This window comes from Tessaracoccus flavus (assembly GCF_001997295.1).
Taxonomy (GTDB): domain Bacteria; phylum Actinomycetota; class Actinomycetes; order Propionibacteriales; family Propionibacteriaceae; genus Arachnia; species Arachnia flava.
Genome location: NZ_CP019605.1, coordinates 1,085,391 through 1,197,921, shown reverse-complemented (window position 1 = coordinate 1,197,921; position 112,531 = coordinate 1,085,391). Strand labels below are relative to the sequence as shown.

Below are 112,531 nucleotides of genomic sequence, written 5' to 3'. Positions count from 1 at the left end.
ATCCGCAGGAGGTCCGCAGCCTCGGCTGTGCTGCGATCCTCGAAGTAGCGCAGCACAACCACGGCTCGCTGTTGCCTAGGCAGTGCCGCCAAAGCCCGGAGCAGATCCCGGTCAGCCACCGAGTCGTGCCGGGCCGGCTCAGGATTGCCAGCCGGCATCGTTCCTTCCCGCCATGTCCCCGCGCGCCACCAGGACAGATACGCGTGGTAGATCGCGGTCCGGACGTAAGCCTCGAAGGAGTTGCCAGCCCTGTTCAAGCGATCGAACTTGCCCCAGCATCGGCCCAGGGCTTCCTGCACAAGGTCTTCAGCCCGTTGAGTGTCCCCCGTCAGGAGCCACGCTGAGCGCCACAGTGCGACCGAACGCGCATGCACGAACTCATCGAAGGAGTCCCAGGTACGAGTGGCCTCGGTCAGGCCTGTCATTGAAGCTTCCACACTCTCTATAAGCAGATGTGGGCGCTAAAGGTTGACATCCACCTCGGGTAATACTCTCCACCGCTCAATCAGGCTCCGCGCGATGGAGGCCGGGGGTGGGAGGACGAGGCTCCCTTCGCCGACGACCCGGGCCAACTCCGTGCGTGACAGAAACCTCGCCTCCGCGATCTCGAGGCCGTCCGGCCGCAGGGACGCCGACCCGGAGCGCGCCTCGAAGCCGAGCATCAGCGACCGCGGCATCGGCCAGGGCTGGCTGCTCACGTAGGTCAGGTGGGTCAGTTCCACGCCCACCTCCTCGTACACCTCGCGGTGGCAGGCCTGCTCGGCCGATTCGCCCGCCTCGATGAAGCCGGCAATGATCGAGAACCGCTTCGGTGCCCAGGAGGGCTGGCGGGCCAGGAGCAGCCGGTCGTCCGGATCCCTGATCGCGACGATGACGCAGGGGTCGGTGCGGGGGAACGCCCAGTGTCCGCAGCCGACGCACGTGCGCCGGGCTCCAGCGAGATCGGGCCGCGTGGCCTCGCCGCACCGCTCGCAGGGCGGTGATTGCAGGTGCCATCGGCTGAGCGCCACCGCCGTGGCGGTCGGATCGGCCTGGCCCGGTTCGATGTCTCGCCAGGCCAGGGACTCCCCGTCCATCCGGAGGACCGGCCGGGCGAACCAGGGCTCCCCCCGGAACGTTCCGACGAAGATGTCGTCCAGCTGGCGTTGGCCCGGGTCGTCGAGGAAACGAACGCCTTCCGGACCGGCGGAGATGTTGCCTGACTCATCCACCTCGACGACGCGGCCGGCGCGCCACGCCGCGTCGAGATCCTGCTCTGCCCGCAGAGCGGGGCTCCGGTCAAGCTGGGAGGGCTCGCGCCAATCGATCATGACGACAAGCCTGCCGCAAATGCGGTACCGATCAGCGACGCCGGTGCGTCCACGAAGCGAAGATGGTCCGTCAAGACGTGATAGAACGCAGCCCCGACCCGTGAGGGGTCCACCCCACGGGCCTCCGCCCAGGCCTGGCGGTAGACGGCCAACTGCAGCGGATCTGCGGCCCGCGTCGACGTCTTCCAGTCGACGACCAGGTACTCAAGACCGTCGTGAGGCCAGGCGTAGACGGCATCGATCCGGCCGCGCAGGACGTGCGGGCCCCAGTTCATGAGGAATGGCACCTCCACGCCGATGGGGGTGCGGTGGGCGAACTGCCCCGCCTCGAAGGCGCGGACCAACCGGACCAGTTCCTCGCTGTCCGGCGACCCCTCAGCACTCTGCTCCTCCAGTTCTGCAGGGAGCCCGAACCGGTCCTGCAGCCATTCGTGGAACCTAGAGCCGACCCGCGCAGCCAGCGACGGCTGACGCGGCATCCGCCTCAGCAGCGACGTCGCGAACTGATCGGGATCGTTGTGCAGCGCCATGAGCGCCGTGGCCGACAACCCTTCCGGCAACTCCACCGTGCGATCGTGGCGCCGCGAGATCAGCTGGGTCAGGTGTTCGGCGCTCTCGTCCCAGGACTCGATCAGCGCCGCGTCCTCCGCGGAGAGGGTGCCGGATTCCCAGGCCCACTCGTCGGGTTCCTGTGCACGGGCCGCCAGCACGTCCGCGGCCTGCCACACGAGTTGAGCGCCGTCACGTCTCGCTGCGGTGACGTGCTCATCGAAGGAGGCAGGCCAGAGCGCCCGGACCGGTTCCGCCGGCGCCGGGTTGTGGTCCGCCCCACGCGTGGCCGCGTCGATGTGGGTGCCCAACGCCTGGGTGACCTCCTTGATGACCGCGAAGTACGGGGACTCGCGCCGCGGCCTGACGTTGCCCGGTGTCCAGATGTGAGAGGACACGATGAGAACCTCTTTGGCCCGGGTCGCCGCGACATAGGCGAGCCGGTCTTCGGAGAGGCGGTGATCGGCCTTCAGCGCATCTCGGTACTCGGCAAGGCCAGCCTTGGTGTAGTCGCGCAGTTGCGGCACCGAGGATGCGTCACCTCGCAGTGGCGCGGGGAGAGTCATGGCCCTGGTCGGCCAGACCCCCGAGCGGGCCTCTGAGGGGAACACCTTGTCCACGAGGCTCGGGAGGTAGACGGTGTCCCACTCGAGGCCCTTGGCCCGGTGCACCGTCATGAGCTTCACGGAGTCGGCCTCCGTCGGGACGGCCTGGAGCAGTCCCTCACCGAAGTCCTCCTCCGCATCGAGGTAGGCGAGGAGACCGGACAGGGTTCCGTCGCCGTCGACGTCGACGTAGCTGGCCACCTCAGCGACGAACCGGGCCACCTGGCTCGTCTGCCTACCACCCGCCAGCAGCTCTGCCTCGAGCCCGAGAGTCGACACGACCCTCGTCACGAGGTCGGCAACCGGCTCCGCGGCGTGTCGGCGCAGCATACTAATCTCCGCGTGGAACGCGCGCACCCGCCGCCGCCCCTCATCGGTCAGCGCGGCATCTCCAGGGTCGGCCACGGCATCGAGCAGACACACCACCTCCCCAGGATCAGCCTGCGTCACGGCGTGCTCGAGGGCTTCGGTGAGCCCTCGCGGTCCGGCGGAGGCGGCGGCGAGACGCCGAGCGCGCGCTCCCAACGCCTCCAGGTCCCCGAGCCCCAGCGCCCAGCGCGGTCCGGTCAGGAGGGCCGCCACGTCCGGGTTCGCCGTCACGTCGTCGATCACCCGCAGGGTGGCGACCAGCGGCGCCACCTCGGGGAGCCCGAGCAGTCCGCCCAGCCCCACGATCTCCACGGGCACGTCCCTGAGGCGCAGCGCCTCGAAGAGGGGAGCCAGCAGGGCATTGCGTCGGACGAGCACCGCCTGCTCCGCCCACGCAACGCCGGCGGCGTTGCGGGCGATGACGGTCTCGGCCAGCCAGTCCACCTCGTCGCGGAACGTGTCGAAGGTGGCGGAGGCCACCGCCGCCGCCGAGGCCCCCGGCGGAGCCACCAGCGAGACCCCCGCCTCACCGGGTGCGGCGCGGAGCCCCGCGGCAAGAGCGTTGCCGACGTCGAGGATGCGCTGGCCGCTGCGCCGGTTGATCGAGAGAGTCTGCCTCTCCGCGGGACGGCCGTCGGCGCGGCGGAAATGCTGGGGAAAGTCGAGGATGTTTCCCGCCGCGGCACCTCGCCAGCCGTAGATCGCCTGATAGGGATCGCCGACGGCGGTGACGGGAAACCCGTGCCCGTCCGGCTCCCCCGCGCCGCTGAAGAGTTCCCGCAGCAGTGAGGCCTGCGCTGCCGAGGTGTCCTGGTACTCATCCAGCAGGACCACCTTGAAGCGCTGCCGCAGTTCCCGGCCGATGGACGGCACCTGCCGGGCCAGACGGACCGCCTCGCGAAGCTGGTCGGCGAACTCGACCACCCCCAGCCTGCGCTTGAGCTCCTGGTACTGATCGACCAGGTCGAGCAGCTCCCGTCGCTCCGCCGTCGCGTCCAGAGCCTTGGCCACGTCGGCCATCGTCTTGCCGCGGTACAGCGGAGCCTGCGCGAACCTGCTCTCCGCCCGGTCGCACTCGGCCAGGACCTGCTCCGAGCTCACCAGATGTGACTGCATCTCGGAATCGAGGGCCAGGATCCGCTCGGGGATGCTGTGGTGGCTGAGCCTGCTGATGCTGCGGAACGGCCCGGGTGCGTTCGCGACGACCCGGCTGGCCAGGCGGAAACGGCTCGCCCCGGTGAGCATCACCGGATCGCGGTCGATCCCCAGGCGGAGGCCGAACTCGCTCACCAGGCGGGCCGCGAACGAGTCGTAGGTCATGACCAGTTCGGCGCCCTCGCCGTCCCTCCCCGTCAGCACGCCGGCACGGTCGAGAGCGCTGGCGACGCGGTGCGCCAACTCCGCCGCCGCCTTCCTGGTGAAGGTGAGCCCAAGGACCTCCTCGGGCTTCACCTGGCCGGTGCCGACCAGCCAGACCACCCGGGCCGCCATCACGGTCGTTTTGCCGCTACCCGCGCCGGCGATGATCACCGCCGGTTCCAGTGGAGCGGTGATGGCGGTGAGCTGCTCGTCGGAGAACGGGATCTCGAGCGCATCGACGAGTTGGTCTGGGGTGCTCAGGAGGTGGGGACGGATCGGGTGGATGGTCATGAGGAGCGTCCGTCCTGACGTGCGGGGCAGCTGGCGGCGAACTGACAGAACCGGCAGGCACCGCACTCGACGGCATCGAAACGACCGGATCGGATCACCTCGACCCCCTGGGCGATGCGGTCGTGCACCCACGTCGGGCCGGCCTGTGGCTCGGCACCCTCGAGCGCGGGCGAGTCGTCGATGGACGGCTGGGCGACCATGGTCGGCAGCGCGTCGCCGGACCTGACGAACATGAGCGCCGGCGGAGCCACGCGCCGTTCACCCTCTGCAATGCCGTCGAATCCCCCGAGAGCCACAGCCAGCTGATAGACGCCGAGCTGTGCATGGTCGGCGACGTCGGCTGGTCGGAGCGTGGACCGCCCGGTCTTGAGGTCGACGACGCGCAGGGCGCCGTCGAGGGTCCGCTCGAGCCGGTCCACGGAGCCGACGAGCTCGACCTCCTGCTCGGCGATGGTGGTCCGCACGGAGAAGGGCACTTCGACGCCGAGCAGTTCCCCTGGGGCGGTGGCGTGGTAGCGGGAGAACCGGTCGATCGCCTGGTCGATCTCGGTGCGCTCGGACGCGGAGAGCCACTCCGCCTCGAAGGGGATGTGTTCCCACACCTCGTCCAACCGGGCTCTCATCTCATCCGCACTCAGCTCTTCCTCGGCGGCCGCGCGGGCCAGGAGATGGACCACGTCGCCCACCGAGGCGCGCGATCTGCGTGCACTCTCGGCAGCGGCCCTGCGCGAGAGGAACCAACGGCGCGGGCACTCGAGCAGCGTCTCCAGCGACGAGCCGGTGATGCGGACCGGTCCGGCCACGTCGCTGGCAGGGGCGGTCGGTTCGGCCACTCCCCACCAGGTCTCCGGGAGTGCCCCCGGAAAGGCGCGCGACCCGTCGGGCGTGGTGACGGAGCCGAGGCGTGCCAACCGGACCGCAGCGGCTCGGCGCAGCCCCGGGGAGACCTCCTCGTCCGAGACAGTCCGGCGCAACTCCCCCACAAGCGACGCGGCCGACAGCAGCCGGCTCGGCCTACCGTTGACCCGTTCCACATCCACGCCGAGCTCACCGAGGAACCGCGACGGCCTGCCCCCTTCGCCATCGACGCCCTGCACGGCGCTGACGCGGACCTCGCGGCGGGCCCGCGACACCGCGACGTAGAAGAGCCGTCGCTCGGCCTGCAACTGTGAGCTCTGCCCCGGCGGCGCAAGCCCGGCCGGACCCAGCCGGTCCGCGTCGAGCAGCAGGCCCTGGCGGATCAGGCGTGGCCACAGCCCCTCCTGGACCCCGATGACCCAGGCGCGTTCCCATTCCAGCCCGCGCGTGCGGTGGGCTGTCAGCACCCTCACGCCCCGCCCGGAGACCGTCAGCTCGCGGCCCGTGTCCGCCGGGATCTCCTGCGCCGACACCTCGGCGAGGAAGGTACGGATGCCCGAGGCGCCGCGTAGGTCGTCCGCCCTGGCCGCCTGCTCGAAGAGCTCGACGACGGCATCGAGATCGGCGTTCGCGCGCCGGGAGCCCCTGAGTGCCTGCTCGCGCAGCTGCCCCGGCCACTCAGTGCCGTCCCACAGGTGCCACAGGACCTCCTGCACCTCGGCATCGCTCCCGGTCAGGGTCGCGGCCCGCTCGAGGAGCGCGGCCAGAGCTCGGGCCCTCTCTGCTTCAGGGCTGTCCATCCCGTCCAGCAGGCTCGGGTCTGCCAGGCACCGGCCCAGGAGGGCGGCCGAGTTGCCGAGCGATCGGTGGCGGGCCAGCAGTGCCCGACCGATCTGTCGTTGCGCCACGCCGTCGAGCCCGCACAGCGGGGAGGAGAGCAACAGCCGGGCGTCGTCTGATTCGGGGGCTCCCCCGTCGGCGGCAATTCGAAGGGCGAGCAGAAGCGTCGCGACCGCGGGCTGCTCGGCCAGCGCGATCTCATCGCCGGAGACGTCCACCGGCACGCCCAGCCGGATCAGTTCCGTGGCGACCGCACTGAGCTGACCCCGGCCCGCGCGGGTGATGACCACCAGGTCCTGCCATGACGCGCCTTCCTTGGCGACGGCCTCGCGAAGCTCCGCCGCGACGTGCGCGAGTTCGGCTGATTCGTCGTCGAAGACCCCCGCGGCCACCACGCCGCCACCGGCTGCGGGCGCTGGAACAGGCGCAGCCCCGCGCCCGTCCAGACGTGCGGAGAGGTGGGCCAGCGCATCGACGACCGCGCTCGATCCACGATGACCGCCGCCGAGCGGGATGACCTCGGCGCCGGGCAGCGAACCGAGGTCAGCAATCGCGGTGGCGCTCGCTCCCCGGTACCCGCCCACGCGCTGGTGCGGATCACCGACCGCCAACAGTGGCAGTCCCAACCCCGCCAGGTCGCTCAGCAGCCCCACCTGCGCATGGTCCGATTCGTGCGCGTCGTCGACGATCACAGCGTCGAAGGCGGCGCGGATGCCGTCGGCTACCTCGGGCTCGGTCAGCAGCAGCCGGCACCGGTAGATGAGCTCGGCGTAATCGAGGGTGGCGGAGAAATCACCCACCGTGAGGTAGAGCTCGATGAAGCGCGCGGCCGCCGCGAAGACGTCGTCCCCGTCGTGCGTCGCCATGGCCTCGACGGTCGAGGGATCCAGGGAGAGCTGCCGCACGCGCGCCAGGACCTCGCGGAGCTGCCGCGCGAAGGCTCGGGTGCCGGCGGCGGCGCGCGCCTCCTCGGGCCAGAATTCAGCGGGCAGCCCCTCCAACAGCTCGCGGATGCGGGTCTCCTGTTCGGGCGCCCGCAACAGCCGCCACGCGCTGTCCTCGTGCGGCCAGTAGCGCTGGAGAAGGCCCAGCGCGAGACCGTGGATCGTCGTGACGCTGGCCGCGGTCTGCGCGCCCGGCAGCTGGCGGCTGATCTGCCGGCGCAGCGTCTGCGCCGCCGCACGTGACTGCGCGAGCACGACCACCCGGTCGAGCGAGCTTCCGGCCCGCACCCGCTGAGCCGCCGCTGCCGCGACCACCACCGACTTGCCAGTGCCCGGCCCGCCGACCGCGACGCGGACGCCCGACCAGCCGCGGGCCGCGCTGGTCTGCTCCGGAGTGAGCGTCGGCACTGCCGCGACGCGTGGGGGCAGCAGGCGGTTCCTCATGGACTCCATGCTTCCAGGAACCTCCGACGTTTTCACGCCGGCCCGTGGCAGGGTTGCTCCATGAGTGAACGGATCGCCACCGAGGTCGACGGCGTGCAGCTGAGCCTCAGCAACCTCGACCAGCCACTGTTCCCCAACGGCTTCACCAAAGGTGAACTGATCTCGTACTACCTCGAGATCGCCGAGGTGATGCTCCCGCATCTGAGCGACCGGGCGATCACGCGGGTGCGCTTCCCCGACGGTGCAGGCGCGCCGTCCTTCTACGAGAAGAACGCTCCCGCCGGCACCCCGGAGTGGGTCCGCACAGTGGATGTGGCCACGTCGTCGGGGCCCATCAGCTACGTCACCGCACGCCAGCGGGCCGACCTCGTGTGGCTCGCCAACCTGCGGGCGATCGAGCTGCACACACCGCAGTGGCGCTTCGTGGACGCGACGCAGGGAGATGGCGGGGTGATCCTGGACGGCCCCGACGAGCCTCGCGCCACGACGCTCATCATCGATCTCGACCCGGGTCCCGGCATCACCCCAGAGGACTCGGCGAGGGGCGCGATCATCGCAGCGACGACGTTGGCCGAGCTGGGGCTCGAGGCGTTCCCCAAGACGTCCGGCAACAAGGGCCTCCAACTCAGCGTCCCGATCCAGCCGACGCCGGCCTCCGAGGTCTACTCCTTCGCGCAGGCGCTGGCCAGGCACCTCACTGCCGCCCACCCCAAGCTGTTCGTGGCCACCATGAGCAAGGACGCGCGTGGGGGCCTCATCTTCGTCGACTTCGCCCAGAACTACGCGGCACGCAACACCGTGACGGCCTACTCGGTCCGCGGGCTGGACACACCGTCGGTCGCCACGCCGCTCACCTGGGACGAAGTGGCCGCCCTCCAGCCGGATTCGACCCTGCGGACCAGCCCCGCCAAGGTCATGGCCCGCGTGCAGGACCTTGGCGACCTGTGGCAGGCTCAGGAACCCACGTCGTCGAGCCCGTCGCTCCCGGCGCCGCCCTCGTGACAAGATTGCCCTACCCACAACTTCGCCGAAGGATCGCCCATGGTCGACTCCGCACCCCGCTCCAGCGCCGAGCGTGCCCACTACCTGCGGTCGCCCGCCCCCTGGGTGGCAGGCGCCAGTGATGTGGGATTGAGGCACGAGACCAACGAGGACGCCCTCGGGCTGGCTGTGCGCTCCGAGCCCAGTCACGCGGCAGTCCTGGCCGTGTCGGACGGGGTCACCACCGCCCACGGTTCCGAGGTCGCGTCGCTGGTCGCCACCGAAACCGTCGTCGATGAACTGGTCACCCGCCACTCCAAGGGGCAGGTGGCCGAGCAGGCCCTCGTGCACGCATTCGCCGCGGCTCAGCGCTCGGTCGTCGACGCCAGCGACCAGACGTCTGCCTGCACCCTCGTCGCGGCTGTCATCGACGGGCGGTCGGTCTCGGTCGGCAACGTCGGAGACTCCCGCGCCTACTGGATCCCCGACGCGGGCGGCGTCGAGTCCCTCACCACCGACGACTCCCTGGCGCAGGCGCGGATCATGCTCGGCATGACGCGGATGGAGGCGGAGCAGTCGCACCACTCGCACGCCCTCACGCGGTGGCTCGGCCGGGAGTCCTCCGATGCGACCCCGGCCGTCACGACTCTCACCGTCGACGCCCCGGGGTGGCTCCTCCTGTGCACCGACGGCCTCTGGAACTACGCCAGCGATCCCGCCGACCTGGCCGATCTCGTCCGTCAGCAGGCGAGCCGCGCCCAGTCGACGGACGCTCTCGCCGATGCGCTGGTCGGGTGGGCGGTGGCCAAGGGGGGCAAGGACAATGTCACCGTCGCGTTGGCCCGCATCGAGGGTTGAGTCCGGCCGCTAGAGTGGCGGCATGGAAGTCAAGATCGGCATCACCGACGTACCCCGCGAGGTCGTCATCGAAACCGCCGCCACTGCGGACGAAGTGGCCTCATCGCTGCACGATGCCCTCCAGTCGGACGGATTCTTCGAGCTCGTCGACGAGAAGGGGCGCCGTGTCCTCGTGCCCGCTCGCAAGATCGGCTACCTCGATCTGGGTTCCCCGAGCGCCCGCACGGTGGGCTTCGGTTCCGTCTGAATCGGCCCTCGGGAGGCGGTGCGATAGACTCTCTCATCGCGGAGCAGCAGCGCCCCGCCTCTGGCCGCGCCAACCGCGCCCGAGTTCTCTTACGAAGGTTTGACCCCTGAGCGACAACGAGATTGCGGTCGACGAGACATTCGCCGACCTCGGCATCCACGAATCCATCACCTCGGCCCTGGCGGAGGTTGGCATCGTCCACCCCTTCGCCATCCAGACCCTGGCCATCCCGCTCGCGTTGAGCGGCACCGACCTCATCGGGCAGGCACGCACCGGCACCGGCAAGACGCTCGCGTTCGGCGTGAGCCTCCTGCACCGCATGGTCACCCTCTCCGACGGCGTCAAGCCAGCCCACGGGAAGCCCCGTGCGCTGATCGTGTGTCCCACGCGCGAGCTGGCCCTGCAGGTGGGCCGCGACCTCGACGTCGCCGGCAAGCACCTCAAGATGCGCGTCCTGACCATCTACGGCGGCACCGGCTACGACGAGCAGTTGGACGCCCTCGACAAGGGCATCGACATCGCAGTGGGCACGCCCGGCCGGCTCCTCGACCTCGCGGACCGGGGCGCGTTGAGCCTGGCTGAGATCCAGGTCCTCGTCCTGGACGAGGCCGACGAGATGCTCGACCTCGGATTCCTGCCCGACATCGAGCGGCTGCTCCGCAAGACGCCGCAGGACCGCCAGACGATGCTGTTCTCCGCCACCATGCCCGGGCCCATCATGGCCCTGGCGCGCGCGACGCTGAACAAGCCCGTCAACATCCGGGCCGAGGGCCACGACGCCAAGATGACGGTGCCGGACATCGAGCAGTTCATCTACCAGGCCCACGACCTCGACAAGCCCGAGTTGGTCTCACGCATCCTGCAGGGCCGTCAGACCACCAAGGTGATGATCTTCTGCCGGACGAAGCGCTCGGCCCAGCGTCTCACCGACGATCTGGTCGATCGTGGCTTCGCGGCCGCCGCTATCCACGGCGACCTCAACCAGCAGGCCCGGGAACGCGCGCTGAAGAAGTTCCGCGCCGACACCATCAAGGTCCTGGTCGCCACTGATGTCGCCGCCCGTGGCATCGACATCACGGGTGTCAGCCACGTCATCAACTACGAATGCCCGGACAACGACGCGGCCTACGTCCACCGCATCGGTCGGACGGGCCGTGCGGGTAACTCCGGCATCGCGGTCACGCTCGTGGACTGGGCTGACGTCAACCGGTGGAAGCTCATCGACCAGGCGCTCGGCCTGGACATCCCCGACCCCGTCGAGACCTACTCGTCGTCGGCACACCTCTTCGAGGACCACGACATCCCCGAGGGCACGAAGGGGCGCCTCCCAGGCGCGCCCGCCGCTCGCGAGAAGGCCGTCGACAAGCGACGCGCTCCCGACGAGGAGGGTCGACGCCGCCGCAGCCGTCGCTCCACGGAGGCCGCTGGGGACCATCCCGCTGAGAAGTCGGTCGGCTCCGCCGACGGAGAGCGCAAGCCGCGCCGTCGCCGTCGCCGTACCCGCGGAGGCGTGGACGTGCAGCCGGAGACGACGCCACAGCTGTGACGTACGAGAGAGGCCGACCCCGCCCGGGGTCGGCCTCTCTCGTACGTCACAGGGCTCAGTAGCTCATCCGCATGGCAGTGCGCACCTCGTCGAGCGTGGCGTCGGCGATCGCGTTGGCCCGAGCGTTTCCGTCGGCCAGCACCCGCTCCAGGTGCCCGGGGTCCGCGACCAACTCCGCACGGCGGGCACGGATCGGGGCGAACTTCTCGTTGACAGCCTCCGTGACCAGCTTCTTCAGCCCGCCGCCACCGCCGTCGCCGATCTGGGCCGCTACATCCACCGGGTCCCGGTCCAGGCACAGTGCGGCGAGGTTGACGAGGTTCGACACCTCGGGACGGTTCACCGGATCGTAGGTGATGGTGCGGTTCGAGTCGGTCACGGCACGCTTGAGCAGTTTGGCCGTCTGATCCGCGGACATGCCGATCTCAATGGTGTTGTTCTTTGACTTGCTCATCTTGGTGCCGTCGAGACCCAGCACGGTACCGGACTTGCTCAGGAGCGCCTCCGGGGCCGGGAAGACCGGCTGCGACTCGTCGGCCCGACCGTAACGCTCGTCGAACCGCCGCGCGATGACGCGGGCCTGCTCGAGGTGCGGCAGCTGATCCTTCCCGACCGGCACCAGGTTGGCCTTGCAGAAGAGGATGTCGGCGGCCTGGTGGACGGGGTAGGTGAGCATGAGCCCCGACATGGGGCGGTCGCCGGTGTCGTCGGTTTCCGCCTTCACGGTGGGGTTGCGGCGCAGTTCCGCGTCCGTGACGAGCGAGAGGAACGGCAACATGAGCTGGTTGAGTGCGGGTACGGCAGAGTGAGCGAAGATTGTCACGTCGTTCTCGTCCAGCCCCGCGGCCAGATAGTCGGCGAGCAGCGAGTACACGCGCTCGCGGATCGGGCCGACCCCGTCGCGGTCGGTGATCACCTGGTAGTCCGCGATGAGCACCATCGTCTCGACGCCCATCCGCGCGATGCGCACCCGATTCTCCAGCGAGCCGAAGTAGTGCCCGATGTGGAGGTTTCCAGTGGGCCGGTCGCCGGTGAGGATCCGGAACCGGCTCGGGTCGGTGCCCAACTCGGCCTCGATCTCCAAGCTTCGGCGCGTGGAACGTGCGAGCGATGCGTCTGTATCGAACATGCCCTCGTCGGACATCGGCTACCTACCTCGGTGCGGGGGAATCTGGCCGCCCCAGCCTAGCGCGTCGCCAGACTCAGACCACGCCACCTCGGCGCCGGATCCGCGCGACGAGATCCCGGTAGGCCGACGGCCGCGTCAGGTTGGCGCCGAGCGGGTGGCCCTTCTTTCCCGTCCCGTGGTAGTCGCTGGAGCCTGTCCGCACCAACCCCAGCCTCGCCCCCATCTCGAACAGGAGCGAGCGGGTGTCGACATCGTGGTCCTCGTGATCCACCTCGAGCCCTTCGAGCCCGTGGCTCTGGACCAGCGACTCGATGTAGGGCGCCGACAACGCGTCCTTGCCCTGGCGACCCCAGGGGTGCGCCAGCACCGCGACTCCCTTGGCCGCGTGGATCAGGTCGATCGCGTGCTCCAGAGGGCTCGCGTAGCGGTAGACGTAGCCAGGACGGTCCTCCCCCAGCCACTCCGCGAACGCCTGATCCCGGTCCGCGACGTAGCCCTTCGCCACGAGGGCATCCGCGACGTGGGGTCGCCCGATCGTCGGCGCCCCGTTCGCCGCGGCCATCACGTCGTCCAACGTGATCTCCAGTCCCTCATCGCTCAACGCCTTGACCATCGCGGGGAGTCGGTCCGTGCGCGCAAACCGGATCTTGGCCAGTTCGGCGTTGAGCGCTCGGTCGAAGGGGTCGCAGCCGTAACCGAGCAAGTGCACGGGCCGGTGGTTGTGTTCGGTGGACATCTCGATGCCGCAGAGAACCTTGACCCCGATCCGTTTGCCCGCCTCCTGCGCCTCCATCACACCGCCGAAGGTGTCGTGGTCGGTCAGCGCGATGACATCAAGGCCCGCCTCGAAGGCCTTCATGACGAGGCTGGTGGGGGTATCTGTTCCGTCGCTCACCCTTGAGTGCGTGTGCAGATCGATTCTCATGCCGTCATCCTAGGGGACGGACCCCTCAGCGGGATGAGGTCCGCGGCCGGCGGATCATTCGGTGCGGCCGGATAGGCTGGACGCATGAAACTGGACTACAAGCAGACCTACCCCGCCGAGCCGGCCCGCGTGGTCGAACTGCTGAGGAATGAAGACTTCATCTCCGACGTCGCGAGGCACGCCGGCGCCACCGAACACAGGGTGGAGGTTCGGGCGGACGCAACGCTGCTCTCCATGCGGATGCCGGTTCCGGAGAAGCTCACGAAGTTCGTCGGGGAGACCATCCAGCTCAACCAGACGTTCCGCTTCACCGATCCCGGTCCCGACGGCGTTGCCCACGGGACCGTCGACGTGGACGTGCCCGGCATGCCGGTCGACGTCGATGCGCGCGGTGTCCTGCGCCCGGAGGGGGATCGCACCATCGGCCACTACACCGGAGACGTCAAGGTGAAGATCCCGCTCATCGGCAAGAAGGTCGAGGCACAGGTGGAGCCCTTCATCCGCGAGGCCTTCGACGGCATCGAGCGGCGCGCCGCCGACTGGCTCACCCGCTGATCACGAAGCCGTCGCCGACGACCAGCCCGCGCGCCTCGTCGGCGGCGGCGTCCGTCAGGACGAGGTAGACGACCTCCTCGTCATCGTCCTCCCCGAGGAAGCGCTCCCGATCGGCCTCGACATAGAATCCCGCGCCAGCGAGCGCCGTGATAGTGGCCTCGGCGTCGTCCTCCTCGTGGAAGGAGATCGTCGTCGGCTCCATCAACCGGCCTTCGCGGCGGACGCGTCCTCGCGGCGCTTCTTGGCCGCCTCGACCGATGCCTTGAGCGCCGCCATGAGGTCGACGACGTCGCCCGTGGGGGCGGACGTGTCGGACTGCTCGGGCAATGCGGTGCCCGCGAGTTTCGCTTCGACCACCTCGAGCAGCGCCTCCCGGTAGGAGTCCGTGTACTCCGCCGGGTCGAACTCCCCCTCGAGTTGCCCGATCAACAGCTTAGCCATCTCCATCTCGGCATCGGTGACGGTCACCTCGCTCGACGGCGAGGCGAAGTCCCCGTCACGCAGCTCGTCCGGCCAGTACATCGTGTGCATCAAGAGGAGATCGTCCTTCGCGCGGACCAACGCGAGAGACTCCCGGCTGCGCAGCGCCACCTTCACGACGGCGACCTTGTTCTCCTTGGCCAGCGCCTCCCGCAGGAGCACGTACGGCTTCTGCCCCGGCCCCTCTGCCTCGAGGAAGTAGGTGCGCTGGAAGTACGTTGGGTCGACCTCGTCCTGGTCGACGAACTGCACCACGTCGACGCTTTTGAGCGTGCGCAGCGGCAGGTTCTCGAAGTCCTCATCGCTCAGGATCGCGATGCGCCCGTCAGCGGCCTCATATCCCTTGGCGATGTCGGCGTAGGCGAGCACCTCCCCGCACTTCTCGCAGACACGCTGGTAACGGACGCGCCCCCCGTCGGCCGAATGCACCTGGCGGAAACTCACGTCCCGGTCCTCGGTGGCACCGTAGAGCTTCACGGGGATGGAGACGAGCCCGAACGAGATCGAGCCCTTCCAGATGGATCGAGGCATGTCAGCCCTCCCGTCGGTATTCGACCACGTCGTTCCACAGCAGATCGTGATTGTGCAGCAGGTCCTGCACGGCGGGCTGATCCCAGGCCTGGTCGATCGTCATGCCCTTCGAGATCGCGGCCGCGTCGGCCACGTCGACGCCGGGCTCGTCTGCGAACCAGGCCGTGATGGCCGAGGGTGGGCAGGACCGTAGCCATACCTGCCCGTTGGTCGGGTCATCGCCCGGCTCCACCGAGGCGGGGTCCACCTCGGCGACGACGATCAGCCGGGTCCCGTGCGCGGCGAGGCCAGCCACCGAGGCCAGGATGAGTGCCGCGTACTCAGCGTCCTCCGTCTCCTCAGCACCGTAGCCGAGCTCCTCCAGGAGCTCGGGAGTCACGGAGTAGGCGGTCCGGTCGACAAGCTCCGAGCGCCCAGCCAGCGCGCCCATCTCGTCGGGCGCGATGGGGATGAAAACCAGTCGACGTCTCATGCCTCCAGCGTAAGTGCAACCGATGGAGAAAGGGAGTAGGTTCGGTGCCGATGAAGCACGTGTTCCGCCTGGTAGTAATCCTGCTCGTCGGCCTGCTTGCCGCCTGCAGCGCACCGTCCGCCGAGCCGCAGACGGTGGAGCTGGTCGTCACCGATCCGCCCGCACCCACCGTCCGCGTCGAGGTCCCGCTGGGCGCGGAGGTGACGCTGCGGATCACGTCGGCCATCGACGACCGCGCCCATCTCCACGGCTACGAGATCGAGCAGGACCTCGAGGCGGGTGTTCCGACCGACATCGTCTTCGACGCCACCATGTCCGGCACCTACGAGCTCGAGTCCCACGTGACCGACGCCATCTGGGCCGACCTGGTCGTGAAGTGACACCCCTCCACGGAATCGCCTCGCGGAGCGACCTGCCACTGCCCTTCGAGCTCGTCCTGGCCGGAGGCGCTCTCGTCCTCGTCCTCACCTTCTGGGTGGCGTTGTTCGCGTGGAAGTCCCCGAGATTCACCGAGCGCAGTGGCACTCCCCTACCCCGACTGACGAGGGTGGTCGATGCCCCCGCCGCCGTGTGGTCCCTGCGCATCGTTTCGATCGCGCTCTGGGGGCTGGCGGCGGCAGCGCTGCTCTTCGGGGTGGACCGGATCGACAATCCCGTGTTCGGTTTCGTCTTCGTTCTGATCTGGGTCGGGCTCGTCCCCGTCTCGCTGTTGTTCGGGACCGTCTATCGGCGCACCAATCCGATCCGGCTCCTGCTGTCCCGCTGGGAGACGCTCAACGAGCGCACCACGGGGGAGAGTTGGGCACCCGCAGCAGTGGCGTTGTTCGCCTTCCTCTACCTCGAACTAGTCCAGCCCGACGGGGCCACGCTGCCCGTGCTGCGCATCTTCACCGCGCTGTGGTTCGCCTGGCTGGTCATCGGCGTGCTCGTGCGAGGCCCCAGCTGGATCGCCAGGGCTGATCCCTTCGAGGCCTACGCCACCTCGACGGCGCGGCTCTCCCCCTGGGCGCGGGACGGAGCCGGGACGCTCCTGGCCATCAATCCGTTGCGCAATCTCGCTTCCTGGCGCGCGCCCCGGCACCTGGCGCTCGTTGCGGCCGTGATCCTCGGCGGCACGCTCTTCGACGCACTGTCCAACTCCGCCTGGTGGGTCCGGGCCACCCAGGCACTCGATCAGGCGGTCTACTGGCCCCTCGGGCTGGCCGGACTCGTCGCGAGCATCGGCCTCATCTACGGCCTCTTCAGGCTCGGTGCGCTCCCGTACCGCGACCTCACGGCCGACGACCTCGCCCCAGGTCTCATCCCCCTTGTCGTCGGCTACGCGCTGGCCCACTACGGGACCATGCTGTATCTGGAGGGCCAGCGCACGCTGTTGCGCTTCAGCGATCCGCTGGCCCGAGGCTGGGACCTGTTCGGGGGCGCGGAAGCCGCACCCTCGACCATCCTGTTCGCCTTCCCGACAGCGGTCGCCATCGCGCAGGTTGTTCTCATCGTCGGGGGCCACGCGATCGGGGTGCTGGTCACTCATGACATCGCGCTCAGAACCAGAAGCCGCCGTGTCGCGGTCCACCTGCCGCTGCTGAGCATGATGGTGGTCTTCACCGTCGGGGGTCTGCTGCTCATGTTCGGCGGCTGACGTCGAGGGTGTTGCCCACCCGGGCTCAGGTGTTGTCCCACCTGGTTGCCGTGTTGTCCTCTGCCGCGATCGTGTTGTCGGTGGCTGCCCGGCGTAGCTGACGGCAAGGGTCCGGCTCCTAGCGTCGCGGTCATGAGCACTTCCGTCGCCCCTCGCCGCCCGACCGTCGTCCACCTGCCCAACGCCGCCGTCGCGCGAGTTGTGCCGCCCCCGCCCGCAGTGCAGGGGCTCATCCACGCGGTCGTCGAGGCACTGATGGGGCGCCGACCTCTGCACCAGGTCCGCCCGTGCATGGCTCCGGGCGCGTTCTCCTACCTGAGTTCGCGCGTGGATTCCGGCCGCTACCGGCGCGTCCGGATCGGCCGCGCCCGGGCCCAGATGCCCTCCTCCGGCGCGGTTGAAGCCAGCGTCCAAGTCGAGCTCGCCGGACGATGGGTGACGTGCGTGCTCCGGCTCGACGCGGTCGCCGAGAAGTGGCGCTGCACAGAACTGATCATCCTCGAGCCCGCCGCCCTCCAGGCCGCCTAGGGCGTGAGCCCGGATTGGGTCACGCGGCAGACTGTTCTGTGGCTGCTGTGGTGCCCGGGGCGTGTTGTCGGAACGCCTGCACTGCCACGATCACGAGCATCGCCGCACCGGCCGCCGCGGCGCCGGCGGGCCCGGCCACGTGCATGCCCAGGACCGCCAGGAGTGCCCCGCCGAGGCCGAGGGCGACCATGGACCCGCCGATCCACCAGAACACCGGGGCATGGAAGACCCGAGCGAAGGGGAGGAAGTGCGCGCCGACGACGGCGGCCACCAAAGCGCTCTGGGCCGTCGGGGCATGTAAGGCCTGAGCGACCAGGCGCGTGACCGGCATCAGCAGGAGCATTACGACGACGGCGACCCCGTAAACACGTGCCGCCCCCGGTGCAGGCGGGCGCAGCTCGGGGAGGACCCTGCGGCGGAACAGGATCACTGCAAGGGTGAAGGTGGCCAGGGCGGCAGCCAGCCCGCGCAGTGGGCCCTGTGTCGGTGAGGACACCCCAAGGAGGCCGGCGAAGAGGAAGGCTGTCCCGCCGATGACTCCGATGAGCCCGCCGGAGACCACGGGGTGGCGCAGCGCGCTAATCCCGCGGACTGCCGTGGGAGTCTCGGATGGCTGGCGGCCGGCCGTGGTGGTGTGCGTTGTCATCGGATCCCCTGCGTCGGCGTGTGACCGAGCTTATCCTCCCATGGGGGCCTCGACGTGGGTGTCCAGGCGGGTATGGGTGGAGGCACGTCCCGGCTCGCCGGCGAGGGTTGTGGTGCGGCTTCGGCCTTCCAGAAACAACCGACTCTGCCTCAGTCGCGCCCGGGCGTGGGCCGGGTGCCTGGCGCACCCCAGGGGAGGATTCGGTCGGGTCTATGGCCATGCACTCCCGAAGGTGGGTGGGAAGGGGGCCGGGTAGGTTAGCCGCCGTGACTAGCACCGCGTCCACCATGTCCACGGGTCTGATGGCATCGCGCGACATGACTCCAGACTCGCGCATTCACCGTCCCCGAATCCTTTAGCAACACGCCCTAGTCCCTGGCACCCGTTCCTGATCCTGAGCTTGTCCCGTGTGTTGATCCCTGAGCTTGTCGCGATCGCTGATCCCTGAGCTTGTCGCGTTCGCTGATCCCTGAGCTTGTCGAAGGGTAACGGCCGCAACTGCCACGCCGCCCCTGGGCTTCCAGGGGCGGCGGTGGTTGGCGTGGTTCAGTTGCTTGCTCCGGGGCGGCCGTGGCACATCTTGTACTTCTTGCCCGAGCCACAGGGGCAGGGCTGGTTGCGTCCGGTCTTCGGCTCGACCTTGACCTGACCGGAAGTGGTGCGGGTCGCAGTGCCGCTCTCGTCCGGAGCGGAGTAGCTGAGGTCACGGTCGGGCTTGCGTTCAAGGCCCTTGGCGAGAGGCGCGGGCTGCTCGTCGTCGGCCTCCGGCTCCGGCTGGGGCTCGTCGCTTCCCACTTTGCCCAACACGTCGACCGGGCTGCCGTCCGACTCCGTGATGAGACCGACCTGGAGCGACGGCTCGGCGTGCTGGCGCGGGTTGACCTGAAGGTTGAACAGGTACCCGACGACCTCCTCCATGAAGGCTTCCATCATCGCGTTGAACATGTCGCCGCCCTCGCGCTGGTACTCGACCAGCGGGTCGCGTTGCGCCATGGCCCGAAGCCCGATCCCTTCGCGGAGGTAGTCCATCTCGTAGAGGTGCTCGCGCCACTTCCGGTCGAGCACGGTGAGCAGGACCTGGCGCTCGAGCTCGCGCATCGTGTCGGCGCCCAACTCCGCCTCGCGGCGGTCGTAGGCCTCCGAGGCGTCCTCGACGAACATCTCCACCATCTCGTCCTGCTCAGGCAGGTCCTCGGACAACTCGTCGAGGGAGATGGAGACCGGGTAGAGGGTCTTCAGCTCGGTGATCATCGTGTCGAGATCCCATTCCTCCGGGATGTCGGAGGTGTGGGAACGCACCACGTCGGCCACCACGCGCGAGCAGGATGCCCGCAGCTGCTCCGACACGTCCGCCCCGTCCAGCACCCGTCGCCGGTCGCCGTAGATGGCGTGGCGCTGGCGGTTCAGCACGTCGTCGTACTTGAGGACGTTCTTGCGCATCTCGAAGTTCTGGCCCTCGACCTGCTTCTGGGCGCTCTCGATGGACTTCGACACCGACTTCATGTCGATCGGGACGTCGTCGGGCACCTTCATCATGAGGAGGGCGCGTTCCAGCAGTTCCGGGCGGAACAGGCGCATGAGATCATCGCTCAGCGAGAGGTAGAAACGGCTCTCACCGGGGTCGCCCTGACGGCCCGAGCGTCCCCGCAACTGATTGTCGATGCGCCGCGACTCGTGCCGCTCGGAGCCGACGACGTACAGGCCGCCGGCGGCGACGACCTCGTCGTGCTCGGCCTTGACCTGCTCCTCGAGCTGGGCGAGCGTCTCGCCCCAGGCCGCCTCGTACTCCTCCGGGGTCTCGAGGGGGTCGAGTCCCGCCTTCCGGAGGTGAAGGTCTGCGAGGAACTCCGGGTTGCCGCCCAGCATGATGTCGGTACCGCGGCCGGCCATGTTCGTGGAGACCGTGACCGCGCCCTTGCGCCCCGCCTCGGCGACGATCGACGCCTCCCGCTCGTGGTGCTTCGCGTTGAGCACCTGGTGGGGCACGTTGGCCTTCTTCAGTAGAGCGGACAGGACCTCCGACTTGGCCACCGAGGCGGTGCCGAGCAGCACGGGCTGCCCGGCGGCGTGGCGCTGGACGACGTCGGCGACGATCGCGTCGTATTTCGCCTCTTCGGTGCGGTAGATGAGGTCGGGCTGATCTTCACGGATCATCGGCCGGTTGGTGGGGATCTGGATGACGCCGAGTCCGTAGATCTTCTGGAACTCCGACTCTTCCGTCTTGGCCGTACCGGTCATGCCCGCGAGCTTGTCGTACATGCGGAAGTAGTTCTGCAGCGTGATGGTGGCGAGCGTCTGGTACTCGTCCTTGATGCGGACGCCCTCCTTGGCCTCCAGCGCCTGGTGCAGACCCTCGTTGTAGCGGCGGCCGGCCAGCGTGCGGCCGGTGTGCTCGTCGACGATCAGCACCTCATCGCCGGCCAGCACGTAATCCTTGTCGCGCTTGAAGAGTTCCTTGGCTTTGATCGAGTTGTTGAGGTACGAGATGAGCGGCGTGTTGGCCGACTCGTAGAGGTTGTCGATCCCCAGCCTGTCCTCGACCTTTTCGATCCCGGGGGCCAGCACCGCGATGGTGCGCTTCTTCTCGTCGACCTCGTAGTCGCGGTCACGCACGAGGGTGCGGGCGATCTTGGCGAAGACGGGGTACCACTCGTGGTTGTCCTCGGCCGGCCCGGAGATGATGAGCGGCGTGCGGGCCTCGTCCACGAGGATGGAGTCCACCTCGTCGACGATGGCGTAGTGGTGGCCGCGCTGCACGAGGTCCTCTTTGCGCAGCGCCATGTTGTCGCGCAGATAGTCGAAGCCGAATTCGTTGTTCGTGCCGTACGTGATGTCGCACTCGTAGGCCACCCGACGCTCGTCCGGGGTCATGTTGGCGAGGATCGCGCCGACCTCGAGACCGAGGAAGTGGTGGATACGGCCCATCTGCTCGGACTGGTACTTGGCGAGGTAGTCGTTCGTCGTGACGACGTGCACGCCCTTGCCGGTGAGCGCATTGAGGTACGACGGCAGGGTGCCGACCAGCGTCTTGCCTTCACCGGTCTTCATCTCGGCGATGTTGCCCCAGTGCAGGGCGGCACCGCCCATCAGCTGGACGTCGAAGTGGCGCTTGTTGAGGACCCGGACCGACGCCTCGCGCACCGTGGCGAACGCCTCCGGCATGATGAGGTCGAGCTTCTCGCCGTCGGCGATGCGTTGACGGAACCGATCGGTCTCCTCGCGAAGCTCGGCGTCGGACATCGCCTGGAACTCTTCCTCGATGGAATTGACCTGATCGGCCACCTTCTGCAGCTTTCGGAGCTGGGCTCCGGAGCCGAGGCCGCTCAGAAAATCCATGAATCCCACGGGACAAGTCCTTTGTTCGAGAAGGCCGCATGATGCGGCGGTACCGCGTGCCATCCTAACGCGCGCCGGAAAGACACGCTCGCCCCGGCCGTGTGGCCGGGGCGAGTCGTGCGTGGTCAGCTCACGTTGAGGTGGATCACACCGTAGTTGTACGCCTTCCGCCGGTACACCACCGACGGCTTGCCGGACTCCGCGTCCTGGTACAGGAAGAAGTCGTGGCCCACGAGTTCCATCTCGTCGAGCGCTTGCGCCAGGGTCAACGGGGAGCTGTCGAACTCCTTCTCGCGCACCACCAGCGGCCCATCCCCGGTCACCACCAGGCCGGCGACGTTCTGCGTCTCCACGCCGGAGTCGTCAGCCTCAGGGGTGCTCTCGGCCGGGGGCTGGAACTCGGGGATCGCGCCGGCCCGCAGGCCACGATGGGTCTTGCGCCTGTCGGCGGCCTTGCGCAGTTGCGTCTTCAACCGGTCGTAGGCCTGCTCAAAGGCGGCCACCTTGTCGTTCGCCGTCGCTTCGGCGCGGACCACGGGTCCCTTGCTCCGCAACGTCAACTGGACCTCGACCGAGTCAGATGGGTCTTTCGTTCCCTCCGACGCGTGGAACTCCACCTCGACGCGGATGACCCGGTCGCGCAATCGCTCGACCGAGGCGAGACGATCCGTGACGAGTTCCTTGAGTTCGGGGCTGATCGAGCAGTGTCGACCTGTGACGACGATGTCCATGGTTCCTCCGTCAGTCGTGGGGCCTGTGGCCCAACTTCCTTTCCGCGCGGGAGTGTCCCGCCACGGAATGCACAACACCGCAGGCCAGAGAAAATGGGCCTGCGGCGTCGTCCATGGATCAACGCTACCGCTACCGCCAAGTCGCCGTCAGCCTTTGACCAGTAAGTGTCGTCGAATGCGTTGTCCGGATCGGGCATCGTCGGCATCGGCCAGGACTGCGGCCCCGACCACGACCACTCCGGCGGCCTGCAGGGCGCGCAGGGCCTCGCGCAGCGAGGCACCCGTGGTTGCGACGTCGTCGATGAGGAGGACGGGGACCCCTGGGTCGCGGGCCAACATCGAGTCAGCCAGGTTCGCTTGACGCGCCGCGCGGCTGAGGCCACGCTGGTCCCGACCCCGCCCCGACCGCCGCAGCACCCTCCGCGCCATTGGGATCCCGCTGACGCGGGCCGCCTCCGCGCAGAGAGCGGCCGCGTGGTCGAAACCCCGGGCTCTGACCGCCGCCGGCAACGACGGCACGGGAACCAACCGTGTGCCGGACGGCAGGTCGTGCGCGGCGACCGCCCTGGCCAGTAGCGACCCGAGTGGCCTTGCCAGGTGCAGGGCCCCGTCGTCCTTGTAGCTGGGGACGACCCGCTGCAGCAGCGGCCGGTACGGGCAGGCCGCATAAAGCGGCACCGGAAGTCCGCGGTCGAGGACTCGCACGGGCATCACCAGCGCCTCGGTGCAGTCACGGCAGAGCCCCCAACCGGGGCGGGAACACGCGGGGCAGGACGCACCCAGCAGCAGGTCAGCGGCAGCATCGAGGAGAGATCTCACCCGTGCATCATCGGTTCCGCCACCCGTCGGATCCCGATATCCACAGCCGCAGAGCGAAACCGTCAGCCGCCGTACGCGATGGCGCTGATGCCCTCCCCGAGCCTCGTCCAGCGGGTGCGGGCCTCGTACCGCCATGCGATGTCAGCCGGAGTGCGCACGGCGATCGCGCCGCCGCCCAGCCGCGCCATGGCTGCCAACTCGGCGATCCCGCCCGTCACGGACCCGAGATCCTCCAGGTGGGACCCGTCGATCTGGACGGTGTAGACGGACCTCAGCCCCGCCACCGACCCGGTGAACGCGATGCCAGTCTCCGACTGCCACGCCACCGACGTGATGTCGGTGATCGCCTGCCCTGACGAACTCAGAGCAGGGATGCGCTGCCAGTTCATCACGGTCGCCGGCTCGGCACCGATCACCGTGGCGACGCCGAGCTGTCGCTCCTCACCCACCTGGAGGACCAGCGCCACCCGGGCTCGGGTCGGTGAAACGGCGAACTCGTGGATGCGTGCCCCTTGCGGTAGGTCCAGCGACACAGGGGCCACCTGGCCGGTCCGGTCGACGATCGCCAGTGTCGGGGTACCGCCGACGTTGTCACCCAGCACCCACAGCGATCCGAGCGAGTACTGGGGCAAACGAAGGTTGAGTAGCCCGACGCGAACGGGGCTGAGCTCCCCGGTCAGGGGGCCCAGGGCAACGTCGCCGCGGCGCTCCTCGATGAGCGCGACGCTGGAACCGTCCAGGGACACGGCCAGGTCGGCAGCTGGCAGTTCGACCCCCTGCCAGCGTTCAAAGCCTCCGACGCCGGGGATTCGGCCGGGCACCGACTCGCGGACTCCGAACAGGTCGATCGTCGAGGCGCGGGACAGGACCTGGTAGCCCTGCTGGGCAGCGAGCTCGAGGACGCCGGCCGCGGTCGCACCAGGCAGTGTGAACGTGACGTCATCGCGGGTGATGACGAGCCCTGTGACGCGCGGGAGGGACGTGAGCGACCACAGCAACTGCGCGCCCAGCCGGCGGCGGGCGTCGTCCGGCATGTCGCCGTCCAGCCCGGTCAGGTCGACTGTGACGACGCCGCGTGTGTCGATGGTGGCCCCATCCGACCCCAGGGAGGCACCATCGGGCAGGGCATTCGTGACGACGCGGGCCAGCGACGACGGTGGACCGCCGAGCAGTCCCTCCACGACAGCCGTCGGTGTGGCGAGGGTTTCGTGCGCGTAGATCGGATCTGGGACCACGTGGCTGCCGATCCTGCTCATGAAATACAGCGTCAACCGCGCGTAGTAACGCTCGAAGAGGTAGCGGGAGAGAATCAGCCCCGGCGGCGGCGACCCGATGCGCCACTGACCGTCGACGCGAACCAGTCCGAAGTCGTGCTGGTAGGGCAGATCCTGAGCCGTGTACCGCCCTGCCTCATCGAGCGTCGCCACCTGCATTCCGCTGATGGCCGCTCCCTCGGCGTTCCCAGCGACAACCCCCTCGTAGATCGTGATCTCGCCGTCGGGGCCCCAGTCGGCGGCCGCCTCCTCGGTCAGGTAGTCCCTCGCAATGGCGTAATCGCCCTCGGGCACGGCCATCGCCTGCAGGAACCCCTCGACCAGCCGGACCGGTGGGACGCCTTCGGCCGGCGGCTCAGGCGCGATGTCGATGCCACCCGGCTCGGCGGAATGGGGCACCTCCTCGACCGGTCCCGCGGTCGGAATGGCGGTGCAGCCGACGAGCAGGGCGAGCGTCAGCCACAGAATCAACGATCGGATCATCGGGCCACCTCGGCGGGTACGTCGTCGTCGGGCGCGACGGGGAGGGGGGATCCCGTCAGTTCGTGGTCGGGGTCCCGGGGTACCGTCAGGCGGAACTGAGCGCCGCGCCCGGGCCTACCCCAGGCGGTCAGCCAGCCTCGATGGAGCCGTGCGTCCTCCATGGCGATGGCCAACCCGAGGCCGGAGCCCCCGACGACCCTGGTGCGGCTGGGATCGGCGCGCCAGAAGCGATCGAAGACGTGGGGGGCGTCGTCGGCTTCGAAACCGACGCCGTAGTCCCTGACCGTCACCGCCACCGAGACGTCGTCGGCCGCGACGGTCACCCGCACGGGTTTACCTTCGGCGTGTTCGATGGCGTTGGTGATGAGGTTGCGCAGGATCCGCCGGATCCGCCTGGAGTCGACGGCCGCTTGATTGTCCTGGGTACGCACGTCGACGGTCACCTCCACGCCCAGTTTCTCGGCCATCCGTCGGTTGGCGTTGATCTCGGCCTCCACCAGCGCGCCCACGTCTGTCTCGTCCAGCGCCAGCACGGCGGCCCCGGCGTCGAACCGGGAGATCTCCAGCAGGTCCGCCAGCATGGCGTCGAACCGGTCGATCTCGAGGCTCATCAGTTCGGCCGTCCGTGCCGTCAGCGGGTCGAAGGTGCCGCGACCCTCGTGAAGGACGTCAGAGGCCATCTTGATCGTGGTCATCGGCGTGCGCAGTTCGTGGGACACGTCGCTGACGAATCGCTGCTGAAGGGTGGACAGCGTCTCCAACTCCCGGAACCTCTGCTGCAGCTGCGCGGCCATCCGGTTCATGGATTTGGCGAGGGAGGCGAGGTCGTCGGTGCCGCGCACCGCCACCCGCTCCCCCAGCTCCCCCGAGGCGAGCTTCAGCGCGGTCTGGCTTGCCCTCCGCACCGGTCGGACCACCTGGACGGTGACGAGGTACGAGATGAGGCCCAACGCTGCGAGAAGGGCCAACCCTGTGCCGACGACGGCCCGCTGGAGCACGCCCAGAGTCTGCTGCTCGGCGGTCATCGGAAAGATGTAGTAGATCGGGTAGCGCTCACCCGTGGCTCCGATGAGGGACGTACCGATGGCCCAGCCAGGCTCCGCCACGGCGGCGGGATCGGAATAGACCACCTCCGTCGGGGTGATGAACATCCCCTCCCCGAGCTCCACGCGTTCGCGAAGCTCGGTGGGCACCGATTCGGCCCGAATCCCCGCTGAGACGAGGCTCGACGTCGGTCCCTGGATCACCACCCGGTACTGGGTGGTCTGGGCGTCGGCGAGGTCCGCGAGACGGTTGAGAGACTCATGCACGGCGACGCCCCGCTCCTCGGGAGTTCTAAGCTGGGCCTGCATGAAGGCATACACACCGGCGGCCTCGTTGAGCGACGCGTCCCGCTTCGACGCGACGACGCCGGCCGTCGCCTGCTGCAGCAGCACCAGGCCGGCGAGCCCCAACACCACGATCGACAGCCCCAGGGTCGAGATCAGCACGCGTAGGGGTAACGAGCTCCACCAGAGCTGGCGGAGCCTGGACGCGCGCCTACCTGGACGGTTCACCGGCGCGGTACCCGATGCCACGCACCGTGATCACGATCTCGGGCTTCTCCGGATCCTTCTCCACCTTCGCCCGAAGCCGCTGGACGTGGACGTTGACGAGACGCGTGTCGGCGGCATTGCGGTACCCCCACACCTCGTCGAGCAGCGCCTCACGCGTGAAAACATGCGTCGGGCGTTTGGCGAGGGCCAGCAGCAGGTCGAACTCCAGGGGTGTGAGCGCCAGCGTCTGCTGATCGCGCTTCACGACGTGCGACGACACGGAGATGGTCAGGTCGCCGATGCTCAGCACGTCGGTGCCGACGTCACCCCCATTGCGCCTGAGCCTGGTGCGGATACGGGCGATGAGTTCCTTGGCCTTGAACGGCTTGGCAACGTAATCGTCGGCGCCGGCTTCGAGGCCCGCCACGACGTCGGAGGTGTCCGACTTGGCGGTGAGCATGACGATGGGGACGCCGGATTCAGCACGGATGTCGCGACAGACCGCCACGCCGTCGCGGCCGGGGAGCATGAGGTCGAGCAGGACGAGGTCGGGCTTCGACTGCCGGAACTCAGCCATGGCGGCAGAGCCGGTGGCGCAGCGCACCGTTTCGTAGCCCTCCTGGCGCAGGACGATCTGGAGCATCTCGGACAGAGCCGCGTCATCATCGATGACGAGGATTCTCGACTTCGCTCGCGCCTCGCTCAACTGGGCCTCCTTGCATCCGACCCCATGGTAGCCATCGGGTGGTAGCTCGTCAGTTGAGGGTGGGGTCGTCCGACCACGTCGACCACCTACCGGCACCGCCTCCCATGCGTCGCAGGACGCGCCTCCAGATGCCCTCCGGGTCGCCGAACACGTCCTCCGGACGGGCGTGGCTGCGGAACCACGAGCCACGGATCAACTCCGCCTCCAGCTGGCCCGGCGCCCAGCTGGCCAGGCCCACGAAGACGCGCAGTTGAGCGAACGACGTGTCGATCAGCTCGGGGGGAAAGCTCATGTCTACGACGCCGATGTCACCGACGATCTGCTGCCATCCGGGCGGCGGAGACTCAGGCGTGGCGGGCTCGCCGAGCGTCACGGCGATCTCATTGTTGACGGGGCCACCCTCGAAGATGACGGCCGGAACGCTGGCCTTGTCGGCGAACGGAGCGACGACGTCGGCGACAGGCGTGTCGGTGGGCAGGTTGAGGCAGACACCGACCGTCGCCTCGAGGTTGTGTTCCAGGATCAGCACCACGGAGCGGTCGAAGTACCCGCCGCGACCCGGCTGGGTCGCCACGAGCAATTGACCTGCCGCCAGGGCACCTGTGTGCTGCACGATTCCACTCTAGCCACGCCCGCCCGCCCTTGCCCTGACTAGCGACGGCGAGCAGCGGGCCGAGGCATCCCAACCGCCAACCGACGCCCGCGTTCGCCAACGCTGCGCCCCCAACGCCAACCGTTAGGCCGAAACGCCAACCGCCAGAGCCGAACGCCAACCGATATCGGCTCGCGCCCCCGATGCTCAGCGACGCCCGCGATGTCTCGCGGGCGTCGCTGATCCTCGTCGGCGTTCTGCCTTGTCCGTTGGCGTTCGCGCTCCTCGGTTGGCGTTTGGTCCAACCCGTTGGCGTTTCGTCCTGCCTGTTGGCGTTACGAGATCCCGGTTGCCGTATGGACCAAAGGGTCTTTCCACCCCCGACAGTTCCACCCCTGTTGATGGTGTAGGCGATAGTGACATCGTCGCCGTCCGCGGTGCCGCTGGCAGTCACAGCCGGCCGGTTGTCGCCCTCGTCTGCCGTTGCGGACGTCGCCGTCGCCAGGCTGGCACCCGTCATCAGCAGCGCGACGGGGATGGACAGTAGTCGTGGGAGTGTGGTGGACATGAGGTTCGCCTTCGGTTCTCAGGAGCCGCACAACGCTGATGCGCTCCCGACAACAACCCTCGCAAAACGCTGCTGCCGCTGACATAGACCCAGGTCGTCTCTTGCGCGGGTGACCCGCCAACCGGAGGGGCGTCCCGGGGAGTGGGACCCGCTCAACGCAACAAGGGCCGCCAGCGAACTGACGGCCCTTCAGGGGTGGTGGAGGTGGCGGGAATCGAACCCGCGTCCTTAAGAGATGAACCAGGGCTTCTCCGGGTGCAGCCGACTAGGCGTTTTCTCGGTCCTTGCACTCACGTCGGCATGTCGCAAACGGACCCAGTCTCAGTTAAGTCCCGAGTGGCCCCTGAAACACAGGCCACTCAGCAAGCCTTCTGAATGAGGCCAGGAACCGGACGGAAGGCGCATCCGGGCTGACCCTTCGATCACTGATCAGGCAGCGAGAGCGAAGTTAGTGCGGTTTGAGTTGGCACTTATTGGTTTCCATGCATCGTTTACGAGATGAGCATGGATTCTCGACCCGCTTCCCCTGGAACTACCGTCCCAAGTCGAAACCAGTCACCCCCTGTTGAGTTGTCACTGCCTCAGTCTAGCGCGTCCTGGCAAGCGCCCCGACCTGCGGCTGCTCGCGCATGACGAGGAACCGGTCGAACTGACCCGTTCCGGACTTCCCGTTGAAGGCCCTCAGCGACGCGATGATCGTACCGAAGAACCAACCCATCCAGCCCAGAAGAAGCAGCCCGTCGAAGCCGAGGACGACGGCGACACCCAGCGAGGCGATTCCGACAAGGGCGGCGGTGAGCTGGAAGCTCAGCGCCCGGGAGGCCTCCCACCAGATCCTGCTACCGGGGGTGGCGACGGCCTTGGCGATGGCGGGCCCGATCACCCAGGTGAAGAGCCCCGAGAGATGGGCGAGCCCAGCGCCCAGGTTCTCGCCCGACGTCGGCTGGCCTGGTCTGCGGAGCGGTGGGGTGAGCGGGGCAGGGGGCGCGATGCGGGCCAGCCCCTGGAGAGATCTGTTGAGCTCTGCCCGGTCGCGCGCGTTGAGAGCGGCGTCCAGCCGACGGTCGAACTCTGCCTCGTCCAACGACCCGTTCGCGTAGCAGGCCTGAAGATGATCGACGGCGCGGTCGCGCTGCTGGTCGTTGACGAGGAAGTTGTTCATGACCTCAAGAATGGCCCCGATGTCCGCCCGGCGGAACCGGGACCCACCCTGGACGTGCCCTGGCTCGGCCCTGATCCAGGTCCGTGCCCAGGACTCGGTCGATGGAGCCCGACTGCATCTGTGGCCGCACCCGCAGTCCGGGGCGGCGTCGAACCATCGGGCCCGTTACCCTTCGACGGACGCTCGCTCGTTCCTCGCGAGCTGCCCAGGGACCGATCCGACGACGCTCGGAAGACAGCTGTAGCCGCAGCTCAGCGGCGGTAGCGGTTCCTGGACGCCAGGGCCCGTTCCGCCTCACGCTTCGCGTCGCGCTCCGCGAGATCGTGGCGCTTGTCCCAGTCCTTCTTGCCGGTGGCGACGGCGATCTCCACCTTCGCGTAGCCGTCCTTGAAGTAGAGCGACAGCGGCACCGCCGTCCGACCGGAATCGCTCAGAGCACGGGAGAGCTTGGCGATCTCACGCTTGTTGAGCAGCAGCTTGCGTGTGCGTCGTGCCGAGTGGTTGCGCCAGGTGCCAAACTCGTACTCCGGGATGTGCGCGTTGATCAACCACACTTCGCCGTGGTCGTCCACCGAGACGTACGCCTCGGTCAGAGTGGCCCGCCCAAGGCGCAGGGTCTTGACCTCAGTGCCGGTGAGCACCAGTCCAGCCTCGTAGGTGTCCCCCAGCTGGTAGTCGTGCCGAGCTTTCTTGTTCTGTGCGACGAGCTTCCGTCCGGTCTCCCTGGGCATCTGCCCAGTATGGCAGACAGCTCAGGCGAACCACTTGGCCATCGGGTTGACCACCTTGCCGTTCTCCCACACCATGAGGTGGAGGTGACAGCCTGTCGAGTAACCGGTGGTGCCGACGTACCCGATGACCTGGCCGCGCTGCACGCGCTGCCCCACCGACACGATGTAATGCGTGGCGTGGTTGTACCCGGTGGTCACGTACGAGCCGCCGATCTTCCCATGGTCGATCATGAGCCTGTTGCCGTAGCCCGCGTTGTAGTAGCGCTCGGCGACGACACCGTCGGCGGCAGCGCGGAGCGGGGTGCCACAGGCGGCCGCGAAGTCTGTGCCGTCGTGGAGCTTGCGGTAGCCGAGCACCGGGTGGAGCCGCATTCCGTAGCGCGAGGACAACCGACCGTTGACGGGTCGCTGCAGGATCGACGAGGGTACGGGCTTAGCCTGGGGCGCCGGAGCAGCGGCCGCCGGCTTCTTGGCGGGGGCCTTTGAAGTGGTGCTGGGCTTGGGGGCGCTGTTCCCGGCTGCCCTCGCCGCGGCCTCACGTGCAGCCTTGTCTGCGGCGGCCTTGTCCGCGGCGGCCTTCTCCGCCGCCGCCTTCGCAGCTGCGATGCGGGACTCTTCGGCCTTGCGCTCGGCCTCGATGCGCGCCTGGATACGCGCCTCCACCGCTTCGCTCTCCGCGCGGAGTTGCGCCTCGCGCTCCTGCTCGGCGAGAAGCTGCTGGGCTGCGGCGGTCTCTGCGGCGTCACGCAGTTCTACGAGGCGGGCCACCTCAACACGAAGGGCCTCTGCCTGCGCTGCGGCTTCCTGCTTGGCGGTGAGTTGCTCGGCGGCGGCCACGCGGGCCTCCTCCGCCTTCTTCTCGGCCTCGGTCGCCGCCAGCTCTGCGTCCTCGAGCGCCAGGCGCCGCATCTCCAGCTCGTCCAGCTCCTGCGCTGAGGAGTCGAAGAGAGTCTCGGCGAGCTGCGCGCGCTGGTTGAGGTTGGACGTGTCCACATCCGAGAAGATCAGCACGAGGTTGAGGAAACCGTGGTTCTGCTGCGTGGTGACGAGGATCTCCTCGTTGATCCGGTTGTTCACCGAATCCAGGGCCGCTTTGGCGGCTGCAACGTCGGCCTTCGCCTGCTCCAACTTCTTCTCCGCGTCGGCGAGCTCTGCGGCGCGCTGGGCGTCTAGTTCCTCAGCCGCGCGCTGCTCCACTTCCGCCGCTGCCAGGGCAGTCTCAGCACTGGCGAGCTGGGCGCGTGCCGACTCGTGGGCACTGATCGCGGAGTTCAGCTCCGCGCTGGCATCCTCGATGGCGGCGGCCTGCTGGGCCAACTCCTGCTGCAGTTCGAGCTGGCGGTCGTCCAACTCGTCGGCGAGTGCCGGACTCCACGTGGCGCCGATCATGCTGACTGCAGCCACCGCGGCGACGATGCCACGGACGATGCGGTTCATGCGACGAGCTGCGGGGCGACGGGGAAGGTCCCGGTTCACGCTTTGCCTCCTTGCGGGGTTAGATGCGCAGGTATTTTCTGGTGGCCAGCAACGTTGGGATGACCGCCAAGGCGACACCCACCGCCGCAACCGAAAGAATTGCAGTGATGAGGTCGCCCCACCCAATCCATGGTAAAGCCGTGATTGAGGTTTGAGCGTTTTGGACAATGATGGCATAGAAGCCAGCGGTGAGCGCACCTGCCGCGATCAGGACGCCGATGAGGCCGGCGATGAGTGCCTCAAGCAGGAACGGCAGCAGGATGTAGATGTTCGACGCCCCCACGAGGCGCATGATGCCGATCTCGCGGCGTCTTGTGAACGCAGCCATGCGGATGGTGTTGGCGATCTGCAGCGCCGCGGCCAGCAGCAGCAGCGCGCTCATGCTGATGGTGGCCCACTGCAGAGCACCCAGCCACTTGAACATGGGTTCGAGCACCGTGTGCAGGTCCTGGACGTTCTGGACGCCCTGGAGTCCCTTCGCCTCGCTCACGACGCCGGCGAAGTTCTCGGGGTTGACCAGCTTGATGCTGAAGGAGTCCTGCATGTCCTCGGCGGTCCGCGACGCCACCACCGGAGACTCCGCGAACACGCGCTGGAACTCCGCGAACGCCTCCTCCTTCGACTGGTACACGACCTCCGAGACCTCGGGGTTGGACTCCAAGGTCTGCTGGATCTGCTCGCGCTGGGCGTCGGTGGTGCCCTTGCCCGCCTCACAGCGTCCGCCCTGGGACTTCTCCGTGCAGAGGAACACGGAGATCTCGATCTTGTCGTAGAGGCTGCTCTTGGCGAGGTTGACCTCCATCGCGGTCAGCAGACCGGCACCGAGGAGGGACAGGGACACGCCCATCGTGACGATGACCGCGATGGTCATGGCGATGTTGCGCTTGAGACCTGACCAGGTCTCGCGGAGTGAATGTCTCATCGGCTACTCCCTCACGCCGTTCCGTAGATGCCCTTGGCCTGGTCGCGCACGAGCTCGCCTTCGCGAAGCTCGAGCACCCGGCGGCGCATCTGGTCGACGATGGACGAGTCGTGGGTGGCCATGATCACGGTGGTGTCGGCGCGGTTGATGCGGTCGAGCAGTTTCATGATGCCCACCGACGTTTCGGGGTCGAGGTTGCCCGTCGGCTCGTCCGCGATGAGGATCTTCGGACGGTTGACGAACGCGCGGGCGATCGCGACGCGCTGCTGCTCGCCGCCAGAGAGCTCTTCGCAGGGTCGGTTCTCCTTGCCGGTGAGACCCACCAGATCGAGGGTGTCGGGGACGATCCGGCGGATCTCCTTGGCGGGACGTCCGATCACCTGCAGCGCGAACGCCACGTTCTCGTAGACGGACTTCCCCGGGAGGAGCCGGAAATCCTGGAAGACCGTGCCGATCTGTCTCCGCAGCGCCGGCACCTTCCACTGGTTCATGGTGGTGAGGTTCTTGCCGGCCACGTAGAGCGTGCCCCGGGTCGGCCGGTACTCCCGAAGGATCAACCTCAGGAAGGTCGACTTGCCGGAGCCGGACTGCCCGACCAGGAAGACGAACTCGCCTCTGCCAATCTCCAGGTTGACGTTGCGCAAAGCGGCGCGCTCCTGCCCGGGATAGAACTTGGTGACGTCCTCGAACGTGATCACGTGGGTACTCCGGCGGTTGGGGAAGAACCTGAGAGAATCTCAGTCGTGGAGAGTTTAGGCGAACCGATCAAGCGCGCCTAGCGCGACACGCGTGGGCCTACGCCTGAGCCTCGGTCTTCTTACGCCAGCGGATGCCCGCGTCGATGAAGCCGTCGATGTCGCCGTCGAAGACCGCGTCGGGGTTGCCGACCTCGTGCTCAGTGCGCAGGTCCTTGACCATCTGGTACGGATGGGTGACGTAGGAACGCATCTGGGCACCCCACGAGTTGCCGCCGTCGCCCTTGAGGGCGTTCAGTTCCTTTTCGCGCTCGGAGCGCGCGCGCTCGAGGAGCCGTGACTGGAGCACCCTGAGGGCCGCCGCCTTGTTCTGCAGCTGAGACTTCTCGTTCTGGCAGCTGACCACGATGCCGGTGGGCAGGTGAGTAATGCGAACTGCCGAGTCGGTGGTGTTGACGGACTGTCCACCGGGACCGGACGAGCGGAACACATCGATGCGGAGCTCCGCCTCGGGAATGTCGATGTGGTCGGTCTCCTCCGTGACGGGGAGCACCTCGACGCCCGCGAAGGACGTCTGCCTGCGGCCCTGGTTGTCGAACGGCGAGATCCGCACCAGACGATGCGTCCCCTGCTCGACCGACAGGGTTCCGTAGGCGAAGGGGGCCTTGACGGCGAAGGTGGCCGACTTCAATCCCGCCTCCTCCGCGTACGACGTGTCGTAGACCTCGGTGGCGTAGCCGTGACGATCGGCCCACCTGAGGTACATGCGCATGAGCATCTCGGCGAAGTCCGCGGCATCGACGCCGCCGGCCTCGGCACGGATCGTGATGAGGGCGTCGCGGGGGTCGTAGTCGCCCGACAGCAGCGTGCGGACCTCGAGCGTTGCGATGTCGCGGGCGAGGCGCTCCAGTTCGCCCGCCACCTCCTGGCGGGTTTCGGCATCGCCCTCGTCCTCGGCCATGCCGAGCATGAGTTCCGCGTCGTCGAGCCGGGAGCGGAGACTGACGAGACGATCGACCTCCCCCTGCTTGGCTGAGAGCTGCGACGTGATCCGCTGCGCGTTCTCCTGGTCGTCCCACAGATCGGGCGCCGCTACCTGCTGCTCCAACTCACCGATCTCGCTGCGCAGCTTCGGGAGGTCGGCGACCGCCTCGATGGAATCGAGGGACCGACCGAGGTCAGAGATGCGGGTTGAAAGATCGTCGCTAGCCACAATCGACCATTCTACCGGCGCTGACGGCGCCTGCCACAATGGTGCGTGAGAGAAGGGAACCCCATGGGAGCCACGAAGAGACGACTCAAGCAGGATCTGGCCGCTGCGCTGCGCGCCAAGGACGAGACTGCCAAGACCAACATCCGCATGATGATGGGCGCGATCACGGTCGAGGAGGTCGCCGGCGATTCGGCCCGCGAGCTGTCCGACGCCGAAGAACTGGCTGTCATCACCCGCGAGATGCGCAAGCGCCGGGAGGCGTCGGCGATCTACGCCGAGGCCGGCCGTGCAGAGCTGGCCGAGAAGGAGGCCGCGGAGGCGGACTTCCTGGCGGCGTACCTCCCCGCTCCCCTGACTGAGGACGAACTGGCTGCCCTTGTGGACGAGGCGGTCGCCGACCTCGGACACGCCCCGACGATGAAGGACATGGGCGCTCTCGTCAAAGCCGTCGGGGCCAGAGCCGACGGCCGCGCCGAGGGAAAGCAGATCGCCGCGCTGGTCCGCGCCAAGCTGGGCTGAACCCTCAACGATCCCTTCAGGGCGAGCTTCGCTCCCACGGGACCTGAGCAGTACGCTCCCGAGCTATGAAGCCGATCGGATCACAGCGCGGATCTCAGCGCTTCGTGCGCCTGCTCCTCGCACTGGTGTTGGGTGTCGCCGCCGCCGTCGTGGCCCTTCCGGCCCAGGCTGTAGACGTCTACACCACACCGGGCAAGCACAACCACAACGGTCGTCTGTGGAACACCGAGTGCGAGATGTACTCCTCCAACGTCGAGCGCTGCCGAACTGACATCTGGGCCTACACCGTTGTCCTCGAGGGCGGCCGCTACGTGGAGCGGGCAGGGTGGGCCTTCAACAACCTCACCTACAAGAAGAGCCCGCGGGCCACCTGGGAGGCGTGGAGTCCGCTGGTGACGCCCGGCGTCCACGACGTCGACGGCCGCCTGTGGAAGACCGAATGCGACACCTCGTGGACCGGCGGCAACGCGTGCCGCTCCATGATCTTCGCCACCGTCGTCGAGGCCGACGGTGACAGCTTCAAAACGACCACCAAGTACGTGTTCAACAACATCGTCCACCTCAGTCCCGTCCCCTGCCCCGTGTCGCAGCAGCTCCTGCGCTCAGGCACGAACCGTTCCGACGCCGTGATCCAGGGATGCGAGAGGTCGGCCGCCGACACCTCGTGGACGGCCGTCGATTTCTCGATCGCTGGCGCCGACGACGAGATCGTCATGGCCACCGCGCTGTTCAGGCTCGGTAGCGACGGGTGGATCTACAAGGCACACAACGGCTTCGCCAGTTCGGGTTTCTGCGGCTGGGCCACCGCGATGAAGGCACCGGCGGATCTGGCCGACCACTTCCCTTACTGCTCTTGACGAAAAGTTGGCTAATGTTGGTGCGCCGGGCGCATAGCTCAGTTGGTTAGAGCACCTGCCTTACAAGCAGGGAGTCGGGGGTTCGAGTCCCTCTGCGCCCACCCCTGAGGTGTCGAGAGGAGGCTGACGTTGACCGGACGACGCGGCCTACCTCCCGACGATCAATCTCTCCCGGGTACCCCGACCCCCCGTCGATCAGCAGCGTCTCCCGTGTCGCCCCCGTCTCCTACGTCGCACCCCCGCCGATCCGCCACGGACCCGACGACCGACGCGACCCCCGGCCGCGGCGTCTGGCTGGGAATCGTGTCGCTGGCTGTGGTCCTGGCGATCGTCGTCGGCGCCCTCTACCTGATCCTGGGGCCCTTTCCCCGCACCGAGCCCCCCGTGCCTCCGGGCGGCGCGGCAAGTCGGTCCTCCGACCCCTCGCCCGCTCCGTCTGCCTCCCTGCCTGCCACGGACGTACCGCAGTCCCCGCCCAGTGCTGCGGCCAGCCCTGGGACGACCACGCCCGCCCCGCCCGTGCCGTCGGCGTCAGCATCACCCTCCGTGAGTCCCGCGGCGGGGGTTCCCCTGGATCTCGACGGTGCCGTGCTGACGGTGCCCCCAGGCTGGAGGCTCTACGCCGACGAAGTGGTGCAGGACGAGCGCCGACTGGTCCGACTGAGGGAGTTGACCACCGACACGCGCATCCAGGCGGTGGTCCTCACGAGTGTCGAGGAGGATCTCAACGACGCCTGCCTCGCACTGGTGGCGGACCAGCGGCAGGGCTATACGGGTGTCGCCGAATCGCTTGCCGTCGACGTTCAGACCGACCCCACCGGGGAGGCCGTGTCCTGCAACTTCACGGGCACCCGCACCAGCGACTCCGTACCGAACAAGGTCGAGTTCACGCTCATCCGGCGCGATTCCGACGGCAGCACGCTGTTCTTCCGCGACACCATCCCATCCGCTGTCCCCGACGACTCCCCCGCGCTCGCCCAGCTGACCGCCATCGAGTGCGCCGCCGCCGACACCTTCGGCGTGCAGGTCATCGCCTGCGCCACGTCACCGTCGAGTTGAGTCTGCGCACGGGACGCGGTTGTTCCCACCGTGGCCCTGAGTGGGGAGCGAGGAACGAGAGAACGATCCCACCGTCGCCATGAGTGGGGAGCGAGGAACGAGAGAACGATCCCACCGTCGCCCTGAGTAGGGAGCGAGGAACGAGCGAACGATCCCACCGTCGCCCTGAGTAGGGAGCGAGTAACGAGAGAACGATCCCACCGTCGCCCTGAGTAGGGAGCGAGTAACGAGAGAACGATCCCACCGTCGCCCTGAGTAGGGAGCGAGGAACGAGCGACCGTATCGAAGGGTGCCACACGGCTGCGCTGACCTTCGACAGGGGGCCTGTTGCGAGCCCTTCGATACAGAGAGGATTGGGGGTACCGGGTTTCCCGGGGATCAGCAAGGATGAGGGTGCCGGGCTTTCCGGTGGTCTTGTGGTGGTGGCTGTCTTCGATACTGCCCTGGAGGGCGTTGCAGCGATGTGCCCTGCCTCGTTGATCCCTGGGAGATCCGGGCCGGTGTCTGACCCCGCGTGCGGGTTGGGGGATGGGTCAGGCCGGGGCGGTAGCTTGATAAGACCGTGCCCCGCGTGTGTGGGGCTCATCTCTGTAGTGCTCCGGTCCCCGGCCTGCTGAGCCATCCCTCCCGGCTGATAGTGACAAGCCTTGAGGGAGGCAACATGTACAAGACATCACACACGCGCGGTCACCGCAACCCCCCATCAGGATCGGTGGTGGTGGGTATCGATACCCATCTGGACATCCATCACGCGGCGTTGGTGGATGCGGCGACCGGTGCTCCGGTGGCTGACCAGCAGTTCCCGGCCACCCCGGCCGGCTATCTTGAGTTGCTGGACTGGGCTGTGGGTCATGGCAGGGTCTCGCGGGCCGGGGTGGAACAGACCGGCACCTATGGTGCCGGGTTGAGCGCCGTGTTGCATGCTGCCGGGATCGAGGTGATCGAGATCAACCACACCGAACGAGGTGACCGGGCCCGGCACGGGAAGACCGATGAGCTCGACGCGTACCGGGCGGCGACCGCGGCGGCGGCCGGCACCCAGAAGGGCCTAGCCAAGCACTATCATCCCGCGATCGCCGCGCTACGACCGTTGATGGTGCTGCGGGCCCATCACCGGAGCTCCAGGCAGCGGGCCTGGGGCCGTGTAGGCGGGATGCTGGTGACCTGTCCCGACGACCTCGCTGACCAGGTGCGGGGGTTGAACTCGGCCCAGAAACTGGCCCGGATCGCCGCGTGGCGTCCCGACCTGACTCGTCTCCACGACCCTGTCAACAGTTACAAACTCGCCCTCAGGGACCTCGCCCGTGCCTGCCTCGACCATGATCGGGCCATCGTCGAGATCGATGCGCAACTGCTCAGGATCCTCACCCCGATCGCGCCGACCCTGCTGGCCCAGCATCATGTCGGGCCAGTGACCACTGCCCAGTTGTTGATCACCGCCGGTCACCCCGGCCGGATCACCTCCGGTGACGCGTTCGCCAAACTTGTCGGCGTGGCACCACTGCCCGTTCAATCGGGAAAGTCCAGCCGGTGGAGATTGTCGCGCTCGGGCGACCGGCAAGCCAACAGCGTCATCCACCGCGTCGTCATCGGACGCCTCGGAACCGACCCGCGATCCAAGACCTACATCCAACGCCGAGTATCCGAAGGAAAGACCCGCTCCGAAGCCATCCGAGCACTCAAACGACACGTCACCCGAGACCTCTGGACCGCCCTCCAAACAGACCTCAACAACCTCCCCCACACCACTTGACAGACCATAAGACCTTCGCGGCCACTCGTCCCTCATGGCCGCTACTCAGGGAAACGTGGGAGAGTGCAGCTGTCGGTTGGTTACTCCTGGCCGGGGCGTCGGCTGAGTTGGTCGAAGACGGAGCGCAGGCGGAGCCACCACTGTTCGTGGGGGCGTTGGTTGTCCCAGTCCATCGCGTCGGTGACGGTCCGCAGTGGCGCCAGCAGGGTCGGTGCTGCGCTCGAAGCCGCCACGTAGTCGCTGCGACCGGTCTTGAGCTGTCCGTCCAGGTTGACGACCGCCTGGTAGGCCAGCCGCGTCGCGTTGATCCGATCGAAGGGCGAAGGAGTGCCGCCCTGTTGGACGTGTCCGATGACGGCCTGACGAACCGAATACAGCCCACGGCCCTCGGCCTCGAACAGCTTCGCCACCACATCGGACGTGTAATGCTCGCTCGCCTCCTCGCCCATCACGGCGAGGTAGAAGGTACGGCCACTCTCGAAGGCATCGACGAGCGCCTCCACGTCGGTGGACAACTCCGCGAGGCTGAGGCCAGTCTCGGGAAGGTAGGCCTTCTCCGCACCCCCGGCGATGCCACCGACCAGTGGTAGGAAGCCACACTGACGGCCCATCGTCTCGACGACGAACGCCCGCTTGCTCGCGGAGGCCGACATCCGCACCATGTCGATGGAGTCCACGACGGTGTTGAGTGCCGTGTCCGCACCGACCGCCATCGGCCAGCCGGGCAGGTTGTTGTCGATGCTGGCCGGCAACAGGGCGATGGGGATGTCGAACGCCTGGTAGCGCCGCCGCTCGCGCTCCATCATGTCCACGGTCGCGTAGGCGTGGAAGCCCCCCATGACGAGCAGGGCGTCGATGTTGTGCTGCTCAATGGTGCGCGCCATCTGGTACAGGTCGCTCTCAGCCGGGACGAAGCGTCGCGTACCGAACGCCGCGCCTCCGGTGTTGGCCATGCCCTCCACGTCGGACCAGGTGACCTCGTCGACGTCGCCGGCGATGAGGCCGGGGACCCCTCCACGGACGGCGAGCATCGTGTAGCCGCGGTCGAGCCCCGATCGGACCGCCACCCGAGCCAGCTGGTTCATCCCGGGCGCCAGAGCCCCGGCGTGCATGATCGCGATCCGACGCGCGCCGGGCGTCGGGCGAACCGACGGCTCCGCCTCGATGAGCATCCGGTAGACATCGATCATCGTCGTGAAGCCATGCCCGCGGGCCTCGACGGCGGCCTGGTACTCGGCGTCGGCAACGAGCCCGGCGATCCGGTGGGTGTCCTCGACGGCCTGCACGAGAGGCGTGGTGTGGACGGCGTCGCGGTGCACCCCGACGAGCACCGGCTCGCTGCCGGGTTCGGCCTCGAGAACCCGACGCACGGCCTCGACACCACACGCCGTCGCCATCCACCGGTCGTACGCCGACGGGGTGCCACCGCGCTGCACATGGCCGAGGATCGTGATCCGGGCTTCCTCCCCGGCGCGTTCCCGCAGCACCTGCGCGATGGTGGTGGCGGTGATGGGCTGCCCGGACCGATCGGCGGCGCCCTCCGCGACCATGATGATGGAATCGCGGCGACCGGCGGCCCGGCCCCTGGCCAGCACATCGATCATCCGCTCCTCCCAGCCGTCGCGTGGGGGCGACTCCGGCAGGAAGGTGTAGTCGGCGCCGCCCGCGATGGCGCTCATGAGGGCTAGGTAGCCGCAGCGGCGGCCCATGACCTCGATGATGAACGTGCGGCGGTGCGACTCCGCGGTCGAGCTGATCGCGTCGATGGCCTCGGTGATCCGGTGGAGCGCCGAGTCGGTGCCGATCGTCATGTCGGTGCCGACCATGTCGTTGTCGATCGAGCCGACGATGCCCGCAATGTGGAGCGCGGGGTGCGCTGCGGCCTGATCGCTCGTGATCCGACCCTCGGAGAGCAGCTGCTCGACGTAGTCGGACCACGACAGGCAGAGCTGGCGGCTTCCGGTGAGCGACCCGTCGCCTCCGATGACGATCAGCCGGTCGATGCCGTTGGCGATGAGGTTGGCAACGGCCTGGAGCTGGCCCTCACGGGTCATGAACTCCAGCGACCTCGCGGTGCCGATGACGGTGCCGCCCTTGTTGAGGATGCCCGAGACGTCGCTCCATCCGAGCTGGACGATGTGATCCTGGCCGGCGATGGCGCCGGCCCAGCCCTCCTTGATCGCGAAGACCTCGGCACCGGAGTGGATGCCGCTACGCACGATCGCGCGTACCGCAGCGTTCATCCCCTGGGCGTCTCCGCCCGAGGTCATGACTCCGATGCGTGCCATCATCGTCTGGTGTTCTTGGGACGGACCACCTTGGTCGCCTGCCAGTCGGGTGCGACGTTGGCCGTCCTGGTCAACGACAGACCCGCAATGGTCACCCCTTCAGCGACCGAGCTCGGGTCGATGAACCCCGAGCGGCCGACCTTGGGCGTCAGTAGCCAGATGATGCCCTTGTCGGTGAGGTCCGTCATCGCGTCCACGAGTCCGTCGGCCACATCGCCGTCGTCGTCGCGCCACCACAAGATGACGACGTCGACCGCTTCCAGCGGTTCATCGACCATCTCCGCGTCGATGGCATCCATGATGTCGTCACGCAGATCGGCGTCGACATCCTCATCCCAGCCGAGCTCCTGCACCACCAATCCGGGTTCGAGTGCAAGTAGTTCGGCTCCAGTGAGTCCTTCGGTGTCCACGCTCCAAGCCTGCCAGATGGGCCGCGACTTCGCACGGGGGGCCAGCTCTAGGCCACCGCGGACCGCTACGGACAGGCCGGACGGGGCCGATCGTGTGTGATCGGCCCCGTCCGGTTCGAGTGTGTCAGGCGTCCCCGCCGGCGTTGCCGGAGGAGCCGGCCGTGACGTCGTCCAGCCGGTACTTCTCGGCGGCCTTCGTGGCCCACTCCATCGGCACCTCGCCCGCGGCCGCCAGCCGCTGCAGCACAGCCACAGCGATGGACGGGCCGTCGATCTTGAAGAAGCGTCGAGCGGCGGCGCGGGTGTCCGAGAAGCCGAAGCCGTCGGCACCGAGAGTGGTGTAGTCGCCCGGCACCCACTGGCGGATCTGGTCCGGCACTGCGCGCATGTAGTCGCTGACGGCGACGACAGGCCCGGGCGCGTCGGCGAGCTTCTTCTCCACCCAGATCGGGTCGTGCTCCCCTGTCGGGTCGGCGAACTTCGCCTCGTCGGCCTCAAGGCCTTCGCGGCGGAGCTCGCCCCAGGAGGTCACGCTCCAGACATCGGCCACGATCCCGAAGTCGGCCTTCAGCAGTTCCTGTGCCTCGAGGGCCCACGGCACGCCGACGCCGGAGGCGAGGATCTGGGCGCGGCGGGCGTCCTCCCCCACCCCGTCAAAGTTGCCGGGCTTGAGCAGGTACATGCCGCGGAGTATCCCCTCGACCTCCACGCCCTCAGGTTCGGCGGGCTGCACGATGGGCTCGTTGTACACAGTGAGGTAGTAGATGATGTCCTCGGGCTTCTCCCCGTACATCCGACGCAGTCCGTCGCGCACGATGTGTGCGATCTCGTAACCGTAGGCCGGGTCGTAGGAGACCACCGCGGCGTTGGTGGAGGCGAGCAGCGGCGAGTGGCCGTCCATGTGCTGGGTGCCCTCGCCGGTCAGCGTGGTGCGCCCCGCCGTGGCACCGATGAGGAAGCCGCGCGCCAGCTGATCGGCCGCCGCCCAGAGGCCGTCACCCGTGCGCTGGAAGCCGAACATCGAGTAGAAGATGTAGATCGGCACCATCGGCTCGCCGTGCGTGGCGTAGGACGAGCCGGCCGCCGTGAAGGCGCCGACGGAGCCCGCCTCGTTGATGCCGGTGTGCAGGATCTGGCCGGTCTTCGACTCCCGATAGCTGAGGAACAGCTCGTTATCCACCGGGGTGTAGTTCTGACCGTGCGGGTTGTAGATCTTGATCGTGGGGAAGAAGGCGTCCATACCGAACGTACGCGCCTCGTCCGGGATGATCGGCACGACGCGGGGGGCGAACTCCTTGTCGCGCATGAGGTCCTTGAGCAGCCTCACGAACGCCATCGTGGTGGCCACCTGCTGGTTGCCCGAACCCTTCTTCGAGGATTCGTAGGACTTGTCCCCCGGCAGCGAGATGAACTTGCGGTCGCCACGTCGCTCCGGCAGGTACCCGCCGAGCTCCGCGCGGCGTGCCTGGAGGTACTTGATGCGGGGATCGTCGGCCCCCGGGTGGATGTACGGAGGACGGTAGGGGTCCTCTTCCAACTGGGCGTCGGAGACGGGGACGTCCACCCGGTCGCGGAAGCTCTTGAGGTCGTCGAGGGCGAGCTTCTTCATCTGGTGCGTGGCGTTGCGCCCGGCGAAGTGTTTGCCGAGGAAGTAGCCCTTGATGGTGTGGGCGAGGATGACCGTCGGCGCACCGGTGAATTCGGTGGCTGCCTTATAGGCGCCGTAGACCTTGGCGAAGTCGTGCCCGCCGCGGGTCAGGCGCCAGATCTCGTCGTCGGTCCAGTCCTTGACCATGGCGGCGGTCCGTGGATCGCGCTCGAAGAAGAACTTGCGCACGTAGGCGCCGTCGTTGGCCTTGAAGGTCTGGAAGTCGCCGTCCGTGGTGGAGTTCATGAGGTTGACCAGTGCGCCCTCGTGATCGTTGGCGAGCAGCGGGTCCCACCCGCGGCCCCAGACCACCTTGATGACGTTCCAGCCCGCGCCGCGGAAGAAGGCCTCGAGTTCCTGGACGATCTTGCCGTTGCCGCGCACCGGGCCGTCGAGCCGCTGCAGGTTGCAGTTGACGACGAACGTCAGGTTGTCGAGCTCCTCGTTGGCGGCAAGCTGCAGGACGCCGCGCGATTCGGGCTCGTCCATCTCGCCGTCGCCCAGGAAGGCCCAGACGCGCTGGTCGGAGGTGTCCTTGATGCCGCGGTTGTGGAGGTAGCGGTTGAACTGCGCCTGGTAGATCGCGTTGAGGGGCCCGAGGCCCATCGACACCGTCGGGAACTCCCAGAACTTGGGCATCTGGTGCGGGTGCGGGTAGCTCGGCAGTGCACGCACTTCACCGTCGACGATGTGGGAGTGCTCCTGCCGGAAGCCGTCGAGGTCGACCTCGTCGAGTCGTCCCTCAAGGTAGGCGCGGGCGTACATGCCCGGCGACGCGTGTCCCTGGAAGAAGATCTGGTCGCCGCCGCCCGGGTGGTCCTTCCCGCGGAAGAAGTGGTTGAAGCCGACTTCGTAGAGGGTGGCGGACGACGCGTACGACGCGATGTGTCCGCCGACGCCGATGCCGGGGCGCTGGGCGCGGTGCACCATGATGGCGGCGTTCCAGCGCAGGAGACGGCGGATGCCACGCTCAAGGGTCTCGTCCCCCGGGAAGGCGGGCTCCTTGGCTGCGGGGATGGTGTTGACGTAGTCCGTGCCGGTCAACGAAGGCACTCCGATGTGCCGCTCGCGTGCCCGCTCGAGGAGCTTCAGCATCACGTACCGGGCGCGGTTCCGGCCTCCGGCATCGATGACCCCGTCGAGGGATTCCAGCCACTCGGCGGTCTCCGCGGGATCGATGTCCGGCAGATTGGTGGGCAGACCATTCAGGATCGGTCCGGCCTCGTTCTGACTCACGAAAGTTCCTCTCGGTAGAGCAAGCGGCATCACATCGTGTGAGCGTGTCGGTTCACCACCCTACTACGCACTGCAGGTGCCCGGTGGGGGTCCAGACAGCGCCGCGCCCCCCGGGCATTCCGGGGGGCGCGGTGGTGGTGACGAATGGCGACGGGGCTACTGGTGAAGCCTCGGTGGGATGGGTGGCACGGGCATGTCGCCGCCCTCCCCGTCTCCGTAGATGTCGATCTTCTCGCCGTCGGCGTTGATCCGGTTGCCCTCCTCATCGACCCGGTGGCCCTGGTCGTCGATGCGGAACCCGAACTCGTCGCGGCGGTAGCCGTCGTCCATGCGCTCGTCGGATACCTCGCGAAGCGGTTCGCCGAGCGGCTGATCTGTTGATTCGTCGACCATGTCAGAGCCTCCTGTCGTCGTCGGGGTAGTCCTCGACCGGGTTGCCGTATGGGTCCAGCCGACGGCCCTGGTCGTCGTAGGCGGGGCCGTCGTCGTCGAGGTCCGAGCTGCCGAGGTCGACGTCCGTGTCGGCGTGGTCGTCCCGGTGGAGTCCGGCGTCGCGAGTGTCGTCGATCGGGCGCCCCGCGTCTCGGAGTCGGACGTCTTCGTCGGGGTCACGGTCAAGAAGGCCGTCGCCGTCAGGATCGACGCCCCGGTGGTCGTCCTCACCGAGGATGCGGTTCCCGTCCCGGTCGGTGCGCACGTCAGGATCCCGACGGTCTGCCTCACGGATCATCTCGTCGTGCTCCTTCTCGGCCCGCTCGTAGTCAGCGTGGCTGCGGTCAGCCTCTGTGATGAGGACTTCGGCGTCTTCAGTGGCATAGGCGGCCCGCTCCTCGGCGGCCTCTGCCTCTTCACGGAGCCGCTCCGCTCGCTCGGCCTCGAGCAGGGCCGCGGATCGGGCGGCCTCAGCCTGCGACCCGAGTTCATCGGCCCTCTCACGGCGCTTACCGAGCAGGTGCTCCTCCTGCGTCGCCTTGGAGCGGAGCTCCTCGGCTCGCTGACGGTCCGCAACCTGCTTCTCCTTGGCTCCGGCCACGATGGCGACAATGACGATGAGCGCGATCACGACGATCAGCACCCATACCCAGATAGGCCAGTCAGGCATGGTTTCCTCCTCCACGTAGACAGTGGTTTCGGTTCAGCGTAACCGGCTCCGGCCGTTGCCGGAAGGGATCGGCGGCATTGCCCGGGGGCAGGTCAGGGCTTGGTGTGTCGCCGCGCGTGATCGAGGAGCTTCGCGACGGGCCAGGTCGTGATGATGCGGTCCGGGTCGATTCCGGCCTCGGCGGCGCGCGCGGCGCCGTAAGTGAGGAAGTCCAACTGGCCGGGCGCGTGCGCGTCCGAATCGATGGCGAACAGGCAGCCGGCCTCGCCGGCCAGGCGAATGAGTTCCATCGGCGGATCCTGCCGCTCCGGCCGCGAGTTGATCTCCACCGCCACCCCGAACATCGCGCAGGCAGCGAAGACGATCTCCGCGTCGAAGCCGGACTCGGGTCGCCAGGAGCCGTCCTTCCTGAGCTTCCTGCCGGTGCAGTGCCCCAAGACCGTGGTGACCGGGTTGGCGACGGCGGCGACCATCCTGGCGGTCATGGCGGCCGAATCGGCGCGCAGGTCGGAGTGGACGCTGGCGGTGACGACGTCGAGACGCGACAGCAGGTCCGGGCCCTGGTCCAGGCCGCCGTCGGCGAGGATGTCGACCTCAATGCCCTTCAGGATGCGGACGCTGCGCCCGGCCTGGACCCGGTCGATCTCGTCCCACTGCGCCAGCAGCCGCTCACGGCTGAGGCCGTTGGCGACGCGAAGCCGGGGCGAATGGTCCGTGACGGCGAAGTATTCGTGCCCGAGGCTCTCGGCCACCCGCGCCATCTCCGCGACGGAGGAGCCCCCGTCCGACCAGGTGGTGTGCGTGTGGAGGTCGCCCCGTAGCTGGCGCCGGAGCGCGTCGCCACGCGGGTCCAGCGACGTGCCCCCGGCCTCGCGACGGGCGGCCAGCGAGTCAGCCACCCGACCAGCGCAGGCGGCGGCGGCGACGGCCGCCGTCTTGGGACCGAACCCGGGCAGTTCCCGCCATCCCGCCTCCGTCCTCGGACGATCTGGCTCGGGGATGGCCTCGGCCAGGTCTGCGGCGTCGCGGAAGGCGCGCACGCGGTAGGTGTCTGCCCGCTCACGCTCCAGCCAGAACGCGTACTCGCGCAGGGCCTCGGCCGGGTCGGTCATCGCTCGATCGACTCGCGCCGCCTCTGGACGCCGGCATCGAACTTCTCGCGGTTGATGACCGCCCTCGTGTGGCGTCCCTCGCCGATGGGTCCGGCGTCGTCGCTGAGCGTCACGGTGAAGGTCAGGATTCGGCCGTCCACCTCCACGAGCTCCGCCACCGCGGTCACGGTCAGGCCGACCGGCGTCGGGGCGGTGTGGGTCATGTCCACGCCGATGCCGACGGAGTCCTCCCCCTCGTCGAGGTGAGGTGCCATCGCCTCCATCGCCGTGCACTCGGCGAAGGCGACCATGTACCCCGTGGCGAACACCTGCGGCATCTCCGCGAACCGCGGGTACTTGCTGCTGACTTCCGGAACGGTCAGCGACTCATCCACCGTGACCGACAGGGTTCCGGTGATCCCCGGGCGCATTGAATCCTTCACGGCGTCACCTAGGCTTCCCGCACCTGGTCGGCCATGAAGTCGTCCACCTCGGTGCGTCCGGCACGAAGCTTCGGATCGTTCTTCAGGTAGTGGGCGGTCTCGCGGGCGATGAGTCCGGACAGGATGAGCAGACCGATGAGGTTGGGCAGGGCCATCAGACCGTTCATGACGTCGGCGAACGACCAGACGATGCCGAGCGGGATCGTCGCGCCGACGTAGACAACGAGCGTGAAGACGATGCGGTAGGCGAGCGTCGCGCGCGCCCCGAACAGCCTCTCGACGCACCGGTCGCCGTAGTAGGACCACCCGAGGATGGTCGAGGATGCGAACATCACCACGCCCAGCGCCACGATGTACTGCCCCCAGTTGCCGGGGAGCCCGGTGCTGAACGCCATGGAGGTCAGCACCGCGGCGTTCGCGTCGGCCTCCCAGACTCCGGTGGTGACCAGCACGAGGCCGGTGCAACTCACGACGATGATGGTGTCGATGAACGTCTGCGTCATCGAGACGAGCCCCTGGCGGACGGGGTGCGTGGTCTTCGCGGCGGCCGCCGCGATCGCAGCGGAGCCCATGCCCGATTCGTTGGAGAAGATGCCGCGGGCAACACCCATCTGGATGGCGATCATGAGTCCGCCGATGGCGCCACCGGTGGCAGCCTGCCCGGTGAACGCCTGCCCGAAGATGAGGGCGAAGGCACCTGGCACGTCGGTGATGTTGACGGCCAGGATGAACAGCGCTCCCAGGACGTACAGGACGATCATGATCGGCACGAACGCTGCGGTGACCCGCCCGATGACCTTGATCCCGCCAAGGATGACGAGGCCCACGAACACGGCCAGGACGATGGCGGTGATCTGCGTCGGCACGCCGAAGGCGTCCTCCATGTTGGCCGCCACCGCGTTGCCCTGGGTCATGTTGCCGATGCCGAAGCTCGCCAGCACCGCGAACACGGCGAAGATGATGCTGAGCGCCACACCCCACTGTCCGGGGAGCGCCTTCTTGAGGTAGTACTGCGGGCCGCCCGAGACCTCGCCCTTGTCGTCGACGGTGCGGAACCGCACGGCCAGGAAGGCCTCGGAGTACTTGGAGGCCATGCCGACCAGGCCCGTCACCCACATCCAGAACAGCGCCCCCGGTCCCCCGATCGAGATGGCGGTGGCGACGCCCACGATGTTGCCGACGCCCACCGTGGCGGCGAGCGCGGTGGTGAGCGCCTGGAAATGGGAGATGTCGCCGCCCTCGGCGTCATGGTCATGGCGTTCCCAGAGCGCCAGCCTCATCGCTGACCCGAGGGTCCGGAACTGGATCCCGCGCAGACGCACGGTCAGCCACAGCCCCGTGAGAAGGAGAAGAGGGATGAGGAAAAGCGGGCCCCAGACGAATGAGGCCGTTGAATCGAGAATGTCCTGGAGCTGCTGCATCGCTGGTGCCTTCCGGTCGGGGGAACGCGGTCAACCTAGACCCAGCGACGTCCAACGCGTGGGACCGCCCACGTTACGGACGCAGGAGATAGGTGTCGTTCAGCCATCCGTGATGGGCCTGCAGCTTGTCCCGCAGGTCCACGAGGTCCGGCAGTACCTGTCGCAGGGGGCCGTTGGCGAGCACCTGATCCTCCGTGCCGAGGAAGGCACCCCAGAAGATCTCGAGGTCCGGGAACTCCTCCGCCAATCCCCGGCAGGTGAGGTCGGGGTCGTTGAGCACCACGACATCACCCAGCCCCGGGTCGTAGTCCGACAACAGCCTTGGACCGGTCGTGATGTGGACCGCGCGTCCGTCCAGTGCGATCTGGTGGGCGGCCGCGAGCACCTGCGGCGCGCTGACGCCGGGGATTACCTTCACCTCGAGCGGGTGGGCGGATCGGAGCGCATCGACGACGCGCAGGATCGAGTCGTACGTCACCGGGTCCCCCCAGGCCAGGAAACCCACGGTGAGGTCGTCGGACAGCCCGCCGAGGATCTGCCCGTAGGTGGCCAGCCGCGCATCGTCCAGGTCGTCCGGCGGTGGGTGGTCCCGGCCGGGATCCAGGACCGTGATCACGCGGTGAGCACGGGCGACGTGACGGCGGATCACCTCGCTGCGCAGCCAGACGAGGTCGGGGGCGTCGTCGCTGTGGTCGCCCACGAGGAAGACGTCCACCTCGTTCATCGCGTCGACGGCGTCGAGCGTCAGCTGCCCGAAGCCTCCGGGGCCCATCCCGATCACGAACACCCTGCGCGCCATAGCGACAGCCTAGCCGCACCGATCGCGGGCACTAGGCTGACGCCATGGATCACCGCCCCGGCACAGCGCCCGCCCTCATCTCGTCGTCGCGCGCCCGCACGGCGCTGCTGAAACGGCTGAGCGCGGCCACCTCTGAGATCAACACGGCGACCGTGACCGCCATGACCCAGCGTCACGAGTGGTTCGGTCAGCTGGACCCGGAGTCGAGGTCGTGGATCGGCATCCTGGCCCGCGCCGGCATCGACGGATTCGTCACGTGGTTCTCCGGTGCCGAGTTCAAGGCGGAGACGGTGTTCGAAGCCGCCCCTCGGGCGATGGCGCGACGGATCTCCCTCCAGCAGACCGTCGACCTGGTGCGCACGACCACTGAGGTCCTGGAGGAACAACTCCAGCACCTCCTGCCGCGAGGGGACCGCCAGCCGGTGCAACTGGGGATCGTGCACTACTCGCGCGAGATCGCCTTCGCCGCCGCCGCGATCTATGCCCGCGCCGCGGAGGCGCGCGGCGCCTGGGACTCGCGGATCGAGGCGACGATCGTCGACGCCGTGGTGCGTGCCGAAACCGACGAATCCATGCTCTCGCGCGCCTCCACCCTTGGCTGGAACACAGAGTCCCGCGTGGTCGTGGCAATCGGCGGGATGGCGGAGGACGGCAGCATCGATGCGCTCCGCCGCGCCGCCGCCAAGCTCTCGCTCGACGTCCTGGCCGCCCCGCAGGGCGACCGCCTGGTGTGCATCATCGGGGGCGCGGGGGTCACCGAGCCGGTCGAGACCTGTGACCGCATCGCGCAGTTGCAGGAGCATTTCGCGACCGGTCCAATCGTCGTCGGGCCGACAGCCGAGACGCTCGCCGGGGCACCGCGTTCGGCCCGCGCCGCCGCCTCGGGCTACCGCGCCGCGAAGGCTTGGCCGGAGGGCCCGAGGACCCTGCTGTCGGTGGATCTCCTTCCCGAGCGAGCGTTGGCGGGAGACGGCCACGCCCGCCGCGTCCTGGCCTCGGAGCTCTACCCCGCCCTGGCCGCGCACAAGGAACTCCTCGACACGTGCGTGGGCTTCCTCGACTGCGGCTCCTCGATGGAGGCGACCGCCCGCGCCCTGTTCATCCACCCCAACACGGTGCGCTACCGCCTCAAGCGCATCCAGGAGGTCACCGGTTACAACCCAGCCGATCCACGCGAGGCCTACATCCTCCGCATGGCGATCACGCTCGGCCGGCTCCACGACTGAGCGCGGTCCGTAACCGCCGACGCCGGGCAACACCGGCGTGATTCAGTGCACCCGACAAGCGTCACCCCCCTCTCAGGGCTGCTAGCTCGAGAGGGCTTGTCAGAACTCCACAAACCGCTGCGTGATAATTTCGTGACATTCGATCCCGCCTCCGACGCGGGGGCCGGGAAGACTGAATCTCGTGCTTGCAATCGTCGCGCCCGGTCAAGGCGCCCAGACCCCCGGCTTCCTCACTGCGTGGCTCCAGGACCCGGAATCCGCCGAACGTGTGGCGCAGATGTCGGGCGTCACCGACCTCGACCTCGCCCACTTCGGCACGGAGGCGGATGCCGAGACCATCCGCGACACCGCCGTGGCGCAGCCGCTCCTCGTGGCCGCCAGTCTCGTGGCGGCCCGCGCCCTGTCGGCCGACCTCGCCTCTCTCGCGGACGTCGTCGCCGGTCACTCCGTCGGCGAGCTCGCGGCGATGGCACTCGCCGGAGTGCTGCACGACGACGACGCGATCAAGCTGGTCCGCGAGCGCGGGCAGGCAATGGCTGAGGCCTCAGCGCTCCGCGAGACCTCCATGACCGCCGTCGTCGCCGGCAAGCCGGACGAGGTGCTGGCCGCCATCGAGGAGGCCGGCCTCACCCCCGCCAACAACAACGGCGCTGGACAGATCGTCGCCGCGGGCACCGTCGAACAGCTCGCAGCCCTCGCGGACAACCCACCGCGACGGGCTCGGCTGGTCCCGCTCAGCGTGGCCGGCGCATTCCACACCGTGCACATGGAGCCCGCCGTCGAGCGCCTGACGCGAGTCGCCGAGGGTGTGGCCTCCGCCGCACCACGCACGCGCCTGATCTCCAACCGAGACGGGGCCGTCGTCACCAACGGGGATGACGCCCTCCTGCGGATGATCAACCAGGTGGCCAACCCGGTCCGCTGGGATCTCTGCATGGAGACGATGACGCAGCTGGGGGTGACGGGCATCCTCGAGCTGACGCCCGCCGGCACGCTCACCGGAATCGCGAAGCGGAACCTTCCCGGCGTGGAGCTGTTCAACCTCGACTCCCCCGACCAGCTCGATGACGCGCGGGCGTTCTGCCGCACCCACTCCACCTTCCACAACGACGAGAACTGAGCGACATGACCCTCAAGACCTCCACCGGCGCCACCCACGCTCGACTGATGAGCGTGGGCGGAGCCCGCGGCAGCCGCGTCGTCACCAACGACGAGCTGTGCACGATGATCGACTCCACCGACGAGTGGATCACCCAGCGCACCGGCATTAAGGAGCGCCGCTGGGCCGCCGACGGCGAGGACGCGGAGACGCTCGGCCTCGAGGCCGCCTCCAAGGCGATCGAACGGGCCGGGCTGCAGCCCTCCGACATCGACGCCGTCCTGGTGTCGACCGTCTCCCATTTCATGCAGACGCCCGCGCTGGCCTGCATCATCGCCGAAAAGCTCGGGCTGCCCGCGCCTGCGGCGTTCGATCTCTCGGCAGCCTGCGCAGGCTTCTGCTACGGCGTCGGGCTGGCCGAATCGATGGTCCGCTCGGGCTCGGCGCGGCACGTGCTCGTGCTCGGCGTCGAGGTGCTCTCGCGCTACACCGACATCGACGACCGCTCGACCGCCTTCCTCTTCTCCGACGGCGCAGGCGCGGTCGTCATCGGCCCCAGCGACGAGCCGGCGATCGGCCCTACCATCTGGGGTTCGAAGCCGGAGGCGCACGCGGTCATCGAGATCGACGACTGGCGCACCGTCGGCCCCGAGGAGAAGGGCCCGTTCATCCACATGGAGGGTCGCGAGGTCTTCAAGTGGGCCACCACCTCGATCGTGGAGAAGGCAAAGGAGACGCTCGAAGCCTCCGGCCTGACGCCCGACGAGCTCGACTGCTTCATCCCCCACCAGGCGAACAACCGGATCACCGACTCCATGTTGCGCCACCTCAAGCTGCCCGAGGAGGTCGTGGTCGCCCGCGACATCGTCACCATGGGTAATTCGTCTGCGGCATCGATCCCGCTGGCGATGGAAAGCCTGCTCGAATCCGGGCAGGCCAAGAGCGGCGACAGCGCCCTGATCATCGGATTTGGAGCGGGCCTCGTGTTCGCCGGCCAGACCGTGATCCTGCCCTGACCGCACACTCACTAGAGAAGGAGCCAGACATGGCTAGCACTGAAGAGATCCGCGCCGACCTGGCTGAGATCGTCAACGACATCGCCGGCATCGCCACCGAGGACGTCCAGCTCGACAAGTCGTTCGTCGACGACCTCGGCGTGGACTCGCTCTCGATGGTCGAGATCATCTACGGCTGCGAGGACAAGTTCGGCGTCGAGATCCCCGACGAGGACGCCAAGAACCTCAAGACCGTGGGCGACGCCGTCGCCTACATCGAGCGCGCCACCAACTGATCGCGTTGCGGCGGGGCGGATCACGCCCCGCCGCTCCCACTCATCCATCATTTAGAGGAGCCTCATGTCCACCACCGTCGTGATCACCGGCATCGGCGCCACCACCCCTCTCGGTGGTACAGCCCCGTCCACCTGGGAGGCCCTGCTCTCCGGGCGCTCGGGCGTCTCCCTCATCACCGAGGACTGGGCCGCGGACCTGCCCACCCGCATCGCGGCGAGGGCCGCCGTCGAGCCCACCGAGATCATCGACCGCATCGAGGCCCGGAAGCTGGACCGCTCGACGCAGTTGGTCATGGTCGCTGGCCTTGAGGCCTGGGCCGACGCGGGATTCGGGCTCGGCGAGGACAACCCCGTGGACCGAGACCGCCTCGGCGTGTGCAGCGCGACCGGCATCGGCGGCCTGCACTCATTGCTGGGGCAGTGGGATGTCATGAAGGACAAGGGCGTGCGCCGCGTCTCCCCCTTCACCATCCCGATGCTGATGGCCAACGCCCCAGCCGCCAACATCGGCCTGAAGATCGGTGCCCGCGCCGGGATCCACACGCCCATCTCCGCCTGCGCCTCGTCGAACGAGGCGATCTCGCTGGGGCTGGACACGATCCGCCTCGGGCGCGCCGACGTGGTCATGGTCGGCGGCGGCGAGGCCGTCATCCACCCCCTCCCCATCGGCGCCTTCGGCCAGATGCAGGCCCTCTCGCGGCGCAACGACGAACCCGAACGGGCCTCGAGACCCTGGGACGTCGACCGCGACGGGTTCGTCCTCGGCGAGGGCGCGGCGATGCTGGTGCTCGAGACGCTGGAGCATGCACAGGCCCGTGGCGCGAAGATCTACGGCACGCTGCGCGGCGCCGGCATGACCGCCGACAGCCACGACATCGTCCAGCCCGACCCCGAGGGGTACGGGCAGTCGCAGGCCATGGTCAAGGGCCTCCGCGAGGCAGGGCTCAGCGCCTCCGATATCGTCCACGTCAACGCCCACGGCACGTCCACCCCGCAGGGGGACATCACTGAGGCAGGGTCCATCCGTAACGCGCTCGGCCGCGACGTCGAGCACGTGGTGGTCAACTCGACCAAGTCCATGACTGGGCACCTGCTCGGCGGCGCCGGCGCGCTCGAGACGCTCGCCACCGTGCTGGCGCTGAAGAACCGGGTGGTGCCCGGCACGATCAACGTCGACAACATTGAGCCGGACCTCGGCATCGACGTCGCGACCGAGAACCGGCAGCTTCCCGACGGTGACCTCGCCGCGGTCAACAACTCGTTCGGCTTCGGCGGCCACAACGTCGCCGTCGTGGTCACCAACGAGAACATCACGGACTGAGCTGAGCCCTCACCGACGCCAACCGGCACACCAAGACGCCAATCGCAATTCGCTCACACCAGCGAAATACAGCGACGCCCGCGAGATCTCGCGGGCGTCGCTGATTGTCGTTGGCGTGCCGTCGTCCGGGTTGGCGTTAGACGACCTGGTGCAGCCAGCGCACGGGCGCGTCCTCGCTCGCGTGGCGGAAGACGTCGAGCTCCTCGTCCCAGGGGACGCCCAACAGACGTTCGAGCCCCTTGTAGATCGGTTCGCCGCCGAGGGCGTCCGTCGCGACGGCGTGCTTCAGCCGGTCCTCCGGCACGAGGATGTCACCGTGGACGCCGACCACCGCCGAGAAGGCGCCCAGCGACGGGGTGAAGCAGTAGCGCTGACCGTCGCTGCCGGCCGACGGCTCCTCCGTGACCTCGAAGCGCACGCGGCCCAGCTTCTGAAGAGAGCTCGCGATCGCGGCACCGGTCCCGATGGGCGACGCCCACGACAGCTCGGCGCGCTGCGAGCCGCTCTCGGCGGGCTGCGCGGTCCAGGTGAGGGTGGGGCGCCCGTTCAGGGCGGCCCCGATGGCCCATTCGATGTGCGGGCACAGCGCGGCAGGCGCGGAGTGGACGAAGATCATCCCGCGCGCCTGCGAGTTGCTGTTCGTGTCGAGACGAGCAGACATATGGGTACCTCCTGGTCGGGCCGGATTGCCTTCCCCTGCGATCAGGCCCGGCCAGGTGTGACCCCATTGTGCATCACCGGTGGTCCCCGGTGCAATGGCCGACTTGTGCCGCCCCCACGCCGACGGTAGGAAAGAGGCATGCGCCAACCGCTCAGCCTTGACTCAGTCCTCCACTACCCCGACGCCATCTCCCAGGTTCAGGTGACCGGCCAGGGTGTCTTCTGGCTGGCGACGATCGCAGCCGAGGACGGCCGCAGCACCGTCCGGCGGTGGGCCGACGGCGTCGTCACGGACCTCACCCCCGAGGCGTCGGTGCGGTCGCGTGCGATGGAGTACGGAGGCGGGGCGTACAGCGTCGGCGACACGCACGTCGCCTACGTCGACGACCGCACCCGTCGCGTCTGGCTCATCGAGGACGGTCAGCCCCGGCCCGTGACGCCGGAGCAGCAGCGCTTCGTCTATGGCGGTCTGCACCTTGCGGGAGGCAGGCTCCTCGCCGTCCGCGAGGACCACGAGGCCGACCCTGAGCCGCGGACCGAGGTCGTCGAGCTGTCCTTGACCGGCCCGAACGAGGACGGCGGACGGGTCGTCGCCACGGGCGCCGACTTCTACGCGGGAATCGCATCGGCCGGAGCGCAGGTGGCTTGGTACCAGTGGCGCCACCCCGACATGAGCTGGGACACCGCCGAGGTCTGGGTGGCCTCCCTCGACGACCCCACCGACGCCCGTGCCGTCGCCGCGTCGCGCGGCGTGTCGGCCCAGTTCCCACTCTGGCTGGAGGACGGGCGCCTGGCCCATGTGGCCGATGACAACGGGTTCTGGAACTGGCGGATCGACGGCGGGGCTCGCTGGGAGGTCGGCCACGACTGCAGCGGCCCCACCTGGGTGTTGAACCCGGCGGTCGCCTGCGCCGTCGGGAGTGACGAACTGGCCTCCGTGGAGTACGCCGACGGGAGGGGTCGCCTGGCGGTGTGGAACCACTGCACCGGGGCCGTGCGGCACCCACTCCCGGGCACCACCGACATCGACTCGATCGCGACCGACGGTGAGACCATCTACGCCGTCGCGGAGTTCGCCGACCGGCCCCCCTCCCTCGTGGCCATCCGTCGCGACGGCCAGGTCGAGATCATCGACGGCGCACGCGACGCCGTCGCCTCAGCCGTCACCCCCGAGGCGGTGTGGGCCGATGGGCCGGCAGGACCCGTCCACTCCTGGCTGTATCTCCCCGACGCCGCGGCCCCGCCGCTCATCGTCCTCACCCACGGCGGCCCGACCGCCATGACCACCGCGAGCTACGACCCCCAGATCCAGTTCTGGGTGTCGCGTGGCTTCGCGGTGATCGACGTGAACTACTCGGGCTCCACCGGCTTCGGCCGCGCCTACCGCGACCGGCTCCGCGGGCAGTGGGGCGTGCTGGACGTCGCCGACGCCGAGGCCGCCGTGCGCGCCGTCAGCGACCGCATCGATCCGCGTCGGGTGGCGATCACCGGCGGCAGCGCCGGCGGCTTCACCACCCTGAAGTCGCTCGTCAGCTCCGACGTGTACGCGGCCGGTATCAGCCGCTACGGCATCGGCTACCTCCCGACGCTGGCCACCGACACCCACAAGGCCGAGTCGCGCTACCTCGACGGTCTGGTCGCCCCGTGGCCGGAGGGGCGCGACGTGTATGAGGCCCGCTCCCCCATCAACCACCTCGAGAGCCTCTCGACTCCCATGCTCATCCTGCAGGGCCTGGACGACAAAGTGGTGCCGCCAAACCAGGCAGAGCAGATGGCGCAGGCCGTACGACAGGCGGGGCTTCCGGTGGCGCTGGTGATGTTCGACGGCGAGGGCCACGGCTTCCGCACCATGGCCGCGCGCAGGCAGAGCCTGGAATCTCAGGTGTCGTTCCTCGAACAGGTCTTCGGAATGCCGCACAGCCCCGACGTCCCGCGTCTGGAGATCGAGAACCTGGGCTAGCCCGCTACCCGCGCGGTCCGAAGATCGCGGTGCCGAGGCGCACGGTCGTCGCCCCGTGCTCGATGGCGATCGGGAAGTCTCCGGACATGCCCATGCTCAGTTCGTCCCAGCCACCGCCGGTGGTGTCGCGCAGCGCGGCCTGAACAGCGGCCAGGGTGGCGAAGCAGGCGGCCACGACGGCACGGTCGGGGCTGTTGACCGCCATCGTCATGAGCCCCATCGGTACGAGCGCATCGAGCCCCGCGAGCTGCTTGGCGAACTCCGGTGCCTCACTGGGCTCGATCCCGCCCTTCTGCGGCTCCCCGGAGGTGTTCACCTGAACGAGGACGGGCAGCCGGCGGCCGAGGCCTTGCAGACGTCGCTGCAGCGCGGTGGCGAGTCGGAGCGAGTCGAGGGAGTGCAGCTCGGCGGCCAGCTCCGCGACCTGCTTGGCCTTGTTGGTCTGGACGCGGCCGATGACGGCGAACCCGATCCCCTCGCCGGCGAGGGCTTCGGATTTCTCCGCCATCTCCTGCACCCGGTTCTCACCGAACAGCGCGTACCCGGCGCGGTGTGCCTCCCGGATCTGGTCGATCCCGTGGTACTTCGAGACCGGCAGCAGCGTGACCGACGACGGGTCCCGCCCCGCCGCGCGGCAGGCGTCGTCGATCCGCGTCCGGACGCTGCGGAGGTTCTCGGTGACCGTCACGGCCACCTCGCGCCCAATGAGATGACCCCGAGGGCCGACAACACCGCGAAGACGATGGCGAGACCGGCGTACCGGTCCGTCACCTCAGCCGGCACCCGCTCCGTGCCGACGGACCGGCGGATGGCCTCGTAGGTCTCGCGCAACTGGCCGCTGCTCTCGGCGGAGTACTTCTGGCCGCCCGAGAGCCGGGCGAGTTCGGACAGCTCCCAGTGGTCGACGGAGACGCGCTGCCGCTGCCCGTCCTGCTCGACGTACGCGTTGGGGCCATCCGTGCCGTAGGCGATCGTGTAGACCGGCACGCCTGCGGCCTTCGCGGCCTCCGCGGCGCCGGCGGAGCTGCGCCCGATGTTGGTGGCGCCGTCGGACAGCAGGACGATCGCGGCCGGGGGTACGGCCTCGGGGTCGTCGGGATCCGGCGGCACCTGTCGGAGCGCTTCGAGGCTGCGGTAGACGCCCTCCCCGACGGCGGTGGAGGGGGCCAGTTGAAAGGCATCGATCGCCCGGGCGACGGCCCCGCGGTCCACGGTGGGCGGTACTGCGATGTCCGGGGTCCCGGCGAAGGTCACGAGCGCCACGTTGAAGCGCTCCGGAAGCGAATCCACGAAGGCCTTGGCCGACGTCTGAGCCGCCACCAGCCGGTTGGGGTCGATGTCCTCGGCCTCCATCGACCATGACACGTCGACGGCGACGACGATCGTCGCCCGATCTCGGGGCTTGTTCACGTAGTCCATGGGGATCGCCCAGGCGACAATGAGGGCGCCCAAGCTGAGCAGCGCCAGCAGCACCGCCCCGTGGCGCTTCCAGGCGGCGTCCTTCGGGACCACCAGCCGCAGCCGCGAACTCATCGGCCGCGGCGTCGTGCGGCCGGACAGGACGACGTAGAGCGCGGCGATGAGCACGATGATCAGCAGGGCCCACAGCCGGTTGGGAGCCATGAACTCCAGCGCCAGCGGGGTCATCGTGGCCACCTCGCCGCCATCATGACGGCCCCCAGCGCTGCGACGACGGCGAAGCCGAGCGCGAAGAACGCGTACTGGGCGGTGATCGGCTTGCGGACCTCTTCGTAGCCCACTACCGAGCCGATGTCGCGGTAGGCGTCGTTCAGCGACGCGACGTCGTCGGCCTGGACGGACTCCCCGCCGGTGGCCCGCGCGATCTCCCGGAGCGCCTCGACGTCGGGCGCCACGTTCTCGCGCTGCCCGTCGATGTCCACGAATCCATTCTGCGTGCCGTAGGCAATCGTGTAGATGGGGACGTCCCGCTCGGCCGCGGCCGCCGCGGCGGCTGCGGGCTCCGGGCCCTCGGTGTTCGTGCCGTCGGAGAGCATGACAATCATGGCGGGCGCGGGTTCGTCCTCATCGTCGCCCGCGGGGGCCTGGTCGACGGCGCGCAGCGCCGACGTGATCGACTCCCCGATCGCAGTGCCGTCGGACAGTTCCATGGCGCCGATGGCGCGCTCGATCGCGCCGCGGTCCGTCAGCGGCGGCGCGACGATGGAGGGCGAACCCGACATCGAGACCACCGCGACGTTGTAGCTGGTCGGCAGTCCCTGGACGAAGTCCGTCGCCGCCTGCTTCGCGGCGCTCAACCGGTTGGGGGCGACGTCGTCGGCGGACATGGACAACGAGACGTCGATGACCATGACGACGGTGGCGCGCTCCCGCGGCTGCTTCTCCGTCCCCAGCGGGTTGGCGTACGCCAACGCGAGCGCCACGAGAGAACAGAGCGACATCGCGACGGCCAGGTGTCTGGTCCAGCGACGCTGCGACCCGACCACGCGACCGAGGACGCCGGTGTTCGTGAACCGCAGCGCGACCCTGCCCTTCAGCCTGAGCAGGATGAGGTAGATGACGATCAGCGCCGGCAGGAGCAGCAGCCACCACAGCCGCTCGGGATTCTGGAACTCCGGAACCCAGCCCCACATCACTTGCTCACCCCTTGGGGCGGCTGGTGCAGCATGTTGGCGACCCGCCGGTAGTTGAGCACGAAGCGGGCGATGTCGGCCACCCAGTCGCGGTCGGTCCGGAGCTGGATGTGACCGGCCCCGGCGCGGCGCAGGGCGACCTTGATCCGCTCGCGCTGGGCGCGGGTGGCCGCGTCCATGCGACGACGGGCGGCGTCGTCGGACGTGTTGATGTAACGCGAGAAGTCGGTCTCCGGGTCGCGGATGAGCATCTCGCCGACGTCGGGGAACTCAACCTCGTGGCGGTCCACGACCTCGACACACAACACCTGGTTGCGCACCGCCAGGCGCCGAACGGCACGTTCCCAGGCGGGCGGCACGTTGGGATCGAGCTCCGCGTCGCCGGGGGTGAGGAAGTCAGAGACGATCACGCGCATCCCCCGCCGGCGCTGCGAGCGGGTCATCTGCTCGATCCCGTCCTCGAGCTGCAGGTCGCCCTCGGCGTGGTCGGGAACGATGGGCTCGGTCAGCATCTTGCGCAGCAACCCGTACAGGGCGGTGCGTCCGGACCTCGCGGGGAGTCGCTTGACCTGGTCGGGCAGCATCATCATGCCCCCGAACCGGTCGCCCATCTTCTGGCTGAGGAAGCCGATCGTTGCGATGGCCGCGATCCCGAGGTCGCGCTTGGTGACGCCCTCGGTGCCCCAGTTCATCGACGGCGTCACGTCCAGCAGGGCCCAGATCTCCAGTTCGCGGTCGGCCATGGTGTCTCGGACGTGCGGCACCGTGGTGCGGGCGGTGACGGCCCAGTCCATCTTGCGCACGTCGTCCTGGCCCGGTTGGTAGACGCGGGCGTCGTTGGTGTCCGAACCAGCGCCGGGCAGGAGCCCGAGGTGGTCGCCGTGGAGAAAGCCCTCGAGTCTGCGGACGATCGTCAGCTCCAGGCGGCGAAGCGCGGCCTCGGGCGCCAGCCTGTTGAGCGGGATCGTCGGGCCCGACGGGGGCCTGAGCACGGACCACTCGGCGCCGGTCTTGTCGTCGGGCGTGGGGAGCGGCGGCCCGCTGGGAGGGCCGTTGAGGGTGAAGTCGGGTTGGGTCACCGGGATCAGGGTCTGCTACGAGCGGCCCGGCTGGTGGGCGTGGGCCTCATGGCTCGCCTGCCGCTGCTGCTCATTCCACACGGGCGTCGGGGCCGGCACCATCGCGAGGATGCGCTCCACGACGTCGGCTGTCGACACGTTGTCCGCCACAGCGTCGAAGCCCAGAACGATGCGGTGGCTCATGACATCCTTCGCGACGGCCTGGACGTCGGTGGGCAGGACGTAGTCCCTGCCGTTGATGAGCGCCAGCGCACGCGCGGCGGCGACGAGACCCAGCGTCGCTCTGGGCGAACAGCCGATCTGGATGACTCCTTCGAGGTCCGGCATGCCGAACTCCGACGGGGTGCGCGACGCCAGCACGAGCCGAACGATGTACTCGGCCACGAGGTTGTGGACGAAGACGTTGGAGGCCATGTCCTGCAGATGCCGGACGAGCGACGGGTTGAGCACCCGTTCCGCCTCCGGCGGGGACACACTCATCCGGCGCAGAATCTCCAGTTCCTCGTTGCCGCGCGGGTAGGGGACGTCTACCTTCACGAGGAATCGGTCGCGCTGGGCCTCCGGTAGCGGGTAGACGCCCTCGGACTCGATCGGGTTCTGCGTGGCGATGACGATGAAAGGCTTCGGTGCGGGGTACGTCACGCCGCCAATGGACACCTGCTTCTCCGCCATGAGCTCCAACATGGCCGACTGCACCTTGGCAGGAGCACGGTTGATCTCGTCGGCGAGGACGAAGTTGACGAAGACCGGGCCGAGTTCGATCTCGAAGGTCTCGGATTTCGCGGAGTAGATCCGCGTGCCGACGATGTCCGAGGGCACCAGGTCGGGGGTGAACTGGACGCGGGCGAAGTCGCCGCCCACCACGGTCGCGAACGAGCGGACCGCGAGCGTCTTCGCGACACCCGGGACGCCCTCGAGGAGGCAGTGGCCCTTGGCCAGGAGCGCCACCATCAGTTGCTGGACCATGTGTTCCTGACCGACGATGACGCGCTGCACCTGGCTGATCGCCTTGCCCAGCAGTTGGGCCGCGTCGGCCACGCCCCCGGGCAGGGGCTGCTCTTCGATCGGCGTAGTGCTCACGCGCGGACTCCTTGGTTAGCTCGATGGACCCGCGCTCTACGATAGCGCCCCTCTCCGACCGTCCCAGGTCTTTGCCAGGGCGCCGGATGAGCGTAGGAGTTGGCCGTCGTGGTTTGATTGGTGGCGATGACGCAGCAGGAAAATCCGCAGCCGGGGCCGGACGGGCACGCCGCCGTACCGGCGCCGCTGGCCGCCCATTTCCCACTGCGGGAGGCCGATCCTCTCAAGGTCGGCGATTTCTGGCTCGACTCCCGGTTGACCGCCGGTCCGGCCGGGGTGACGTTCAGCGCGCACGAGGACGGCGGCGACTCCGTCATGCTGATGCTCCTCTCGGAGGGCGCCGCCGCCGACCCAGCCGCGCGGGCCCGGTTCTCGGGCGAGATCAACGCCATGCACATCGACACCGTGGTGGCGCGCGGAGGCGAGGGCCAGCAGGACGGCAGGATGGGCGTGCGGTACCGCGATTCCGCCGCAGCACCGCAGTTGGGGCAGCACTCTGCGCAGGCGCCGTGGGCGGCACTCGCGTTCGACGGTTCACTCGCCGCGGTCCAGGAGGCTGACCGAGTCCTTCAGGCGATCGACCTGTCGCGCACTCCCCCGTTGAGCGAACCGTCAGGCCCGGACTACCGGCTGCACTGGATCGACAAGACCGCGCCCGGCCCCAGCCGTCAGTGGCCGCTGGCCTGGCCCACCCGCAAGGATCGCGCCGGCTGGATCACGGTGCTGACGAGCTTCCTGCTCATGGTCCTGCTGACGTTCCTGGCGCTGCTGCTGGCGATTCTCGTCTTCCAGAACCAGCCGCCGGTGAATGCCCCACAACCGATTCCGTCGCCGGCCAGTGGCGAGGGGTCTGGATCTGGCGAGCCCCAATCGGGGGAGCCGAGTCAAAGCGGTGAGGGCAGTGGCTCGCCCGAGCCCTCGCCCGGGCAGGATGGCGGCCCCTACTCGGACAGCCCGTCGATGAACCAGCCGAGCGGTGACCAGACGGGTCCAGGCGCTCCCTCTCCGAACCCCCGTCTCTAGGGTTCAGCGCAACCAGGCACCCAGCAGGGACGGCGGGCTCGCGCTAGTCTGGACCCGCTTCGGGGCGTTAGCTCAGCCGGTTAGAGCAGCGGACTCATAATCCGCCCGTCGCGGGTTCGAGCCCCGCACGCCCCACCGCACCACGCAGCCCTGCCTCCCGGACGGCGACGCCATCGAGGAGGCAGGGCTGGTGTTCTGCGCACTGCGGTCAGCTATCGGGACCTCTTCCCGTTCGCCTTGCCCTTGCCGTTGCCCTTGGTGGGGGCTGCGTCGGTGACCGTTCCGGGCTTGAGTTGATCCACCGCCACGTCCGAGCGCCACACGCTGCCGCGGTCCCCGCCCAGGTAGATCACAGAATCACGCACCGCGATCGAGTGGAATCCAGGGCCGGCGTTCCCAATCACCTCGAAGCTCTTCACGTCGGAGGTCCGCTTGATGAGCCCGTCGCTGTACAGCACGTAGAGGTGACCGGACTGGTCGTCGACGTAGAAGTCGAGGACGTTGACCGTGAACCCGGTTGCCGGATCCGAGCGCGAGAACCCATCCACATAGGTGGCGAGCTTGGATCCGCTGAACGAGGAGATCGTGGTACTTCCCGAGACGATGTTGTCCTTGAACTCGACCGTCCTGTTGGGGAACAGGGAACCGATCCGGCTCTCCCTGATGGACGACCAGGACCCGCGGCTCAACACCTCGGTCTGTTGATACAGGCCTGCGGTGTGGTGGGCCGAGGTGTAGACCTTGCCTCCGGCGGCAACCCCCCAGTAAAACCGCGTCCAGTCGGTTGTGTTCTCCGGTCTGGTGGTCAGGGATTCCGCGAACGACTTCCCGCCGTCGGTCGACGTCAGAACCCGGCGTGAGTTGAACGTGTGGATGTCAGACCCGTTGAGGGCGACGTCGAACGTGTGGATCTGGCCCGTGCCGTCATCGACGAACCGCCAGGCCCCACCTTGATCGGTCACGTAGCCGGATCGGCCGGTCCTCGTGGCGCCGGTAGCGGCTTTTCCGGAGGGATCGGTGGTGGGGAGGTAGAGCGAACCGTCTGGCCCTTTGCGGATGACGTCATTCGCCTCGCTGCCGGTGAAGAAGATCGGACCCCACGTCATCGTCGACACGTCCAGCGGCACGACTGCGGTCCGGCCGTCCGGGTGGCCCGCCGTGTCGGTGTTGTTGTTCCAGTCACCGTAGCCTCGGCGCCCATCTGTCAACTAATGGGTGTTGACGAGATCAATTCAGTCGGTTGGCCAGCTCGGCGAGCCAGTCCGCTACTCCCTGGGGGCCCTCGGCGAGGACGTCGGCATGCCGCGCCACTTCTGGCTGCTCGTCCGAACCGCTCACCACGGCGCACGTCACCACGCCGCGCCCTCGTAGCTCAGCGAGTGCTTCGAAGGCCGGCAGGTCTCCCAGGTCGTCGCCGCAGAAGGCGACGGCGGTGGCGCCCATGCCGTCGGCGAGCTCCAACAGCGCCTGCCCCTTGGTGGTCGACGACGCCCGAATCTCCAAGACGTTGCGCCCCGGTTCCAGCACAAGCCCACGCTCCTCCGCGAGGGTACGGAGCTTCGGTTTGAGATCCCGGAACGCGCCGTCGGGATCATCGCTGCGCCGGGTGTGGATCCCCAGCGCCCTCCCCTTGTCCTCGACCGTCACGCCGCGGTACGGGCACTCGGCGACGAGGCGATCCACCTCGGCACGAACGGCCTGCACCTCCGACGGGACCTCCGGGGAGGTCTCCTCCCCCGTCGCCGCATCCCAGCGCTCGACACCGTACTGGCCGAGGACCACCAGATTGTCGAGCCCTCGACGGCCCTGCAGCTGCCCCAGATCACGGACCACTGCCACTCCACGGCCGGTGATGATGGCGATCTTCCCTACCCGAGGCCCCAGATCGCCCAGCGCCTCGGCCGCAGGCTCGTAGAAGCGCGAGTCGAGCGGGTCCTCAACGATCGGGGCAAGCGTGCCGTCGAAGTCCAGCGCGAGCAGCACCCCCTCGGAGGATGCCGCAGCGGCGTTGAGGAACTCGGTCGCATGGGGGGTCACGGATCGCCAGGTGCTCATGCATCCACAATGCCATGCGCAAGTGCCTAGGTGTCCCCGTGCTGCCCAGAGCAACTCGGTAGGGTGGGAGCGAATCAGGAGGACACATGACCGAGACTGCAAGTTTCGTGGTGGTGGCCAACAGGCTGCCCGTTGATCGAGTGACGAACGAGGGTGGACAGACCGATTGGCGCACTTCCCCGGCGGCCTGGTGACCGCGTTGGAGCCCGTCATGCGGCAGCGCGGTGGAGCCTGGGTCGGCTGGCACGGCGCTCCGGACGAGATCATCGACGGGTTCGAGCACGACGGCTACTCGATCGTCCCGGTGCCGCTGAGCTCCGAGGAGTACGAGGAGTACTACGAGGGATTCTCCAATGCCACTCTGTGGCCGCTCTACCACGACACGGTCGCTTTTCCGGAGTTCCACCGCGAGTGGTGGGACTCCTACCGCGCGGTCAACCGTCGCTTCGCCGTCGCCGCCGCCGAAGCCGCCGCAGAGGGCGCCACGGTCTGGGTGCAGGACTACCAGCTTCAGCTCGTCCCGCAGATGCTGCGCGAACTCCGCCCCGATCTGAAGATCGGGTTCTTCCTGCACATCCCCTTCCCGCCGGTGGAGATCTTCTCCCAGCTCCCCTGGCGCCGCGAGATCCTCGAGGGGCTGCTGGGCGCCGACCTCGTCGGCTTCCAGGTCCCTGGCGGGGCGTCGAATTTCCTCAGGCTTGTGCGGACCCGGACCAACCGGAAGATCGAGCGCGACACCGTCCGAGTGGATGGAAACCACACGTGCGTCGCGCGCGCCTACCCCATCTCCATCGACACGCAGGGCTTCGCCGACCTGGCCGAATCCCCCGAGGTGATTGCCGAGGCCGAGGCGCTGCGGGAGGAACTGGGCAACCCGAAGCAGATCCTCCTCGGCGTCGACCGCCTCGACTACACCAAGGGGCTCAGGCAGCGCATCCGTGCGATCGGGGAGCTCTTCCAGGAGGGGAAGCTCGACCCGAGCGAGACCGTGTTCCTGCAGGTGGCAACGCCGTCGAGGGAGCGGGTCGAGGAGTACAAGCGTCTCCGCGACGACATCGACCTGCTGGTCGGCCGCATCAACTCCGAGGTCGGCGGGGTCGGCCGCCCCGCGATCGTCTACCGGCACGCCGGCTACCCGCGATCGACGATGGCGGCCATGTACCGCATCGCGGATGTGATGGTGGTCACCCCCCTGCGGGACGGGATGAACCTCGTCGCGAAGGAGTACGTCGCCTGCCACCCCAGCACGAACGGCGCGCTGGTGCTGAGCGAGTTCGCCGGAGCTGCCCTGGAACTCAAGCAGGCCTATCTCGTCAACCCCTACGACCTCAACGGCATGAAGGCTGCTCTCATGCAGGCGGCCACCGATCCCGTGCGGACGAGGCAACGCCGCATGCGGGCGTTGAAGAAGCAGGTCGAGACCTACACGATCGACCGCTGGGCGGAGGACTTTCTCGGCGACCTCGACGCGCTGTCCTGATGAGGCTCGGGTCATCCTGACCGGGTGAGGGACCGCTCGGCGCACGGTCTCAGCGAGGAAACACGCTGAGCACTGCGCTCGAGCGGTCCCTCACCCTGGCCAGAAAAAACAAACCCCCTCAGGGAGGGGGTTTGGGTTGGCTCCCCGGACTGGACTCGAACCAGTAACCCTCTGATTAACAGTCAGATGCTCTGCCAATTGAGCTACCAGGGATTAGCGTTCCCACGCGATGTAGAACGTTAGCAGACCGTGGCCGGGCGATGCCAATCGCGCTGGCTAGAGGTATTCCCCGGCCAGGCGGTCGGTCTCCTCGACCACGAGTTGCTTCGTTGCCGGGTCGTTGAGGTCCGCCCCACCGGATGGCACGGCGTACCAGTGGATGGTGGGGTCGCTGCCGAGGCCGCGACGACCCACAATCTGGACCTGGCCGCGTTGCGCATCCACCACCGAGGTCACCAACGTCGACGCCTGGACCCGCTCGCGGAAGAGGTCAGGCAGCCGTCCCACCTCGTCGAGGGCCGCCTCGAAGCGCTCCCCCGTCACCGTGCGCCAGCGAAACACCTTCGCCTCACCGTTCCAGGAGCCGCTGCCCACCTCTTCCCACCGCCAGACCCGCCACTGATCACCGCGGCGCAGAGCCAGGTGCTCACGCGTCCCCACCAGCGAGACACGGTCGCCGGATCCGGCCGCGAGGACGTCCGCGCGCGCTCCGAGGACTTCCGTCAGTCCTGTGAGGTCGGCGGAGGGGGCGGCGGAACGCTTGAAGATCGACATGGCTCCATCATGCCCGGCTCTGTCAAGGACCGACAGGCGGAAGTTATCCACAGTGAGCCGATTGGGCCTCCTCCTGCCCCACTCGCCCTGCACGCTGACGGCATGCACATTTCATCGCAGACGCTGCCCACCGTGGTCATCGGAGGCCGTGACGAGGCCATCGGACGAGCGATCGAGGCAGGGGTGTACGCGGAGCATCTTCTCGCCACCCACTCGTCGAATCACGACTGGGAGTCGCTCGAGGCCGTCGCGCGGCGCGGACGCGAGGCCGCGGAGCTGTTCTGGTGGGTCGGGGTGAAGATGGCGATGCAGGCCGCGGGCTCCCACGCTCAGCGCACCGGAGCCCCGGTGGAAGAGCTCTTCCAGGACGCCTGCCTCGCCGTCGCCGAGGCTATCCGCCGGTTCGACCACTCGCGGGGCACCCGGTGGACGACCCTGGTGCACACGCGCATCAAGCACGCCCTCCTGGACGCCAGTGAGTACAGGGTGGGTCTCGCAGCATCGTCCAGGGCCGACCGGCGGGCGGCGCACCGCGCCTCTCGGCTGGCCGACGACCTCGCGGCGGAGGGTGTCAGCGTCGGCCTCGCTCGGGCGGCCGAGGCCGCAGGGGTATCGGCCGCGGCGGTCACCCGTGCCAAGACCCGGCTGGTCAGCATCGACGACGTGCAGGAGGCCGACCTATCGTCCGGGGTTGACGACGTCGCCCACGCCGGGCCCGGCGTGGACTTCCTCGACCTTCTCGAACCGCATCACCGCCAGGTCCTCGAGCTGCGCTTCGGCATCGGATGTGAGCCGCTGACGCTCGCCGAGACCGCCCGGAGACTCAGGGCGACAACGTCGACCATTCACCGTTGGGAGAAGGAGGCCATCGGGGCGGCAAGAGATGTCCTGGATCGGGAGCGGACGACGGCGGCGCCCCAACGGGGCGCCGCCGCCTGGCGAGTGGGTGCCTAGCTCAGTGCGAGATCGCCTCGCCAGCGCCTGCTCCCGTCATGGAGCGGACCTCCATCTCGGTCGCGAACTCATCGTTGCCGGTGGACCTCGACGTGACCGTGCCGATGTAGCCCGCCAGGAACGCCAAGGGCACGCTCACCAGCGCCGGGTTGGTGAGCGGGAAGAACGCGAAGTCGACGCCCTCGCCCAGCATCGCCGACGGCGCGCCGGAAATGGCGGGCGAGAAGATGATCAACAGCGTGGCCGAGATGAGCCCCGTGTAGATGGACCACACCGAACCGCGCGTCGTGAAGCGCTTCCAGTACAGCGTGTAGAGGATCGAGGGCAGGTTCGCCGAGGCGGCGACCGCGAAGGCCAGGGAGATGAGGAACGCGATGTTCTGCCCGTTGGCAAGGATGCCGCCGAGAATGGCCAGCACACCGACGACCACTGACGTCACCCGGGCCACCTTGACCTCCTGGGCCGGGTCGGCCTTGCCATCCTTGAGGATGGAGTTGTAGACGTCGTGCGCGAACGAGGCCGACGCGGTGATGGTGAGGCCCGCCACGACGGCGAGGATCGTGGCGAACGCCACGCCGGAGATGACACCCATGAAGATCTCACCGCCGAGTTCCAGCGCGAGCAGAGGTGCGGCCGAGTTCTGCTTCCCGGGCGCCGCCATGATCGTCTCCTGGCCGACCAACTTCGCCGCGCCGAGCCCAAGCACCAGCGTGAACAGGAAGAACACGCCGACGAGGATGATCGCCCACACGGCCGACCGGCGGGCCTCCTTGGCCGTCGGAACCGTGTAGAAGCGCATGAGCACGTGAGGCAGACCCGAGGGCCCGAGGATCAGCGCGATGGACAGGGACACGAAGGACAACTTCGTCCAGATGCTGGTGCCGTACTGCTCCATGGGGCGCAACAACTCGTTGCTGGCCGCCTCCTGTGCCGACAGCGCGAGTTGGTTGAGGTTGAAGGCGTCCCCCATGAGCACGAGGAACGTCATCACTCCAGCGCCCGACACCAGTAGTACCGCCTTGATCATCTGCACCCACGTGGTGCCCTTCATGCCGCCGATCAGCACGTAGCCGACCATCAGCACGCCCACCAGAGCGATCACCACACCCTGCATGGCGGGGTCGGTCACCCCTAGGAGCAGGGCGACGAGGCCTCCCGCACCCGCCATCTGGGCGAGCAGGTAGAGAAGTGAGATGACGAGCGTGGAGGTGGCCGCCGCGGTCCGGACGGGCTTCTGCTCCATCCGGAAGCTCAACACGTCAGCCATCGTGTACTTGCCGGTGTTGCGCATCGGCTCGGCGACGAGGTAGAGCGCCAGCAGCAGCGCCACGAAGAACCCGACGGAGTAGAGGAAGCCGTCGTACCCGTAGAGTGCGATCGCCCCCGTGACGCCCAGGAAGGCGGCGGCCGAGAGGTAGTCGCCCGTGATGGCCAGACCGTTCTGGCGCCCGGAGAACTTCGCCCCGCCCGTGTAGAAGTCGGTGGCCTTGGTCTTCTGGCGGCTCACCACGATCACGACAGCCATCGTCGCCACGACGAAGAAGGCGAAGACTGCGATGTTGATCCAGGGATTGCCGTAGCTGGTCTCGAGGAGCATCACACGGCCCCCTTCGCAACGAGCTCGTCCTTGATCTCCGCGGAGATCGGGTCAAGGCGGGTGTTGGCGTAGTTGACGTAGATGGCCGTCCAGATCCAGACGATGGCGAACTGGAGGAACCCGATCATCAAGCCCGTGTTGAGACCCGCCATGCCCAGGAAGGGCTGAGCCATGAAGTCCTCGGCGAAGACTGACAGGAGGACGAACGTGAAGTAAGAGACGAGACCCGCCAGCGTCATCGGGAAGGCGAAGTTGCGGAAGCTGGAGCGCAGCTTCAGGTACTGGGGGGTTTCCGCGACGGACACAAACGCCTGACGCGATTCGGTGGGATCCAACGGATCCGCAATACGGCCTTGGGACATGTTTCTCCTGAAGGTCGGCGAGACCACGATGTCTCGACATGAAGAGAGATTAAGCAATTGCAGTGAGCGAATGCAAACTGGGCCTTTGTCACGGGCCCTCACCCTGGTATCTCAGCCTAGTCCTACGGACTGTAGTTTCTTGCGTTTCATCTCCAACTCGGTGAGTTGGGCGAAGAGTGCCCGATGTCCGGACGCGTCCTTGACGGGGTCCGTCCGCTGGAGCCGCGACCGCACATCCGCGATCTCCCGCGTGACCTGCACCAGCCGTAGCCGCGACGTGTGGGCCAGCGAGTACGCTTCGTCGGGCTCGCGGAGTACCGGCTCCACGAGTAGGGACACCAGCAGTTGCTGGACGAGCTCGCCTCCGGCGGACGCGCGGAGCCGATCGGTCCACCCGTCGGCGAACTCGACGTCCCGGACAAGGCGGAACACCTCGACGTAGCCGGGATGCGTGAAATCCGACTCGCGAACCCCGTTCCACGCCGTGTCGAAGGTCACTGGGTGCTGGAGCATGAGTTTCAGAGTGTCGCGCTCCAGCCTGAGGGACGGGTCGCTCGGGCTGGGCCAGGCGGGGTCAGGGGCGGGTCGCTCCTGCGGCGGCTCGTCATCCCGCGAGTGGGTGACGGTCCGCTGGCGCGAGCGCGACGCCTCCCGGCGGACCTCGTCGAGGTCCATTCCCAGGACCCCCGACAGCTCGCGTAAGTACTGGTTCACCAGGGACTGGTCCCGGATGGCGCTGAGCAGCTCGGCACCCTCGCGTGCTGCGGCCAGCCGGCCGTCGGCCCGGTCGAGGTCGTAGCTCTTCGCGATGTTGGACATCACGAAGCGGTAGAGCGGCACGCGGCGCGCGACCAGTTCCCTGACCGCTGCGTCGCCCTGCTGCATCCTGAGGTCGCAGGGGTCGAGCCCGCTGGGCTCGATGGCGACGTAGGTCTGCGCGATGAAGTTCTGATCGCCCTTGAAGACCTTGAGCGCGGCGGCCTGTCCGGCCTTGTCGCCGTCGAAAGTGAAGATCACCTCACCATGGAGGCCGTCTGAGGTACCCATCAGGCGCTGCAGCAGACGGGCATGGTCCTCGCCGAAGGCCGTGCCGCACGAGGCGACGGCTGTCTCCACCCCCGACAGATGCGCGGCCATCACGTCGGTGTAGCCCTCGACGATGACCGCCTGGGACTTTCGCCCGATCTCGCGGCGGGCGAGGTCGAGGCCGTACAGGACGTGGGACTTCTTGTAGACCGGAGACTCGGGGGTGTTGATGTACTTCGCGGGGAGCCGGTCATCGTCATAGATGCGCCTGGCACCGAAGCCGAGCACCGACTGGGCCGAGTCACGGATGGGCCACAGCACCCGTCCGGTGAAGAAGTCGCGCCCGTGCTGCCGCACCAGACCTGCGGCCTGCAGGACGTCGTCGGTGAAGCCCTTGTCGCGCAAGGTCTGGCGCAGTGCACCACCGTGCCGAGGGGCGTACCCGACACCGAAGTGCAACGCGTTGGCGCGGTCGAAATCACGGCCGTGCAGGAAACGCCTGGCCTCGACGCCCTCGGGCGATTCGAGTTGGGCCGCGTAGAACTCCTGTGCGGCCTCGTTCGCTTCGAGGATCCGCTTGCGCATCCCCGGCGCTTGCCCGGGCGCGCCGTCGTCCTCGACCCGCAACACGATGCCCGCCTTGTCGGCAAGGACCGCCACCGCCTCTGTGAAGCTCAGGTTCTGTTGCCGCTGGAGGAACGTGATGACGTCTCCACCCTCGCCGCAGCCGAAGCAGTAGTAGAAACCGCGCGAGGGAGTGACGGTGAAGCTGGGGGTCTTCTCGTCGTGGAACGGGCAGAGCCCCTTGAGGGAGCCGCCCCCGGCGTTGCGGAGAGCCACGTAGCCCCCGACCACATCGTCGATCCGGTTGCGCTCGCGGACCGCGGCGATGTCCTCGTCGTTGATCCGCCCTGCCACGCGCCCACCATACCCGGCCCCGGACGGCGCCCGTCGGCGGAGTTGCTCAGGCGCAGCGGCCGATTCCCCGCGGCAACTTCCTCGGATCCCAGCCCAGAAGGTGCTGGGCGCGCTCGAATGCAAAGCGGTCAGTCATCCCCCCGACGTACGTCACGGCCCCCCGCACCAGGTCGTCGTGCCGGTACTCCGCAGGCATGGCTGACGGCGCCTCGAGGTAGTAGTTGACCAGGTCGCGAAGCACCCTGACGACGGTGACCGACTGCGCCACCGATTCAGGGCGGGTGTAGATGCGCTCGTAGTTGAAGCGGCGCAACTCCCCGAGCGCCTCGGCGGTGGTCTGGTCCATCCCGACGGTCCCGGTCCTGGCCGTGGTCGAGATGACGGCGTTGATGAACGTGGCCAGCTGCTGCCGACGCGTGGTGCCGGCGACGCCACGGACCACGGCAGGCAGATCGTCGAGCGAGACGATGCCGGCGTAGACAGCATCCTCGAGGTCGTGCGCGCAGTAGGCGATGCGGTCGGCCCACGAGACGATTTCACCCTCGAGCGTCGCGGGCGCGGGCCGGGACCACGAGTGGTTGCGGATGCCGTCGAGAGTCTGGCGGGTCAGGTTGAGGTCGGCCAGGACGACGTCAGCACCCCACGGTCCGTGGTCGTATCCCCCCTCGATGAACTCGTCGAAGGCGTCCTCGGAGGCGTGCCCACCCGGCCCGTGACCGCAGTCGTGCCCGAGCGCGATGGCGTCGACCAGCGTGACGTTGGCGCCGACGCCGCGGGCGATCGCAACGGCCGCCTGCGCCACCTCGATCGCGTGCGTCAGGCGCGTGCGCTGGTGGTCGGTCGGGTAGACGACCACCTGCGTCTTGCCTGCGAGCCTGCGGAAGGCCGCAGAGTGCACGATCCTGTCGCGGTCGCGTTCGAAGCAGGTGCGCATCGGGTCCGGCGCCTCGGAGATCAGACGGTCGCCAGCGCCCACGGCCAGTGACGCCCCCTCCACCAGCGAGGCACGCTCCAGCGCCTCCCGCTCCTCGCGGCGCCGCGGCTCACGCGGCGACGTCCGCGCGGTCGTCGTCGCGTGCGCGGTGACGAGGCCCTCGCCATGCCCGTGCATGGTCGCGGCCCACTGCTGGGTTCGAGGTAGCGGCGTATCCATCGGCACCAACGCTACTCGCTACCGCTCCGACCTCGGCTGCCACTCGGAGAGCTGGGCGCCGGTGTAGACCTGGCGCGGGCGGTAGATGCGCTGCGCCGGATTCTCGGAGACCTCCCGGAAGTGCGCGATCCATCCCGGCGTGCGCCCGATGGCGAACATCACGGTGAACATATCGACCGGGATGCCGATCGCGCGCAGGATGATGCCGGAGTAGAAGTCGACGTTCGGGTAGAGGCGCCGCGACGCGAAGTAGTCGTCGGCGAGCGCCGCCTGCTCCACCTCCCGCGCGATGTCCAGCAGCGGGTCGGTGATGTGCATGGCGTCGAGGAGCTTGTCGGCAGCGTCCTTGAGGATCCGCGCCCGCGGATCGAAGTTCCGGTAGACGCGGTGCCCGAAGCCCATGAGTTTGACGCCGGACTTCTTGTCCTTGACCCGGTTGATGTAGTCCTGCGGCTTGATGCCGGTGGTCCGGATCTCGTCGAGCATCTCGATCACGCCCATGTTGGCCCCGCCGTGGAGCGGTCCCCAGAGCGCGTTGACACCGGCAGACACCGAGGCGAACATGTTGGCCCCCGAGGAGGCCACCATCCGAACGGTCGACGTCGAGCAGTTCTGCTCGTGGTCCGCGTGCAGGACGAGAAACATGTTGAGCGCGTGGGCCACCTCGGGGGTGGCCTCGTAGTCGCGGTACGGCACGGAGAACATCATGTGCAGGAAGTTCTCGGCGTAGTTGAGGTCGTAACGGGGGTAGGCGATCGGCTGACCGATGTGCGACTTGTAGGACGCCGCCGCGATCGTGCGCGTCTTCGCCATGAGGCCGGCCGCGGCCTGCTTGAAGTGCTGCCGGTCGGTGGCCTCCTCGTCGCGCACCTCGTGCGTCTGGATGGCGTTGACCATGGCCGAGAGGATCGCCATCGGATGGGCGGTCACAGGGAAGCCGTCGAAGTGCTTACGCATGTCGCGGTGGAGGGCAGCGTTCTCGGTCAACAGGGTCCGGAACTCCGAGCGCTGCGCCTCGTTGGGGAGCCGACCGAAGATGAGCAGCTGCGCGGTCTCGACGAAGCTGGACCGCTCGGCCAGGTCCTCGATCGGGATGCCGCGGTAGCGCAGAATGCCCGCCTCGCCGTCGATGAACGTGATGGCGGATTGGCACGATCCGGTGTTGGCGTAACCGTCGTCGAGGGTGATGAGGCCGGTGGTGGAGCGGAGTTTCGAGATGTCGAGCGCACGCTCACCCTCGGTTCCGGTGACGACGGGCAGGTCGTAGCTGACTCCGTCGATGGTCACGGTGGCGGTATCGCCCATGGCGTCCTCCTGGGTGCGGGCCGACCGGTTCGGCGCTTGCCTCAGAATATTGGGGGCGGTCCGGGACGCTGCGTGGGGGTCTACTTGCGGGTCTGGGCGCGTCCGAGGAAGAGCATCATCACCGCCATGACTGCGACGCCGAAGGCGCTGCTGCCGAGCCTCTCCCATTCGGCCGCGCCGTCGCCGCCCTGCATGACGAAATAGGCGGCTACGAAGAGGAACAGGCAGGCCAGGATCGCGACGATGCGGGCGATCTTCGCCCAGATCGGCAACGGTTTCCGGGGAGCGGGTGCCTGTTCAGTCATGTCTCATCCTCCACTCACGCCGATCTCGGCCTCGGAGAGATCGAGGTCGCTGCCGGACGTGTCGTCGTACCAACCGTAGGGCAGAACCACCTTGCCGCGTGGCGAACCCTGTCGGCCCCGTGGGGTGCCCAGCTCGCCCACAGGGAACTCGGCATCCGCGTCCAGCTGCTCGACGAGGGCCAGGAGCTCGGCCATCGACGACACCATCGCGAAGTGGCGGCGCAACTCCCCCACCGGATAGCCCTTGAAGTACCAGGCCATGTGCTTGCGCAGGTCGGTCAGCCCGTGCCGCTCGCCCATGATGCCGCTCAACAATTCGGCGTGGCGAACGATCATGGCTCCCACCTCTCCGAGGGTGGGGCGGTGACGCAGCGGCTCGCCGTGCATCGCGGCGGCAAGGTCTCCGAAGAGCCAGGGCCGGCCGAGGCAGCCGCGGCCGATGACGACCCCGGCGCATCCGGTCTCGTCCATCATCCGCAGCGCATCCTCGGCTTCCCAGATGTCGCCGTTGCCCAGCACAGGGATGTCGACTTCCTCCACGAGCTCCGCGATCCGGGACCAGTCGGCCTCGCCTGAGTACGCCTGCTGCACGGTGCGGCCGTGGAGCGCGATCGCGGCCGCGCCCTCCTCCTGCGCGATCCGCCCGGCATCGAGGAACGTCACGTGGGCGTCGTCGATCCCGATGCGCGTCTTGATGGTGACAGGCACCCCGAACTCGTCGGCGGCCCGGACTGTTTCCCTGACGATCGCGCGCAGCCGGTCACGCTTGTAGGGCAGCACTCCCCCGCCGCCCTTGCGGGTCACCTTCGGCACGGGGCAGCCGAAGTTGAGATCGATGTGGTCCACCTGATGTTCGGTGATGAGGATGCGGGCGGCGTCGGCCATGACGTCGGCGTCGACGCCGTACAGCTGGACCGACCTGGTCGCTTCACCAGGATCAAAGGCGAGCATCGCTCTGGTCTTGGGATCTCCGACGACGAGTCCGCGCGAGGTGATCATCTCGCAGACGTAGAGGCCGGCCCCCTGTTCGCGGCAGAGCTGACGGTAGGCCGCGTTGGTGACGCCTGCCATGGGGGCCAGGACCACCGGAAGTTCGACGACGACGGCGTCGCGACGGCTCGGCGCGTGCAGCCGCAGCGGCTCAATCGTCGGCATCTCTCTCCCTGGGTTCGGCGACCGCCCAGTCTAACCTGCCGAAGTCACGACCCCTGCTTTCAGCCGCCTCGGGGGAGGTTGACGCCCACTTCGTCGGGGGGCAGAAAGGCGCTCGGCTCATCGACGGCGCGCGACAGGAGCGGAGTGAGCACCATCTTCGCCTCGTAGCCGTTGAACGATCGACGGTAGTCGCCCACGCTCTCCCAACGTCCGACCAGGGCCCAGAGGCGCGGGTCGTCGAGGTTCTGCACCACGTCGATGCCGAGGCAGCCGGGCCGCCCCGACCACCAGCTGACGACTTCGCGCGCTTCGACGGCGAAGCTGGGGTCCTGGTTTGCGAAGCGGTTGATGACGAGCATGACGCCAGGCTATCGGTTCGGAGTTGAATTCCCGCCTCCCACTAGTTGATAATGGTTCTCATGACCAGTCTCATCCGCCTGACCGCCGTCGCCGCGGCAACTGTCCTCGCATTGACGGCCTGCGGCCAGGGCGAGCCCAGCCCGGCAACCGACAGCCCGAGCACGCCCGGCACCAGCGTGATCGCCGCGTTCTATCCGCTTGCCTGGGCGGCCGAGCAGGTCCTGGGCGGTGACTCCGCGGTGACCACACTCACCTCGCCGGGTGCCGAGGCGCACGACCTGGAGCTCAGCCCCCAGCAGATCGCGTCCCTCCCAGACGCCGACCTCATCATCTACCTCGAGGGTTTCCAGCCGGCAGTTGACGCCGCCATCGAGCAGTCGGGCGCCACCAATCTGCTCGAGGTGGGCGACGTCGTCGACCTCCTTCCTCTGCCCGAGGAGGGACACAGCCACGACGATGAGGACGGCCATTCAGCCGAAGCGGAGGATGACGCCCACGACGAGGACGAGGGCCACGCCGAGCATGGTTCGGACGACCCACACTTCTGGCAGGACCCCATGCGGATGGCCCTTCTCATCGATGCCCTCGCCGAGCGGCTCCCCGTAGACGAAGCGACGGTTGAGTCGGCCAAGGAGACCCTGACCGGGTTGGACGAGGCGTACTCCACCCAGCTGGCGAACTGCGAGCGGCGCGAGTTCATCACCACGCACGCGGCTTTCCAGTACCTCGCTGACCGGTACGACCTGGTCGAGATCGGAATCTCGGGCGTCAACCCTGACGCCGAGCCGTCACCCGCGCGGATCGCCGAGGTGCACGATGAGGCGGAGCGCCACGGCATCACCACGATCTTCTTCGAGACGCTCACCTCGGACGCGGTCGCCTCGTCGATCGCGGGCGACCTCGGCCTCAAGACCGCAGTCCTCGACCCCCTCGAAGGGGTTACCGACAAGTCCCCGGGGACGGACTATCCCAGCATCATGACCGCCAACCTCGAAAGCCTGGTCGCCGCCAATGAATGCAACTGATCCACTACGGGCAGACGGGCTCTACGTCTCCCTCGGCGGCCTGCCGATCCTCCGCGACGTCAGCCTCAGGGTCGGTGCGGGCGAAGCAGTCGCACTGCTGGGAGGCAACGGGTCAGGCAAGACCACCCTGATCAGGACGCTCCTCGGGCTGGTGCCGCACCAGGAGGGGACGGTTGAGCTGTTCGGCGAGGCCGTGCCTGGCTTCACCGACTGGTCGCGCGTCGGATACGTGCCGCAGCACTCGGCCGTCGCCGTCGCGAACGCGACCGTCCGGGAGGTGGCGGCGTCCGGTCGCCTCGCCCACCGCCGTCCGTTCCAGTGGCTGACCCGCGCCGACAGGATGGCTCTCGACGATGCCCTCGCGCACGTCGGGCTGGCCGACCGCAAGGGGTGGCCGTTCGGCGCGCTGTCGGGTGGCCAGAAACAGCGGGTGTTGATCGCCCGCGCACTGGCCTCGCAGCCGGACCTGCTCGTCATGGACGAGCCGATGGCTGGTGTTGACCTCCACAGCCAGGCGGGGCTGGCCCGACTGCTTACGAGCTTCGCCCGCGACGGCCTGGCGTTGTTGGTGGTGCTCCACGAGCAGGGGCCGCTGGCGGGAATGCTGGATCGCACCATCACGCTCTGCGACGGGCGGGTGGTTGACCCGGAGCATCCCACCGCCCATGACTGCGCCCCCGCGACTCCCTGGGAGTCCCCAGTGGGTCTGAGCGATCCGTTTGCGGGGGCGATCCGATGATCGACATCCTCGCTCTTCCATTCATGCAGCGGGCCCTGCTGGCAGCCCTCATCAGCGGTCTCATCGCGCCGGCGATCGGCACGTTCATCGTCCAGCGTCGCATGTCACTGCTGGGAGACGGCCTGGGGCACGTGGCCATCGCCGGAGTCGGCCTGGCGCTGATGACCGGGTGGGCCCCGCTCCCCCTGGCTCTGGTGACGAGCGTGGTGGGGGCGGTCACCGTCGAACTTCTGCGCCAGCGGGGTAAAGCGTCCGGCGACCTCGGGCTGGCGATCCTGTTCTACGGCGGACTCGCGTCCGGGGTGCTCATGGCCGGCGTCGCGGGCCAGGGCGCCGCAGGGCTGTCATCCTTCCTGTTCGGCTCGCTGACATCGGTGAGCCCCACCGACGTGCTGGTCATCTCGGTGCTGGCGGTCATCATCCTCGGTCTCACCATCGGCCTCGCTCCGAGGCTCTTCGCAGTGTCCGTCGATGAGGACTACTCGCGGGTGCTGGGGATCAAGGTCAACCTGCTCAACCTCATGGTCGTGGTGCTCGCCGCAGTGACGGTCACCATCTCCATGCGCACCGTCGGCCTGCTGCTGATCAGTGCCCTGATGGTCATCCCGGTCGCGACGGCGCAGCAGTCGTTCGTCGGCTTCACGTCGTCGTTCTTCGGGGCGATGGGCATCGGCGCGGTCGCTGCCGTCGGCGGCACCGTCGGATCGTTCTACCTCGACACCGCAACCGGTGCCACCATCGTGGTGACCGCCATCGCCCTGCTGGCGCTGTCGTGGGTGTTCGGGAAGTGGCTGCGCCGGACGGAGCGGTTCATCCCCTACGTGGAGGACCACGGGGGCTACCCGCACCGACCCGCAGAGAGTCACGACGACGAGTTCGCCCACTCGGCGGGGGTCAAGGTGATCCAGCACGGCGACCATTTGGACTACGTCCACGATGGTCACAGGCACGCTCGGCATGGGGACCACTATGACGAGCACTAAGCCACCCACGCGCCACACCTGGCAACGCGCCGCGATCCGAGACCTCCTCGAGAACGCCCACGAGTTCCGAACCGCCCAGCAGATCCACGATCAGCTACGCGAGCTGGGTGCGAAAGTGGGTCTCGCCACCGTCTACCGCGCTCTGCAGGCGATGGCGGACGCGGACGAGGTTGACGTCCTGCGCACCCCCGAGGGGGAGGCCGCCTACCGGAAGTGTTCCAAGGGGCACCACCACCACCTGGTCTGCCGCGCGTGCGGATACTCGATCGAGATCGCCGCCCGGGAGATCGAGGAGTGGGCAGCGGGGGTAGCCGCGAAGAACGGCTTCACCGACGTGGGACACGAGCTAGAGGTCTTCGGAGTGTGTCAGTCCTGCTCGGACTCCTGAGCACCGACGAGCGTCCGTCGAATCGGTCCCTGAGCAGTGACGAGCGCAAGAGCTAAGGAACGTCCGTCGAAGGGTAACGACCCCACCACCTACCGCCGCCCCCGACCACAGGGCGGCGACCACACCCACGGCCGCAACCCTTCGACAAGCTCAGGGACCACGGAACGACAAGCTCAGGGACCACGGAACGACAAGCTCAGGGACCACGGAACGACAAGCTCAGGGACCACGGAACGACAAGCTCAGGGAGCACTTCAGTGCTCGAAGTAGGGCAGCGACCGCAGCGCTCTGTCCAGATGCCAGGTCGCGTAAGCGATGACCATCCCATCGACCCTCTGCTGAGTCAGCAAATCAGCCGCCGTCGCTGCCTCCCAGTCCCCCGCGACGAGGGCCCCGAGATGGGTGGACGCCTCAGCTTCGAGCGCGCCGGAGCCCGACGTCCGGCACGCGGTGCAGACCGCCCCTCCTCCCTGGGGAGAGAACCAGCGGACGTCAGAGTCCCCGCACCCGGCGCAGTTGAGGGTTGCCACCGCATAGCCGGCGATCGCGAGGGCGCGCAGGAGGTAGGAATCGACGATGAGCGGCGCGGGCATCCCCGAGGTCTCCAGCGCCCGCAAAGCGCCGAGCAGGAGCCGGTACTGCTGGACGGCGGGGCTCCACTCCTCTGCCACCAGCCGGTCGGCGGTTTCCACGAGCACCTCGGCCGCCGTGAACCGCGAGTAGTCCGCAGCCAGTTTGCTGACGTGCACGCTCTCGACCTGCGTGATCACCTCGAGGGATCCCCTGCCCTCGGCGAACTGGATGTCGACGTGCTGGAAGGGCTCAAGGCGCCCACCGAATTTGCTCGACGTCCGGCGCACCCCCTTGGCGACCGCGCGCACCTTGCCGTGGGTGCGCGTCAGCAACGTGATGATGCGGTCCGCCTCGCCGAGCTGGTGGGTCCGCAACACCACGGCCTGGTCGCGGTAGGTGGGCACGGGTCCGAGTGTAGGCCGGTACGCTTCGAGGGTGCCTGAGCCTCGCCGTCGACCCACCCCGCATCCCAGCGGCGCCTCCGCGCCCGACCTGCCCAGGGCGTCGGTGCCACGGCACGTCGCGATCGTCATGGACGGCAACGGACGCTGGGCCAAGCAGCGAGGTCTCAAGCGGACCGAGGGGCACGCGCGCGGCGAGGCGTCCCTGCTGGACGTCGTGCACGGCGCCATCGAGCTCGGGATTCCGTACCTGTCTGCCTACGCCTTCTCGACGGAGAACTGGAAGCGTTCCCCCGACGAGGTGCGGTGGCTCATGGGCTTCAACCGTGACGTTATCCATCGGCGCAGGGACGAACTGAACGATCTGGGGGTCCGGATCCGCTGGGCCGGCCGTCGGCCCCGGTTGTGGGGTTCGGTGATTCGCGAGCTCGAGGTCGCCGAGGAGATGAGCAAGGACAACGACACGCTCACCCTGCAGTTCTGCGTCAACTACGGCGGCCGCGCCGAGATCGTCGACGCCGCCCGCGAGATCGCCCGGCTGGCCAGGGATGGGAAGCTCGATCCCGACCGCTTGACGGAGGATCGGTTCGCCCGGTTCCTTGACGAGCCTGGCATCCCGGACGTTGACCTGTTCCTCCGCTCCTCCGGTGAGCAGCGAATCTCCAACTTCCTGCTGTGGCAGTCCGCCTACGCCGAGTTCATCTTCCTCGATCGGCTGTGGCCGGACTTCGACCGGCGCGACCTCTGGGCAGCAGTGACCGACTACGCCACCCGGGAGCGACGCTTCGGCTCAGCCTGACCAGAGTCAGTCAGACGTCTGCAGGCAGTTCCTTCGGCAGTGGACGCAGCAGTCGATCCCGGATGGCGATCATCTGCCGGGCATGGTCCTGAAGGGCGACATCGAGCGGCAGCCGTGGCTCCCAGTCCGGCACCGGGCGCTTACGGCCCTTGTCGTCGATGCCGCAGAAGACCATGGTGCAGTGGGTGGTCTCGCGCAGCTGACGGGTGCGCGGGTCGCCTGACCGCACCGTCACGTTGATGTGCATGCTCGTGGTGCCGGTGAGCAGCAGACGCGCTTCGACCTCGACGAGATCGCCGATGAACATGGGTCGGTAGAACCGCACGCCGCCAGCGAACACCAGCGCAGCGGGGCCGCCGCCCCATCGTTCTGCGACAATCTGGGCGGCGTTATCGATCCATGCCATGACGTAGCCGCCGTGCACCTTGCCTCCCCAGTTGACGTCGGTGGGATCAGCCAGGAACCGAAGCGTCTCTCGGCACGCCTCGCTCTCGCCCTCGAACGTCTGCTCCGCCATGGCTTCTTCGATCGCCCGGCGGGCGCCGTTCAGCTCGACAGCGCGGTCGTGCTGTTCCCTCTCCCAGTCGTCCCTGGGCTCGAACGACGGCACTGCGACGGGTTTGCCGTCCTCCATCGCCACGAACTGGAGAATGCACTGGGTATTGAGGGTGCTCTCGTCGGATCTCGGGTCACCGCTGGAGACGGTGCAGACGATCTGCATCGAGGTGCGGCCGGTGTAGACGATGCGGGCTTGGACCACGACGAGGTCGGTCGAGCGCACGGGGTGGATGAAGTGGATGTTGCCCACGTAGCCCGTCACGGCATAGGTGCCCGCCCAGCCCACGGCTGCCGCGTAGCCCGCCTTGTCGATCCATTCCAGCACCTTGCCGCCATCGACGAATCCGCGCACGTTGGCGTCCATCGGCTCGGCCAGAAATCTGAGGGTTACTCCACGCTGCGTTCCGGGCATCTCTTCTCCTACCGCTCGGCGTCAGCCTAGTCTCCCCGACGGGCCGGTGCCGCACAGCACATGGGGTAGGAGGCGGCTGCACGGCGCTAGGCCGCTGCCCTTCCAGGCTCGTGGCCTACCGTCTACAGAGGCCTGACCCTCTGGATTTGCGCTCGACGCGGGCTCTGAGCGTGGCGCCAGGCTCAGAGCCTGCGTCGAGCGCAAATCCAGAGGGTCCAGGGCCCAGGCGGCGACAAGCGTCGCGGCCGTAACCCTTCGACAAGCTCAGGGACCACGGAACGACAAGCTCAGGGACCACGGAACGACAAGCTCAGGGACCACGGAACGACAAGCTCAGGGATCAGTCGAGACCTCAAGGGTCAGTCGAGGCGTTGGAAGGCGAGTGCGCGGACCACGGCGGCCCCGGCTGCGTCGCTGGCGGCCAGATCCGCCTCGGCGCGGATCATCCAGTCGTGGTTGCCCTCGGGATCATGAATGACCTGCAGGATAGTCCAGCGGTCTCGGCCCTTCTCGATCCGGAAAAGCCCCGGGCCTCGCGCATCGCCGTCGGTGAGCAGGACGTCGTGCTCATCCCAGTACTCGCCCAGCGCCTCGTCCCAGGCATCGGCGTCCATGACGACCGGCAGCGCAGGCTCAGCGAGGCCGGCCGTGGACTCCTCGAGGGCCGCAAGTGCGTCCACGTCATCGCGGGCTGCCAGTTCCACCCGGCGGAACATGGCGGTGCGGAGCATAGCTGTGAAGGCGCGCTCGTTCCCCGTGACCGGCCGCGGCGGTGGTGGCGGCGCGCCGGCGGCGGCCGCGGCCACGGCGGCGGCAACCTTGTCGGGATCGGTGAGCGCCTCCCACTCGTCGAGGAGGGAGGAGTCGGTCTGCCTGACCGTCTCCCCCAGCCACTCGATGAGGTCGCCCAACTGCTCCGTCCGGAACTCGTCCGGCACCGTCTGGCGCAGTGCGCGGTAGGCATCCGAGAGGTACCTCAGAACAGTGCCCTCGCTACGCTGCAGCTTGTAGACGCTGATGAGCTGGGTGAAGCTCATCGCCCGCTCCCACATGTCTCGCACCACGGACTTGGGCGACAGCATGGCCGCGTCCACCCACGGATGCGACTGCGCATACAGACCGAGGGCGTGGGTGAGGAGCTCGTCGAGAGGCTTCGGCCAGGTCACCTCCTCCAGCAGCGTCATGCGTTCGTCGTACTCGACCCCGTCCGCCTTCATCTGCGCGACCGCCTCGCCGCGGGCGACGAACTGCTGGGCCAGGAGGACCTGGAACGGGTCCTCGAGGACCGCCTCGATGACGGACACGACGTCCAGGTGGTAGGTCGGTGAGTCGCGGTCCAGCAGGTCGAGCGACGCCACGGCGAAGGGCGCCAACGGCTGGTTGAGCGCGAAGTTGTCGGCGACGGTGTCGGCCAGGGCGTAGCGGCGGCCGTCCGGGTCCGGACGGTCGAGCTTCACCAGCACGCCGGAGCGCAGCAGCCCTCTGGTCAGGGCTAGTGCGCGGCGCGTCAGGGCACGCTTGCGATCCCTGGTCTCGTGGCTGCTCCAGATGAGCTCGCGCATCGCCTCCACACCGTCGCCCGGCCGCTGTGCGATGTGAAGGATCGTGGCGTGGGTCACCTGCATGCGCGAAATGAGCGACTCAGGCTCCGCGACGATGATCTTGTCGTAGGTGTCCTCGGTCCATCCGACGAAACCCTCAGGCGGCTTGCGGCGCACCACCTTGCGGCGCGCCTTGGGATCGTCGCCGGCCTTGGCGAGCGCCTTCTCGTTCTCGATGACGTGCTCGGGCGCCTGCACGACGACGAATCCCACAGTGTCGTACCCCGCGCGCCCCGCACGTCCGGCGATCTGGTGGAACTCCCTGGAACGCAACCTCCGGGTCCGGTTCCCGTCGTACTTGGACAAGCCGGTGAACAAGACCGTGCGGATCGGGACGTTGATCCCGACACCCAGGGTGTCGGTGCCGCAGATCACCTTGAGCAGACCGGTCTGCGCCAACTGCTCGACGAGCCGTCGGTACTTCGGCAGCATGCCCGCGTGGTGCACACCGATCCCCCGCCGGACGAGACCGGAAAGAATCTTGCCGAAGCCCGGCCCGAATCTGAACGCGCCGATCTCCTCGGCGATACGGTCGGCATCGGAGCGGTCGATCAGCTTGAGTGAGAGCAGGCCCTGTGCCCGCTCGAGCGCCTCCGCCTGCGTGAAGTGCACGATGTAGACGGGTGCCTTCTGCTCGTGCATCAACTCCATGACGCGGTCCTGCAGGGGCGTCATGGACCACTCGAAGATGAGCGGCACCGGGCGTTCGGCGTCGTCGATGAGGCTGGTGGGTCGCCCGGTACGACGTGTGAGGTCGTCGGCAAGGGCTGAGACGTCGCCGAGGGTCGCGCTCATGAGCAGGAACTGCGCCTGCGGCAGTTCGAGCAGCGGGACCTGCCAGGCCCAGCCCCGGTCCGGCTCCGAGTAGAAGTGGAACTCATCGGCGATGACGAGACCGACGTCGGCGTCCCGGCCCTCGCGCAAGGCGATATTGGCCAGCACCTCAGCAGTGCAGCAGATGATGGGTGCGTCACCGTTCACGGAGGCGTCGCCGGTGATCATGCCGACGTTGTCGGCGCCGAATACCGCGCACAGGGCGAAGAACTTCTCGCTCACCAGCGCCTTGATGGGGGCGGTGTAGAAACTGACCCGGTCGGTCTGCAGCCCGGCGAAGTGCGCGGCGATGGCCACGAGGGACTTACCTGAGCCGGTTGGTGTCGACAGGATCAGGTTGTTACCGGAGAACAACTCGATGGCCGACTCGTCCTGATGCGGGTACAGCGAGATCCCCTCCGCCTCTGCCCAGGCGGAGAAGTGTTCGTAGAGAGAGTCGGCGTCACCGGCGACGCGGTCGGTGAGCTTGGGCATGCCTGCCACCGTACCGGATGAGCGCGGGTCGCTCTTCGACCCAGGGTGCGGCAACGAGCTCACGCAGCGCTGAGTCGCGCAGGGCAACGGTCCGGGGGTGGTCGACGCCGCCATCAGGGGCGGCGACCACGGTCCCGGCCGTTACCCTTCGACAAGCTCAGGGAACAAAAACGACCAGCTCAGGGAACAAAAACGACAAGCTCGGGAGACGACAGCGACTCAGGGAATCGCGGGCTCGAACGCGCGGTTGAGCGCACTGAGGATCGCCTTCATTGAGGCGCTGGTGATGGACGGGTCGACCCCGACCCCCCACAGCACCTGGGCGTCGTCGCCGTCGCCCACCTCGCACTCGACGTAGGCCGCCGCGGACGCGTCGCCGCCGGAATCCAGGGCGTGCTCGGAGTAGTCGAGGACCCGCACGTGCGCCCCGGCCTGCACGAGGGCGTCGACGAACGCTGAGACGGGGCCGTTGCCCTCGCCCTCGATCTCGGCACCGTGCCGGGTGGGGCCGTCGACCGTCGCCCTGACGTGGAACTGGCCGTTGCTCGACGTCGATCCAGCCGAGGTGAGCCGCCAGGGTCCGCCTGTCAGGTACTCGCGCTGGAAGATGTCGTAGATCTCCTTCGGCGTCACCTCGCCGCCGGCCGTGTCGGTGTGCTGCTGGACGACGCGGCTGAACTCGATCTGCAGGCGGCGCGGCAGATCCATCTTGAACTCGTTCTTCATCAGGTAGGCCATGCCGCCCTTGCCCGACTGCGAGTTGACGCGGATGACCGCCTCATAGGTGCGGCCGACGTCGTGGGGATCGATGGGGAGATACGGGGCCTCCCAGTCGATCTCCTGCACGGTCTTGCCCTGCCGTGCCGCCTCGTCCTCCAGGTGCTCCAGGCCCTTCTTGATGGCGTCCTGGTGGGAGCCGGAGAAGGCCGTGTACACCAGTTCGCCTGCGTAGGGGTGGCGGGGATGGACGGGCAGGCCGGTGCAGTACTCGACGGTGCGGCGCACGTGGTCGATGTCGGACAGATCCACCTGCGGGTCGACGCCCTGGGTGTACAGGTTCAGGGCCAGCGTGACCAGGTCAACATTGCCCGTGCGCTCCCCGTGGCCGAAGAGGCATCCCTCGACGCGGTCGGCGCCAGCCATCTGGCCCAGTTCGGAGGCCGCCACGGCGGTGCCCCGGTCGTTGTGGGGGTGCAGCGACACGGCCACATGCTCCCGGTTCTTGACGTGCCGGATGAAGTACTCGATCTGATCCGCGTACGTGTTGGGGGTCGATCGCTCGACGGTGGCAGGCAGGTTGAAGATGATCTCGCGACCGGAGCTGGGCTGCCACACGTCGCCCACGGCGTTGCACACCTCGATGGCGAAGTCGGTAGGTGTCTGGGTGAAGATCTCAGGCGAGTACTGGTAGCCGAACTCGACGTCGCGCAGGTACTTGTCGGCGTACTTGAGCACCAGCTCGGTGCCGTTGACCGCCAGGTCGACGCACTCGGCCTCGGAGATCCGGAAGACCACCTTCCGGAAAAGTTCCGCCGTCGCGTTGTACATGTGGATAGTCGCCCGATGGGCGCCGACCAGCGACTCGGCCGTCCGGCTGATCAAGTCCTCACGGGCCTGCGTGAGCACGGAGATCGTCACGTCGTCGGGCACTTTGTCGCCCTCGATCAACTGACGGACGAAATCGAAGTCCGTCTGCGACGCGGACGGGAAACCGACCTCGATCTCCTTGTAGCCGAGCGAGACCAACAGCTCGAACATGCGCATCTTGCGCGACGGCGTCATCGGATCGATGAGGGCCTGGTTGCCGTCGCGGAGATCAGTGGACAGCCATCGCGGCGCCTTCTCGATGCGCTTGGTCGGCCACGTCCGGTCCGGAACGTCGACTGGAACAAAAGGCGTGTAGCGGTGCACCGGCATAGGCGTGGGCTGCTGCACGGGGGTGGGCTGCGGGCGGGTGTTGAATCGAGTCATTTCAGAATCTCCAGGGCTGGGGTGTGGCGCCGGACACGACATTGCACCGCAGCGAGGAGTTCCGGCTCAGAGATTCTGGGCCTCGCTGCGGCAGCCAAGGAGCAGGTTGGGTCGTGCCACGTCGGCGACTTTAGCACCGCCACGGCGGGAACGGGAGACTGTTTCACGCCCATTCCCGCCGTGTCGATCTTGGGCCTACTTGACCGACCCGGCGGTCAGGCCGCCGATGAGGCGCTTCTCGATCAGGGCGAACAGAACGATGACCGGCACGATCGCGATGAGCGCCACCGTGAAGAGGTACTGCCAGTCTTGGATGTAAAGGCTCAGATAGCGCGGCATCGCGACGGTCAGAGGTTGCAGATCGGGATTCGAAACCAGCATCAGGGCGGCTGCGTACTCGTTCCAGGAGTTGACGAAGACGAAGACGATGGCCGTGACGATACCCGGCCACACCAGTGGCAGGGAGATCCGGAACATCGTCTGGAGCCGGCCGAGGCCGTCGATGAGGGCGGCCTCGTCGACCTCCTTCGGGACGGAGGCGAAGAACGCCTGCATGATCCAGATCGCGAAGGACAGGTTGAACGCTCCGTTGATGAGGATCAGTGCCCCCCAGATGCTGTAGCCACTCCAGTCTCGAAACTGCTGGAACAGGCCAACCGCCAGCACGGTCGGCTGGAGCATCTGGGTGCACAGCACGAGGAAGAGGAACACCAGTCGGCCAGGGAACCGGAATCGGGCCACATAATAGGCGGCCGGGGTGGCCACGAGCAGCACCAGCAGGGTGGCTCCGACGGCGATCACGGCCGTGGCGAGCAGAGCGCTGGCGGGGCTGACCGACGTCTCCCACACTTCGAGATAGTTCTCCACCCTCGGCTGCTCGGGGAAGTACACCGGTGGGATGTCCGTCACCTCAAGCCGCGTCTTCAGCGACGTGATGAGCATCAGCAGGTACGGGAACGAGAAGAACAGGACGATGACGATCGCGCCGAGCGCGATGAGCCACGGGTTCGGGGGCTTGTTGATGCCGCCGCGAAGTTTGTGTTCAGACTGGACCTTCGCCATGGCTCAGGCCACCTCCTTCGTGGGCCTGACAACCGCCAGGTAAATGGCGATGATCACAAGACAGAACAGGAAGTTGAGTACCGACAGAGCCGACGAGACGCCGGGGCCCAGCCGTACCTGGTACTCGTACATCAACGTCGTCGTGATGTGACCGTCGTGGTACCCGGGCGTCGCCTGGAGCACACGTAGGATGGGCAGTGAGTTGAAGACGTTGATGATGTTGATGAGCGCAGCCACCGCAATCGCAGGCCGCAGCAACGGGAGGACGATGAACCAGTACCGCTGCGCCGAGTGTGCGCCGTCGACGTGCGCCGCCTCGAGGACGTCCACTGGCACCGACTGCAGCCCGGCCAAGACCGTGTAGGTGGTGAACGGCAGGGAGACGTAGATCGCGACGAACACCGAGACCCAGAACGCAGGGATGGGATCCTTCGTCCAAGCCTGCATCGTGTCGAGGATTCCGGTGTCCACCAGCAGACGGTTGAAGAGGCCGACCCGCTCGTCGAGCCCGTAGCGGAACACCGTCGCCGTCATGACGACGGAGCAGGCCCAGGGAAGAATGATGAAGAGCCGGATGAGCTTTCGCCCACGGAACTCCTTGTTCAGGAACTGAGCCAGCGCAAGCGACAGCAGCACCGTGACCACAACCACAACCACGACCCACAGGAGCGTGTTGATGATGATCTGTTGGATCGGTACGCCCGGAAACGTCAACGCACCAGCGGTGCCCGTGTAGTTGTCGAAGCCGATGGGCTCGTCGCCGCGCTGGATTCCTCTGGCGTTGAAGCGGAAGAACGAGGTGTACACCATGAGGCCGGCTGGGAACAACACGACCCCGAAGATCAGGATGAGGGTCGGGACGAGCCAGGGCAGCGCCCGCACGCCTTCTCGAACGCGAGAGGCACCACGCCTCTTCTTGGCAATCTCCACTGTCTTGGGGGGAGCCGCTAACGACACCTTCGTCGTCCCTTCGATGGGTTGTGGTCAATGGGGTGAGCATGGGTGCGGGGTGGCACAGAGGACTGCACCACCCCGCAATTCTGCTCGGGATCAGGCCTGAGCGTCAGCCATTGCCTGGATCTGGGCGAGGAGGGTGGCCGGATCGTCCGTGCTCACCTTGTAGGCCTCGCCCTGAAGCGCGCCCTGGAGCGCGTCCCACTCGGCGTAGCCGACGGGGAGGAACTTGACCAGCGGCAGAGCCTCGAGGAAGCCGGCTTCGATCTCGTCGCCCTCGGAGACACCCTTCTCGATCATCGAGGAGGTGACGGGAAGAAGGCCGGTGCCCTTGTACCAGGCCTCGTACATCTCGTCGGAGTAGAGGAGGTCGAGGAAGGCCTTGGTGGCGGCCTTGCGATCAGCGTCCTCGTTGTTGAACGCGACGATGAAGTCGGTCACACCGAGCGCAACGCCCTCGCCGGACTTGGACGGGATGGGGGCCAGGCCCACATCGATGCCCTTGTCGACAGCGTCGTTGACGATGGCGGAGTGCGCCATCATCATGCCGAGCTGGCCGTTCTGGAACAGCGTGGCGACATCCTGACGGTTGTCCTCGAGACGCGACTGGGTGTAGCCCTCAGCGTGCATCTTCTTCATCTGAGCGAACGCCTCAGCAGCGGCTTCGGTGTCAGCGTTGAGGGTGTCACCGTCGACCCAGTCGCCGCCCGCGCCCCACAGCCACAGGGAGGACTCGACCTGAGCCTCTTCCGAGCCGAGCGGCATGCCGTAGCCGTAACGGTCGTCGCCGAGGGCGACGATCTTGGCGGACGCCTCTTCGAGTTCGGCCCACGTGGTGGGCGGAGCCTCGATACCGGCCTCCTCGAACAGGTCCTTGTTGTAGGCCATCAGGCGAGCGGTCGCGATGTCAGGCGCGGCCCACTGGACCCCGTCGGTGCCGACGCCGTTGGCGAGCAGGGAAGGCTCGATGGCGTCGAGAGTCTCCTGGGAAAGGACCTCGTCGATCGGGTAGAGCAGCCCCTCGGCCGCCGCAGAGGCGAACGCGTTGTCGTTGAGGATGTCGGGCAGGTCGTTGGACTGGATGCGGCCCTGCACGGTCTGCGTGAAGCCCTCCCAACCCGCGATCTGGAGCTCGACGTCAACGTTCGGGTACTCCTCGTTGAACTTGTCGATGATGGTCTGCCAATCGGCCTCAGACGAATCGGAGTACGACGGGGCGAGGATCTTGATCGTGGTCTCGAGCGAGCCCGGATCGACGGCGGCCTCGCTGCCGGCAGCGGTGGTTTCGCCGCCGGCGGTCGTGGGATCAGTGGTCCGATCAGCGGTGTTGTCGCCACCGCATGCAGACAGCGCGAGAGCGCCGACGATGGCGGCTGCGCCGAACTTGAGAACACGCTTCACGTGATCTTCCTTTCGTTGGAGAGACAACCAGGGGTGATTGGCCGTTGCCTTGATACTAGGAATCCGTCATTGGGGTATCAATGCATCGACACAGCCTCGTGACCAAATAGTTACCAACTAGGGCATTCCGCGCAAGAAATGTGCACAGTTTCTGGTCGACAAAGGGCGCGACCTCGCCCTTCACAGCTCAACATTCGATCAACTCTGTTGAGCGGCCGCGCATCAGGCTCGTCAGAAGCCGAGCCGGTTGAGGTATTTCGCGTCGCGTTGCCACTCCTTGAGCACCTTGACGTGGAGGCTGAGGTGAACCCTGGTCCCCAGCAGCCGGTTGATCTGCTCGCGGGCCGTCGCCCCGATCTCCTTCAGGCGGGCGCCGCGGTGCCCGATGATGATCCCCTTCTGAGATTCGCGCTCCACGACGATGGAAGCGAAGATGTCGGTCAGCGGCTTGTCCTCCGGCCGATCCGGTCGAGGGAGGATCTCGTCGATCACCACGGCGATCGAGTGCGGCAGTTCATCGCGCACCCCCTCCAGGGCCGCCTCGCGGATCAGCTCTGCGATGAGCGTCTCCTCGGGTTCGTCGGTGATCTCCCCGTCCGGGTAGTACATGGGGCCTTCGGGGAGCAGGTTGAGGAGTGCATCGCGCACTTCGTCAATCTGAGTCCCGGCGGTGGCCGAGCAGGGGATGACCTCGGCCCACTCGATGCCGAGTTCTTCCGCAACAGCCCCCACGTCGACGAGGTGGCTGAGCTGACGCTCCTTGCTCACGAGGTCGGTCTTGGTGGCCAGCGCGACGAGGGTGGGCTTGTTCGAGAGCTTTGCGATCTCGCTGATGATGAACTTGTCGCCCGGACCGATCCTCTGATCGCACGGCAGGCAGACGCCGACGACGTCGACCTCCGACCACGTCTCGAAGACCAGGTCGTTCAGCCGCTGGCCGAGAAGGGTGCGCGGACGGTGGAGGCCCGGGGTGTCGATGAGGACGAGCTGCCCGTCCTCCCTCGTCACAATGCCCCGCACCGCGTGGCGGGTGGTCTGTGGCTTGCTCGAGGAGATGGCGATCTTCTGCCCGACAAGTACGTTGGTCAGAGTTGATTTGCCGGCGTTGGGTCGGCCTACGAAGCAGGCAAAACCGGACTTGTATCCGTCAGTCATCGGGCGATCCTTCTGTGTGGGACGCGTCGTCGGCCAGCTCCTCAGGGCTGAGGCGGCGGACGATGACGGTGCCGATCTGGTGGCGTCGGCCGACCGCGCGGTCGGCAACGAGTTCCAGGTCCCTGACCACCACGCGGGAGCCGGGGATGGGAACGAGGTTGAGCTGCTTGGCCATGAGTCCGCCCACGGTCTCGACGTCGTCGTCGTCGATGTCGACGTGGAACAGCGAACTCAGGTCGTCGAGCGACAGCCGCGAGCTGACCCGGTAGCGACCGTCGCTGAGCTCCGCAACTGCGGGGGCGTCTTGGTCGTACTCGTCGACGATCTCGCCGACGATCTCCTCCAGGATGTCCTCGATGGTGGCGAGACCCGCCGTACCGCCGAATTCGTCCACGACCACCACAAGGTGGGAATGGCTGAGCTGCATGTCCCGCAGCAACTCGCTGACCGGCTTGGAGTCCGGGCAGAACGTCGCCGGACGCATGAGCTCGGCCACGGTCTCGTACCGCTCAGAATCCGGGAAGTCGTAGATGCGCTTCGAGACGTCCTTCAGGTAGATGACGCCGAGGATGTCGTCGAGGTCCTCCCCGATGACGGGGATCCTGGAGAAGCCCGATCGCAGCGCCAGGGACAGGAGCTGCCGGAGCGTCTTGTCCGCCGTGATGAAGACGACGTCTGGCCGCGGGACCATCACCTCCTTGACGAGCGTGTCCCCGAGTTCGAAGACGGAGTGGATCATCTTCGACTCCCCCGCCTCGATGAGGTCGCTGGCCTGAGCCATATCGACCAGGTCGCGCAACTCAGCTTCAGTGGCGAACGGTCCGTCACGGTACCCGCGCCCGGGGGTGAGGGCGTTGCCCAGGAGGATCATGAGCGACGCCACGGGGCCGAACACGGTGGTCAGCCCCGAGGCGAGGGCACCGAACGTACGCAACGTCTTCTCGGGCTGCTGCTTGCCCAGGGTCCGGGGAGCCACCCCCCACAGCACGAAGGACACGACCAGCATGATGGCGGTGGTCACCAGGGCCCGCTGCCAGTCGACCTGGAACTGGGTGAACATCACGATGCTCACCAGCACGATGGAGGTGATCTCCAGCAGCATTCTGGAGAACATCACCGCGTTAATGGTCGGGGCGGGGTCCTGGGCGATCAGACGGATGCGCTCGGCGCCGGGGACGCCCTGCTCGACGAGGCGTTCGGCGCGCGCTTTGGTGACGCCACCGAGGGCAGCCTCAACGGCTGCAAGGACGGATGCGCCGATCGCGCACAGCAGGGCAAGGCCAAGCTCAATCCATTCGGACTGACTCACGGGGCTTTATTCAACTCACTAGGTAAGGGGCTAAAGCCCAGAGTCTAACGCAGCGCGGCTGGTCTCAGCGCACGCCAGGCGACGCCCAGCCCGAGCACCAGCAGCCCACCCAGCACCGACTGCCAGGGCAGCGTGACCACGAGCACGAAACACAGCGCTGCGCCAAGCACCTGCCAGGCCTTCGGGTAACGCCGATGGGCCGCATCCTGGCTGTGGGCCGCGACGTTGGCCACGAAATAGTAGAGCAGCACCCCGAAGCTCGAGAAGCCGATGGCGCCACGGAGGTCGACCAGCAGAAGGATCACCGTCAGGAGGACCCCGAGGGTCACCTCGATACGATGCGGCACCTTCGTCACGGGATGGGTGTGGTCGAACCAGCCCGGCAGATCGCGCTCGCGCGCCATCGCCAGCCAGGTCCGGCCGATCCCGGAGAGCAGGCCGAGGAGCGCCCCGGCGATGGCAGCCCCAGCCCCCACGGTGAGGATGATCCTCAGGACCGGATTCCCCTCGACGAGGAGCAGGAGTGGCGCCGTCTGGGAAGCCAGGACTTCTGGGCCGAGAAGCGCCAGCAGCGAGACGCCGACGACGGCGTACAGGGCGAGCACGAAGGTCAGCGCCCCGACGATGGCACGGCGGATGGTCTGCGCCGGGTCGCGCACTTCCTCGCCCAGCGTCGCAATGCGTGCGTACCCGGCAAAAGCGAAGAAGAGGAGCCCTGCCGACTGCAGCACGCCGTAGGCGCCCCCGACCGGTTGAGCCCAGGCGAACCGGCCGACCTCTGGACCGGCGAACCAGCCGAACGCCACCGCCAGGACGATGCCCGTCAGGGACAGCGTCACGAGGACTTTGGCTGCCTGAGCGGTGCGGGTGACGCCGAGGCTGTTCACCCCCACCAGCACCCAGACCACAGAGATGGCCACGGGTTTCTGCCAGCCCTCAGGTGCCACGTACGCGGCGAAGGCCAGCGCCATCGCCGCACACGAGGCGGTCTTGCCGATGACGAAGCTCCACCCGGCGAGGTAGCCGGGCCACTCCCCCAGCCGCTCGCGTCCGTAGACATAGGTCCCGCCGGCAGCGGGATACTGGGCGGCGAGTTGCGCGGACGACGTGGCATTTGCCCACGCGACGGTCGAGGCGATGACGAGCCCGAGCAGAAGCCAACTCCCCGCGGACTGGGCGGCGGGCCCCCAGACGGCGAACACGCCCGCCCCGACCATGGAGGCGACCCCGATGGCGACCGCATCCCACAGCCCCAGACTGCGGCTGAGTTCGGAGCGTGCCACGTCAGGTGCGCTCTTGCTTGGCCAACTCCCAAGCGGCGATGATCCGGTCGTTCAGGCCGAACATGACCGCCTTCTCCTCGGGTTCAGCATGGTCGTGGCCGAGCAGGTGGAGCAGGCCGTGGATGAGCAGGTACTCCGCCTCCGCGTCGGGCGCCCGTCCGTTGTCGGCCGCCTGGCGCTCCGTGACCTGTGGGCAGAGCACGATGTCGCCCAACAGGCCCAGCGGCGGCTCTTCGTCGTCGTTGGGCGCCCGCAACTCGTCCATCGGGAAGCTCATGACGTCGGTGGGGCCGGGCAGGTCCATGAACCTCTCGTGGTAATCGGCCATCGTCGCCTCGTCCACCAACAGGATGGACAACTCCGCCTGCGGATGGATCCGCAACTTCTCGAGCGCGAATCGGGCCAGCGCCACCAGCCCCAGCTCGTCGGCTTCGACGCCTGACTCGTTGTTGAGGTCGATCACCGTGCGGCCCTGCGTTCGTGACGCTCGGTGGACAGGCTTTCGAACTGGTCGTAGGCGGCCACGATGCGGCCGACCAACTTGTGCCGGACGACGTCTCGCGACGTCAACGTGCAGAACTCGATGTCGTCGACGCCGTCGAGGATCTGCTGCACCCCGCGCAGGCCGCTCTTGACGCCGCCCGGCAGATCGATCTGCGTGACGTCGCCCGTCACCACGACCTTCGATCCGAAGCCGAGGCGGGTAAGGAACATCTTCATCTGCTCCATCGAGGTGTTCTGCGCCTCGTCGAGGATGATGAACGCGTCGTTGAGCGTCCGGCCGCGCATGTAGGCCAGGGGGGCCACCTCGACGGTGCCGGAGGTCAACAGCTTCGGCACCGAGTCGGCGTCGACCATGTCGTGCAGCGCGTCGTAGAGCGGGCGCAGGTAGGGGTCGATCTTGTCGTTCAACGTGCCGGGCAGGAAGCCGAGCCGCTCGCCCGCCTCGATCGCCGGGCGGGTCAGGATGATTCGGCTCACCTCCTTCGCCTGCAGGGCCTGGACGGCCTTGGCCATCGCGAGGTAGGTCTTCCCGGTGCCGGCGGGACCGATACCGAAGACGACGGTGTGCCGGTCGATGGCGTCGACGTAGCGCTTCTGGTTGAGGGTCTTCGGGCGCACGGTCTTGCCGCGGGCCGACACGATGTTCTGGGTGAGGATCTCCGAGGCGCTCGTGCTGGGGTCGTCGGCCATCTGGATGACCCGCTCCACCGTCTCGCCGGTCAGCCCCTGGCCGGTACGCACGATCGTGATGAGTTCGATGAGCACCTCCGCCGCCTTCGACACTTCCCGCGACGGCCCCGAGACTGTGATCTGGCCGCCCCGCACGTGGAGGTCGGCGTCGAGTTGGTCTTCCAGGATGCGCAGGTAGTCGTCGCGGGGGCCGAGGATATTGACCATGTCGATCGACGACGGGACCGAGACGATGCGGGTCGCGTGCTGCTGATCCAACGTGTTGTTCTTCAGGGCAGGTCCTTGTCAGGTGAACGTGAGTGCGGGGGATGTCCGCCACGGACCAGTGTAGGCGTCAATCCTCGAGGAAGTCGTCGTCCTCATCGTCGGAGATCACGTGCATCGCCGCTTCCTCCGCGCTCGCGGCACCCCCGCCGTAACCGACGTCGATGCCGAGCGTGTGCTGCTCGCCGTCCGCTCCCTGCACGGCCATGAGCCGTCCGGCCCGCACGGCGCCGACCTGGCGTGACTCCTTGCTGGGGTTCCAGTCCTGGGGATCCTCGACCTTCTCCGGGGTCTCCTGCTTCATCCGCATCTCAAGCGTCTCGCCCTGGCGCATCTCCGCAGGGGTGTTCCCGAACCCCTGAGCCGGCGACCATTGATCGGGTGCGATGTAGCCCTCATCCAGGACGTCGTCGACGCCGCGATCGATCAACGAGTCGCCCGGCTGCAACTGGTCCAGCTGCTCGGACTCGTCGGGGAGTGTCTCGCCAGTGATGTCGTCCATAACCAAATCTTGCCACCGTCTGACCCGGCAGGGGGGCGAACGCGCTGGTCTCGCCCCAATCACCCGCCCCGCGTAGACTGCCCCGGTGCCAGCGACCCCGACCCCCTCGTTCGCCTCCCGCCCACGCGGTGTCTTCGACATCGTGGTGGCGTTGTTCTGTGCCCTGCTTCTCATCTCCAACGTGGCAGCGGTCAAGCTCATCCAGTTCGGCCCCGACGTTGAGGTGCTGGGCTTCCCCGTCCTCCCGATCATCACCGACGGCGGCGCATTCCTGTTCCCGCTGACCTACATCCTGGGTGATGTCTTGGCCGAGGTGTACGGGCTGACCGGTGCCCGACGGGCGATCCTGCTGGGGTTCGCGGTGTCGATCCTGGCCTCAGTGACCTTCCTCCTTGTCGGCGCTGCACCGCCCGCGGCCGACTGGCCGAACCAGGACGCCTTCGACGCCGTCCTTGGATTCGTGCCCCGCATCGTGGTGGCCAGTCTCGCGGGGTATCTCGCCGGGCAGTTCCTCAACGCATGGGTCCTTGTGAAGCTCAAACAGCGCTCGAGCGAAGGCTCGCTCTGGGCGCGGTTAATGGGGTCCACGCTCGTCGGGGAGGCGGCGGACACCATCTTGTTCTGCATCATCGCGTTCGCCGGCATCATCACGGGAGGCACGCTGGTCAACTACATCATCGTCGGCTACGTCTACAAGGTCCTCGTCGAGGCGGCGTTCCTCCCCGTCACCTACCGCGTGATCGCCGCCGTCAAACGCCGCGAGCCCAGCTACTCCGCGGGCTGAGCCGGGTCGGCCGCGGGAGTTGAGCAAATGAGACGGCTGAACGAATCAAACCGACGTTACACCGGCGTGTCGCATCGTTGACCCATCTCATTTGCTCAACTTCACCACCTGCGAGCGCCCAAGTGGCGGCGCTGTCGCGTCAGGTCCGGGCGTAGAAGCGGCCTAGGAACTCGTCACGGTACTCGTAGAAGCGGCCCTCGCGAAGCGCGGCGCGGATGTTGTCGACCAGCCGCACGGTGAAGCGCTCGTTATGGATGGTGGCTAGGGTGGAGCTCAGCATCTCCTTGGCCTTGAACAGGTGGTGGATGTAGGCGCGGGTGTAGTGGGTGCACGTGTAGCAGTCGCAGCCCTCCTCCAGCGGGATGAAGCTGCGCTTGTGACGGGCCGTGTTGACGTTGTAGCGGCCGTCGGCGGTGTAGATCGCGGCGTTTCGGGCGACGCGGGAGGGGTTGACGCAGTCGAAGGTGTCCGCGCCCATCTCGATGGCCGCGAAGAAGTCGTCGGGCTCTGAGATGCCGAGAAGGTGTCGCGGTTTCGACTCGGGGAGCTCCTCGACCATCCAGCCGATGATCTCGCCCAGATTCTCTTTCTCCAGCGCACCGCCGAGGCCGAACCCGTCGAAGCTCTGGCCGTCGACCTCGAGCTCGGCGAGCCCCCGGGCCGCCCGCCGGCGGAGATCCTCGTACTGCGCACCCTGGATGACGCCGAACAGCGCCTGGTAGGGCTTGCCTGCCCGCTCGTCGGTCAGCCGACGGTGTTCCGCGAGGCACCGCTCCGCCCAGCGGTGCGTCCGCTCGACCGACTGCTCCTGATAGCCGCGGGTGTTCATGAGCGTGGTCAGCTCGTCGAAGGCGAACATGACGTCGGCGCCCAGTTGATGCTGGATCCGCATCGACACCTCCGGGGTGAACCGGTGCCGGGTGCCGTCCAGGTGAGACTTGAACGTCACCCCGTCGTCGTCGACGTGGGCCATGCGGGTCTTGCCCTCGGCGATCACATCGTCGTCCTGCAGCCCGGCGGTGTCCATGGCCAGGACCTTCTTGAAGCCGGCGCCGAGGCTCATCACCTGGAAGCCGCCGGAGTCGGTGAAGGTTGGCCCCGGCCAGTTCATGAAGGCCCCGAGACCGCCCGCCTCGTCGACGAGGTCCGCGCCGGGCTGGAGATAGAGGTGGTAGGCGTTGGCGAGGACTGCCTGCCCACCCAGCTCCGCTACGGCCTCGGGCAGCACGGCTTTGACCGTGGCCTTGGTGCCGACGACGATGAAGGCCGGGGTCTCGATCCGGCCGTGCGGCGTGTGGATGACGCCGGCGCGGCCGGGGGCGCCGTCGAGCCGGTGGGTGACGTCGAAGGAGAACGCCGCGGTCATCAGCGTCTCGCCACGACGTCGAGCTGCCCGAGGGCGACCGCGGCGGCGGTGGAGGTGCGCAGCACGCCGTCGCTGATCCGCACGGCGAGCGCGCCCGCCTCGGCGAAGCGGGTCAGTTCGTCCGGCGAGATGCCTCCCTCGGGGCCAACGACCAGCAGCCCCGTCCCTGCGGCAGCGAGTTCAACCTCCGCGATGTGTAGATCGGCGTCCTCATGCAGCACCAGGGCGACGTCGGCGTCGCGGATCGCCTCCGCGACATCGGCCGTCGACGCGGCGAGTACCTCCGGCGTCCACAGTCGACGCGACTGCTTCACAGCTTCCCGAGCCGTGGCGCGCCACTTTTCCAGCGCCTTGTCCCCTCGGTCCCCCTGCCAGCGCACGATCGAGCGGGATGCCTGCCAGGCGAGGATCCGTCTCGCACCGAGTTCTGTGGCCATCTGAACGGCGATCTCGCTCCGATCGCCCTTCGCCAGCGCCTGAGCCACTCCCCAGACGAGCGGCGGGGATGAGGCCCGGAGCACCTCGACGACCTCCACCTCGAGTTCGCGTCGCCCGACGTCCACCACCACGGCGCGCACTCCGAGCCCTTCGCCGTTGGCGAGCAGGACCCGCTCGCCGGGCGCTACGCGTTTGACCGCGGCGTGGTGCGCCTCTTCCCCCGAGACGGTCAGCCGGAGGCCGGCCGCCACGTCATCGCCGAAGGAGGCGAAGAACAGCGGATCGGTCACGAGAACCATTCGCTGAGCTTGCCGAACACTCCCCTGCCGCCCTTGGCGGCAACCGCCTCCGGGGCGGATTCGTCGCGCTCCTCCGCCAACTGCCGGAGCAGCTCCCGCTGCCGGTCGTCCAGCTTGGTCGGGGTTTGGACCAGGAGCGTCACGCCCAAGTCGCCCCGACCGCCGCCGCGCAGCCGTGGAACCCCTCGGCCCTTGAGCGCGATGCGCGTGCCCGACTGGGTCCCCGCCGGCACCTCGACGGCGACCTTGCGGTCCTCGACGTCTGACTTGTCCCACTCGCTCTCCAGCGTGGCGACGTCGATCGTGGTGCCGAGGGCGGCAGCCGTCATGGGCAGCTTCACGACCACTTCGAGATTGTCGCCCTCGCGCCTGAACGTCTCGTGTGCCAACACGTTGAGTTCGACGTAGAGATCGCCGGCGGGACCGCCGCCCGGGCCGACCTCCCCCTGGCTCTCCAGATGGATCCGGATGCCGGTCGAGACACCGGCAGGGATGCGCACCTGAAGCGTGCGGGAGGCCCGCACCCGGCCCTCGCCGGAGCACTCGCCGCACGGACGCGGGATGATGGTTCCGTATCCGCGGCAGGTGGGGCAGGCCTGCGAGGTTCGGATGTCGCCCAGGAAGCTCCGCTGGATCTGGGACACCTCGCCGGCGCCATCGCAGGTCGAGCAGGTCACAGGCTCGGAGCCGGGTTCGCCGCCCTGGCCCATGCACTTGGGGCACACGACCGCCGTATCGACCTTGACTGGCTTGGTCGTGCCGAACACCGCCTCGTGCAGCGCGAGGTTGATCCTGACGAGCGCGTCCTGGCCCTGGCGCACCCGCGAGCGGGGACCGCGGGAACCCGCCGCCCCGAACATGGCGTCGACGAGGTTCGTGAAGTCGAAGCCGCCGGCGAACCCGCCGCCGAAGCCCGAGAACCCGGCACCCTGGTGGGGATCGCCACCGCGGTCGAAGATCGCCCTCTTGTTGGGGTCGCTCAGCACCTCGTAGGCCTCGCCCAGCTCCTTGAACTGGTCGGCCGCGTCGTCGTCCTGCGCGACGTCGGGGTGCACCTTCATGGCACGCCTCCGGTAGGCCTTCTTGATGGCTTCGGGGGTCGCGTCGCGATCGACGCCAAGGATGGCGTAGTAGTCCTTGCTCATATCTCTCTTACGTGGGTCAACCAACAGTTAGGAATCTGCTTACGTAACGGGCGACGGCTCGTACGGCCGCGATGGTGGACGGATAGTCCATCCGGGTGGGGCCGAGCACGCCCAGGCTGGCGCTGAAGTCCGCGCCGTAGCCCGAGGCGATCAGGCTCGTGGCCTGGAACGGCTCGTCTGTGTTCTCCTGACCGATCCGGACCGTGACGTCGTCTCCGGCGGCCTCGCCCAAGAGCCGCATGAGGACCACCTGCTCCTCGAGCGCCTCGAGCAGCGGCCTCAGGTTCGCCTCGAAGAACGGCCCGGAGGCCAGGTTCGGCACGCCCGCCACCAACACATGAGCGGCGGGTTCGGCGGCGATCGCCTCGAGAAGTCCGGCGACCACCGGCCCAGCGAAACTCCTGGCGTCCGGCGCGACGCCCTCCAGGAGGGACGCGAGTGCGGAGGCGGCGTCGGCGGGAGTCTTCCCGATGACGGCCGCGAGTACCTTCGAGCGGAGAGCGTGGAGTTCTGATTCGTCGGTGACCGGCACCTCGAGTGTGGCCTGGTCCACCCGCCCGGAGGACTGGACCACGATTACGAGCACGCGGTCGGGCGTCAGCAGGATGAACTCGACGTGGCGGATGGTGGAGCGCTGGGCCACCGGGTACTGAACGATGGCGACCTGACGGGTCAGCTGCGCGAGGAGCCGCACGGTTCTCGTGACGAGATCGTCCACGTCGGCGGTGCCGTTCATGAACGACGTGATCGCCGTGCGTTCCGCCGATGAGAGCGGCTTGATCTGGGCCAGGCGGTCGACGAAGAGCCGATAGCCCTTATCGGTGGGGATGCGTCCGGCGCTGGTGTGGGGCTGCATGATGTAGCCCTCCTCCTCCAGCGCCGCCATGTCGTTGCGCACGGTGGCCGCGGACACGTCGAGCTTGTGTCTCTCGACGAGCGCCTTGGACCCCACCGGCTCACGACTGGAGACGTAGTCAGTGACGATGGCTTTGAGGACTTCGAGTTTTCGGTCGTCGAGCATGTCACCTCCCGGGTCTAGCTGGCACTCGCGTGAACCGAGTGCCAGTGTACCGCCCTCTAAGCTGGACGCCATGACGCTCAACTGGACCCCCGTGACCGCCCGCGTGCTGGTCGCCGCCGTCGAACCGCATCGAGTCAACGTCGGCCTCATCGTCGGCGAGAACGAGGCGATGCTCATCGACTCGGGCAACGACGCCGCGCAGGGGGCCGCCATCCTCGAGTCCGCAGGCGCCGTGGCAGGGGTCCCGGTCACTCGTGTCGCGCTGACGCACCATCACGACGACCACGTCGGCGGGCTGGCCGGAATGCCCGGACTGGAGGCAATCGCGCACGAGCACCTCGACTCGGACGCCATCACCAGACGGTTCTCCATGGCTCTGGCGGTCGACCTCGGTGGTCAGCGCGTGGAACTCCTGCACTTCGGCGATGCCCACACGCGTTCAGACGTCGTCGTCTTCGTTCCAGGCGAGAACGTTGTTTTCGCCGGCGACCTCCTCGAGGAGGGCGCGGATCCGCAGGTGGATGAGAGCAGTTCCTTGTCGAACTGGCCCACGGTCCTCGACGGCGTCCTCGGGGCCACCAACGACCGGACCTTGTTCGTCCCCGGGCACGGTGCGGCAATGGACCGCGATGTCGCCTTCGTCCAGCGCGCCGAGATCGCGATGCTCTACTCGCAGACCGAGATGCTGATCCAGCAGGGCGTCAGCGTGGAGGATGCCGCCTCAGCCACCGAGTGGCCCTTCGGGGCGGAGACATTGGCGACCGCCCTGCCGAAGGCCTACGACGAACTCGCTGCGCGGGGCATCACACCCAAGCGTCAACTTCCGATCAGTGCGCTCGCCCCCAGGAGCGGCACCTGACCGCTGCTGCTGAGGCTGGTCAGTGCGTGGGCCAATACTGCTGCGCGGCCATCCAGCTCAGCGTGTCGTTGGCAACGAGCAGCCCCCTGGACCGGTTGAGCAAGTTGTAGGCCATACCGTCGAGTGTGCGGCTGACGCCTCCCTGCTCCACGACCATGAGGCTCCCGGCCAGGTGGTCCCAGGGGTTGAGTGAGGTGTAGAAGACGAAGTCGGTGTCCCCATGCAGGATCGAGGGGTAGTCGAATGCGCACGCGAACTGGGTGCGAACGGCAGGGCTCAGCTGGCCGTCCGCGTCGAAGCCGACTAGCTTCTTCCGGCCGGCGGCACCGAGCGGAGGCCTGTTGTGGCGTGGCCGCTCGATGGGGCTGCCGTTCAGCTCCACCCCGTTGCCGCGCTCGACGGCGTAGCCGCGGTCGAACTCGGGCTGCCAGATCCACCCGCGGGTGGTGATCCCGCCCCGCGTTTCGGCCAGCATGACGCCGTACCTCTCGTCGCCGCGGGCGAAGTTTCCGGTGCCGTCGATCGGATCGATGATGAACGCGTGGTCGGCGTTGTGGAGACCGGCGAGCGTTGCAGTGTTGAGAAAGACGCCCTCCTCACCGACGACCACAGCATCCGGGTGTCGCTCTTGGAGGAGTGCGGTGAGGAACGTTTCGGCTTCCCTGTCGGCCACCGTGACGAGATCGCCGGGGCGGGCTTTCTCCTCGATGTCGGCATCGGTCAGCGCCCGGAATCGGGGCCGGATGACCTCGTCCGCCGTGCGGCGGAGAAGGTCCATGATCGCGTCGGTCTCCATGGCCCCCACCCTAGTGGCACCCGCCAGCTCGCGGCCTGACGGCGTGGCCGCCAGCGCGGGGCACGGACGGGTCGTAGCCGACATGCGGCGCGGATTGTCGCAGAACGTGGGCGGGGCTCAGGTCAGGGGATGCCACCGGGCTCGGGGTGATCACCGAAGCTGTCCCAGTCGCCGAATTCAGGCCGGGAGCGCCAGTGGCCGGAGACGTCCAGGCCCCTGTACTCCGAGATCCGGGCGTCCGGCACCGGCTTGACCACTTCCCGACATGTTGCTGTGCCGTCCTCGCGGAAGACCCAGGACTTGTGCGCCACGGACTGGGACAACGTACGTGGACCGATCTCGTCGTCGGGGTAGACGTAGGTCGCGTAGCCGTGCATGAACAAGCCACCCCTACCGTCCCGCTCGGAGTAGTCGAAGATCTCGGCAATCGAGCCTTCCGGGTCATACTTCAGGACGCGGAGTTGCGCGCCCCCGGGCTGCATACTAAGCGTGTAATCCGGCACGGTCCGACCCTGCGTGACCCTGCTCACCGAGAATTGGGGACCAACCTGGAAGCGGTCTCTCGCGGTCACCTCGTCGATCTCTTCGACCGGATGGCCCCTACGGACGTTCCACTTGAGGCCGTAGCGATATGTCATGGCGTCTCCTGCGATGTCGGCGTCGGCGTGTCTCGGTTCGCCCAGGTGGTACCGACAACTTCAGACCCCTCACCATACGATGTTTGGCTGCCATCTCGCGGACAACGCAGCACACCCAAGTTCATGAACGACGATGTGCCGCCCCAGGTCCGCATCGTCACCGCCAGAGCGCGTCACCGCGCGCGGCCCGCGGGTAGGGTCCCTTGCATGACGAATGCTGCGTGGTCCGCTGGTACCTGGTCGCATCCCCCTACAGCGGTGGTCGAGCGGGGGTCGGACCTGCTGGTGACTGCCGCTGAGGGCAGCGACGCATGGCGGATCACGTCCTACGGGTTCGTCCACGACAGCGAGCACGCCCTGTTGGCGCCGTTCGCCGTGGACAGCGCGGTGGAGGTCGAATTCACGGCCGACTTCACCAGCCAGTTCGACCAGGCCGGCGTCTTCGTACGAGTCTCAGCGGAGCATTGGGTGAAGGCCGGGGTCGAGTTCAGCGATGGCGCTCCGCAACTCGGTGCAGTGGTCACATCTCCTCGATCCGACTGGTCGCTCGCCCCCGTTCCCCACTGGGCGGGGACCCGGGTGCTGGTTCGGGTGAGCCGCAGCGACGGTGCCCTCACCATCCGGGCCAGGTCGGGGGATGGAGACCTCCAGCTGGTACGGGTGGTCCCCTTCGAGGACGGCATGGAGGCCTCCGCTGGACCGTTCGTGTGCGCACCCACCCGGGCCGGGCTCACCGTGACCCTGCACGCTTGGCGGATAGAGAAACCGGACCACAGCCTCCACTGACCGCGCGCGGCCCGCGGAGCCGGGCAACGCGACAGCTCGGTGTCCTGCCGGGCGCACCACCTGCAGCGACGAATGTCGAAAGACCAGTGAGGAGATGGCATGACCGCGGAAGTGTGGGCGATGACGCACCGGGCCCGCCAGCAGCTGGCCGACGACCTGGCCACGATCAGTGACGACGCGTGGCGTCGTTCGAGCCTGTGCCAGGGATGGAATGTCGAGCACGTCGTGGCGCATCTGACGGCGGTCGCCTCGGTGGGTTCGACCGCATGGGTGCGCAGCATCGTGCTGGCGGGCTTCCGCCCCTCCGTACACAACGAGCGACGGCTCCGTGAGCACCTGGGGAGCACTCCGGCTGAGACACTCTCCCGGTTCCGGGAGGTCATCTCTTGGACGGTAGCCCCGTCCAAGGACTTGCCTGCCTATCTGGGCGAGGTACTCGTGCACAGCGAGGACATCCGCTACCCCCTCGGGATTCCCAACCCGCAGGACGTGCCCACCGCCACGGTTGTGGCCGACTTCTACGCAACCCGCAACTTCACTGTGCAAAGCAAGACAGTGGCTTCGAGGCTCAGTCTGCGAGCCGAGGATGGCGCCTTCCACTCCGGGCAAGGGCCCGAAGTCACTGGGCCGACTTTGGCGCTGGTGATGACGATGGCAGGCCGACGCAGCCATCTCGACCAGCTCTCCGGACCTGGGTTGCCGCGCCTGATCGAACGACTGGCCTGACCCATGGTGTCCATGAGCAACGCTCTTCGTCAGCGCACGAGGAGATGCGGCATGACCCTGACGTCAGCGATGTCGGCGAGCCAGGCGGGCTGCCTTGACAGCCTCAGCTCACGGGGAGGCTCGCCGCAGCTGGTGCGGGCTGGTTTGGGCGTCTCGATCGGGCGTGACTGGAGGTTCCGAGGTTGATGAGGATCGTTGTCGTGGCCGACTCGCATGCACCACGTCGGTGGAAGGGGGTGCCGTCGGCCCTGGCGTCCGAGCTGGGGACCGCTGACCTGATCCTGCACGCTGGCGATGTGTGCGTGCCGCAGGTCCTGGACGAGCTGGCCGAGTACGCCCCCGTGCGGGTGGTGATGGGCAACAACGACGGCGAGGCCGTCCGGGACTGGGGCGCCCCCGATGAGCTGGAGTTCCTGGCTGAAGGAGTTCGGATCGCCATGATCCACATCGCCGGCCCTCGACAGGGCCGGGGACGCAGGATGCGTCGACGATTCCCAGACGCCGACGTCGTGGTATTCGGCCACTCGCACATCCCGTGGGACGGCGTCGAGGACGGCATCCATCTGCTCAACCCCGGATCTGTCGCCGACCCGCGGCGTGAACCGTCGCCCACCTTCGCTGTGCTCACCGTCGACGCGGGCAACTGGAGCACTCAGATCGTCCGGTTCCCTCGCGCAGGAACTCGGTGAGCCGCGCATAGCGGCCTGAGAGCGCATCCCAATGTGGGACCCGCGCTGGCATGGTGGGGGCATGACCGTGCAGATCGCCATCCGTCTCCCCGACGACGTGGTGGCCTTCCTCGACACGTCCGTGACCGTCGGCAACGCTCCCAGCCGAGTTGCACTGGTGGCGTGTGCCGTCGAGCGCGATATGCGCCGTCAGGTTGCCGAGCACGACGCCGCCATCCTGCGCGAGCGTGGCACCGCTGACGAGCTCGACGAGCTGGGTAGCTGGTCCGTCGCACACCCGACCACCGAGGACTGACCGTGCGCGAGATGCGCCTGCTGCGGCTCGACAAGACACGACCAGCAGTCGTTCTGACTCACAAGGCCGCGTGTGCTGCCATGACGAAATTCACGATCGCGCCGATCACCTACACGCTCAGGGCCCTGTCCAGCGAGGTCCCGGGTCAGCCCTGCGGCCTCGACCACGACGGCGTGATCCCCCCTCGACAACGTCCTCACCGTTTCGAGCAAGCTGCTTGGTCGGACAGTCGGGTGTCCAACCTACGCACAAGAGGCCGAACTCACCCGGGCGATCGTCCTGGCCTACGGCCTTGACATCGCGCTGCTCCACTGACGAACCCGAAAAGGTCGCCCGGGCACGGCATGACCGGATATCGCTTAGGACCGCGTCATAGGCCATCGAGGCGAACTCGTCGGACTGGATGTAGGGCTCGTAATCCTGGCAGCGCTGAATGGCTTAGAGAATGTCTCCAAACCGCTCCTGATCAGATCGGGTCACAACGGCACCGCGTCGGCTAGAGCGCTGGACGACACGTCATCCCGCAGCAATGACCCGGCCACAACGTCGACCCTCACCCCAAGGACCCTGGCTCAATTCTTCGGCGACCCCAGCCACGCGCAGCAGGTCGTTCCCCCCCCCGCCCGGCAGCAGGTCAACCAAGAGATCGATGTCACTATCGCCCGTGGCATCGCCACGGGCGACGGAACCGAACAGTCTGGGGTTGACCGCGCGATAGCGACGAAGGATGCCGTCCAGCGCATCGCGATGCGCGACGATCGCGGCACGCAGCGACGCTGTCTCGGCCGTCACCATGCTCATGCACCGAGGGTACCCCGCGACCCACGCGCTGGGCGCTGTCGGTCGCCCCGACAACAGCATGTCAGTACAACGATGAATGTGACTTCAAGCTTCGGTCGGGCAACACTCCCGTTCGGAAGAAGGCACAGATGTTCGGTGAAGATCAGCGCCGCTTGTCATCAGAACGACTGTCAGTCGGCGCTTCGCGACGAAGTCTCCTGGGCTGCCGCCCGCTTGTGTCGAATGTTTGACACAAAGCGTTCGAGCGCCTACCCTTGGCTTGTAGCAATCATGTGATACAAGATCGGGGTCCCATGTCTCTTTCAATAATTTCGGCTCTCGTCGGTGGTCCGCTGCTGTTGACGGTGATCGCGCTGGGGGCGCATTCGGCGACACGCGGTGGCCCCGACACGCGCAGCGAGTGGAAGTGGGTTCGCGCGACCTGGGTTGCGGCTGCCTTCATCGGCGGCGTGGCCGCATGGCTGGTCAACGGCAGCCTTGACCTGGGTCGGGGAACGATGCTGGCTCCTGCCATTGTCGGCCTCTTTGTGGTCACCGGAGTGGGTCTCGCTGAGACTGTGGTGCGACCGCGGCGACCGACCGGTCCGCGGACTGCTTCGCTTGCCCCCCGTCGGGTGGTCAATTACCTGCCGCGGGCACTCACCACCGCGGTCGCCGGGATCACGGCGGTGCACCTCGCCACGCTAGCGTTGACCACTGCGTCTGCCTCCGCCGACGACATGGGACGCGCCGGACGGCAGGTCGCGGCGCGTTGTGGCAACGTCGGCAATGGAGCCGGTCCCTACCCGGGCAGCTTCTACTCCATCCCGCTCACACTGCTGCTCCTGGGCATCGGGCTGGCGGCCGTGGCAGCGTTGGTGGCTGTTGTGCGTCGGCCGCGCGGTTTCGCGAACGACGACGTGAGCGACGACGTGTTGCGCTTGCGGTCGATGACACGGGTGCTGGCTGCGACGGGTGCGGCTGTGGCGGCCAGTCACGTGGGCGTCGCATTCTTCGCAGGCACGGCGCTGCTCAGGCTGGACTGCCAACGCGCCTGGATGGACCCGGCGGGTTTTGTGCTCGTGGCGACCATCCCCGTGGCCCTTCTGCTGCTCGGCTGGATCGTCGTCCGGATCGTCGTCCCTGGAGCGCTCCCCGCTTTCTCCACTGCGTACCCGGCGGAGATGCGATGACCCTCGTCCTGACCCTCGACCCCGACGATCCGACCCCACCGTACGAGCAACTGCGGCGGCAGCTCGGCGACCTCATCGCCGCTGGACGGCTCGGCCCCGGCGACCGACTCCCCCCGCTGCGCCAGCTCGCCGGTGACCTCGGGGTCGCCGTCGGCACGGTCGCGCGCTCTTACCGTGAACTCGAGCAAGAGGGACTGCTCACGTCCCGGCGCGGCGGCGGCACCCGCGTAGCCGAGTCCGGCCGAGCCCCTGCGGTGAACCGGCAAGAAATGCTCGAGGGCATGGCTGCGGACTTCGTCGCACGGGTCCGCGGGTTGGGCTACACCGACGACGAGACCGTCGCGGCCCTGGAGCGGCAACTCCGCTTGTAGCCACCAGCCTTGCCTCCGATCAAAGCGACGCTCTCGCTGGAGAAGCAGGGTCGGTATCAGTCGATTTGCACGGCATGAATCAGACAGATTGCTGGCTCGCACACCGGCATGAGCGGACGATTCCCGACTGCAGAGAACGGAACCGCCGGGCCAATCTGCGCGTCTGCCAGCGGCCCAGAGCGTCTGGCTCTAGTTCAGACGTGATCCTGCGTGACGAAGTCGATCAGGGTCTCCACCTTGGTGTTTAGTTGCGGTTCAAGGTCGCGCCAACTCTGCACTCGGGCCAGGATCGCCTGCCAGCCGCGCGCCACATCCGCCTGGTCCGCGTGGGGCAGGCCCAGGGCCGCCAGCGTGCCCTTCTTGAAGTCGACGTCGCGCGGCACCTCGGGCCAGGCCTTCCTCCCCACTCTCGCGGGTTTCACCGCCTGCCAGATGTCGATGAACTCGTGGCCCTCGACGAGAACTGTCTCCCGGTAGCCAGCCTTGTACACCTGCGCCGCGATGCGCGATTCCTTGCTCCCGGGGACCAGATGGTCCACGAGCACACCGAGCCGTCGGCCCGGCGCGGGGGCGAACTCGGCAACGATGGCGGGGAGATCGTCGATTCCCCCGAGGAATTCGACGACCACGCCGACGTGCCGCAGGTCCTCCCCCCACACCTTCTCGATGAGCTCCGCGTCGTGGCGGCCCTCCACGTAGATACGGCTGGGCAGCGCGACCTTCGCCTTCTCCGGCTGGGCCGAGGCGCGTGACCCCGACGCTGTGTACGTGGGACGCGAGGGCCCGCCGCGCAGCGGGGGCCGCAGCGCGACCGGTTGACCCTCCAGCAGGAAGCCCGGCCCGAACGGGGCGGAGCGGCGCTTCAGTTTGCGGTCCTCCAGGATCACGAGCCCGTTCTCCCAACCGACCACAGCGCCGCAGAAGTCGTCGAACTCGACCACCAGGTCGAGTTCGACGGCCACGTCGCGGGTCTTCTTGAGGTGGGCCTTCTGCCATCCGGGTGCGAGCACATCGCGTGAGTACCGATCCACGCGCCGGAGGCTATCAGCGCAGTTCGACCTTCCGGTCGACCGACACCGCCGCCCGCCATATCGCCACTGCGGCCAACGCGAGGATCATCGCGAAGGCGCCGAACGGGATGAGCGCATCGAGCGTGTCACCCTGCAACACGATGAGCGGGTCAGTGCTCATCGTCAGGCTGCCCGAGTCGACGACCGCATTGAGGGGCAGGAAGAGGCCGACAGCGGCGACGACCTGATTGGCGAGGTAGTAGAGCACCCAGACGAGCACCACTCCCCCGAAGCCCATCCGGTTGATCCAGCCCTCGCTGCCGACACTGGCGGCAAAGAAGTAGTGAGCAAGTCCGGCCACCGGAAACAGCAGAGCCATCCCGATGAGGACCACCGCAACCCAGGACGGGGTCGCTGCGAGAATCTGGTCCAACCCCTGCCGGGCCCCCCTCCAGACTTCTGCGGCCGTGGCACCCTGAGCGACGAGCGAGCCCGTGAAAGCGACGAAGGCCAGGGCCAGGCCCAGGAGCAGGAAGACGATGGCCACCACCGAGGAGTAGCCGAACTTCGCGAAGAACACAGTCCGGCCGCGGACCGGGAGCGAGTGCGTGAAGTACCCCGTCCGGCTGTAGGACGACCGGTAGAACTCCAGCCCCAGCAGCAACTGCACCGCGAAGGGCATTGCCACGGCGACGACGATGCCGAGCCCGGCGAAGAAGCCGTTCAGCGGTGCGGGAAGCAGCACTGCGGCCAGGTACGAGATCGCGACCGCGACCGTGGCCAGTGCTGCCGTGAGAAGGAGCCAGCGCCAGGTGCGTCGAAGCTCGTGCTTGATCAGCGCGCCGACCATTTGTAGACCTCCCTGAAGAGTTGATCGATGGAATTGCCGTGCTGCTCGCGCAGGTCGTCGACCTCGCCGCTCAGCAGGATCGTCCCGAACCGCATGAACGCCACCGCGTCGAGGACTGGTTCGAGATCGTGGATGAGGTGGGTGGAGATGAGGACGAGCGCGTCCTCGGGCAGGTCCCGCACGATTGCCTCCAGCAGCACGTCCCGGGCCGCCGGGTCGACCCCGGAGATCGGTTCGTCCAGCAGGAACACCTTGGCGTCGCGGGACATGGCGAGAGCGATCTGTGCCTTCTCCCGCATCCCTTTCGAGAGGGTCGCCAGTTTGCGGCCGGTGTCGAGGCCGAAGAACCTGACTAGATCCCGGCACTTGGACTCCTGGAAGTCCGCGAAGAAATCCCGGTACTGCGCGATGCAGTCGTCGATGGTGTCGCCGTCGGCGAGGAAGCTGGCGTCGGGGAGGAACGAGACGATCGCCTTGGACTCGGGGCCGGGCCGGTGTCCGTGGATCTCGACGTCACCCCGCCACTGGCTGAGCGCTCCGGCGATCACCTTGAGCAGGGTGGTCTTCCCGCAGCCGTTCTCACCGAGCAGCCCGACGATCTGGCCTCCTCGCAGGGTCAGGTTCAGATCCTGGAGGGCGGGTAGGGCGCCGTAGCTTTTCGAGAGATGCCTGATGGTGATGGCAGGTGCGGTCATGTACTGGATCCTTCCGGGGGTGCCGACCAACGTCGGCTGAGCAGATCTCGCGCCGCGGTCAGGCTCATGCCGAGCCCCCGCGCGCGAATGGTGAAGTCGTCCGCCGCCGCGGTCGCGAGGTCGCGGCGGGCATCGTCGATGGCGGCAGTGTCGTCGGTGACGTAGCGGCCGCTGGTCCTCTCGGACCTTGCGAGCCCCTGCCGCTCGAGTTCGGCGAGGGCGCGCTGCACGGTGTTGGGGTTCACCCTCAACTCACCGGCAAGGTCACGGACCCCCGGGATGCGGGAACCTGCCGGCCACTGCTCGGTGACGATCCGTCGGGTGAACTCATCGATCAGTTGCAGCCAGATCGGGCTGCTCGTGTCGAATTGCATCGTCCCCTCCGACGTATCACTGTATTAGGTGATTAATACAGTAGCACATTCGTTGAGACAGGTCTACAGGCGGCCCGCTGCTGTCCGCTCCTGCGTTGCGATGTCCCGACCGAAGGAGAACAGCAACAGACCCACCGCGAGCGCCGTCATCCCCTGCCCCACCCAGAGCGGCAGGAAGGGCGCCAGCGCCACGACCATGGCCACGGCCTGGTAGGCCGCGATGATCCGCCTCGACTGCCGAAAGGCGAGAGGTCTCCGCCATGCCGGGCGGAGGACCCCGCCCACCCAGAAGAGATAGCGCGCCAGCCCGATCACCGCCACCCAGGGGGCCAGCGGGAACAATGCCACGCTGAGGACCAGCAGGAACGCGGAATCCACCTCCATGTCCCAGCGCGAACCACGCTCGGTGACCGTCCCCGTGCGGCGCGCCACCGGCCCGTCGACTGCATCCAGCACCGCGGCCGGGACTGCGAGTAGAAACAGGGGCCAGCTGCGCATCGGGAGAACCCCTGCATAGGTCAGCGCGACGAGGACGGCGCAGCCGAGTCCCAGTGCCGCCCGGGTGAGCGTGACGCGATCGGCGGGTGTGAGGCGCAAGCCGGGCCGACGCGCATCCGGCAACGGCTTTCCCATTGCCAGAGCGTATCGCCGGGCACGGCAGGATCAGTCCAGTAGATCGCGAATGACGCCGTCCGCGAGCAACCTGCCAGCCTGGGTCAGAGTCAGACTGGTTCCCGACGTCGTTGCGAGGCCCCGCCGCTCCAGATCGGGCAGCCGGGAGCGCTCGGTGTCCGTCAGCACGTCGAGGGCCACCCCCTCGGCCAACCGAAGCTCCAGCAGCACCCGCTCGATCCGGCGGTCGTCGTCACTCAGCACCTCGCGAGCCAGCGCGGGCGAACCGCCCTCGGCCAGAGCGGCCGCGTAGCTGCGTGGGTGCTTGCGGTTCCAGAACCTGACGCCCCCGATGTGCGAGTGCGCGCCGGGGCCGATCCCCCACCAGTCGGCGCCGCGCCAGTAGGCCAGGTTGTGGAGACACCGTCCCCCAGGCCGCGCCCAGTTGCTCACCTCGTAGTTGGCGTAGCCCAGGCTGGAGAGTTTCTCGTCGGCGACCAGGTACTTGTCGGCCAGGTCGTCGTCGTCGGGCATGGCGATCAGCCCCCGCTTCACCTGAACCGCCAGCCGGGTCCCCTCCTCGACGATGAGCGAGTAGGCGCTGACGTGATCGACGGGGGTGGCGGTGACCGCATCGAGGCTGTCGCGCCAGTCATCCATCGACTCCCCTGGCGTGCCGTAGATCAGATCAAGCGAGATGTGGTCGAAGCCCTCCTGGCTGGCCCACCGGGCGGCGTCCAGCCCACGGCGCGGGGTGTGGGTGCGCTCGAGGACCTTCAGCACGTGGCCGACGACCGACTGCAGCCCGAGAGACAACCTCGTGAATCCGCCGGCGCGCAGCGTGGCGAGGTAGCGGGGGGTGAGCGTCTCCGGGTTCCCTTCGGTGGTGATCTCGGCGTCGGGTGCGACGTCGAAGCGGTCCCGGGCCGCAGACAGGAGACCCACCAGCTGGTCTGCTGGCAGCATCGTGGGCGTCCCGCCACCGAAGAACACCGTGTCGACCCGCCTGGGCCCCAGCACGCGGGCGGCCAGGTCGAGCTCAGCCAGCGCCGCCCCCAGGTACGTGTCGGGGGCGAGCTCACCGACCTCGCTGGGCGTGTAGGTGTTGAAATCGCAGTAGCCGCAGCGCGTGCGGCAGAACGGGACGTGAATGTA

The 112,531-nt window shown here is 67.8% G+C and carries 107 protein-coding genes, 3 tRNA genes, 1 other RNA gene and 2 pseudogenes (2 of these 113 only partly in view); 36 read left to right on the top strand and 77 right to left on the bottom strand.

Annotated elements, in window-relative coordinates:
• The 4 genes in view from RPIT_RS05405 to RPIT_RS05390 are tightly spaced (at most 36 nt apart) and all read right to left on the bottom strand, a layout consistent with a single transcriptional unit that may run on beyond the window.
• A protein-coding gene (locus tag RPIT_RS05405; RefSeq protein ID WP_077341373.1) for a SigE family RNA polymerase sigma factor crosses the window boundary here: on the bottom strand, nucleotides 1-425 show its 5' portion. 115 nt of this gene lie to the left of the window's left edge; 425 of the gene's 540 nt are visible here — the first part of the coding sequence; it begins with the start codon at nucleotides 423-425; the stop codon falls past the left edge of the window.
• Nucleotides 426-461: 36 nt separating this feature from the next.
• A complete protein-coding gene (gene nudC / locus RPIT_RS05400) occupies nucleotides 462-1,310 on the bottom strand; it encodes an NAD(+) diphosphatase (protein WP_077341371.1) in 849 nt (282 codons plus the stop codon).
• The gene (locus RPIT_RS05395; protein ID WP_077341369.1) at nucleotides 1,307-4,483 is read right to left on the bottom strand and encodes an ATP-dependent DNA helicase; all 3,177 of its coding nucleotides are present in this window, start codon (nucleotides 4,481-4,483) and stop codon (nucleotides 1,307-1,309) included. The genes nudC and RPIT_RS05395 overlap by 4 nt, the downstream gene beginning before the upstream one ends.
• Entirely contained in the window at nucleotides 4,480-7,569 is a 3,090-nt protein-coding gene (locus tag RPIT_RS05390) for an ATP-dependent DNA helicase (RefSeq protein ID WP_162274503.1), read from the bottom strand. Before RPIT_RS05390 ends, RPIT_RS05395 begins: the two co-directional genes overlap by 4 nt.
• A 60-nt stretch (nucleotides 7,570-7,629) precedes the next feature.
• Between RPIT_RS05390 and ligD the strand changes: the two genes are divergently transcribed.
• The 4 genes from ligD (at nucleotide 7,630) to RPIT_RS05370 (ending at nucleotide 11,201) form a co-directional block, all read left to right on the top strand.
• Entirely contained in the window at nucleotides 7,630-8,571 is a 942-nt protein-coding gene (gene ligD, locus RPIT_RS05385) for a non-homologous end-joining DNA ligase (protein ID WP_077341365.1), read from the top strand.
• A gap of 39 nt (nucleotides 8,572-8,610) precedes the next feature.
• On the top strand, nucleotides 8,611-9,408 hold the full coding sequence (locus RPIT_RS05380) for a PP2C family protein-serine/threonine phosphatase (protein WP_077341363.1): 798 nt from the start codon (nucleotides 8,611-8,613) through the stop codon (nucleotides 9,406-9,408).
• A 22-nt stretch (nucleotides 9,409-9,430) separates the two neighbouring features.
• On the top strand, nucleotides 9,431-9,655 hold the full coding sequence (locus RPIT_RS05375; RefSeq protein ID WP_077341361.1) for a DUF3107 domain-containing protein: 225 nt from the start codon (nucleotides 9,431-9,433) through the stop codon (nucleotides 9,653-9,655).
• A gap of 238 nt (nucleotides 9,656-9,893) precedes the next feature.
• Nucleotides 9,894-11,201, top strand: coding sequence for a DEAD/DEAH box helicase (locus RPIT_RS05370; protein WP_237267845.1), 1,308 nt, complete (start codon nucleotides 9,894-9,896; stop codon nucleotides 11,199-11,201).
• A gap of 55 nt (nucleotides 11,202-11,256) precedes the next feature.
• On the opposite strand, the gene trpS is transcribed toward RPIT_RS05370, so the two are convergent.
• Together trpS and RPIT_RS05360 are read right to left on the bottom strand one after the other, a co-directional pair.
• Complete coding sequence (gene trpS, locus RPIT_RS05365; RefSeq protein WP_077341357.1) at nucleotides 11,257-12,345, bottom strand: tryptophan--tRNA ligase; 1,089 nt, start codon at nucleotides 12,343-12,345, stop codon at nucleotides 11,257-11,259.
• 58 nt (nucleotides 12,346-12,403) lie between these two features.
• Complete coding sequence (locus tag RPIT_RS05360; protein ID WP_077341355.1) at nucleotides 12,404-13,255, bottom strand: PHP domain-containing protein; 852 nt, start codon at nucleotides 13,253-13,255, stop codon at nucleotides 12,404-12,406.
• Nucleotides 13,256-13,339: 84 nt separating this feature from the next.
• On the opposite strand from RPIT_RS05360, the gene RPIT_RS05355 reads away from it, so the two are divergent.
• The gene (locus tag RPIT_RS05355) at nucleotides 13,340-13,810 is read left to right on the top strand and encodes a DUF2505 domain-containing protein (RefSeq protein ID WP_077341353.1); all 471 of its coding nucleotides are present in this window, start codon (nucleotides 13,340-13,342) and stop codon (nucleotides 13,808-13,810) included.
• On the opposite strand, the gene RPIT_RS05350 is transcribed toward RPIT_RS05355, so the two are convergent.
• From RPIT_RS05350 to RPIT_RS05340, 3 genes are read right to left on the bottom strand one after another with little or no spacing between them, the layout of a single operon-like run.
• On the bottom strand, nucleotides 13,800-14,012 hold the full coding sequence (locus RPIT_RS05350; protein ID WP_077341351.1) for a hypothetical protein: 213 nt from the start codon (nucleotides 14,010-14,012) through the stop codon (nucleotides 13,800-13,802). The genes RPIT_RS05355 and RPIT_RS05350 overlap by 11 nt on opposite strands.
• Nucleotides 14,012-14,821, bottom strand: a complete 810-nt coding sequence (gene ku / locus RPIT_RS05345) for a non-homologous end joining protein Ku (protein ID WP_077341349.1) — start codon at nucleotides 14,819-14,821, stop codon at nucleotides 14,012-14,014. The genes RPIT_RS05350 and ku overlap by 1 nt, the downstream gene beginning before the upstream one ends.
• Before the next feature lies 1 nt (nucleotide 14,822).
• Nucleotides 14,823-15,293 (bottom strand): DUF6912 family protein, encoded by a 471-nt coding sequence (locus tag RPIT_RS05340; protein ID WP_077341347.1) that lies wholly within the window; start codon nucleotides 15,291-15,293, stop codon nucleotides 14,823-14,825.
• Nucleotides 15,294-15,343: 50 nt separating this feature from the next.
• Here RPIT_RS05340 and RPIT_RS05335 point away from each other — a divergent pair, with 50 nt between their 5' ends.
• The 3 genes from RPIT_RS05335 to RPIT_RS05325 all read left to right on the top strand — a co-directional run bounded on the left by RPIT_RS05335 (nucleotide 15,344) and on the right by RPIT_RS05325 (nucleotide 17,457).
• A complete protein-coding gene (locus tag RPIT_RS05335) occupies nucleotides 15,344-15,673 on the top strand; it encodes a cupredoxin domain-containing protein (RefSeq protein ID WP_077341345.1) in 330 nt (109 codons plus the stop codon).
• Nucleotides 15,670-16,929 carry a hypothetical protein gene (locus RPIT_RS05330; RefSeq protein WP_077341343.1) on the top strand — a complete coding sequence of 420 codons (1,260 nt, stop codon included), beginning with the start codon at nucleotides 15,670-15,672 and terminating at the stop codon, nucleotides 16,927-16,929. Before RPIT_RS05335 ends, RPIT_RS05330 begins: the two co-directional genes overlap by 4 nt.
• A gap of 132 nt (nucleotides 16,930-17,061) precedes the next feature.
• A complete protein-coding gene (locus tag RPIT_RS05325; protein WP_077341341.1) occupies nucleotides 17,062-17,457 on the top strand; it encodes an Rv3235 family protein in 396 nt (131 codons plus the stop codon).
• A gap of 19 nt (nucleotides 17,458-17,476) precedes the next feature.
• Here the strand turns inward: RPIT_RS05325 and RPIT_RS15615 are convergent, their stop codons facing one another.
• From RPIT_RS15615 to prfB, 15 genes are all read right to left on the bottom strand, one after another.
• Nucleotides 17,477-18,103, bottom strand: coding sequence for a hypothetical protein (locus tag RPIT_RS15615; protein ID WP_218121563.1), 627 nt, complete (start codon nucleotides 18,101-18,103; stop codon nucleotides 17,477-17,479).
• A 546-nt stretch (nucleotides 18,104-18,649) separates the two neighbouring features.
• Nucleotides 18,650-21,448 (bottom strand): preprotein translocase subunit SecA, encoded by a 2,799-nt coding sequence (secA, locus tag RPIT_RS05310; RefSeq protein ID WP_472573272.1) that lies wholly within the window; start codon nucleotides 21,446-21,448, stop codon nucleotides 18,650-18,652.
• Nucleotides 21,449-21,564: 116 nt separating this feature from the next.
• Entirely contained in the window at nucleotides 21,565-22,170 is a 606-nt protein-coding gene (gene hpf / locus RPIT_RS05305; RefSeq protein ID WP_077341337.1) for a ribosome hibernation-promoting factor, HPF/YfiA family, read from the bottom strand.
• A 147-nt stretch (nucleotides 22,171-22,317) separates the two neighbouring features.
• On the bottom strand, nucleotides 22,318-22,989 hold the full coding sequence (locus RPIT_RS05300; RefSeq protein ID WP_162274502.1) for a ComF family protein: 672 nt from the start codon (nucleotides 22,987-22,989) through the stop codon (nucleotides 22,318-22,320).
• Nucleotides 22,990-23,051: 62 nt separating this feature from the next.
• Nucleotides 23,052-24,746 (bottom strand): LpqB family beta-propeller domain-containing protein, encoded by a 1,695-nt coding sequence (locus RPIT_RS05295; protein WP_077341333.1) that lies wholly within the window; start codon nucleotides 24,744-24,746, stop codon nucleotides 23,052-23,054.
• Nucleotides 24,743-26,221, bottom strand: coding sequence for an MtrAB system histidine kinase MtrB (gene mtrB, locus RPIT_RS05290; protein ID WP_093664840.1), 1,479 nt, complete (start codon nucleotides 26,219-26,221; stop codon nucleotides 24,743-24,745). Before mtrB ends, RPIT_RS05295 begins: the two co-directional genes overlap by 4 nt.
• 64 nt (nucleotides 26,222-26,285) lie before the next feature.
• Complete coding sequence (gene mtrA, locus RPIT_RS05285; RefSeq protein ID WP_077341328.1) at nucleotides 26,286-26,987, bottom strand: MtrAB system response regulator MtrA; 702 nt, start codon at nucleotides 26,985-26,987, stop codon at nucleotides 26,286-26,288.
• A 49-nt stretch (nucleotides 26,988-27,036) separates the two neighbouring features.
• Nucleotides 27,037-27,600: a YqgE/AlgH family protein gene (locus tag RPIT_RS05280; RefSeq protein WP_162274501.1), complete on the bottom strand. Its 564-nt coding sequence runs from the start codon at nucleotides 27,598-27,600 to the stop codon at nucleotides 27,037-27,039.
• 743 nt (nucleotides 27,601-28,343) lie between these two features.
• Nucleotides 28,344-28,710, bottom strand: a transfer-messenger RNA (tmRNA) gene (ssrA, locus tag RPIT_RS05275).
• Nucleotides 28,711-28,733: 23 nt separating this feature from the next.
• Nucleotides 28,734-29,309, bottom strand: coding sequence for a DUF1707 domain-containing protein (locus RPIT_RS05270; RefSeq protein WP_077341324.1), 576 nt, complete (start codon nucleotides 29,307-29,309; stop codon nucleotides 28,734-28,736).
• Between the two features lie 251 nt (nucleotides 29,310-29,560).
• Nucleotides 29,561-30,040, bottom strand: coding sequence for an SsrA-binding protein SmpB (smpB, locus tag RPIT_RS05265; protein WP_077341322.1), 480 nt, complete (start codon nucleotides 30,038-30,040; stop codon nucleotides 29,561-29,563).
• Nucleotides 30,041-30,061: 21 nt separating this feature from the next.
• Nucleotides 30,062-31,516: a M23 family metallopeptidase gene (locus RPIT_RS05260; RefSeq protein ID WP_143028200.1), complete on the bottom strand. Its 1,455-nt coding sequence runs from the start codon at nucleotides 31,514-31,516 to the stop codon at nucleotides 30,062-30,064.
• A 19-nt stretch (nucleotides 31,517-31,535) separates the two neighbouring features.
• Nucleotides 31,536-32,438, bottom strand: coding sequence for a permease-like cell division protein FtsX (gene ftsX, locus RPIT_RS05255; protein ID WP_218121562.1), 903 nt, complete (start codon nucleotides 32,436-32,438; stop codon nucleotides 31,536-31,538).
• Nucleotides 32,439-32,449: 11 nt separating this feature from the next.
• Complete coding sequence (gene ftsE, locus RPIT_RS05250; protein ID WP_077341318.1) at nucleotides 32,450-33,136, bottom strand: cell division ATP-binding protein FtsE; 687 nt, start codon at nucleotides 33,134-33,136, stop codon at nucleotides 32,450-32,452.
• Between the two features lie 97 nt (nucleotides 33,137-33,233).
• Nucleotides 33,234-34,346, bottom strand: a complete 1,113-nt coding sequence (gene prfB, locus RPIT_RS05245; protein ID WP_077341316.1) for a peptide chain release factor 2 — start codon at nucleotides 34,344-34,346, stop codon at nucleotides 33,234-33,236.
• Nucleotides 34,347-34,409: 63 nt separating this feature from the next.
• Here prfB and RPIT_RS05240 point away from each other — a divergent pair, with 63 nt between their 5' ends.
• The 5 genes from RPIT_RS05240 to RPIT_RS05220 all read left to right on the top strand — a co-directional run bounded on the left by RPIT_RS05240 (nucleotide 34,410) and on the right by RPIT_RS05220 (nucleotide 38,534).
• A complete protein-coding gene (locus tag RPIT_RS05240; RefSeq protein WP_077341314.1) occupies nucleotides 34,410-34,865 on the top strand; it encodes a GatB/YqeY domain-containing protein in 456 nt (151 codons plus the stop codon).
• 65 nt (nucleotides 34,866-34,930) lie between these two features.
• A complete protein-coding gene (locus RPIT_RS05235; protein WP_077341312.1) occupies nucleotides 34,931-35,722 on the top strand; it encodes a hypothetical protein in 792 nt (263 codons plus the stop codon).
• A gap of 27 nt (nucleotides 35,723-35,749) precedes the next feature.
• Nucleotides 35,750-35,823: transfer RNA gene (locus RPIT_RS05230), tRNA-Val, on the top strand.
• Between the two features lie 445 nt (nucleotides 35,824-36,268).
• A complete protein-coding gene (locus RPIT_RS05225; protein ID WP_077341310.1) occupies nucleotides 36,269-36,781 on the top strand; it encodes a hypothetical protein in 513 nt (170 codons plus the stop codon).
• Between the two features lie 661 nt (nucleotides 36,782-37,442).
• Nucleotides 37,443-38,534, top strand: a complete 1,092-nt coding sequence (locus RPIT_RS05220; protein ID WP_077341308.1) for an IS110 family RNA-guided transposase — start codon at nucleotides 37,443-37,445, stop codon at nucleotides 38,532-38,534.
• Nucleotides 38,535-38,614: 80 nt separating this feature from the next.
• Here RPIT_RS05220 and RPIT_RS05215 read toward each other — a convergent pair whose 3' ends face one another.
• From RPIT_RS05215 to RPIT_RS05175, 9 genes are all read right to left on the bottom strand, one after another.
• Complete coding sequence (locus tag RPIT_RS05215) at nucleotides 38,615-40,825, bottom strand: 6-phosphofructokinase (RefSeq protein ID WP_077341306.1); 2,211 nt, start codon at nucleotides 40,823-40,825, stop codon at nucleotides 38,615-38,617.
• Nucleotides 40,822-41,232, bottom strand: a complete 411-nt coding sequence (locus RPIT_RS05210) for a DUF3052 domain-containing protein (RefSeq protein WP_093664709.1) — start codon at nucleotides 41,230-41,232, stop codon at nucleotides 40,822-40,824. Before RPIT_RS05210 ends, RPIT_RS05215 begins: the two co-directional genes overlap by 4 nt.
• 124 nt (nucleotides 41,233-41,356) lie before the next feature.
• Entirely contained in the window at nucleotides 41,357-44,146 is a 2,790-nt protein-coding gene (gene aceE / locus RPIT_RS05205) for a pyruvate dehydrogenase (acetyl-transferring), homodimeric type (protein ID WP_077341304.1), read from the bottom strand.
• A 126-nt stretch (nucleotides 44,147-44,272) separates the two neighbouring features.
• On the bottom strand, nucleotides 44,273-44,509 hold the full coding sequence (locus RPIT_RS05200; RefSeq protein ID WP_077341302.1) for a hypothetical protein: 237 nt from the start codon (nucleotides 44,507-44,509) through the stop codon (nucleotides 44,273-44,275).
• Nucleotide 44,510: 1 nt separating this feature from the next.
• The gene (locus tag RPIT_RS05195) at nucleotides 44,511-45,218 is read right to left on the bottom strand and encodes a hypothetical protein (protein WP_143028181.1); all 708 of its coding nucleotides are present in this window, start codon (nucleotides 45,216-45,218) and stop codon (nucleotides 44,511-44,513) included.
• A 92-nt stretch (nucleotides 45,219-45,310) separates the two neighbouring features.
• Nucleotides 45,311-46,330: a PHP domain-containing protein gene (locus RPIT_RS05190; protein ID WP_077341298.1), complete on the bottom strand. Its 1,020-nt coding sequence runs from the start codon at nucleotides 46,328-46,330 to the stop codon at nucleotides 45,311-45,313.
• The gene (locus RPIT_RS05185; RefSeq protein ID WP_218121525.1) at nucleotides 46,327-46,752 is read right to left on the bottom strand and encodes a thioesterase family protein; all 426 of its coding nucleotides are present in this window, start codon (nucleotides 46,750-46,752) and stop codon (nucleotides 46,327-46,329) included. The genes RPIT_RS05190 and RPIT_RS05185 overlap by 4 nt, the downstream gene beginning before the upstream one ends.
• A gap of 8 nt (nucleotides 46,753-46,760) precedes the next feature.
• Nucleotides 46,761-48,173, bottom strand: coding sequence for an alanine/glycine:cation symporter family protein (locus RPIT_RS05180; RefSeq protein ID WP_077341294.1), 1,413 nt, complete (start codon nucleotides 48,171-48,173; stop codon nucleotides 46,761-46,763).
• A 73-nt stretch (nucleotides 48,174-48,246) separates the two neighbouring features.
• On the bottom strand, nucleotides 48,247-48,972 hold the full coding sequence (locus RPIT_RS05175) for a precorrin 6A synthase (protein ID WP_077341292.1): 726 nt from the start codon (nucleotides 48,970-48,972) through the stop codon (nucleotides 48,247-48,249).
• 44 nt (nucleotides 48,973-49,016) lie between these two features.
• Between RPIT_RS05175 and RPIT_RS05170 the strand changes: the two genes are divergently transcribed.
• The 5 genes from RPIT_RS05170 (at nucleotide 49,017) to RPIT_RS05150 (ending at nucleotide 53,909) form a co-directional block, all read left to right on the top strand.
• Nucleotides 49,017-50,198 (top strand): PucR family transcriptional regulator, encoded by a 1,182-nt coding sequence (locus RPIT_RS05170; protein WP_077341290.1) that lies wholly within the window; start codon nucleotides 49,017-49,019, stop codon nucleotides 50,196-50,198.
• A 181-nt stretch (nucleotides 50,199-50,379) separates the two neighbouring features.
• Nucleotides 50,380-51,318 (top strand): ACP S-malonyltransferase, encoded by a 939-nt coding sequence (locus tag RPIT_RS05165; RefSeq protein WP_077341288.1) that lies wholly within the window; start codon nucleotides 50,380-50,382, stop codon nucleotides 51,316-51,318.
• 5 nt (nucleotides 51,319-51,323) lie between these two features.
• A complete protein-coding gene (locus RPIT_RS05160; protein ID WP_077341286.1) occupies nucleotides 51,324-52,313 on the top strand; it encodes a beta-ketoacyl-ACP synthase III in 990 nt (329 codons plus the stop codon).
• A 29-nt stretch (nucleotides 52,314-52,342) separates the two neighbouring features.
• Nucleotides 52,343-52,588: an acyl carrier protein gene (locus tag RPIT_RS05155; protein ID WP_077341284.1), complete on the top strand. Its 246-nt coding sequence runs from the start codon at nucleotides 52,343-52,345 to the stop codon at nucleotides 52,586-52,588.
• Nucleotides 52,589-52,652: 64 nt separating this feature from the next.
• A complete protein-coding gene (locus RPIT_RS05150) occupies nucleotides 52,653-53,909 on the top strand; it encodes a beta-ketoacyl-[acyl-carrier-protein] synthase family protein (protein ID WP_077341282.1) in 1,257 nt (418 codons plus the stop codon).
• Nucleotides 53,910-54,045: 136 nt separating this feature from the next.
• On the opposite strand, the gene RPIT_RS05145 is transcribed toward RPIT_RS05150, so the two are convergent.
• Complete coding sequence (locus RPIT_RS05145; RefSeq protein ID WP_077341280.1) at nucleotides 54,046-54,570, bottom strand: DUF3145 domain-containing protein; 525 nt, start codon at nucleotides 54,568-54,570, stop codon at nucleotides 54,046-54,048.
• Nucleotides 54,571-54,708: 138 nt separating this feature from the next.
• On the opposite strand from RPIT_RS05145, the gene RPIT_RS05140 reads away from it, so the two are divergent.
• Nucleotides 54,709-56,529: an alpha/beta hydrolase family protein gene (locus RPIT_RS05140; protein WP_077341278.1), complete on the top strand. Its 1,821-nt coding sequence runs from the start codon at nucleotides 54,709-54,711 to the stop codon at nucleotides 56,527-56,529.
• A gap of 4 nt (nucleotides 56,530-56,533) precedes the next feature.
• Here the strand turns inward: RPIT_RS05140 and RPIT_RS05135 are convergent, their stop codons facing one another.
• The 5 genes and pseudogenes from RPIT_RS05135 to RPIT_RS05115 all read right to left on the bottom strand — a co-directional run.
• Nucleotides 56,534-57,217: a YggS family pyridoxal phosphate-dependent enzyme gene (locus RPIT_RS05135; RefSeq protein ID WP_077341276.1), complete on the bottom strand. Its 684-nt coding sequence runs from the start codon at nucleotides 57,215-57,217 to the stop codon at nucleotides 56,534-56,536.
• Nucleotides 57,214-58,185, bottom strand: a complete 972-nt coding sequence (locus RPIT_RS05130; protein WP_077341274.1) for a VWA domain-containing protein — start codon at nucleotides 58,183-58,185, stop codon at nucleotides 57,214-57,216. The genes RPIT_RS05135 and RPIT_RS05130 overlap by 4 nt, the downstream gene beginning before the upstream one ends.
• Nucleotides 58,173-59,141, bottom strand: coding sequence for a VWA domain-containing protein (locus RPIT_RS05125; RefSeq protein WP_077344217.1), 969 nt, complete (start codon nucleotides 59,139-59,141; stop codon nucleotides 58,173-58,175). The genes RPIT_RS05130 and RPIT_RS05125 overlap by 13 nt, the downstream gene beginning before the upstream one ends.
• Nucleotides 59,141-60,133 (bottom strand): DUF58 domain-containing protein, encoded by a 993-nt coding sequence (locus RPIT_RS05120; RefSeq protein ID WP_226996383.1) that lies wholly within the window; start codon nucleotides 60,131-60,133, stop codon nucleotides 59,141-59,143. The genes RPIT_RS05125 and RPIT_RS05120 overlap by 1 nt, the downstream gene beginning before the upstream one ends.
• A 102-nt stretch (nucleotides 60,134-60,235) precedes the next feature.
• A pseudogene (locus RPIT_RS05115) lies at nucleotides 60,236-61,249 on the bottom strand (AAA family ATPase); the annotation flags it as partial.
• Nucleotides 61,250-61,426: 177 nt separating this feature from the next.
• Between RPIT_RS05115 and RPIT_RS05110 the strand changes: the two are divergent.
• Nucleotides 61,427-62,323, top strand: a complete 897-nt coding sequence (locus RPIT_RS05110; protein ID WP_077341268.1) for a hypothetical protein — start codon at nucleotides 61,427-61,429, stop codon at nucleotides 62,321-62,323.
• 61 nt (nucleotides 62,324-62,384) lie between these two features.
• A tRNA-Ile gene (locus RPIT_RS05105) sits at nucleotides 62,385-62,458 on the top strand.
• Between the two features lie 77 nt (nucleotides 62,459-62,535).
• On the opposite strand, the gene RPIT_RS05100 is transcribed toward RPIT_RS05105, so the two are convergent.
• Together RPIT_RS05100 and otsB are read right to left on the bottom strand one after the other, a co-directional pair.
• Nucleotides 62,536-63,531 carry a hypothetical protein gene (locus RPIT_RS05100; RefSeq protein WP_077341266.1) on the bottom strand — a complete coding sequence of 332 codons (996 nt, stop codon included), beginning with the start codon at nucleotides 63,529-63,531 and terminating at the stop codon, nucleotides 62,536-62,538.
• 19 nt (nucleotides 63,532-63,550) lie between these two features.
• A complete protein-coding gene (gene otsB / locus RPIT_RS05095) occupies nucleotides 63,551-64,378 on the bottom strand; it encodes a trehalose-phosphatase (protein WP_077341264.1) in 828 nt (275 codons plus the stop codon).
• An 86-nt stretch (nucleotides 64,379-64,464) separates the two neighbouring features.
• On the opposite strand from otsB, the pseudogene RPIT_RS05090 reads away from it, so the two are divergent.
• Nucleotides 64,465-65,858, top strand: a pseudogene (locus RPIT_RS05090) (alpha,alpha-trehalose-phosphate synthase (UDP-forming)).
• A 137-nt stretch (nucleotides 65,859-65,995) separates the two neighbouring features.
• On the opposite strand, the gene RPIT_RS05085 reads toward RPIT_RS05090, so the two are convergent.
• Nucleotides 65,996-66,071, bottom strand: a tRNA-Asn gene (locus RPIT_RS05085).
• A gap of 63 nt (nucleotides 66,072-66,134) precedes the next feature.
• Complete coding sequence (locus RPIT_RS05080) at nucleotides 66,135-66,632, bottom strand: hypothetical protein (RefSeq protein WP_077341262.1); 498 nt, start codon at nucleotides 66,630-66,632, stop codon at nucleotides 66,135-66,137.
• Nucleotides 66,633-66,734: 102 nt separating this feature from the next.
• Between RPIT_RS05080 and RPIT_RS05075 the strand changes: the two genes are divergently transcribed.
• Nucleotides 66,735-67,586: a sigma-70 family RNA polymerase sigma factor gene (locus RPIT_RS05075; RefSeq protein ID WP_162274500.1), complete on the top strand. Its 852-nt coding sequence runs from the start codon at nucleotides 66,735-66,737 to the stop codon at nucleotides 67,584-67,586.
• 1 nt (nucleotide 67,587) lies between these two features.
• On the opposite strand, the gene RPIT_RS05070 is transcribed toward RPIT_RS05075, so the two are convergent.
• From RPIT_RS05070 to RPIT_RS05035, 8 genes are all read right to left on the bottom strand, one after another.
• Complete coding sequence (locus tag RPIT_RS05070) at nucleotides 67,588-69,183, bottom strand: solute symporter family protein (RefSeq protein WP_077341258.1); 1,596 nt, start codon at nucleotides 69,181-69,183, stop codon at nucleotides 67,588-67,590.
• On the bottom strand, nucleotides 69,183-69,545 hold the full coding sequence (locus tag RPIT_RS05065) for a DUF485 domain-containing protein (RefSeq protein WP_077341256.1): 363 nt from the start codon (nucleotides 69,543-69,545) through the stop codon (nucleotides 69,183-69,185). Before RPIT_RS05065 ends, RPIT_RS05070 begins: the two co-directional genes overlap by 1 nt.
• Before the next feature lie 111 nt (nucleotides 69,546-69,656).
• Nucleotides 69,657-71,489, bottom strand: coding sequence for a DNA primase (dnaG, locus tag RPIT_RS05060; RefSeq protein ID WP_077341254.1), 1,833 nt, complete (start codon nucleotides 71,487-71,489; stop codon nucleotides 69,657-69,659).
• Nucleotides 71,490-71,535: 46 nt separating this feature from the next.
• Entirely contained in the window at nucleotides 71,536-72,600 is a 1,065-nt protein-coding gene (locus RPIT_RS05055) for an HD domain-containing protein (RefSeq protein ID WP_093664728.1), read from the bottom strand.
• A gap of 60 nt (nucleotides 72,601-72,660) precedes the next feature.
• On the bottom strand, nucleotides 72,661-73,947 hold the full coding sequence (locus tag RPIT_RS05050) for a citrate synthase (RefSeq protein WP_077341250.1): 1,287 nt from the start codon (nucleotides 73,945-73,947) through the stop codon (nucleotides 72,661-72,663).
• Between the two features lie 80 nt (nucleotides 73,948-74,027).
• A complete protein-coding gene (locus RPIT_RS05045) occupies nucleotides 74,028-74,252 on the bottom strand; it encodes a hypothetical protein (protein ID WP_077341248.1) in 225 nt (74 codons plus the stop codon).
• Nucleotides 74,253-74,255: 3 nt separating this feature from the next.
• Complete coding sequence (gene dusB, locus RPIT_RS05040; protein WP_077341246.1) at nucleotides 74,256-75,407, bottom strand: tRNA dihydrouridine synthase DusB; 1,152 nt, start codon at nucleotides 75,405-75,407, stop codon at nucleotides 74,256-74,258.
• A 59-nt stretch (nucleotides 75,408-75,466) separates the two neighbouring features.
• Nucleotides 75,467-75,766 carry an antibiotic biosynthesis monooxygenase gene (locus RPIT_RS05035; RefSeq protein ID WP_077341244.1) on the bottom strand — a complete coding sequence of 100 codons (300 nt, stop codon included), beginning with the start codon at nucleotides 75,764-75,766 and terminating at the stop codon, nucleotides 75,467-75,469.
• 60 nt (nucleotides 75,767-75,826) lie between these two features.
• On the opposite strand from RPIT_RS05035, the gene RPIT_RS05030 reads away from it, so the two are divergent.
• The 4 genes from RPIT_RS05030 to RPIT_RS05015 are packed head-to-tail and all read left to right on the top strand — an operon-like array spanning nucleotide 75,827 to nucleotide 78,902.
• The gene (locus tag RPIT_RS05030) at nucleotides 75,827-76,792 is read left to right on the top strand and encodes a metal ABC transporter substrate-binding protein (protein WP_226996342.1); all 966 of its coding nucleotides are present in this window, start codon (nucleotides 75,827-75,829) and stop codon (nucleotides 76,790-76,792) included.
• Nucleotides 76,779-77,531 carry a metal ABC transporter ATP-binding protein gene (locus tag RPIT_RS05025; RefSeq protein WP_077341240.1) on the top strand — a complete coding sequence of 251 codons (753 nt, stop codon included), beginning with the start codon at nucleotides 76,779-76,781 and terminating at the stop codon, nucleotides 77,529-77,531. Before RPIT_RS05030 ends, RPIT_RS05025 begins: the two co-directional genes overlap by 14 nt.
• Nucleotides 77,528-78,514, top strand: a complete 987-nt coding sequence (locus RPIT_RS05020; RefSeq protein ID WP_335755110.1) for a metal ABC transporter permease — start codon at nucleotides 77,528-77,530, stop codon at nucleotides 78,512-78,514. The genes RPIT_RS05025 and RPIT_RS05020 overlap by 4 nt, the downstream gene beginning before the upstream one ends.
• A complete protein-coding gene (locus RPIT_RS05015) occupies nucleotides 78,501-78,902 on the top strand; it encodes a Fur family transcriptional regulator (protein WP_077341238.1) in 402 nt (133 codons plus the stop codon). Before RPIT_RS05020 ends, RPIT_RS05015 begins: the two co-directional genes overlap by 14 nt.
• 254 nt (nucleotides 78,903-79,156) lie before the next feature.
• On the opposite strand, the gene recO is transcribed toward RPIT_RS05015, so the two are convergent.
• Nucleotides 79,157-79,879 carry a DNA repair protein RecO gene (gene recO, locus RPIT_RS05010; protein WP_077341236.1) on the bottom strand — a complete coding sequence of 241 codons (723 nt, stop codon included), beginning with the start codon at nucleotides 79,877-79,879 and terminating at the stop codon, nucleotides 79,157-79,159.
• 127 nt (nucleotides 79,880-80,006) lie between these two features.
• On the opposite strand from recO, the gene RPIT_RS05005 reads away from it, so the two are divergent.
• Nucleotides 80,007-80,675: an isoprenyl transferase gene (locus tag RPIT_RS05005; RefSeq protein ID WP_237267862.1), complete on the top strand. Its 669-nt coding sequence runs from the start codon at nucleotides 80,007-80,009 to the stop codon at nucleotides 80,673-80,675.
• Between the two features lie 10 nt (nucleotides 80,676-80,685).
• Here RPIT_RS05005 and RPIT_RS05000 read toward each other — a convergent pair whose 3' ends face one another.
• The 12 genes from RPIT_RS05000 to RPIT_RS04945 form a co-directional block, all read right to left on the bottom strand.
• A complete protein-coding gene (locus RPIT_RS05000; RefSeq protein WP_077341231.1) occupies nucleotides 80,686-81,645 on the bottom strand; it encodes an acyl-CoA thioesterase in 960 nt (319 codons plus the stop codon).
• Between the two features lie 359 nt (nucleotides 81,646-82,004).
• Nucleotides 82,005-84,554: a DEAD/DEAH box helicase gene (locus tag RPIT_RS04995; RefSeq protein ID WP_077341229.1), complete on the bottom strand. Its 2,550-nt coding sequence runs from the start codon at nucleotides 84,552-84,554 to the stop codon at nucleotides 82,005-82,007.
• A gap of 219 nt (nucleotides 84,555-84,773) precedes the next feature.
• A complete protein-coding gene (gene leuA / locus RPIT_RS04990; protein WP_077341227.1) occupies nucleotides 84,774-86,525 on the bottom strand; it encodes a 2-isopropylmalate synthase in 1,752 nt (583 codons plus the stop codon).
• A 195-nt stretch (nucleotides 86,526-86,720) separates the two neighbouring features.
• Complete coding sequence (locus tag RPIT_RS04985) at nucleotides 86,721-87,587, bottom strand: carbohydrate ABC transporter permease (protein WP_077341225.1); 867 nt, start codon at nucleotides 87,585-87,587, stop codon at nucleotides 86,721-86,723.
• Nucleotides 87,588-87,590: 3 nt separating this feature from the next.
• Entirely contained in the window at nucleotides 87,591-88,469 is an 879-nt protein-coding gene (locus RPIT_RS04980) for a carbohydrate ABC transporter permease (protein WP_077341223.1), read from the bottom strand.
• Between the two features lie 168 nt (nucleotides 88,470-88,637).
• Nucleotides 88,638-89,942 (bottom strand): ABC transporter substrate-binding protein, encoded by a 1,305-nt coding sequence (locus tag RPIT_RS04975; protein WP_162274499.1) that lies wholly within the window; start codon nucleotides 89,940-89,942, stop codon nucleotides 88,638-88,640.
• A gap of 231 nt (nucleotides 89,943-90,173) precedes the next feature.
• Nucleotides 90,174-91,097 carry a GTPase Era gene (era, locus tag RPIT_RS04970; protein ID WP_077341219.1) on the bottom strand — a complete coding sequence of 308 codons (924 nt, stop codon included), beginning with the start codon at nucleotides 91,095-91,097 and terminating at the stop codon, nucleotides 90,174-90,176.
• Complete coding sequence (locus RPIT_RS04965) at nucleotides 91,090-92,406, bottom strand: hemolysin family protein (protein WP_077341217.1); 1,317 nt, start codon at nucleotides 92,404-92,406, stop codon at nucleotides 91,090-91,092. The genes era and RPIT_RS04965 overlap by 8 nt, the downstream gene beginning before the upstream one ends.
• 44 nt (nucleotides 92,407-92,450) lie before the next feature.
• The gene (locus RPIT_RS04960; protein ID WP_077341216.1) at nucleotides 92,451-93,689 is read right to left on the bottom strand and encodes an APC family permease; all 1,239 of its coding nucleotides are present in this window, start codon (nucleotides 93,687-93,689) and stop codon (nucleotides 92,451-92,453) included.
• Between the two features lies 1 nt (nucleotide 93,690).
• Nucleotides 93,691-94,152 (bottom strand): rRNA maturation RNase YbeY, encoded by a 462-nt coding sequence (gene ybeY / locus RPIT_RS04955; RefSeq protein ID WP_077341214.1) that lies wholly within the window; start codon nucleotides 94,150-94,152, stop codon nucleotides 93,691-93,693.
• Nucleotides 94,149-95,090: a PhoH family protein gene (locus RPIT_RS04950; RefSeq protein ID WP_093664726.1), complete on the bottom strand. Its 942-nt coding sequence runs from the start codon at nucleotides 95,088-95,090 to the stop codon at nucleotides 94,149-94,151. The genes ybeY and RPIT_RS04950 overlap by 4 nt, the downstream gene beginning before the upstream one ends.
• Nucleotides 95,091-95,217: 127 nt before the next feature.
• On the bottom strand, nucleotides 95,218-95,649 hold the full coding sequence (locus RPIT_RS04945; protein WP_077341212.1) for a DUF5709 domain-containing protein: 432 nt from the start codon (nucleotides 95,647-95,649) through the stop codon (nucleotides 95,218-95,220).
• 85 nt (nucleotides 95,650-95,734) lie between these two features.
• Between RPIT_RS04945 and RPIT_RS04940 the strand changes: the two genes are divergently transcribed.
• Complete coding sequence (locus RPIT_RS04940; protein ID WP_077341210.1) at nucleotides 95,735-96,433, top strand: queuosine precursor transporter; 699 nt, start codon at nucleotides 95,735-95,737, stop codon at nucleotides 96,431-96,433.
• A 139-nt stretch (nucleotides 96,434-96,572) separates the two neighbouring features.
• Here RPIT_RS04940 and tgt read toward each other — a convergent pair whose 3' ends face one another.
• The 4 genes from tgt to hrcA are packed head-to-tail and all read right to left on the bottom strand — an operon-like array spanning nucleotide 96,573 to nucleotide 100,702.
• The gene (gene tgt, locus RPIT_RS04935) at nucleotides 96,573-97,799 is read right to left on the bottom strand and encodes a tRNA guanosine(34) transglycosylase Tgt (RefSeq protein ID WP_077341208.1); all 1,227 of its coding nucleotides are present in this window, start codon (nucleotides 97,797-97,799) and stop codon (nucleotides 96,573-96,575) included.
• Nucleotides 97,799-98,536, bottom strand: coding sequence for a 16S rRNA (uracil(1498)-N(3))-methyltransferase (locus RPIT_RS04930; protein WP_077341206.1), 738 nt, complete (start codon nucleotides 98,534-98,536; stop codon nucleotides 97,799-97,801). The genes tgt and RPIT_RS04930 overlap by 1 nt, the downstream gene beginning before the upstream one ends.
• The gene (gene dnaJ, locus RPIT_RS04925; protein WP_077341204.1) at nucleotides 98,524-99,681 is read right to left on the bottom strand and encodes a molecular chaperone DnaJ; all 1,158 of its coding nucleotides are present in this window, start codon (nucleotides 99,679-99,681) and stop codon (nucleotides 98,524-98,526) included. The genes RPIT_RS04930 and dnaJ overlap by 13 nt, the downstream gene beginning before the upstream one ends.
• A gap of 16 nt (nucleotides 99,682-99,697) precedes the next feature.
• On the bottom strand, nucleotides 99,698-100,702 hold the full coding sequence (gene hrcA, locus RPIT_RS04920) for a heat-inducible transcriptional repressor HrcA (protein ID WP_077341202.1): 1,005 nt from the start codon (nucleotides 100,700-100,702) through the stop codon (nucleotides 99,698-99,700).
• A gap of 70 nt (nucleotides 100,703-100,772) precedes the next feature.
• Here hrcA and RPIT_RS04915 point away from each other — a divergent pair, with 70 nt between their 5' ends.
• A complete protein-coding gene (locus RPIT_RS04915) occupies nucleotides 100,773-101,561 on the top strand; it encodes an MBL fold metallo-hydrolase (protein ID WP_162274498.1) in 789 nt (262 codons plus the stop codon).
• A 19-nt stretch (nucleotides 101,562-101,580) separates the two neighbouring features.
• Here the strand turns inward: RPIT_RS04915 and RPIT_RS04910 are convergent, their stop codons facing one another.
• Nucleotides 101,581-102,357, bottom strand: a complete 777-nt coding sequence (locus RPIT_RS04910) for an inositol monophosphatase family protein (RefSeq protein WP_162274497.1) — start codon at nucleotides 102,355-102,357, stop codon at nucleotides 101,581-101,583.
• A gap of 122 nt (nucleotides 102,358-102,479) precedes the next feature.
• Nucleotides 102,480-102,995 (bottom strand): hypothetical protein, encoded by a 516-nt coding sequence (locus tag RPIT_RS04905; RefSeq protein ID WP_077341196.1) that lies wholly within the window; start codon nucleotides 102,993-102,995, stop codon nucleotides 102,480-102,482.
• Between the two features lie 207 nt (nucleotides 102,996-103,202).
• Between RPIT_RS04905 and RPIT_RS04900 the strand changes: the two genes are divergently transcribed.
• The 4 genes from RPIT_RS04900 (at nucleotide 103,203) to RPIT_RS04885 (ending at nucleotide 105,491) form a co-directional block, all read left to right on the top strand.
• Nucleotides 103,203-103,781 (top strand): DUF1349 domain-containing protein, encoded by a 579-nt coding sequence (locus RPIT_RS04900; RefSeq protein ID WP_077341194.1) that lies wholly within the window; start codon nucleotides 103,203-103,205, stop codon nucleotides 103,779-103,781.
• 99 nt (nucleotides 103,782-103,880) lie between these two features.
• Complete coding sequence (locus tag RPIT_RS04895) at nucleotides 103,881-104,507, top strand: maleylpyruvate isomerase family mycothiol-dependent enzyme (protein WP_218121523.1); 627 nt, start codon at nucleotides 103,881-103,883, stop codon at nucleotides 104,505-104,507.
• Between the two features lie 200 nt (nucleotides 104,508-104,707).
• Nucleotides 104,708-105,196: a metallophosphoesterase family protein gene (locus tag RPIT_RS04890; protein WP_237267844.1), complete on the top strand. Its 489-nt coding sequence runs from the start codon at nucleotides 104,708-104,710 to the stop codon at nucleotides 105,194-105,196.
• A 61-nt stretch (nucleotides 105,197-105,257) separates the two neighbouring features.
• Nucleotides 105,258-105,491 carry a hypothetical protein gene (locus tag RPIT_RS04885; protein WP_077341190.1) on the top strand — a complete coding sequence of 78 codons (234 nt, stop codon included), beginning with the start codon at nucleotides 105,258-105,260 and terminating at the stop codon, nucleotides 105,489-105,491.
• 516 nt (nucleotides 105,492-106,007) lie between these two features.
• Here RPIT_RS04885 and RPIT_RS04875 read toward each other — a convergent pair.
• Nucleotides 106,008-106,292: a nucleotidyltransferase family protein gene (locus RPIT_RS04875; RefSeq protein WP_226996341.1), complete on the bottom strand. Its 285-nt coding sequence runs from the start codon at nucleotides 106,290-106,292 to the stop codon at nucleotides 106,008-106,010.
• 293 nt (nucleotides 106,293-106,585) lie between these two features.
• Between RPIT_RS04875 and RPIT_RS04870 the strand changes: the two genes are divergently transcribed.
• Nucleotides 106,586-107,464, top strand: coding sequence for a hypothetical protein (locus RPIT_RS04870; RefSeq protein ID WP_143028180.1), 879 nt, complete (start codon nucleotides 106,586-106,588; stop codon nucleotides 107,462-107,464).
• A complete protein-coding gene (locus RPIT_RS04865; RefSeq protein WP_077341186.1) occupies nucleotides 107,461-107,835 on the top strand; it encodes a GntR family transcriptional regulator in 375 nt (124 codons plus the stop codon). Before RPIT_RS04870 ends, RPIT_RS04865 begins: the two co-directional genes overlap by 4 nt.
• 194 nt (nucleotides 107,836-108,029) lie before the next feature.
• Here RPIT_RS04865 and RPIT_RS04860 read toward each other — a convergent pair whose 3' ends face one another.
• The 6 genes from RPIT_RS04860 to hemW form a co-directional block, all read right to left on the bottom strand.
• Nucleotides 108,030-108,866 carry a DUF3097 domain-containing protein gene (locus RPIT_RS04860; RefSeq protein WP_077341184.1) on the bottom strand — a complete coding sequence of 279 codons (837 nt, stop codon included), beginning with the start codon at nucleotides 108,864-108,866 and terminating at the stop codon, nucleotides 108,030-108,032.
• A 13-nt stretch (nucleotides 108,867-108,879) separates the two neighbouring features.
• Nucleotides 108,880-109,695, bottom strand: coding sequence for a hypothetical protein (locus tag RPIT_RS04855; RefSeq protein WP_077341182.1), 816 nt, complete (start codon nucleotides 109,693-109,695; stop codon nucleotides 108,880-108,882).
• Nucleotides 109,680-110,390 carry an ABC transporter ATP-binding protein gene (locus tag RPIT_RS04850; protein WP_077341180.1) on the bottom strand — a complete coding sequence of 237 codons (711 nt, stop codon included), beginning with the start codon at nucleotides 110,388-110,390 and terminating at the stop codon, nucleotides 109,680-109,682. Before RPIT_RS04850 ends, RPIT_RS04855 begins: the two co-directional genes overlap by 16 nt.
• Entirely contained in the window at nucleotides 110,387-110,764 is a 378-nt protein-coding gene (locus tag RPIT_RS04845) for a GntR family transcriptional regulator (protein ID WP_077341178.1), read from the bottom strand. Before RPIT_RS04845 ends, RPIT_RS04850 begins: the two co-directional genes overlap by 4 nt.
• 63 nt (nucleotides 110,765-110,827) lie before the next feature.
• Nucleotides 110,828-111,397: a CDP-alcohol phosphatidyltransferase family protein gene (locus RPIT_RS04840; RefSeq protein ID WP_077341176.1), complete on the bottom strand. Its 570-nt coding sequence runs from the start codon at nucleotides 111,395-111,397 to the stop codon at nucleotides 110,828-110,830.
• A 30-nt stretch (nucleotides 111,398-111,427) separates the two neighbouring features.
• A protein-coding gene (gene hemW, locus RPIT_RS04835) for a radical SAM family heme chaperone HemW (protein ID WP_077341174.1) crosses the window boundary here: on the bottom strand, nucleotides 111,428-112,531 show its 3' portion. It continues 87 nt past the right edge of the window; the window shows 1,104 of its 1,191 coding nt (coding positions 88-1,191); its start codon lies beyond the right edge, outside the window; the stop codon is at nucleotides 111,428-111,430.

Coding starts and splice junctions, on each gene's coding strand:
- hpf (WP_077341337.1), bottom strand. CDS start 22,170: ATGGACATCGTCGTCACAGGTCGACACTGCTCGATCAGCCCCGAACTC.
- RPIT_RS04995 (WP_077341229.1), bottom strand. CDS start 84,554: ATGCCCAAGCTCACCGACCGCGTCGCCGGTGACGCCGACTCTCTCTAC.
- RPIT_RS04910 (WP_162274497.1), bottom strand. CDS start 102,357: ATGGAGACCGACGCGATCATGGACCTTCTCCGCCGCACGGCGGACGAG.
- tgt (WP_077341208.1), bottom strand. CDS start 97,799: ATGACCGCGGCGTTCTCCTTCGACGTCACCCACCGGCTCGACGGCGCC.
- RPIT_RS05380 (WP_077341363.1), top strand. CDS start 8,611: ATGGTCGACTCCGCACCCCGCTCCAGCGCCGAGCGTGCCCACTACCTG.
- RPIT_RS05015 (WP_077341238.1), top strand. CDS start 78,501: ATGACGAGCACTAAGCCACCCACGCGCCACACCTGGCAACGCGCCGCG.
- RPIT_RS05390 (WP_162274503.1), bottom strand. CDS start 7,569: ATGAGGAACCGCCTGCTGCCCCCACGCGTCGCGGCAGTGCCGACGCTC.
- RPIT_RS05375 (WP_077341361.1), top strand. CDS start 9,431: ATGGAAGTCAAGATCGGCATCACCGACGTACCCCGCGAGGTCGTCATC.
- RPIT_RS04950 (WP_093664726.1), bottom strand. CDS start 95,090: ATGGTCAATATCCTCGGCCCCCGCGACGACTACCTGCGCATCCTGGAA.
- RPIT_RS04985 (WP_077341225.1), bottom strand. CDS start 87,587: ATGGCGAAGGTCCAGTCTGAACACAAACTTCGCGGCGGCATCAACAAG.
- RPIT_RS05360 (WP_077341355.1), bottom strand. CDS start 13,255: ATGAGAATCGATCTGCACACGCACTCAAGGGTGAGCGACGGAACAGAT.
- RPIT_RS05080 (WP_077341262.1), bottom strand. CDS start 66,632: ATGTCGATCTTCAAGCGTTCCGCCGCCCCCTCCGCCGACCTCACAGGA.
- RPIT_RS05065 (WP_077341256.1), bottom strand. CDS start 69,545: ATGTCCCAAGGCCGTATTGCGGATCCGTTGGATCCCACCGAATCGCGT.
- RPIT_RS05050 (WP_077341250.1), bottom strand. CDS start 73,947: ATGGGCGATACCGCCACCGTGACCATCGACGGAGTCAGCTACGACCTG.
- RPIT_RS05220 (WP_077341308.1), top strand. CDS start 37,443: ATGTACAAGACATCACACACGCGCGGTCACCGCAACCCCCCATCAGGA.
- RPIT_RS04840 (WP_077341176.1), bottom strand. CDS start 111,397: ATGGGAAAGCCGTTGCCGGATGCGCGTCGGCCCGGCTTGCGCCTCACA.
- RPIT_RS04845 (WP_077341178.1), bottom strand. CDS start 110,764: ATGCAATTCGACACGAGCAGCCCGATCTGGCTGCAACTGATCGATGAG.
- RPIT_RS05045 (WP_077341248.1), bottom strand. CDS start 74,252: ATGACTGAACAGGCACCCGCTCCCCGGAAACCGTTGCCGATCTGGGCG.
- RPIT_RS05350 (WP_077341351.1), bottom strand. CDS start 14,012: ATGGAGCCGACGACGATCTCCTTCCACGAGGAGGACGACGCCGAGGCC.
- era (WP_077341219.1), bottom strand. CDS start 91,097: ATGACTGACGGATACAAGTCCGGTTTTGCCTGCTTCGTAGGCCGACCC.
- RPIT_RS04895 (WP_218121523.1), top strand. CDS start 103,881: ATGACCGCGGAAGTGTGGGCGATGACGCACCGGGCCCGCCAGCAGCTG.
- RPIT_RS04875 (WP_226996341.1), bottom strand. CDS start 106,292: ATGAGCATGGTGACGGCCGAGACAGCGTCGCTGCGTGCCGCGATCGTC.
- RPIT_RS05235 (WP_077341312.1), top strand. CDS start 34,931: ATGAAGCCGATCGGATCACAGCGCGGATCTCAGCGCTTCGTGCGCCTG.
- RPIT_RS04930 (WP_077341206.1), bottom strand. CDS start 98,536: ATGGTTCTCGTGACCGATCCGCTGTTCTTCGCCTCCTTCGGCGATGAC.
- RPIT_RS04885 (WP_077341190.1), top strand. CDS start 105,258: ATGACCGTGCAGATCGCCATCCGTCTCCCCGACGACGTGGTGGCCTTC.
- RPIT_RS05155 (WP_077341284.1), top strand. CDS start 52,343: ATGGCTAGCACTGAAGAGATCCGCGCCGACCTGGCTGAGATCGTCAAC.
- RPIT_RS05295 (WP_077341333.1), bottom strand. CDS start 24,746: ATGATCCGATCGTTGATTCTGTGGCTGACGCTCGCCCTGCTCGTCGGC.
- RPIT_RS05145 (WP_077341280.1), bottom strand. CDS start 54,570: ATGTCTGCTCGTCTCGACACGAACAGCAACTCGCAGGCGCGCGGGATG.
- RPIT_RS05000 (WP_077341231.1), bottom strand. CDS start 81,645: ATGCCCGGAACGCAGCGTGGAGTAACCCTCAGATTTCTGGCCGAGCCG.
- RPIT_RS05170 (WP_077341290.1), top strand. CDS start 49,017: ATGGATCACCGCCCCGGCACAGCGCCCGCCCTCATCTCGTCGTCGCGC.
- trpS (WP_077341357.1), bottom strand. CDS start 12,345: ATGTCCGACGAGGGCATGTTCGATACAGACGCATCGCTCGCACGTTCC.
- RPIT_RS04945 (WP_077341212.1), bottom strand. CDS start 95,649: ATGGACGACATCACTGGCGAGACACTCCCCGACGAGTCCGAGCAGCTG.
- RPIT_RS05395 (WP_077341369.1), bottom strand. CDS start 4,483: ATGACCATCCACCCGATCCGTCCCCACCTCCTGAGCACCCCAGACCAA.
- RPIT_RS05075 (WP_162274500.1), top strand. CDS start 66,735: ATGCACATTTCATCGCAGACGCTGCCCACCGTGGTCATCGGAGGCCGT.
- RPIT_RS04905 (WP_077341196.1), bottom strand. CDS start 102,995: ATGACATATCGCTACGGCCTCAAGTGGAACGTCCGTAGGGGCCATCCG.
- RPIT_RS05005 (WP_237267862.1), top strand. CDS start 80,007: ATGGACGGCAACGGACGCTGGGCCAAGCAGCGAGGTCTCAAGCGGACC.
- RPIT_RS05175 (WP_077341292.1), bottom strand. CDS start 48,972: ATGGCGCGCAGGGTGTTCGTGATCGGGATGGGCCCCGGAGGCTTCGGG.
- RPIT_RS05190 (WP_077341298.1), bottom strand. CDS start 46,330: ATGACCGACCCGGCCGAGGCCCTGCGCGAGTACGCGTTCTGGCTGGAG.
- RPIT_RS05195 (WP_143028181.1), bottom strand. CDS start 45,218: ATGCCTGACTGGCCTATCTGGGTATGGGTGCTGATCGTCGTGATCGCG.
- RPIT_RS05025 (WP_077341240.1), top strand. CDS start 76,779: ATGAATGCAACTGATCCACTACGGGCAGACGGGCTCTACGTCTCCCTC.
- RPIT_RS05110 (WP_077341268.1), top strand. CDS start 61,427: ATGACGCAGCAGGAAAATCCGCAGCCGGGGCCGGACGGGCACGCCGCC.
- RPIT_RS05340 (WP_077341347.1), bottom strand. CDS start 15,293: ATGAGACGTCGACTGGTTTTCATCCCCATCGCGCCCGACGAGATGGGC.
- RPIT_RS05160 (WP_077341286.1), top strand. CDS start 51,324: ATGACCCTCAAGACCTCCACCGGCGCCACCCACGCTCGACTGATGAGC.
- leuA (WP_077341227.1), bottom strand. CDS start 86,525: ATGACTCGATTCAACACCCGCCCGCAGCCCACCCCCGTGCAGCAGCCC.
- RPIT_RS04870 (WP_143028180.1), top strand. CDS start 106,586: ATGTCTCTTTCAATAATTTCGGCTCTCGTCGGTGGTCCGCTGCTGTTG.
- RPIT_RS05200 (WP_077341302.1), bottom strand. CDS start 44,509: ATGGTCGACGAATCAACAGATCAGCCGCTCGGCGAACCGCTTCGCGAG.
- ftsX (WP_218121562.1), bottom strand. CDS start 32,438: ATGAGACATTCACTCCGCGAGACCTGGTCAGGTCTCAAGCGCAACATC.
- RPIT_RS05035 (WP_077341244.1), bottom strand. CDS start 75,766: ATGCTCGTCATCAACCGCTTCGCAAACCAGGACCCCAGCTTCGCCGTC.
- RPIT_RS05030 (WP_226996342.1), top strand. CDS start 75,827: ATGACCAGTCTCATCCGCCTGACCGCCGTCGCCGCGGCAACTGTCCTC.
- otsB (WP_077341264.1), bottom strand. CDS start 64,378: ATGAGCACCTGGCGATCCGTGACCCCCCATGCGACCGAGTTCCTCAAC.
- RPIT_RS04915 (WP_162274498.1), top strand. CDS start 100,773: ATGACGCTCAACTGGACCCCCGTGACCGCCCGCGTGCTGGTCGCCGCC.
- RPIT_RS04865 (WP_077341186.1), top strand. CDS start 107,461: ATGACCCTCGTCCTGACCCTCGACCCCGACGATCCGACCCCACCGTAC.
- RPIT_RS04850 (WP_077341180.1), bottom strand. CDS start 110,390: ATGACCGCACCTGCCATCACCATCAGGCATCTCTCGAAAAGCTACGGC.
- RPIT_RS05240 (WP_077341314.1), top strand. CDS start 34,410: ATGGGAGCCACGAAGAGACGACTCAAGCAGGATCTGGCCGCTGCGCTG.
- RPIT_RS05355 (WP_077341353.1), top strand. CDS start 13,340: ATGAAACTGGACTACAAGCAGACCTACCCCGCCGAGCCGGCCCGCGTG.
- RPIT_RS05020 (WP_335755110.1), top strand. CDS start 77,528: ATGATCGACATCCTCGCTCTTCCATTCATGCAGCGGGCCCTGCTGGCA.
- RPIT_RS05055 (WP_093664728.1), bottom strand. CDS start 72,600: ATGCACGGGCATGGCGAGGGCCTCGTCACCGCGCACGCGACGACGACC.
- RPIT_RS15615 (WP_218121563.1), bottom strand. CDS start 18,103: ATGACAACGCACACCACCACGGCCGGCCGCCAGCCATCCGAGACTCCC.
- RPIT_RS05140 (WP_077341278.1), top strand. CDS start 54,709: ATGCGCCAACCGCTCAGCCTTGACTCAGTCCTCCACTACCCCGACGCC.
- RPIT_RS05270 (WP_077341324.1), bottom strand. CDS start 29,309: ATGAACAACTTCCTCGTCAACGACCAGCAGCGCGACCGCGCCGTCGAT.
- RPIT_RS04855 (WP_077341182.1), bottom strand. CDS start 109,695: ATGGTCGGCGCGCTGATCAAGCACGAGCTTCGACGCACCTGGCGCTGG.
- RPIT_RS05180 (WP_077341294.1), bottom strand. CDS start 48,173: ATGCAGCAGCTCCAGGACATTCTCGATTCAACGGCCTCATTCGTCTGG.
- RPIT_RS04900 (WP_077341194.1), top strand. CDS start 103,203: ATGACGAATGCTGCGTGGTCCGCTGGTACCTGGTCGCATCCCCCTACA.
- ku (WP_077341349.1), bottom strand. CDS start 14,821: ATGCCTCGATCCATCTGGAAGGGCTCGATCTCGTTCGGGCTCGTCTCC.
- hrcA (WP_077341202.1), bottom strand. CDS start 100,702: ATGCTCGACGACCGAAAACTCGAAGTCCTCAAAGCCATCGTCACTGAC.
- dnaJ (WP_077341204.1), bottom strand. CDS start 99,681: ATGAGCAAGGACTACTACGCCATCCTTGGCGTCGATCGCGACGCGACC.
- smpB (WP_077341322.1), bottom strand. CDS start 30,040: ATGCCCAGGGAGACCGGACGGAAGCTCGTCGCACAGAACAAGAAAGCT.
- ligD (WP_077341365.1), top strand. CDS start 7,630: ATGAGTGAACGGATCGCCACCGAGGTCGACGGCGTGCAGCTGAGCCTC.
- RPIT_RS05150 (WP_077341282.1), top strand. CDS start 52,653: ATGTCCACCACCGTCGTGATCACCGGCATCGGCGCCACCACCCCTCTC.
- nudC (WP_077341371.1), bottom strand. CDS start 1,310: ATGATCGATTGGCGCGAGCCCTCCCAGCTTGACCGGAGCCCCGCTCTG.
- RPIT_RS05215 (WP_077341306.1), bottom strand. CDS start 40,825: ATGATGGCACGCATCGGAGTCATGACCTCGGGCGGAGACGCCCAGGGG.
- dusB (WP_077341246.1), bottom strand. CDS start 75,407: ATGCCGACGATTGAGCCGCTGCGGCTGCACGCGCCGAGCCGTCGCGAC.
- RPIT_RS05325 (WP_077341341.1), top strand. CDS start 17,062: ATGAGCACTTCCGTCGCCCCTCGCCGCCCGACCGTCGTCCACCTGCCC.
- aceE (WP_077341304.1), bottom strand. CDS start 44,146: ATGCCGCTTGCTCTACCGAGAGGAACTTTCGTGAGTCAGAACGAGGCC.
- RPIT_RS05335 (WP_077341345.1), top strand. CDS start 15,344: ATGAAGCACGTGTTCCGCCTGGTAGTAATCCTGCTCGTCGGCCTGCTT.
- RPIT_RS05125 (WP_077344217.1), bottom strand. CDS start 59,141: ATGTGGGGCTGGGTTCCGGAGTTCCAGAATCCCGAGCGGCTGTGGTGG.
- RPIT_RS05070 (WP_077341258.1), bottom strand. CDS start 69,183: ATGCTCCTCGAGACCAGCTACGGCAATCCCTGGATCAACATCGCAGTC.